This is a genomic window from Allobosea sp. GW823-FHT01F03, from assembly GCF_058798075.1.
Map to the genome: position 1 here is coordinate 2,926,502 of NZ_CM179505.1, position 114,831 is coordinate 3,041,332.

Genomic DNA, 114,831 nt, shown 5'->3' on the forward strand with positions numbered 1-114,831 from the left:
CTGCATGACGGTCACCGGCCGCACCATCGCCGAGAACCTCGCCTCGGTGAAATGGAATGACGAGCAGGACGTGATCCGTCCGGCCAACAAGCCGCTTTCCGACAATGGCGGAGTCGTCGGCCTGGTCGGCAATCTCGCGCCCGAAGGTGCGATCGTGAAGATCGCCGGCATGCCGGCCGAGAGCCTGGTCTTCAGCGGCCCGGCGCGCTGCTTCGACTGCGAGGAGGACGCGTTCAAATGCGTCGCCAACCGCGAATACAAGGTCGGTGACGTGCTGGTGATCCGCTATGAGGGCCCCAAGGGCGGCCCCGGCATGCGTGAGATGCTGGCGACGACCGCGGCGCTCTACGGCCAGGGCATGGGCGACAAGGTCGCGCTGATCACCGACGGGCGATTCTCGGGCGCGACGCGCGGTTTCTGCGTCGGCCATGTCGGCCCGGAGGCGGCTGTCGGCGGGCCGATCGGCCTGATCCGCGACGGCGACATCATCGAGCTCGACGCCATCACAGGAAAGCTCGCAGTCCGCCTTTCTGATGCCGAACTTGAGGAGCGTCGTAAGGCCTGGAAGCCGCGCGGGACCGACTACAACTCCGGCGCGCTCTGGAAATACGCGCAGACCGTCGGCTCCGCCAAGGGAGGGGCCGTCACCCACCCCGGAGGGGCGGCCGAGACCCATTGCTATGCGGATATCTGAAACCATCCTAGCCGGAGCCCTGTTCGTCCTGGGCTGCCAGCCGGTCGCCTGGGCGCAGGAGCTGAACGGGCAGCGCGGGCTGGTCCCGCCGCGTCCGATCCCCGGCATCGCCCTGCCTGAGCCGGAGGATGGCGCGGTCGGCGAGCCGTCTCCGCTCGCCGGCGGGCGGGCCATCGCGCCAGCGCCGAGCGGGCCGGTCGCCCACACCGCCCTGCCGCTCGCACCCTTCAGCAGTGCACGCGACGCGCTGAAGGCCTGGATGCGCGATTCCTCGGCCGGCGACCAGGCCGGCGCAGTGCGCGCGCTCGAATTCGCCGCCTCGCGCGGGCATCTCGCCGCGCAGTTCAAGCTTGGCCGCGTCTATGCCAGTGGCGACGGCGTTCCGGTCAATGATCTCAAGGCTTTCGAGTATTTCTCGAAGATCGCGGATGAGAATGCCGACCAGATCCCCGGCACCTCGGATGCGCGCATCGTCGCCAGCGCCTTCGTCGCGCTCGGCGGTTATTTCCTCGACGGCATCAAGGGCACCTATGTGAAGCCTAATGCCGACCGCGCCTTCGACATGTTCCACTATGCCGCCTCCTATTTCGGCGACTCGGATGGCCAGTACAATCTCGCGCGGCTCTATCTGAACGGCACCGGCGCACAGCGCGATCCGCGCCAGGCGGCGCGCTGGATGAAGCTCGCCGCCGAGAAGGGCCATGCCCCGGCGCGCGCGGTTTTCGGCGACATGCTGCTGCGCGGCGGCGATGGCGTCCCGCGCCATCCGATCCTCGGCCTGATGTGGCTGGCACTGGCTCGCGAGGGCGCCGACGCGACCCGCGAGGGCTGGATCGTCGAGCGTTGCGACGCTGCCTTCGGAGCAGCGAGCCCCGCCGACCGGACGGCGGCGCTCGCCCTGGTCGAACGCCAGCAGGTGGCTGGGCGCGGCGCGCGGCGCTGAGGCCTGTATCCAGGCGCGCTGGTCGCCTCAGCGCGAATCCCGATCGGCATCGGCCTCTTCGGACGGGAGGGATGTGTTCATCCCGGCATGCGGCGGCTCGCCCAGATGACGATGTCCGTGCGCCGAGCGCGCTGCACTTCGCATCGGACCGGAGAATGGAATCCGTTTTCCGGAAAATTCTGGTGCGATCACAATGAGATAGATCGCCGTGACCGCGTCCGAACGGACGCGCGGCGATCTAGGCGCCGAAGGCATCCATCAGGATGAAGGTGCCGTCCTGTCTTTGATGGCGGTTGATCAGGGGCACCAGCCGGGTGAAGTGCTCCGTCCGGCAATGGGCGTCGAGCGCGGCGCGGTCCGGCCATTCCTCGACGAAGATGAAATGGCCCGGGTCCTTCCGGTCGACGAAAAGCTCATAGCCGAGGCATAGCGGCTCGGCCCGCGTCTTCTCGACGAGTTCGCGATAAAGCGGCGCGACCAGTTCCAGCGCGTCCAGCCGGATGAAGTCCTGGGCGATCACCTTCAGCACGCGCTTGTTCCCGATGGTCATGGCGAGAGCGGCAGTGCCGGTCAGTTCAGCTCGATCAGCACCGGGACATGGTCGGAGGCCTTTTCCCAGCCGCGGACATGCTTGGCTATGGAGACGCCGGCGAGCCGGTCTGCCGCCTGCGGCGAGAGCAGGAGATGGTCGATGCGGATGCCATTGTTCCGCTGCCAGGCGCCGGCCTGATAGTCCCAGAAGGTGTAGAGGCCGGGCGCGTCGGTCGAGGCCCGCAAGGCCTCGGTGAAGCCGAGATTGACGAGCTTGCGGAAGGCGGTGCGGGTCGGCGGCAGGAACAGCGCATCGCCGGCCCAGGCTGCGGGATCGCGCGCGTCGCGCGGCTCGGGGATGACATTGTAGTCGCCGGCGAGCACCAGCGGTTCCTCATGGGCGAGCAGGCCGCGTGCATGCACGGTCAGGCGCTCCATCCAGGCGAGCTTGTAGGGATATTTCTCGGTGTTGGGCGGGTTGCCGTTCGGCAGGTAGATCGAGGCGAGCCGGACGACGCCGTCGCCATGAGGCAGGACGCCTTCGAGATAGCGCGCCTGTTCGTCGCCATCATCGCCCGGCAGGCCGCGCCTGACATCCTCGAGCGTGCTGCGCGAGAGGATGGCGACGCCGTTGAAGGTCTTCTGGCCATGGGTCGTGACCTGCCAGCCGGCCTCCTCGATCTCGGCCCGCGGAAAGTCGCCATCGACGCATTTCAGCTCCTGCAGGCAGAGCGCATCGGGCTCGGCCTCCTTCAGGAAGGCGAGCAGGTGCTGAAGCCGCTGGCGGACCGAGTTGACGTTCCAGGTGGCGATACGCACGGGCTGACTCCGGATTCTCAGGGCTCGCCACCATAAGGACCCCAGCGGGCGCCAAGGCAAGTCAGCAGGCGTGTCAGGCAGCGAGGGCGGCGCGTTTCTCCGGGAAGACGCCGGACCATCTTCGCCGGCCCGGCTCACGACGCGCCCGGCGCGACCTCGAAGAGGAGCCGGAGGCCGGGTCGTCGGCTCCCGACCCCTTGCGGAACTCAACCGGTGACGGTCACGATGTTCCTTCGGTGAGGCAATGGAGCTACGGGTGTCGCGCAATAGGACAGTTAATATCGTCTCGTCTGTTTTATCGGCCGGGATCACGGTGTTTTTTGGGAGCCTAGCCTATGAGGCCCACACCGACGCGCGCGTCTTTGCTCGTTCTCCGCACGCTGACGCGACGATCATCTCGGTCGAGACCTCAAAGGGCGGAGCATTCGGCCGCATCCGATTTTCAGCGGAACGCAACATTGACGGCGGCGACTGCGAAACTAGCGTCCGGCTTGGCAGCTCTTCGGACGGTTTCCGTCTTGGCCAAAATGTGCCGATTGTCCTCCGAGACCGTCCCTGCTCGCCTCCTATTGTCGGCACGGCGCTACAAACTCCGTACTTCTACGTTGCAGTCTCCTTGGCAGGTTTGATCGGAGTTCTTGTCTATGGAGCTCGTGCAGCGCGCCCGTGACTGCTGACGTCAGCTCCCGACCCATCTCGGACATGCGCAGCCCAAGGTGCTTCGCTTTGGCCACAACGAAAAAGGCCTCCCCATGCGGGAAGGCCTCGATGCTAGCCGGAGCTGCGCCTGGCGCTTACGGGCAGGCGCGGACCACGCCGCCGGTGCCGATATAGGTGCCGGTCTCGGGGTCGTAGGTGCGGAAGCGGCGCGAGCAATAGGCGATCGCGTCGGCGTCCGGCGTGGCGTAGACCGGACCGCGATAGGGCGGGGGCACCGGCTCGGCATAGACCGGGCCGGGCGCGAGCAGGGCCCCGGCGGCCAGGGCACCGATCGCGCCAGCCGCGATGCCGGCACCGACCGCGGCGCCGCGATTATAGCGATAGCCACCATAATAGCCGCCGCGGTAACCGTAGCGCGGACCGTAATAGCGGCGATACTGCACGGTCTCGACGAGGCCCGCATCAGCGGCCGCGGTGACGGCGGCAGTAGCGGGCGCCAGCGGCGCTGCATTGGCCGGGGCGGCGAGAACGAACGCGCCTGCGGCAGCGGCTGCGATCATGGTCGTCCTGAACATCGAAAAACTCCTTTCCTCTCCAACGCGAGAGGAACGCTGACTGTTCCCCCGGGGGCCGCCGCCACTATCGGCGGCGACGGCGCATAGCCGAATGCACTAATCGTCAAAAGCGGCGAAAGTTCAACGTTCTCGATGCGTATTCGGTATTTTTGCTTGCGAAAATCGCGGGAACTCACCATTTCGCGCTGCACAAGGCGCTTGGCGTCCGATTCCCCAGAGGCCCGAACCCGACATGTCGCACCCCGTCGAACCCACCGGCGCGCTGCCGGCCGCCACGCTGAAGCCGCTTCCGATGATCATCTTCGCCTCGCGCTGGCTGCAGGTGCCGCTCTATCTCGGCCTGATCGTGGCACAGTGCGTCTATGTCTTCCTGTTCCTGAAGGAACTCTGGCACCTCGTCACCCATGCCTTCGACTTCAGCGAGCAGCAGATCATGCTGGTCGTGCTCGGCCTGATCGATGTGGTGATGATCTCCAACCTGCTGATCATGGTGATCGTCGGCGGCTACGAGACCTTCGTCTCGCGGCTGAAGCTGCAGGGCCATCCCGACCAGCCGGAATGGCTCAGCCACGTCAATGCCTCGATCCTCAAGATCAAGCTGGCCATGGCGATCATCGGCATCTCGTCGATCCACCTGCTGCGGACCTTCATCGAGGCCGGCAATATCGGCATCGCCGGGCGCACCGCGAACTACACCGAGACCGGCGTGCTGCTGCAGACGCTGATCCATGTCGTCTTCATCTTCTCGGCGATCGGCATCGCCTGGGTCGACAAGATGACGATCGGCAACGGCAAGGGACATTGATCTGACGCGCGTCATGCTCGGGCTCGACCCGAGCATCTCTGGCCGTAAAGGGCGCTGACTGGAGCCTTCTCGTCATGAGATTCTCGGCCCCCCGCGACGCTGCGGCCGAGAATGACGTAACTACCCCCGCGCCCGACGCGGCGGCAGGCCCTTGATCTGCGGCGAGGCGAGGCCGGGAGCGGTCTCGACGCCGAGGGTCGGCAGGGCCAGCGTGCGTTGGCCGCGGAAGTCGACATGGCAGACGAGGAGCCCGCGCTCTTCGATATAGCCGAGCAGCCGGCGGGCCCGGCTCGGCGAATGGCTGCCATAGGCCTCGGCCAGCTCGGCGTCGGAGGGGCTAGGGACGCCCTCGATCGCGCTGCGGGCGATGAACAGGAAGAGCCCGTGCAGGTCCTCCGGCAGCGTCTCGGCGGCGGTGAGGGCCTTCTCCCAGGCCTCGGAGGACAGCACCGCCTCGCTCGCCCCGGCGCGGGCGACGGCGAGCCGCTTGCGGAAGGCCTCCAGTCCGGTTTCGGGGCCGCTGACGCGGCGCATGCGGCAGCGCACGGTGAAATCCTGGTAGAGCACCGCGACCGGCCGGTCGCGCGCCTCGGTATCGTCGAGCAGCTCGTTGAGGATTTCGACGAGCGCCGCCTCGCGCTCTTCCGGTTCCATCTCGATCTCGGGCTCCGGGGGCGGCATGGGCGGCTGGTGCGTCTCGATCCGGCGGATGATCTCGGGGGCGACGGCCGGGCGCGGGCGCGGCTGGCGCGGCCAGGGAGCGGGGGCGACCTCGTCCTCACCTGCGGTGAAGATCAGCTTGCTGGCATCCTCCGGCGCCTGCTCGGGCAGCGGCAGCAGGCTGGGCGCTCCACCGCGGTCGACCGAGGCGACGGAGCCGATCCGCACCGGCAGGGGGCGGCGCGACAGGGCCGGGCCGAGCGCGACGAACTGGCCGCGTTCGAGATCGCGGAACATCTCGGCCTGGCGCCGGTCCATGCCGAGCAGGTCGGCGGCGCGCTGCATGTCGATGTCGAGGAAGGTGCGGCCCATCAGGAAGTTCGAGGCCTCGGCCGCGACGTTCTTGGCGAGCTTGGCGAGGCGCTGGGTCGCGATCACGCCGGCCAGCCCGCGCTTGCGACCTCGGCACATCAGATTGGTCATGGCGCCGAGCGAGAGGCGGCGCGCCTCGTCGGAGGCTTCGCCCGCCATCACCGGGGCGAAGAGCTGCGCCTCGTCGACGACGACCAGCATCGGATACCAGTTGGAGCGGTCGACATCGAACAGGCCGCCGAGGAAGGCGGCGGTGGCGCGCAATTGCTCGTCGGCGTCGAGCTCCTCGAGATTGAGCACGACCGAGACGCGGTGCTGGCGCACGCGCAGCGCGATTCGCTGCAGCTCGGGCGGGCTCGCCGTGCCGTCGACGACGACATGGCCGAACTGGTCGGCCAGCGAGACGAAGTCGCCTTCGGGGTCGATCACCGCCTGCTGCACCAGCGGCGCGCTCTGTTCGAGCAGGCGGCGCAGCAGATGCGATTTTCCCGAGCCGGAATTGCCCTGGACCAGCAGCCGGGTCGCCAGCAGTTCGGCGAGATCGAGCTCAGCGGGCTCGCCGCTGCGCGTCGAACCCATGTCGATGCCAGTCTTCATGCCGGGAGATATGCTACCTTCGATCCACGCTGGCCAGCCCCGCCAGCAAGGCGCGGGCCGCGCGCCCGTCTAGCATGGCAAGCGGTCGCTGGGGGACGACCCCGCCCGGCATCCACAGAAAATGGCCTCAGCGCGGGCAGCCATGGGTGCGCTCGACGCGCTGGATGTCGGCGATCTGCCGGCGCTGACTCGTCGAGAGCGGGACGTCCTCGACATTGTCATAGGCACAGCCGGCATTGCCGAAGGCGCGAATGGCGCGCTCGGTGCGGAAGCAATAGCCCTGGGCCTTGTAGATCTCGTTGCGCTGGTACCAGAGATCCTCGCAGGTCTGGGCCTCGGCCGAGTGGATGATGGCGAACGACGACAGGGCGAGGCCTGCGCCGACTGCCAGGAGCAGCGATCTCGGCATGGGACGGCGCGCGTTTTCAGTCACCATTGTGAAAGCCTCCTGCTTCGGGCGAGAATTGTTTTCGCTTCGCCGCCACGACCGCATCATGATCCTGCGGCAAAGGGCTGGCAAAACCGTGAATTGACGCCTCCGTCCGCCAGGAACGACAAGACCGCGAAGCCATGAATGCCGAACCTGCTATCGCCTTCCCACGCCTGCAAGCCCGCCGCCGCCCGGCGCGGACGCTTCGGCGCGTGCTGGCGGTGCTCGGTGGCGCGCTGGCAGCTTTCGCTCCGGCCCAGGCCCAGGCCCAGAAGCGCTCGATCGCGCTGATCCGCGATGCCGAGATCGAGCAATTGCTGCGCGACTATGCGACGCCGATCTTCAAGGCGGCCGGGATCAATGCGCGCGGTACCCGAATCATCCTGATCAACGACCGCGCCTTCAACGCCTTCGTCGCCGACGGCAAGTCGATCTTCGTCAATATCGGCGTGCTGATGGATGCCGCGACCCCGAACGAGGTGATCGGCGTGCTGGCGCATGAGAGCGGCCATCTCGCCGGCGGCCATCTCGCCCGGCTGCGCCAGGAGATCCACGGCGCGCAGATCCTCTCGATCGCCGGTCTACTGGCCGGCGCCGGCGCCGTCGTCGCCGGCGCGCGCGGCGGCGGTAGCGCGATGGGCAATCCCGGCATCGGCGCGATGGGCGCCCTGACCGGGCCGCAGGAACTCGTCCGCCGCTCGCTGCTCGCCTATCAGCGCTCGGAGGAGCAGGCGGCCGACCGGGCCGCGGTGCGCTATCTCGGCGCCGCCGGCATGTCGGCGAAGGGCATGCTCACCGTCTTCGGGCGCTTCGCCGAGAACAGCGCCTTCCTGACGCGCAGCATCGATCCCTACACGATCAGCCATCCGATGCCGACCGAGCGCGTCGCCCAGCTCGAGACGCTGGCCAAGGCCAGCCCGCATTTCAACAAGGCCGATCCGCCGGAGCTGCAGGCACGGCACGACCTGATGCGGGCCAAGCTGATGGGCTTCGTCGAGCGGGAATCGGGCGTCGCCCGGCGCTATGGCATGGCCGACCAGTCGATGGCGGCACGCTATGCCCGCGCGATCAGCGATTATCGCTCAGGCCGCATGGCGCAGGCCCTGGTGGCGATGGACAAGCTCAGCGCCGAGCAGCCGCGCAACGCCTATTTCCTCGAACTCAAGGGCCAGGCGCTGCTCGAGGCGGGCCGCGCCCGCGAAGCCGTGCCGGTGCTGCGTCAGGCGGTCGCGCTGGCGCCGCAGGCCGGGCTGATCCGGCAGATGCTCGGTCATGCGCTGCTCTCGACCGGGCAGGCGGGTCTGCTGGACGAGGCGATCCGCGAACTCTCGAACGCCGCTTCGCGCGAGCCCGATTCCGCCGAGGTGCACCAGCACCTCTCCAATGCCTATGCGGCCAAGGGCAACATCGCCATGGCCGAACTCTCGGCGGCGCAGTATGCCTTCGCCAAGGGCGACTGGACGGTCGCGCATACGCAAGCCAGCAGGGCGCTCGGCAAATTGCCACAGGGATCGCCCGCGGCGCTGCGCGCGCGCGACATCGTCGACTATGTTCCTCCCGACAAGCAACGCTAGCGGCCGCCGGCCGTGGCCCTGAAAGGACCTACACCAATGCTGCTTTCCCCGCTTCGCCGCCTCGCCATGGCCGGCCTCGCTGCGGCCGCGCTCGGCCTCGGTGCCATGCCGGCCAAGGCCCAGGCCCCGGCGCTGACGCCCGAGCAGCGCCAGGCCGTGGTCGATCTCGTCCGCGAGACGCTGCTGAAGAACCCGGAGCTGATCCAGGAGGCGATGGTCGAGCTCGAGCGGCGTAACCAGCTCGCCCAGGTCGAGGCGCAGCGCAATGCGCTCTCGGCCGAGAAGGCCAGCCTCGTCGACCCCGCGACCTCGGTCATCGCCGGCAATCCGCAGGGCGACGTCACCATCGTCGAGTTCATGGATTACAATTGCGGCTTCTGCAAAAGGGCGATGGAAGACGTCAACACGCTCGTCAAGGCCGATCCGAAGCTGAAGGTCGTGATCAAGGACTTCCCGATCCTCGGGCCGGATTCGGTCGAGGCCAGCCGCGTTGCGATCGCTGCCAAGGCGCAGCTCCAGGGTCAGAAATACTGGGACTTCCACCTCAAGCTGATGGGCACCAAGGGCCGCATCAACGGCGCCAAGGCGATGGAGATCGCCAAGGAGGCCGGCGCGGACATCGAACGGCTGAAGAAGGACATGGAGGCGCCGGCGACCCGCGCCGTGATCGAGCACACCGTGGCACTCGGCGACAGGCTCGGCCTGACCGGCACGCCGGCCTTCGTGATCGGCGACGAGGTCGTCTTCGGTGCGGTCGGTGCGCCCGCCCTGAAGCAGAAGATCGAATCGGTCCGCAAATGCGGCAAGGCGACCTGCAGCGGCTGAACGGCAGGGCGGACCAGCTGGACGGGATCGGAGGCGGCGCTACGCTTTTCTGGGGCGCTGCAGGCGATTTTCGCCGGCAAACGGGGGGAGGCGGTCGCCTTCTCCCTTCCCCTGAACCGCCGTTCCGGCTAAGACGCGCCGACGCGGCGCGGCCGCCGGCTTGATCCGGCGCCATTCATTCGCATATCCGCTTTTCCTTCGGGACGTGCCGTCCCATCCATCGAGCTTACAAAGACGGTGAAGTCCGCCATGGCGACCAAGAGCCCCATCGATCCGGAACTCGTGCGCGAAATGGCGCAGCTGATCAACGAGACGGACCTGACCGAGATCGAGGTGCAGAAGGGCGATCTGCGCATCCGCGTGGCGCGCACCATCACCGCGACCGTGATGGCGCCGGTCGCTTCGGCGCCGGTCATGGCAGCCGCGCCGGCACCTGTCGCCGCCGCGCCGCTCGAGGCCAAGGCCGGAGCCGCGCATCCCGGCACGGTGAACTCGCCGATGGTCGGCACCGCCTATCGCCGGCCCTCGCCCGATGCCAAGCCCTTCATCGAGGTCGGCCAGGAGGTTAAGGCCGGCGAGCGCGTGCTGCTCGTGGAAGCGATGAAGACCTTCAACGACATCGTCGCGCCGCGCGCCGGCAAGGTCATCGCCATCCTGGTCGAGGACGGACAGCCGGTCGAATACGGCGAGCCGCTGCTGGTGATCGAGTGAGGCCGGCGCCGGACGGGAGCGGGCTGAAGATGTTTGACAAGATCCTGATCGCAAACCGCGGCGAGATCGCCCTGCGCGTGCTGCGCGCCGCCAAGGAACTCGGCATCGCCACGGTCGCCGTGCATTCGACCGCCGACGCCAACGCCATGCATGTGCGCCTGGCCGACGAGAGCGTCTGCATCGGCCCGCCGCCGGCGCGCGAGAGTTATCTCAATATTCCCGCCTTGATCGCCGCCTGCGAGATCACCGGCGCAGATGCGGTTCATCCCGGCTACGGCTTCCTCTCCGAGAATGCCCGCTTCGCCGAGATCCTCGAGCGGCACAACATCACCTTCATCGGCCCCAAGGCCGAGCATATCCGCAGCATGGGCGACAAGATCGAGGCCAAGCGCACCGCCAAGCGCCTCGGCATCCCCTGCGTTCCGGGTTCGGAAGGCGGGGTCGCCGATGACGAGGAGGCGCTGCGCATTATCAGAGAGATCGGCCTGCCGGTCATCATCAAGGCGGCGTCCGGCGGCGGCGGCAAGGGCATGAAGGTCGTGCGCAGCGAGGACGAGATATCCGTCCTGCTCGCCACCGCTCGCAGCGAGGCCAAGGCCAATTTCGGCGACGATGCCGTCTATATCGAGAAATATCTCCAGAAGCCCCGCCATATCGAGATCCAGGTGCTCGGCGACGGCAAGGGCCGGGCGATCCATCTCGGCGAGCGCGACTGCTCGCTGCAGCGGCGTCACCAGAAGGTCTGGGAGGAGGGGCCGTCGCCCGCCCTCAATGCCGGTGAGCGCGACAAGATCGGTAATATCTGCGCCAAGGCGATGGCCGATATGGGCTATCTCGGCGCCGGCACGATCGAGTTCCTCTACGAGGACGGCGAGTTCTACTTCATCGAGATGAACACCCGTATCCAGGTCGAGCATCCGGTCACCGAGATGATCACCGGGATCGACCTGGTCAACGAGCAGATCAGGATCGCCGCCGGCGCGCCGCTCTCGATCCGCCAGCAAGACGTGATCATCGAGGGCCATGCCATCGAGTGCCGCGTCAACGCCGAGCATCCGTCGACCTTCCGGCCGTCTCCGGGGAAGATCGCCTCGTTCCACACGCCGGGCGGTCTGGGCGTGCGCGTCGATTCGGCGGCCTATCAGGGCTATGTCATCCCGCCGCATTACGACTCGCTGGTCGGCAAGCTGATCGTGCACGGCCGCAATCGCGACGAATGCCTGATGCGCCTGCGTCGCTCGCTCGACGAGTTCGTCGTCGACGGCGTCGACACGACCCTGCCGCTGTTCCGCACCCTGGTGCGCAACCAGGACATGCTGAACGGCGACTACAACATCCACTGGCTGGAGAAGTTCCTGGCCAATGGCGGCATGGGGCAGCCCATCGAGGGGTGAGCCTTTCCTTCTCCCCTTGCGGGAGAAGGTGGCGCGCAGCGCCGCATGAGGGGTCGCGCCAGGCTTTCCGCTTCGGCATGATGGCGAGATTGCAAGGTCGCGAAACCCCTCACCCCAACCCTCTCCCGCAAGGGGAGAGGGGGCTGGTCGCGACCCTGGTTTGACAGGCTGGCGCGCCCGCGCTCCCATCACTGCATGAAGGCCCGTTCCAGACCCGTGCGCGCGCCCACGATCACGCCGGAAATCCTGCTGCGCGCCTATGCCGGCGGGGTCTTCCCGATGGCCGAGAGCGCCGAGGATCCCGGCCTGTTCTGGGTCGAGCCCGAGATTCGCGGCATCATCCCGCTCGATGCCTTCCACGTCCCCGGCAGGCTGCGGCGCACCGTGCGCTCCGATCGTTTCGAGATCCGCGTCGACCACGACTTCGAGCCGGTGATCGCAGCCTGCGCCGAAAGCCGCCCGGATCGCGAGGAGACCTGGATCAACCGGCGCATCCGCGCGCTCTATGGCGAGCTTTTCGCTCTCGGTTTCGTCCACACCGTCGAGTGCTGGCGCGAGGGACATCTGGTCGGCGGCCTCTACGGGCTTTCGCTCGGCGGGGCCTTTTTCGGCGAGAGCATGTTCCATCGCGAGACCGATGCCTCGAAGGTAGCGCTGGTGCATCTCGTGGCGCGGCTGCGGCGGGGCGGCTACCGGCTGCTCGACGCCCAGTTCCAGACCGCCCATCTCGCCCAGTTCGGCACGCGCGAGCTGCCGCGGGAGATCTATCGCAGCTTGCTCGAGCCGGCGATCGCCAGCGAAGCGCAATGGTGGAGCTGGCCGCGGGAGAAGCGCGTCAGCGGCAGCGAGGCGCTGGCGGAACTGGAGAGCGTGCCCGGCGCGCGCTGAAGATTCGGCAGTCACGGGAAAAGGACGGACTCGCGGCAAGGCGAGGTGCTTGATCTTGGCCGTGTCACGAAACATATGAAGTTCCATGAAGCGCGACAGCCGATTGTCCGGGGTGCTGCATGTCCTGCTGCATATGGCGGAACAGGATGGCCCGGTGACCTCCGAAGTTCTCGCCAGGGCGATGGCGACCAATCCCGTGGTGATCCGGCGGGTGATGGCGGGCCTGCGCGACCAGGGCTATGTCCGTTCCGAGAAGGGGCATGGCGGCGGCTGGACCATTGCCTGCGATCTTTCGAAGGTGACATTGCGCGACATCTACGACGCGCTCGGCAGCCCCTCGCTGCTGGCCATCGGCAACCGGACGGAGGCCCCCGGCTGCCTCGTCGAGCAGGTGGTGAACGCGGCGCTCGACCAAGCCTTCGCCGATGCCGAGGCCCTGCTGCTCGCCCGCCTCGGAGAGGTGACGCTGGCTGGACTGAGCGCCGGCTTCCATGCGCGGCTCGTCGCCCGTGGCGGCCGCCACGATCTGGAAGCTTCCCATGGTTGAAGCAGTCTGCCGTCGCCTGGCCGCATGGCAGTGGAGCGCTGGTTCTTGCCGCTTTCAGCAGCCGAAGACGAGGCCGATCTCATGAACGCATCGACGGCGCCATTCTCGGACCCCGCGGCGGTCGCCCGCTATGCGGAAGGCCCGCCGCGCTTCGTGCCCGGCTTTCACGATCTCCATAAGATGACCGGCATCCTGCTGGCGGAACGGGCTCCTGAAGACGCTCGGGTGCTGGTCCTGGGGGCCGGGGGCGGGCTCGAGCTCAAAGCCTTGGCGCAGGCCCGGCCGGGCTGGGTCTTCGACGGTGTCGATCCGGCGGCCGAAATGCTGAAACTAGCCGGCCAGACGCTGGGGCGGCTCGGCAGGCGCGTCGATCTTCACGAGGGCTATATCGAGGATGCGCCGGAAGGGCCGTTCGATGCGGCGACCTGCCTGCTGACCCTGCATTTCCTGGCGCCCGAAGACAGGCGGCGCACGCTGGGCGAGATCCATCGCAGGCTGAAGCCCGGGGCGCCCTTCGTCGCCGCCCATGCCAGCTTCCCGCAGGGGGAGGGTGAGAGGGGACTCTGGCTCTCGCGCTACGCTGCCTTCGCCACGGCTTCGGGGACGGACCCGGCCAAGGCGGAGAATGCCCGCGCGGCGGTCGCAACGCATCTCCAGCTGCTCAGTCCCGAGGAGGACGAGGCAATCCTGCGGGATGCCGGGTTCTCGCAGGTCAGCCTGTTCTACACGGGCTTCAGCTTCCGCGGCTGGGTCGGCTACGCCTGATCCTCAGGGGTAGGGAACGCTTCCGGCGCGGGCTGCCAGAGCTCGATCGGATTGCCCTCGGGATCATGGATGCGGCAGAAGCGGCCAACCTCCGAATCCCATTCGGGGCGGGTTTCCACCGCGATGCCGGCGGCCTTCAGCGCGGCCATCATCGCGTCGAGATCGTCGACGCGGAAATTCACCATCCATTGCTGCTCTGGCCGGCCGAAATAGTCGCTCGTCGCGGCAAAGGGGCCGAAAATGGTCGGGCCTGCATCCTGGCGCCAGACCGCCTTGGCGAGGTCGTCGATACCGAGATGACGCTCATACCAGGCGGCAAGGGCCTGCGGGTCACCGGCGCGGAAGAAAAGACCGCCTATGCCGGTGACGCGCGCCATGGTTCAGTTTCCGCCGGTCGGGTCGCGGCCACCGCCGGCCGGGTTGGTCGGGAAGAAGCGCTGCGTCGGGGCACGCGGCTGCACCGGCACGCCCTGCGGCGGAGCGACGTCGATGCGCTGATTGCTGCCCGGCGCGCCCGGGGGCGGCGTCTCGCGGGCCGGTCGCACCGGGCGCTCCGGACGCTGGCCCGCGGTCGGCGGCGGGGTGGCCTCTGGCTCCTTGGGATCGACGACCAGCTCGGTGCCGCCTTTGCAGTCGGTCAGCCAGACATCGTAGATCGCGTGCTCGACGCCGTGCAGGCCGGGGCTCGCCGCATACATCCAGCCGGTGAAGATCCGCCGGTATTCGTTGTTGAAGGTGACCTCGTCGACCTCGGTGAAGCTCGTGGTCTGCGGCGCCTCGGTCGGCGGCCGCGTCCAGCAGACGCGCGGCGTCAGCTGCAGGGCGCCGAACTGCACGGTCTCGTCGATCGCGACCTCGAAGGAGATGATCCGGCCGGTGATCTTGTCGAGCCCGGCAAAGACCGCGACCGGATTGCGGATGCGGTCGGCCTTGGCCGGGGCCGCCAGCGCGAGCGCGGCGCCGGACAGGGCGGCTAAGGCGAGGCTTCTGCGGAGCGAGGGCATGCTGGCTTGCGATTCTCTTCCAGCGCGGCGCGGCCGCGTCGGCGCGGACGTAGCACGGCAATCGCAGCGGAAAAAGGGCGGAGGCCGGCGACGGGCGGTGGCCACGGATCTGCAACAATGCTCTTGCGATCCATTAGCAACTGAATATCTTGCGAATAGATCGCAGTTGCAGATTGGACGGCAATGGACGCACGGGTCGACAGGCCGCAGCCCGGCTGGCGCAGCGAGCGGGGCGAAGCCTCCCTCTCCGATGTCCATCGCTCCATCGCCATCCGCCCGAGCGGGCCCGGCTGGCGACGAGCAGCCGCCTTCGTCGGGCCGGGCTATCTCGTCGCCGTCGGCTATATGGATCCCGGCAACTGGGCGACCTCGCTCGCCGGCGGCTCGAAGTTCGGCTACACGCTGCTCGTTGTCGCGCTGGTCTCCAACATCATGGCGATCGTGCTGCAATCGCTGTGCGCGCGGCTCGCGATCGCTTCAGGTCGCGACCTCGCCCAAGCCTGCCGCGACGCCTATCCGAAGCCGGTCTCTTTCGTCCTGTGGCTGCTGGCCGAGATCGCGATCATCGCCACCGACATCGCCGAGGTGATCGGCACGGCGATCGGCCTGAACCTGATCTTCGGCATCCCGCTCGAGCTCGGCGTGATCATCACGGCGCTCGACGTGTTCCTGATCCTCTATCTGCAGAAGCTCGGCTTCCGCTGGATCGAGGCGCTGGTGATCACGTTGCTCGGCGTGATCGCGCTCTGCTTCGCGATCCAGATCGCGCTCGCCGATCCCGATTGGGGGCAGGTGGTTCGCGGTTTCGCGCCGACGACCGAGATCGTCCGCAATCCCGAGATGCTCTATCTCGCGCTCGGTATCCTCGGCGCGACGGTGATGCCGCATAATCTCTACCTGCACTCGGGCATCGTGCAGACCCGCGCTTATGGCGCGAGCCTGCCGGAGAAGCGCCAGGCGCTGAAATACGCGACCATCGATTCGACGGTGGCGCTGATGTTCGCGCTGACCATCAACGCCTCGATCCTGATCCTGGCGGCTGCGACCTTCCACAAGACCGGACAGACCGCCGTCGCCGAGCTCGGCGATGCCCACAAGCTGCTCGGCCCGCTGCTCGGACTGGCGATCGCCCCGACCCTGTTCGGCATCGCGCTGCTCTGCTGCGGCATCAACTCGACGGTGACGGCGACGCTGGCCGGCCAGATCGTGATGGAGGGCTTCCTCAAGATCAGGCTTCCGCCCTGGCTGCGCCGGCTGATCACGCGCGGCATCGCCATCATCCCGGCGGCGGCGGTGACGATCTGGTACGGCGACAGCGGCACGGCGCAGCTGCTGATCCTGACCCAGGTCGTGCTCTCGCTGCAGCTCTCCTTCGCTGTCTTCCCGCTGGTGATGTTCACCGCCGACAGGACCAAAATGGGCGAACTCGTCGCGCCGCTCTGGCTCGTCGCCTTCGCGGTGCTGATCGCGCTGGTGATCGCGGCGCTGAACCTCAAGCTGCTGGTCCATTTCGCCAGCGGGGCCGGATAGGGCGGGTTTGGTCCGGACAAAGAAAAGCGCGCGAACCCCGGGAGGTGCGCGCGCTGCATCAGGATGGACTGTGTCGAAGGGCGGGTGCGCTCAGCGGCCCGGCGTCCAGGCCTCGTAATCGCCGGTTGCCGGCGGGCGCTCATTCTCGGCCAGGGTCGAGCCGGAGGGGCGATAGGCGAGGGCGGTGCCGGTATGGTTCGGCTGATGCGGCTGCTCCCAGTCGCGCGCAGCGTATTTCTCTTCGGAGGGCGCGATGTCGACGGTGTGGTGCAGCCAGCCGTTCCAGCCGGACGGGATCGTCGAGGCCTCGATCGGGCCGTTATAGACGACCCAGCGACGCTGGATGCCGAGGGCCTTGTCCTTGGCGCCACCCTTGGTGCGGTAATAGACGTTGCCGAACTGGTCCTCGCCGACCTTCTCGCCGAAGCGCCAGGTGTGGAAGCGCGTGCCGAGGGTCTGGCCGTTCCACCAGGTGAAGATCTGAAGCAGGGTCTGGTTCATCGCTCTTGTCCGGAGGCGCTCGGGCTCGCGCGACTTATGTCGTCCAGCGCCCGCGATGTCCAGTGCGGCCGGGCGCAGCAGGCATGCATGGCTACGGCGCTGCCGCCACGATCCGCCGCAGCAGGCCGATGAAGTCCCGGGTGCGGGTTCCTCTTCGGCTGTTCCCGGATTCGGCGGTCTGGACCACCACCAGGCGCTTGCCCGGGACGATGGCGAGCAACTGCCCGCCATAGCCGGAGGCGAGCGCCGCGCCCTTGCCGAAACCGTCTTCCGGCAAGGTCCACCACATATAGCCATAGCCACGCGTCGGCCGATCGGTCGCGGCATGGGTAGTGGTCGATTCGCGCACCCAGGCTGCCGGTACCAGCTGGCGCCCGTCCCAGCTTCCGCCATTGGCGAAGAGCACGCCGAAGCGGGCTAGATCGCGCGCGCTCATCCGGAACGGATAGGCCGGGTGCCGGGAGGCAGGCGATTGCGCATAGCGACCATCCGCGGCCGAGAGGTCCTGCATGCCGATCGGTGCGGCGATACGGCGGGCGAAGCTCTCGAAGATGTCCTCGCCGGTGCGCTGGCGATAGATCGTGCCGAGCGCGTTGAAGTCCCAGTTGTTGTAGAACCAGAACGTCCCAGGCTCGTGGCTGCCGCGGGCCGGCCGCTTCTCCCTGATCTCGGAGGTCTCGTGCGCCGCCGGGAGATAGATGCCGGAGCGAGCGGTCAGCAGGTTGCCGACGGTCGCGTCCTTCTCCTGCTCCGAGAGCCCGGGCGGCTTCTCGTCGATGCGGAGTTCACCGAGCGTCGAGTCGAGGTCGATCCGTCCTTCTGCGACCGCGATGCCATAGAGCGCGCTCAGCAGGCTCTTGCGGACCGAGGCGACGCCGACCTTGCGGGCCGGGTCGCCGAAGGAGGCGATGACGGCGCCGTTCTGCACCAGCAGCAGGGCGGTCGGCTTGCGCAGGTCGGCATAGTCCAGCAATGGCTGCAGCGCGGCTGCGGACCAGCCTGCCGTGGCGGGATCGGCGGTCCGCCACTCCTTGTGGGGCTCGGCCCGTGCTGGCAACACCCAGAGACAGAGCACGATGATTGCGAGCAGGCGTTGCATCGGTTCGGCTCCTGGTGTCCTGCGCGCATCAGGCGGGGCAATCCCGGCGACTATGCGGCGCCGAAACCGGCCATCCAGACTCAGCGCAGCAGCGAGCGTGCGGTCGGGATGAGGCGGGCGATATCCGGGGAGCGGCCGCCGCCCACCGAAATCTCGCGCAAGGCCGCCTCGAGCGCGGGGATCGTCTGCGAAACCGCTGGCCGTACGAGCGCGACCGCGACGCATTCTCCTTCGCGCACGGGGAGGCGCGCGAATCCGTTCCTGCTGCGGTCGCTGATCATGCTGGCAAGAATCTCGCCGCCTTCCGCGCGAACCGCTTGCGCAACCAGATTTGCGCTCTCGGCCGCTTCGGTGTCGCTACTCGTCGGCGCGAGATGGTGGATGGCGACCAGATGTGTCCGCCCGTCTTGGCGATCGACGGTTCCCGCGGGCAATCGCCCGAGTCCACTTGGGTCGAAGCCAAGGCCGGGTGCGGCAGGCTTTAGCATCAGCGCGTCGTGCCATGCCAGCATGGTCTCGTTCGCGGCGGGGCCGTGCTCCGCCCAGACCGGCCCACCATAGAAGGCGGGGAGGGCGCGGCTGCGGGCGTCCTGATCGGCAAAGCCGCGGAACCAGACGAACTGGTTGGGCGCCGCGGGATCGCGGAACTGCGCCACGACGCTCATCCCGGCCGCTTCCTGCGTCTCGACGAGGTAAGTGTCGAAGACGCGGATCAGGGTTTCTCGTGCACCGGGCTTCAGGCTGTAGCGGCGCAGTTCGAAGACGGTGTCGGTCATGGCGTTCCCCTGGCTGGTGCTTCCGCTAGGCGGAGGGGCAGCCCAACTCCGTCAGCAGCGTCGTCGGAGCCTTCGCCACGATTCGGTCACGGTTCGGGAGGCGTCCGCGGCCGGTTGCGGGTTCGCGCCAGCCGGCCAAGCGTCGCGCGGATTCAAGCACTTGTGGCGGCTGCCGCAGAGAACGCTTCCAGTAGTGGGTCAGGCGGGCCCCGGTTGAGGGCAGGTTAACCATGGTCCGGTGGATTTTAGGGATTTCGCGAGGCGGCGGATCGTTGCAATCTGGCAACGCAGCGCCGATTCCCCATGCGATTCCTTGGGTTTAGCCGGCTCCTTGAAACTTATCCCCATGATCCACATCTTCCTACCAGATGTCGTGTCCACACTCTTTGTGGCGCACTAATCCTTGACGGCGCGGCCCGATCGGGACTAAATTTTGAGGGTCGCGAGACGGCTGGCGGAGACGCCTTCGATCCCCGCGAACGAGTTCCCAGACGGGTCGAAGTGATCACCGCGGCGCGCCGATATCGGCGACGGCGAACGGCGACCTGCGGCCCGGCTGGTCGCATCCGGAGTTTCGATGGCGGGGTCACACCGCTGCGGGACCCAGGGCATCAAACCGAGTTGGGCTGACATCAGGAGCCGGTGAGCAACCGGCCGCGCGTGGCTTTCCCGAGCCCGCGGCACGCATTGGGGATGAAGACATGCGCATCGAGCGCCGCCACACCGCCGCCGGCCAGTCGCCCTATCAGGCGATCCCGTTCCGCTCGGCCGTCAGCGAGATTCGCAATCCCGACGGTTCGATCGTGTTCCGGCTCGAGGGCATCGAGGTTCCCGAGGCCTGGTCGCAGGTGGCGAGCGACGTGCTCGCGCAGAAGTATTTCCGCAAGGCCGGCGTGCCGGCGGCGCTGAAGAAGGTCGAGGAGAACGACGTCCCGTCCTTCCTCTGGCGTTCGGTTCCCGACGAGGCGGCGCTCGCGGCTCTCCCCGAAGACAAGCGCTACGGCTCTGAGGTCTCGTCCAAGCAGGTCTTCGACCGGCTCGCCGGCTGCTGGACCTATTGGGGCTGGAAGGGCGGCTATTTCTCCTCCGAGGAGGACGCCGCCGCCTTCCATGACGAGCTGCGCTTCATGCTGGCGACGCAGATGGTCGCGCCGAATTCGCCGCAATGGTTCAACACCGGCCTGCACTGGGCCTATGGCATCGACGGGCCGAGCCAGGGCCATTTCTACGTCGACTTCAAGACCGGCAAACTGGTCAAGTCGAAGTCGAGCTATGAGCATCCGCAGCCGCATGCCTGCTTCATCCAGGGCGTGCAGGACGACCTCGTCAACGAGGGCGGCATCATGGACCTGTGGGTGCGCGAGGCGCGCCTGTTCAAATACGGCTCCGGCACCGGCTCGAACTTCTCGATGCTGCGCGGCGAGGGCGAGAAGCTCGCCGGCGGCGGGCGCTCCTCCGGCCTGATGTCCTTCCTGAAGATCGGCGACCGCGCCGCCGGCGCGATCAAGTCGGGCGGTACGACGCGCCGCGCCGCCAAGATGGTGGTGGTCGACGTCGACCATCCGGACATCGAGACCTATATCGACTGGAAGGTGAAGGAGGAGCAGAAGGTCGCGGCGCTCGTCGCCGGCTCCAAGATCGTCCAGAAGGCGATGAAGGCCGTGATGAAGGCCTGCGTCAACTGCGAGGCCGCGGACGATGCCTGCTTCGATCCCGAGAAGAACCCGGCGCTGAAGCGCGAGATCAAGCTCGCCCGCAAGGCGATGGTGCCGGACAACTACATCAAGCGCGTCATCCAGTTCGCCCGCCAGGGCTATACCGACATCCAGTTCGACACCTATGACACCGACTGGGATTCGGAAGCCTATCTCACCGTCTCCGGCCAGAACTCGAACAACTCGGTCTCGCTGACCGACGATTTCCTGCGCGCCGTCGAGACGGACAGCGAGTGGAACCTCGTCGCCCGCACCACCGGCAAGGTGACGAAGACGCTGAAGGCCCGCGACCTCTGGGAGAAGATCGGCTACGCCGCCTGGGCCTCGGCCGATCCCGGCCTGCACTTCAACACCACGATGAACGACTGGCACACCTGCCCGGCCTCGGGACGCATCCGCGCCTCGAACCCGTGCTCGGAGTACATGTTCCTCGACGATACCGCTTGCAATCTGGCCTCGGCCAACCTGCTGCAGTTCTACGACCGCCAGACCAAGGCCTTCGACGTCGAGGGCTACGAGCATCTCTGCCGGCTCTGGACGATCGTGCTCGAGATCTCGGTCGCGATGGCGCAGTTCCCGAGCCGCGAGATCGCCGAGCTCTCCTATGAGTACCGCACGCTTGGCCTCGGCTATGCCAATATCGGCGGCCTCCTGATGACCATGGGCCTCGGCTATGACAGCGACGAGGGCAGGGCGCTCGCCGGCGCGCTGACCGCTGTGATGACCGGCGTCTCCTATGCCACCTCGGCGGAGATGGCGGGCGAGCTCGGCCCGTTCCCGGGCTACAAGAAGAACGCCAGCCACATGCTGCGCGTCATCCGCAACCACCGTACCGCCGCCCATGGCCAAGCCGACGGCTATGAGGGGCTGCAGGTCACGCCGGTGCCGCTCGACCATGGCACGCTGGCGCGCCTCGGCGGCTCCAGCATCAAGCTCTCCGAGCGCGCCCGCATCGTCTGGGACGAGGCGCTGTCGCTCGGCAAGATGTATGGCTACCGCAATGCCCAGGCGACCGTGATCGCTCCGACCGGCACGATCGGCCTCGTGATGGACTGCGACACCACCGGCATCGAGCCCGACTTCGCCCTGGTGAAGTTCAAGAAGCTCGCCGGCGGCGGCTATTTCAAGATCATCAACCGCGCCGTTCCGGACGCGCTGCGGGCGCTCGGCTATCGCGAGGCGGACATCGCCGAGATCGAGGCCTATGCCGTCGGCCACGGTTCGCTGGCGCAGGCGCCGGGCGTCAACCATGGCTCGCTCAAGGCCAAGGGCTTCCCGCAGGACAAGATCGACGCGATCGAGAAGGACCTTAAGGCCGCCTTCGACATCAAGTTCGTCTTCAACAAGTGGACGCTGGGCGAGGATTTCCTCACCGGCACGCTGAAGGTCCCGGCCGAGAAGCTCGCCGACATGTCCTTCGAGCTGCTGCCCTTCCTCGGCTTCACCAAGGCCGAGATCGAGGCCGCCAATGTCCATGTCTGCGGGGCGATGACGCTGGAAGGCGCGCCGCACCTGAAGAAGGAGCACTACAACGTCTTCGACTGCGCCAACCCCTGCGGGCGCATCGGCAAGCGCTATCTCTCGGTCGACAGCCATATCCGCATGATGGCGGCGGCGCAGCCCTTCATCTCGGGCGCGATCTCCAAGACCATCAACATGCCAAACGACGCGACCGTCGAGGACTGCAAGAGCGCCTATCTGCTCTCCTGGAAGCTGGCGCTGAAGGCCAACGCGCTCTATCGCGACGGCTCGAAGCTGTCGCAGCCGCTGAACTCGGCCCTGATCGCCGATGAGGACGACGATGCCGACGACGCGGTCGAGGCGCTGCACCAGCAGCCCATGGCGGCGCGCGCCACGCAGGTCGCCGAGAAGATCGTCGAGCGCATCGTCGAGCGGGTCGAGCGGGTGCGCGACCGCGAGAAGATGCCGGCGCGCCGCACCGGCTACATCCAGAAGGCGGTGGTCGGCGGCCACAAGGTCTATGTCCACACCGGCGAATATTCCGACGGACGCCTCGGCGAGATCTTCATCGACATGCACAAGGAAGGCGCGGCCTTCCGGGCGATGATGAACAATTTCGCCATCGCGGTCTCGCTCGGCCTGCAATACGGCGTGCCGCTCGAGGAATATGTCGAGGCCTTCACCTTCACCCGGTTCGAGCCCTCGGGCTTCGTCCAGGGCAACCAGTCGATCAAGAACGCGACCTCGATCCTCGACTATGTCTTCCGCGAGCTGGCGATCTCCTATCTCGGCCGGCACGACCTCGCCCATGTCGATCCCAGCGAGATCGGCCATGACGTGATGGGCGGCGGCGTCGAGCAGGGCAGGGTGGCACCGGACGCCGTCGCGCCGATCACCGCGACGCCGCTGGCCTCCTCGGGCTTCCGCCGCGGCAAGCCGATCAACCTGCTCGCCATCCAGGGCGGCTCCGCGGCGAATGACGCGGTCGCCCGCTCGGGCGGCAGCGTCACGGCGCTCGCCACGGCCGGCGCGACCGCGCTGAAGGAGGAGCCGGAGGCCTATGGCGAAGAGCAGATGAGCAAGCTCGGCTTCGCCGCGCCCGCCGCCCAGCCGAGCGCCTCAGAGCGCCGGGCCGAGGCGATCATGAAGGGCTATGTCGGCGACAGCTGCGGCGAATGCGGCAACTTCACCCTGGTCCGCAACGGCACCTGCCTGAAGTGCAACACCTGCGGCTCGACGACGGGCTGCAGCTGATTGGTCCGAGTGGCCTTGTGAAGTGCAGCAGGCTCTTCGATGGAGCATGCCAGGTTTGCGCATGAAAAAGCCCGGCTTCGGCCGGGCTTTGATCGTCCAGCCTGACGCAGGCTGGCAGCCGGGGATATGACCGAGCGTCTCTGGCCTTCGCGCCGACGCCGATCCTGTCCGCGATCCTTGCTCCGAGATCGCCCCAATCGATCGGCTTCAAGAAGCTGAGCTTCGGCTCGGCGGCCGCGTGGTTTGGTTCTTGCCCGGCCGCCATCGGCCGCTCGCTGCCGTCGCATTGCGAGGAACTCTCATGGCCGGTCCGGTTCGCTACGCCGCGGGATCGCTCGCCGCGTGAGCCTGCGACGCTTGACAAGCCGGTGCATTCAAACGACCAACGCTTCATTCCGGGGGCGGGCATGATCCCGGAAGTCTAGATCGCCGAGCCTTCCATCGGACGCGGTCACGGTGATCTATCTCATTGTTATCGCATCGGAGTTTTCCGAAAACTGGATTCCACTTTTCGGTCCGATGCTCTAGCCTGCCCGGGTCGCCAGGAGATGCCGTGCATGCCATTACGCATCATCAATGAGCCGGGCTTGGCGGGGGAGCGTCGCACGGCGCCTGACCCGGTGCTTCCGGAACGGCGTTGAGCGCTCCGATCAAGAGTTCTCCGGCCGTCGCAATCGCAGCAGAATCCCGAGCGCGGAAGACAGTGAATTGCAGCCAGGGCCCCCTCTCCGATGATCAGCAACCCGATCCCCTGGCCGAACAAGGCCCGCTGCGCGGTCGCCTTCACCTTCGACATGGATGCGGAGGCCCTGCTCCACGTCAATTTCCGTGAGCAGGCGCCGGAGCGGGTCGCATTGGCCTCGATGCTGCGCTACGAGCCGCAGGTCGCCGTGCCGCGGCTTCTGGAGATATTCCGCCGTTTCGATCTGAGGCAGACCTTCTTCATCCCGGGCTGGTGCGTCGAGGCCTATCCGGAAAGCGTCGAGCAGATCCTCGCGGCCGGCCACGAGCTCGGCCATCACGGCTATCTCCACAAGCGGCCGAATGCGCAGAGCCGGGACGAGGAGGCGGACAGCCTCGGGCGCGGGATCGAGGCCCTGAAGCGGCTGAGCGGGCAAAGACCGGCCGGCTATCGCGCGCCGGCCTACGCCTTTTCCCGGCACACGCTGGAGCTGCTGCAGGAAAGCGGTTTCCGCTATGACAGCTCGCTCATGGGCGACGACCAGCCCTATCTGATCGGCAATGGCCGCGGCGACCTCGTCGAGCTGCCCACCGACATGTCGCTCGACGACTGGACGCAATATGTCTGCATCAAGGAGTTCGGCTACATGCTGCCGATCGCCTCGCCGGAGCGGGCGATGGAGGTCTTCCGGGCCGAGTTCGACGCCGCCTGGCGCCATGGTGGCCTGTGGAACGCCGTCTGGCATCCCTTCGTCTCGGGCCGGCCGTCGCGTGCCGACGCTTTCGCCGGGCTGATCGAATACATGCAGGAGAAGGGCGGCGTCTGGTTCGCTACCCTTGCCGAGATCGCCGCCCATGTCCGCGGCCTCGCCGAACAGGGCATCTGGCAGCCGCGGCGCGATCAGGTCCCGTTCTGGCCCGAGCCCCTGCAGGACAGGGAACTCTCCTGAGATCGGGAGCGGTGGCCGCGAGGTCAGGCCAGGATGCGGCCGCGGTTCAGGATTCCAGCCGGGTCGAGCGCGCATTTCAGCGTTCGCATCAAAGCGAGCTCGGAATCGGAGCGGCTATAGCCGAGATAGGGGCGCTTGAGCACACCGACGCCGTGCTCGGCCGATATGCTGCCCTCGACGTCCCGAACCGTGCCGTACACCAGTTCGGCCAGTCCCTCGAAGCCCGCTCCTTCGGGCGGATGGATCGAGAGATGCAGATTGCTGTCGGCGAGATGTCCGAACAGGATCAGCGCCGCGTCGGGCCTAGCCTCCGCGATCCTGGCGTGCAGGAGATCGACACCCCGCGCCATCGCCGCAAGCGGCAGGCTGATGTCGAAATGCAGGCCCGTCGGCAGGTGCCGGTAGAACTCCGAGCTCGCCTCGCGATAGCTCCAGAAGCGCGCGCGCTCGCGGCTCGACTGCGCGACGAGGACATCGTCGAGCAGCCCGTCCTCGACGAGCTCACCGAGCGCCTCAAGGAACAGGTCGGCATAGGCTTCGCCGGTGGGAAGTGCCGCCTCGACCAGCAAAGTGAGCGCTGGGCCTGATGTGAAGGGCGGCGGCAGCGCCGCATGGGTTTTCGCGGCGGCAAGATAGTCGCGCCACATCGCCTCGAAGGCGAGGAGGCCGCCCGGCAGCTTCGCCTCGAGCCGGTCGAGGACCTGCAGGGCCTCAGCGACGCCCGCGACGGAGCACAGCGCGGTGTGATGGCTCGGCACGGCCGGCTGCAGCGCCAGCAGGACGCGCGTGACGATGCCGAGCGTGCCTTCGCTGCCGATCAGGAGCTGGGTCCAGTCGTAGCCGGCATTGTTCTTGATCACCTTGACGAGCGAGCTGACGATCCGCCCATCCGGCAGCACCGCCTCGAGCCCGAGCACGTTGCGGCGGGTCATGCCGTAGCGCAGGACCTGCACGCCGCCGGCATTGGTCGCGACATTGCCGCCGATGGTGCAGCTGCCGCGCGCGCCGAGATCGACGCCGTAGAGCAGGCCTGCCTCGGCCGCCCGTTGCTGGATCGCCTCGAGCGGCGTGCCGGCGAGGGCGGTCATTGTCCGGCCGAGCGGGTCGAGCTCCTCGATGCCGTTCATGCGTTCGAGGGAGAGCGCGATCTCGCCTTCGACCGGATGCGCGCCACCGGCGAGCCCGGTCAGGCCGCCCTGGACCACGACCGGCAGGCGGAAGCGGTGGCAGATCGCCAGAGCCGCCGAGACCTCGGCCGTGCTGCGCGGCAAAAGCAGCGCCGCCGGTGCGCAAGGCGGCATTCCGGCGCTGTCGGCGCGGTTGCGCGCGGGTACGGCCTCGCCGAGGCGGATCTGCTCCGCGCCGAGGGCGGCGGTGAGGGCCGCCAGCGCATCCGGGGGCAGGCTCACGCCGCGACGCCCTCGCGGCCATGGCCGAAGACCGCCTTGACCTCGAGGAAGTCCTCGAAGCCGAAGACGCCGCATTCGCGCCCGTTGCCGGACTGCTTGTAGCCGCCGAAGGGCACGGCGCTGTCGAGCGGCGCACCGTTGAGATGGACCATGCCCGCCCGCATCCGGCGGGCGATGCGGCGGGCGCGTTCGCGGTCGGCGGAGGTGATGTAGCTCGACAGCCCGTAGGGCGTGTCGTTGGCGATGGCGATCGCCTCCTCCTCGGTATCGTAGGGGATGATCGCCAGGACGGGACCGAAGACCTCCTCGCGCGCGATCCTCATCTCATTGTTCACATCGGCGAAGATGGTCGGGCGGACATAGTAGCCGCGCTCCAGCCCGTCCGGCCGGCCGGGGCCGCCGGTGACGAGCGTCGCACCTTCCGCGATCGCGATGCCGATCAGCTTCTGGATGCGCTCGAACTGGACGGCGCTGACCACGGGCCCCATGGTCGTGCCGGCGGCGCGAGGTGGGCCGACATGCACCGCCTCGGCCGCCTCGCGGGCGAGCGCGACCACCTCGTCATGGCGGGCGCGCGGCACGAGCAGGCGCGTCGGCGCATTGCAGGACTGGCCGCTGTTGCCGAAGCAGCTGCGCACGCTGCGCGGGACCGCGCTGTCGAAATCGGCATCGTCGAGCAGAATGTTCGGCGACTTGCCGCCGAGTTCCTGATGGACGCGCTTGACGGTATCCGCCGCCGCCTTGGCGACGAGGACGCCCGCCCGGGTCGAACCGGTGAAGGAGACCATGTCGATGTCGGGATGCCGCGCCAGCGCCTCGCCGGCGCCAGGCCCGTCGCCATTGATCATGTTGTAGACGCCGGCCGGGATGCCGGCGGCATGGACCATCTCGCTGAAGAGCAGCGCCGAGATCGGCGCGACCTCGCTCGGCTTCAGCACCATGGTGCAGCCGGTCGCCAGCGCCGGGCCGACCTTGCAGGCGATCTGGTTCATCGGCCAGTTCCAGGGCGTGATGAAGCCGCAGACGCCGACCGGCTCGCGCGCGATCAGGGCATCGTTGATGAAGTGGTCGAAGCGGTAGTCGCGCAGCACCGCCAGGGCCTGCTGCAGATGATCGAGCCCGGCCGCGGCCTGGGCCCGGTGCGCCAGTTCGATCGGCGCGCCCATTTCCTGCGAGATCGCCTCGGCCATCTCGTCATGGCGCTTGCGGTATTCCTCGATCAGCGCTTCGAGCAGCTCGATGCGTTCCCGGCGGCTGGTGCGCGCATAGCCGTCGAAGGCTCCCCGCGCCGCGGCGACGGCGGCATCGACATCGGCGCTGCCGGCCAGCGCGATCTCGGCGAAGGGCGTTTCGGTCGCAGGATCGATGACCGGCAGCATGGTGGCGCCGGACGCGGCAACCCAGCGGCCGCCGATGTAGAACTCGCGATGGGATTTCACGGGGCCTCTCCTTGTGGCGCCTCGGCGAGCCGGCGGTCGTAGTCGAGCACGGCCTGGAGCAGAACCTGCGCGCCGGCGCCGCAATCGTCGAAGGAGGCGTCCTCCGCCTCGTTATGGCTGAGGCCTCCGGCGCAGGGCACGAAGATCATCGCCGTCGGCGCGATGCGGGCGATGTAGGCGGCGTCGTGGCCGGCGCCCGAGACGATGTCGCGCATGCGGTAGCCGAGATTGCCGGCAGCCTGGCGCACCGAGGCGATGCAACGGGGATCGAAGGGCACCGGCGGCGAATCCCAGATCCGCGTCAGGGTGCCGGTGACGCCGTGTTCGGCACAGATTGCCGCCAGGGCCTGTTCGATTGCTTTCTCGGTCCGTTCGAGCGCGCCGGAATCGGGATGGCGCAGGTCGATCGAGAGGGAGGCTGCGCCCGGGATGACGTTGCGGGAGCCGGGATGGACCGCGATCGTTCCGACGGTGGCGACGGCACCGGGGCAGGCGCGTGCCGCAGCCTGCACGGCCAGCACCAGCGCGGCCGCGGCGGGGAGGGCGTCCTGGCGCAACCGCATCGGCGTCGAGCCGGCATGCGACTCGCGGCCGGTGATCTCGACATCGTACCAGCGCATGCCCTGGACGCCGGTGACGACGCCGATCGTGTCGCCCTCGGCCTCGAGGATCGGTCCCTGCTCGATATGGAGCTCGAACATGGCGCCGATAGGCGTCGCCCCGATCGCAACCTCGCCGCGATAGGAGATCGCCTCGATCGCCTCGGCGAAGCTCACCCCGTCGCCGTCCTTGCGCGTATCGGCATAGGTCCGGTCGAACACGCCGGCATGGACGCCGGAGCCGAGCATGGCGGGGGCGAAGCGCGAGCCCTCCTCATTGGTCCAGTTGACCAGCATGACGGGCGCATGGGTCTCGTAATCGGCCGCATGCATGGTGCGCAGGCATTCGAGCCCGGCGAGGACCCCGAGCACGCCGTCGAACTTGCCGCCGGTCGGCTGGGTGTCGAGATGGCTGCCCATCGCGATCGGCGGCAGCGCGTTGTTCCGGCCGGGTCTGGTCGCGAACATGTTGCCGACCTCGTCGACATGCACGCTGCAGCCGAGGCTCTCGCATTCGGCCCGGAACCAGTCACGGACGCGGCGATCCTCCTCGCCCAGCGTCAGGCGCCGAATGCCGCCCTTGGCCGTGCCGCCGATCCGGGCGGTCTCCATGAGATCGCTCCAGAGCCGCTTCGCATCGATGCTCAGATTGTTCGCGCGCTTGGTCATCACGTCTCTCAGCAGGGGACTTCGATCAGGAACGGGCCGGGCTGGCTAAAGCTCGTCCCGACCAGCTCGATCAGGCGCTCCACGCTGTCGGCGCGGGCCGCTTCCACGCCCATGCCGCCGGCGAGCTTGACCCAGTCGAGATCGGGGCGGCGCAGGTCGAGCATGTCGAGCGCCGTCCGGCCCGGGTTCAGCGCGCCGACATTGAACAGCTCGGTCTCGAGGCTCTGATAGGCCCGGTTGGCGAAGATGATGTTGGTGACGTTGAGATTCTCGCGCGCTTGCGTCCAAAGGGCCTGCAAGGTGTACATGCCGCTGCCATCGGCTTGCAGCGCGACCGTGCGCCGCTCCGGGCAGGCGACGGCGGCGCCGGTCGCCAGCGGCAGGCCGATGCCGATCGAGCCGCCGGTGAGCTGCAGCCAATCATGCGCGGGAGCGCCGGCCGTGTGCCGGTAGCAGAAGCCCGCCGCATTGATGCTCTCGTCGACGAGGATCGCATCCTCCGGCAGCAGGGCGCCGACGACGGCGGCGGCGGCCTCGGCGCTCAGCGCGCCGGTCGGCAGAGCCGGGCGGGCCGACGCCTGCAGGACCGGCGGCGCGCCGGCGCCGATCAGGTCGGCGAGCCGCTCGAGTGCATCCTCGAGATCGTCCTGCGGCGCTGCGAGCCGATGGACGGAGCACTCCGGCGGCAGGACGAGGCTCGGCTTGCCGGGATAGGCGAAGAAGGCGACCGGCTCCTGGGTGCCGACCAGGACGACGCGGCGCACCTCGCCGAGCTGCGCGAGCGCGTCGGTGACCGGGTAGAAGACGCGTTCGAGCGCGACGCGCCCGGCGCCGCGCGCGATACGGGCATTGGAGGTCGGCGCCATCAGGCGCGCGCCATGCGTCTGTGCGATCCGGCTCGCCAGCTCCAGCGGCCGGGCGCGCAGGGCGCGGCCGCCGACCAGCAGCAGCGTCGGCTCGCCGGAGTGCAGGGCGGCAGCGGCCTCCTTCAGCGCCTCGTCCGAGACTTTCGGGCGCGTCGGCAAGGCGAGGCGCGGCGCCGGGCCGTCGGACTCGTTCCAGGCGGTATCAGCGGGCAGGATCAGGGTTGCGACCCCGCCGGCGCCGGAGAGCGCCGCTGCAACCGCCTCGGCGCCGTCGCGGGCGACCGCGCGGGCATCCTTCGAGGTCCGGACCCAGTCCGACATCGGCCGGGCAACGCCCTCGACATCGGAGCTCAGGGGCGCGTCGTAGATAGCGTGGTGCGTGGCATGGTCGCCGACGATGTTGACGATCGGCGTATTGGCCTTGCGGGCGTTGTGGAGATTGGCGAGCGCATTGCCGAGGCCGGGGCCGAGATGCAGCAGGGTCGCGGCCGGCTTGTCGGCCATGCGGGCATAGCCGTCGGCAGCGCCGGAGACGACGCCCTCGAACAGCCCGAGCACGCAGCGCATGCCGGGGACACGGTCGAGCGCCGCGACGAAATGCATTTCAGACGTGCCCGGATTGGCGAAACACGTATCGATCCCGCTGGCGATCAGCGTCCTGACCAGGCTTTCCGCGCCGTTCATATCCTGTAGTCCCGCCTTGTCCTGCCGGAGGAATGGAGGGGCCGGGCGAGAGCCCGGCCCCGAGTGATCAGAGCGGATCGCGAATCAGCGGCGAGGTCGAGCAGTGGATACCGCCGCCGCCGAGCGCGACCTTGTCGTATTCGACGACGCGCACGGAGATGCCCGCCTTGTCGAACTTCGCCTGCGTGCGCTCGGAGAGGCCGCCGGCCATGATCACCCGGCCCGGGCGCACGGCGAGGCAGTTGATGACCCAGTTGCCGTCATCCGGGCAGACCTCGATCTGGCGGATGCCGAGCTGCTTCAGCCGCTCGAGGAACCAGAAGGGCAGCAGCGTCGGATTCACGAACGCCGTCTCGGCGTCGATCATCACGAACATGCCGTCGATATGCAGGCGATAGCCGGTGAGCTCGACCCGCAGCAATTCGACCCCGTGGACACGCAGCACTTCCTCGAGCTGGCGCGCGCCTTCCTCGTTGACGCGGCTCGACAGGCCGATGACCGCGACCTTCGGCGTGATGAAGGCGAAGCTGCCGCCTTCCATCAGGCCGGTGCCGCCGATGGTCCGCAGGATCGGCATGCCGAGCTTGGCGAGGGTGCGCGTGACCGGCAGCTCCTCGCCGCGGCGGATCGGCGGGCCGAGACGGGTGACGATGGCGCCGCCATCGATGGCGATGACGCTGTCGCGGGTGTAGACGGACTTCATCTTGCCCGGCGCGCATTCGTCGAGGAAGACGACCTCGGCCCCTTCCTCGCGCAGCGCGGCGACGAGGTTGTCATGCTGGGCCTGCTGGGCCGGAAGATCGGGGATCGTGTCGCCGCGCCAGTACCAGCCCTGCTCGGGATCGCCGAAGGCGCCGATGTCGGGGATACGCTTGGCGGGATCGACGATGTTCAGCTCCGGGCCGGGCCGGTGCATCAGCACCTTGCGGATCTGGCCGACATCGTTGTTGCAGCCCCAGCGCTGCCCCCAGACCTCGACCTGCTCGGACTCGGCCTCGAAGGCCGGTTCGGCCCGCGAGGCGAAGGTCTTGATGAGCATGTTGTAGCGGTATTCGTGTTCCGAAATGATCGACATGGTCTTCTCCTGAATCCGGCGCTGAACTGATCTCTCGCAGCTGGGGCTCAGCCGGCAGCGGTCGGAATGGTCCATTCGTCGCCACGGGCGGTGGTGACGTATTCCGGCCAGCGATAATTGACGGGCGCCTCGAAATCGGCCGGCAGCAGCGGCGCGACCCACTTCTCGCCGCCGATGCCGCCGCCGGTGCGCTCCTTGAACTCCGCCTGCGCCGCGGCGAGGCTGGTGCCGTCGGTCAGGAGGTCGATGATGGTGGTGGCGATGACCTTGGCCGCGGTGCTCCACATCGGGTCGATGCAGGCCGGCATGCCGCCCATGGCATAGCGGGTCCATTCCGGATAGCGGTAGCCGGGCGGGGCCTTGAGGGTCGGGCGGCCGACATAGAGCCGCACCGTCGGCGCATGCCATGTGTAGTCGACATAGTCGTCGGCAGCGAGGTTCTTCTGCCAGGACGGCAATTGCGCGCGGAACGCCTCCTCGCCCTCCCAGGGCGCCGTCAGGCGCTGGATCTCCGGCATGAACGGGTCGTCCATCGGCTCCAGGCCGAGATTGCGCTGGATCTCGCGGCCGAAGTTGCGCGCTTCCTCGCCCCATTGCGGCGCGCCGATCGCGGAAAAATTGCGCCAGGCCGCCTGCGCCATCGCATGGTTCGGCAGGCCGGCGCGGGTACGGGTGATCCAGGCCGGTGTGACCGTGCAGTGGCTCATCGCGGCGCAATGCTCGGCATTGCGGTCGAGCACCGCGAAGACGCGCTCGCACATGTCGAGCGTCGGGGCGCGCAGCGAATACTGGATCTGGGCGAGGCCGGGGGCGAGATTGTCGGCTGCGGCATAGCCCGCCTGGATGATGTGCTCGTTGAGCGTCCAGCTGCCGTGATGCGGCAGCATCGACTCCTTCATGTACTTGGACGAGGTGTACATCAGGCAGACCGCGTCGATCGCGCCGGGTGCGCGCGCGGTCGAGTGGCTGTGGGCCACGCCGGCAAAGGCGCCGGTCTGCTGCCAGGTCTCCGGGTTCGGGCATTCGAAGGTGTAGACGCGGCTCCAGTAGGGGGCGCTGTGGGTGTCCCAGAAGCAGCTGTTCGCCAGTGCCGGGAACGAATGCGGGTGGAAGCTGATCGCCGCGTCGAGATCGTCGTAATAGCCCTTTGCCGCGTGCACCGGCTTGGAGCCGCACATCTTCTCGGCCGGCTCGCCGAAGAACTTGATGCGACCCTTGATGCCGTGCTTCTGCATGGCGTGCTTGGCGGCGAGGAAGCCGGCGAACGCGCCGATCCCGAGCGCCGAATGCGGATCGGTATGGCCGGCGGCGTGGCGGCTGACGCCCTCGCGCGGCTTGCGGAAGGGCACGGCCTCCTGCGAGGTGCCGGGCACGGCGTCGTATTCGGCATAGCCGCCGATGGTCGGGCCCTCGCCATTCGACCATTCGGCGCAGAACGCCGTCGGCATGCCGCCGGAACCTTCCTCGACAGTGAAGCCCTCGGCGCGCAGGCGCTCGACATACCAGGCGGCGGAGCGGTACTCGCGCCAGGACGGCTCATGCAGGTCCCAGATCGTCATATGGTCGGCGGAGAGACGCTCCGCGTTCTCTTTCAGCCAGGCGAGCGCGCTCTGCTTGTCGGCGCCAAAATCGCTGATGTCGGACATGGTTCTGCCTTTTCGGATGGTTCAGTTCGCGCGCCGCGAGCGCACATAGGCGTCCGCACACAGAAGGCTGACGGTGACGGCGATGAGGACCGCCGCGACGGCGGCCATGGTCGGATCGAGCGCCTCGTTGATGCCGTCCCACATGCGGCGCGGCAGGGTGAAGACGGCGCGACCGGCGATGAAGAGGGCGAGGACGAGCTCGTCCCAGCTATGGATGAAGGCGAAGATCAGACCGGAGACGACGCCGGGCATGATGTTCGGGATGATCACCAGGCGCAGCGTCTGGCCCATGCTGGCGCCGAGGCTGAGCGAGGCCTGCTCGAGGCGCGGGTCGAAACCGGCGAGCGCGGTCGAGACCGTGATCACCACATAGGGGACGCCGGTGACGGCATGGGCGATGATCAGGCCGGTATAGGTGTCGAGCAGGCGCAGATCGATCCAGAACTGGTAGATGCCGAGCGCGTAGACGATGGTCGGCACCATGATCGGCACCAGCATCAGCATGCGGACGAAATCGCTGGCCCGGTTGCCGAGGCGCCAGCAGCCGATGGCGCAGAGCGTGCCGGCGACGACGGCCACTGCCGTCGACACGCAGGCGATGATGAAGCTCTGCAGGATGCTGACGAGCCAGGGGCCGCTGCTGAACAGGTTCCGGTAATACTGGAAGGAGACCTCCGATTCCGGCAGCGAGAGATAGTGCCGGTCGGTCACCGAAACCGCGAAGACCACGGTGATCGGGAGGACGAGGAAGCAGATGATCAGCCACGCGAACGAACGCGTCATGATCGAGATGTTGCCGAAGCCGTTGCCGGTCATGAGCTTAGCCCGCTCCGAAGAGTTTACGCAGATTGACCAGCCGGCTCAGCGCTGCGAGCAGCACGCCGATGACGATCAGCAGCACGGCGGCGAGCATGCTGGCGACGCCCCAGCGCACGACCTCGAGGATCTGGACCTTGATGTATTCGGCGATCATCAGCGTCTTGCCGCCGCCTAGCAGGGCCGGGGTGACGAAGAAGCCGAGCGAGAAGATGAAGACCAGGATGCTGGCGCCGACGACGCCGGGCAGGGAAAGCGGCAGGAACACCCGCCAGAAGGCTTCGAACCGTGAGGCGCCGAGGCCGCGCGCGGCGGCGATGCAGCGCTGGTCGATGTCGCGCATGTTCGAGAAGATCGGCAGGATGCCGAGCGGAAGCATGTAGTGCACCATGCCGATCATGACGCCGGTCTCGTTCCAGATCAGGCTCAGCGGCGAGTCGGTGACCCCCGTCGCCATCAGCGCGGAATTGATCAGCCCTTCGCGGCGCAGCAGCACGAACCAGGCGAAGGCGCGCACCAGCACGGAAATCCACAGCGGCACGAGCACGCCGAGGAACATCCAGCGCTGGACTCTCGGGGAGGAGTGCACGAGCGCATAGGCGACGACATAGGCCAGCAGAAGCGTGAAAATCGTCGTCAGCACGCTGATGCGGGCCGTGGTCCAGAGCATGCGCTGGATCGAGGCGCTGCTGGCGAGCAACTCGTAATTGTCGAGGCCCGGAGCCGGCACCGTGACGCTCATCCAGAGCACGCGGCCGATCGGGTAGATGTAGAAGACCCCCATCAGGAGGAGAGCCGGCGCGATCAGCAGCCAGTAGCGCGTCTGGGGCGACGCGAAGAGGCCGAGACCGGCCCGGCTGCGCGCTGAGTCGGCAGGAGCAGTCATCACATGTCCGATCGGGTGGGAAAGCGCCCTCGGGCGCGGTCATGCCCACCTTGCGGAGGGCATGACCTGTCGCGCGTCGGGTGACGCGCAGCCGTTACGAGGAGATCAGGTCCAGGAAGCTCTGGAACGTCTTCGAATGGTTGGCCTTGTACCATTCGGCGTTGATCTTGGCCTGGATCGCGGCGTTGGCAGCGTCGGAGGGGTTCTTCTTCTTGAGTTCCGCCGGCACGAGCGCATCGGCCGCAGGGTTCGAGGGGCCGTTGCCCATCGCCGCCAGGAGCTTCACCTGTCCTTCAGGCTGCTGCATCGAGGCGATGGCGCGCATCGCTTCCTTGCCGGCGGGGTTGCCCTTGGGCACGACCCAGAGGCCGGGCTGGAGCAGGCCGTCCTTGAAGGTGTAGGTGACGCGGCCCTGCGTCTCGTCGGCGAGCACGTTGGCGCGGGTGTGCCAGAGCAGGCCCATCACGCATTCGCCGTCGCGCATCAGGCTCTGGCTTTCCGAGCCGCTGTTCCAGAACAGCAGATCCTTCTTGATCGTCGCGATCTTGGCGAAGGCGCGCTTGACGTCGAGCGGGTAGAGCTTGTCCTTCGGCACGCCGTCGGCCATCAGGGCGAGCTCGAGCATCGCCTGCGAGTCCTTGCGCATCATGCGCCGGCCCGGATATTTCTTAGTGTCGAAGAAGTCCGCAAGCGTCGGCTCGCCCGAGACCTTGCTCTTGTCCCAGGCCAGGACCGAGCTGAACATGTAGTTCACCACGCCTTCGTCATAGGCAAAGGTGGGGTCCAGCTTCTTCTTGTCGACGATCGAGTAGTCGATCTTCTCCAGCGCGCCGTGCGGGCCGAGCTCGGCGAGGGTCGTGATGCCGGCGTCGCAAATGTCCCAGGTGACATGGCGCGACTGGACCATGGTGAGGATCTTGCCGTTCAGCGCGCCGCTGCCGTCGAGCACGATCTTGCCGCCCTGGGCGGCGAAGGGCTTCACGAAGGCCTCGTCGAAGGCCTTCATCGCGACGCCGCCGAAATTGACCAGCACGACTTCCTTGCCGCTCTGGGCCCGTGCGGCGCCGCCGCCAAGTGCCAGCGCTGCCGGCGCGACGCCGAGCGCGAGCGCGCTGCGGATCAGGTCGCGGCGCGTCTGGCCGCTGCCGAGTTCGGCCGCAAGGGCCCTGCAATCTTCCGCGAAGCTCTGCTTTTCCATCATGATCCCCTGTTTTCGTTGATGATGAAGATGAGGCTTTCCGGTCGTTAGGTCCGGCCGCTAAGCCTCCTGGACCTCCATCCCCGCCCGCGCACTCCAGCCCAGTTCGAGAGATTGCCCGACTTCCGGAGCATTGCCGGCAGTCCAGGCCGGCAAGGAGACGCTGATCGGGCCGCAGCCCGCGGTGTCGACGAGGACGCGGAACTCCGAACCGAAATAGTTCCACTCCCTGACGACGCCGCTCAGCCGGTTGTCGCTTTCGGTACCGGGGGCGACGATGGAGAGCTTTTCCGGCCGCAGCGCGACCGTGACCTTCGAGCCGATGCCCGGCTTGGCGTCGCGGGCCTTCTGCACGAAGCGCACGCCGTCCCCGGAGAATACGAAACCGTCCCCGACATGGGACTCGACCTTGCCGCGCACGAAATTGCTCTTGCCGAGGAAGTCGGCGACGAAGGCCGTGCGGGGCCGATCATAGAGCTCGCTCGGTGTGCCCTGCTCGACCAGTCGCCCGTCGCTCATCACGACGATGCGGTCAGACATGGACAGCGCCTCGTCCTGGTCATGGGTGACATAGATGAAGCTCAGGCCGACCTTGCGGTGCAGGCGCTTCAGCTCCTCCTGGAGTTCGGCGCGCAGCTTCTTGTCGAGCGCGCTCAAAGGCTCGTCGAGCAGGAGAAGGTGAGGGGTGAAGACGAGCGCACGAGCGAGGGCGACGCGCTGCTGCTGCCCGCCCGAGAGCTGGCGCGGCAGGCGCTCGCTCTGGGTCGTCAGCTTGACTAACTCGAGTGCCGCCTTGACCTTTTCCTCGATCTCGGCGCGCGGGCGCCGGCGCACTTTCAGCGGAAAGGCGACGTTGTCGAAGACCGACAGATGCGGGAACAGCGCATAGCCCTGAAAGACCATGCCGAAATTGCGCGACTCCGGCGGCAGATGCGTGATCGGTTGCTTGTCGAGGTGGATGCTACCTTGGTCGGGCTGCACAAATCCCGCAATCATCATCAACAAGGTGGTCTTCCCGGAACCGGAAGGACCTAGCATCGTAAGAAATTCACCGCCCTTGATGTCTAGCGAGACGTCTTTGACAGCTTTGAATGTTCCGAATGTCTTCGAGACACCAGATATCGACAGGTCATGACCTGGAATCGTTGCCGTCATTGTCAAGGCAGCCCCTCTGTTATATTTATTTCGACCTTGGCTGTCTGGTCGAACGATTGTGGAGCTTAGCTGCCTTAAAATCAGAGTCAACTATAAAAAAAGAGCCCACTCTAAATTTTTTTGAGCTAGGCTCGTGCGGGAACAGGAGGGCGTTTTGGCCAGCAAAGTGATCGGACTGAGAGAGCGCAACCGGCAGCACCGCATCGGGCTCATTCTGGGCGCGGCCTCTCGCCTGTTCGCGCAGAGCGGCTATGACAGCACGCGGATCGAGGAGATCGCCGAGGCTGCCGAGGTCGCGCCGGCGACGGTCTATAACTACTTCACCAACAAGGCGAACATCCTGACCGCGCTGGCCGCGCGGCATGCCTACAGCTCCTGGGCCGAGCGTAGCGCCTTCGTGCAGAAGCCGCCGGGCGATCCCATGGAGGCCGTGCAGGGCTTCGAGCGTCTGCTCGCCGACCAGGCGATGCGCACGCTCGGCCGGGAATGCTGGCGGGTCATTCTGTCCGCGCCCTATCTCCAGCCCGGCAGCCGTCTCCACCGCGCCGGGATCATCTTCGGCTGGCTGATCGAACGGCACTATCGGCGCATGCTGCGTACCTTCAAGGAGCGCGACCAGCTCGATGCCGATGTCGACATCAGGGCGCTGGCCGAACTGATCACCGCGATCGGCACCTATCATTTCGGCCGCTTCATCTCGGACGAGACCATGACGCTCGACGCGCTCAAGCACGAGATCGAGAAGCATGTCCTGATCATCTTTCTCGGCGTCGTGCCCAGGCAGGCGCGCCCGGACGCTCCGGGCGTGCTAGCTAGACACTGAGGCAGAGGTATTTGATCTCGAGATAGTCCTCGATGCCGTATTTCGAGCCCTCGCGGCCGAGACCCGATTGCTTGATGCCGCCGAAAGGCGCGACTTCGGTCGAGATCAGCCCGGTGTTGATGCCGACCATGCCGTATTCCAGTGCCTCGGCGACGCGGAAGATCTTCGAAACGTCGCGCGAATAGAGATAGGAGGCGAGGCCGAACTCGGTGTTGTTGGCCATCGCCACCACCTCCGCGACGGTCTCGAAGCGGAACAGGGGGGCGACCGGACCGAAGGTCTCCTCGCGCGCGACCTTCATCGCGGCGGTGGCGCCGGTCAGCACGGTCGGCTCGAAATAGAGGCCGCCGTGCTGGTCGCGCCTGCCGCCGGTCAGCACCTGCGCGCCTTGCGCGGTCGCGTCGGCGATGTGCTCCTCCACCTTGGCCAGCGCCTTGTCCGAGATGAGCGGGCCGGCGAGCGCGCCCGCCTCGAAACCGTCGCCGACCTTGATCAGTCTGACGCGCGCGGCGAGTTTCTCGGCGAAGGCGTCGTAAACTCCGGCCTGGACATAGAGGCGGTTGGCACAGACGCAGGTCTGGCCGTTATTGCGGTATTTCGAGACGATCGCGCCTTCGACGGCAGCGTCGAGATCGGCATCGTCGAAGACGATGAAGGGGGCATTGCCGCCGAGCTCGAGCCCGAGCTTGAGCACCTGGTCGGCGCCCTGCCGCATCAGGATCTTGCCGACATTGGTCGAGCCGGTGAAGGTCAGCTTGCGGATCTTCGGATTCTCGCAGAACTCGCGGCCGACAGCGACCGCATCGGTCGAGGGCAGCACGCTGAAGAGCCCGGCGGGCAGTCCGGCGCGCTCGGCGAGCACGGCGAGGGCGAGGGCCGAGAGCGGGGTTTCCGATGCCGGCTTGGCCACCATGGCGCAGCCGGCCGCGAGGGCCGGCGCCAGCTTTCGTGCCAGCATCGCGTTCGGAAAGTTCCAGGGCGTGATCGCCGCCACCACGCCGACGGGCTGCTTGACGACGATGATCCGCTTGTCGGGCTGGTGCCCGGGGATCGTGTCGCCATAGACCCGCTTGGCCTCCTCGCCGAACCACTCGACATAGGATGCGCCGTAGAGGACCTCGCCTTTGGCTTCGGCCAGCGGCTTGCCCATCTCCGCGGTGAGGATCGCCGCGAGATCGTCGGCATTGGCGACGATCAGGTCGAACAGCCGGCGCAGGATCGCCGCCCGGTCCTTGCCGGTGCGAGCGGCCCAGTCCTTCTGTGCCTCCTGCGCCGCGTCGATGGCGGCCGACGCCTCGGCCCGGTTCAGGTCCGGCAGCGTCGCCAGGACCTCGCCTGTCGAGGGGTTGGTAACGTTGAAAGTCCGTCCGGTTGCCGCCGCGTCGACCGGCCGGCCGGCGACGAAGCCGCATTCGACGGCGAGCGAGGTATCCTTGAGCCGCGCGAGGAGGCTGGCCGCGATCGCCATCGTCTCAGGCCTCCGCAGCGCATTCGCGCAGGCTGTCCTCGAGGATGTCGAGCGCCTCGGAGAAGGTCTCGTCGCTGATCGTCAGCGGCGACAGGAAGCGGATGACATTGCCGTAGACGCCGCAGTTCAGCAGGATCAGGCCCTTTTCGAGCGCGCGGGCGCGGACCCGATTGGTGAAGTCGGGGGCGGGGGTCTTCGTGCCGGGCAAGGTGAACTCGACCGCGTTCATGAAGCCGGGGCCGCGGATGTCGGCGATCTGCGGTATGTCGGCGGTCAGCGACTGCAGGCGCTGCTTGAGGCGGGCGCCGAGCTGCTCGGCCCGGGCGCAGAGCCCTTCTTCGGCGATGACGTCGAGCACGGCATGGGCCGCAGCGATGCCGATCGGGTTGCCGCCATAGGTTCCGCCGAGGCCGCCGACACCGGGGGCGTCCATGATTTCGGCGCGTCCGGTCACGGCTGCGATCGGGAAGCCCCCGCCGAGGCCCTTTGCCATGGTGGTGATGTCGGCGACCACGCCGGTGCGCTCCATCGCGAACATCCGGCCGGTCCGGGCGAAGCCGGTCTGCACCTCGTCGGCGATCAGCAGGATGCCATGCTGGTCGGCCAGCGCCCGCAGGGCCGCCATGAAGGCGCGCGGCGCCTCGTAGAATCCGCCTTCGCCCTGGATCGGCTCGATGATGAACGCCGCGACGCGCGACGGATCGACATCGGCCTTGAACAGCCGGTCGAGCGCGGCCAGCGAAGCCTCGGCGGTGACGCCGTGCAGCTCGACCGGGAAGGGGATGTGGTAGACCTCCGGCATCATCGGGCCGAAACCGACCTTGTAGGGCGCCACCTTGCCGGTCATCGACATGCCCATGAAGGTCCGGCCGTGGAAGCCGCCGGCGAAGGCGATGACGGCCGAGCGGCCGGTGGCGGCGCGGGCGATCTTCACCGCGTTCTCGGTCGCCTCGGCACCGGTGGTGACGAAGATGGTCTTCTTGGCGAAGTCGCCTGGGACCGCCTCGTTCAGCCGCTCGGCCAGGGCGACATAATTCTCATAGGGCACGACCTGGTGGCAGGTGTGGGTGAAGCGCTCGAGCTGGGCCTGCACCGCCGCGATCACCCTTGGATGGCGGTGGCCGGTGTTCACCACGGCGATGCCGGCGGCGAAGTCGATATAGCGCTTGCCTTCGGCGTCCCAGAGCTCGGCGTTCTGCGCCCTGTCGGCATAGATCTGCGTGGCGACGCCGACGCCGCGCGAGACGGCCGCAGCCCGGCGGGCTTCGATGGCGGAATTGGACATTGCTTGCTCCCCTCGGATGGCCGTGCCTGTGCCGGCAACTCTTCGGATATTTTCTTGCAGTTTTTCTGCAAGAAAACAAGATGGCCGCGAGACGCTTTCCTGCCTAGATCCTCGCGCGTCCTATCGGACGCGAAGTGACGATCTAGCTCCTTGTTTTAGCATCGGATTTTTCCGAAAAGTGGATTCCACTTTTCGGCCCGATGCTCTAGGTTTTCGCGTGATCGCCGTGACGATCGGCGCAGCCTGGGACCGGATGTGGAGCCTGTTCGATTTCGCATTACCGAGGCGGCCCGCATGGCGGGTGTCTCGGCCTCGACCTTGCGGCTCTGGGAAGCGCAAGGGCTGATCGAGCCGATCCGGACCGCCTCGGGACAGCGGCTCTACAGCCGCGAGCAGCTCGACCGGCTGCAGGAGATCGCCTGGTTGCGGCGCGAGAAGGGCCTCAACCCGCCGGCGATCGCCGATCGCCTGCGCCGGGAGGATGCCCCCGAGCCGCCGGCGGGGGTGGCGGCTGCGGAGGCGTCAGCGCCGGAGGTTCCGGTCGGGCTGAAGATGCGGCGGCTGCGCCAGGCGGCGCATGAGACGCTGGAAGATGTTGCCCAGGCGACGGCGATTCCGGTCTCGGTGCTCTCGACCTTCGAGCGGACCTCGCTCGGCCTGTCCTTCAAGGCCCTGCACGAGCTCGCCCGTCATTTCGGCACGACTGTCGCGGCGATCAGCGGGCAGGAGGATTACGACCAGCGCGAATCCCTGGTGCGCTCCGGTGCCTGGGCGACATGGCCGCCGACCTCGCCCGGCGTGACCGTGCAGGCACTGGCGCGCGGCCAGACGCTGATGGAATGTCATCGCTTCCAGCTCGCCCCGGGCGCTTCGAGCGAAGGCACCTATGAGCATGAGGGCGAGGAGTTCCTGCACGTCCTCACGGGCAGCCTGGAGATCGTTCTCGACGGGGACAAATTCTTCGTCCTCGAAGCCGGGGACAGCTTCTATTTCGAAAGCCGCAGGCCTCATGCCTGGCGCAACGCCTGCGGGCAGGAAACCGTGGTGATCTGGATCAACACGCCGTCGAGCTTCTGATCGGGAGGTTCAGCCGCGCTGGCGTCGGGTTTGGGGGGCGCCGGCGCTGGCACGGGCTGGAATGCAGCCGCGTTGCGGGGTCTGACGAACAGTAAGGTTGGTGTAAGGCGGGCCGGCATAAGGTCCTCTCACGGAACGAGCCGGCCGCGACGGTCGGATGGATGGAGAGAGGAAGAAGCCGATGACCAAGCAGGACCTGAACAACATCGCCCTGACCGACGAAGAGCTCGAGGCCGCGGCCGGCGGCGCCGGCCAGTGGGTTCCCCCCAGCCGCGGTGAGTGGTGGGTCTGGAAGGAGAGCCACTCCTCCTTCACCGGCAATCCCGCCAACTTCCATGCGACGGCCAGCAGCGGCGGCGGCAACGTGCGCAGCGAGGTGATCGACGGCAAGCGCCACTTCATCAAGTTCGACGGCACCAAGGAGGTCACCGTCGCCATCCGCTGATACGGTCGAGTTTGTTCTTTGATCGCCCGGCTCCCCAGGGAGCCGGGCGATTATGTTTCGAGAAGGAGCGGCGTCGCCGCTACTGCGTTGGCGGACCCGGCCGGCCAGCCGCTCCGTGAGCGCCGTCCATCAAGCGATCTGGCGGCGGATCAGCTCGGCGAAGACGCCACCGGAGGCGGCCAGCGTCTCGTAGTCGCCCTGCTCGACGATGCGGCCTTCCGACAGCACATAGATCAGGTCGGCATCGCGCACAGTGCTCAAGCGATGGGCGATCACCACTCGGGTTACGTTCATCTGCGCCAGCGTTGCCATGACATGGGCCTGGGTCGCATTGTCGAGCGCGCTCGTCGCCTCGTCGAGCAGCATGATCCGCGGCCGCCTCGCTATGGCGCGGGCGAGCAGAAGCCGCTGGCGCTGACCGCCGGACAGGGTGGCGCCGGCGTCGTCGACATAGGTGTGCAGTCCCATCGGCATCGCCGCGATGTCGGGACCGAGCCCGGCCAGGCTCGCCGCCTCGAAGGCGGTCTCCAGGCTCAGCGGCGCCGTCCCGGCGATGTTGTGATAGAGGCTGCCGGCCTCGATGCGGCTGTGCTGCAGCACGACGCCGAGCTGGCGCCGGACGGCGCCGCGGTCGAGATCGCGCAGATCATGGCCGTCGAGCAGCACCGCGCCGCTATCGGGTTGCTCGAAGCCGAGGAGCAGCCGCAGCAGCGAGGATTTGCCGGAGCCGGAGGGGCCGACCAGGGCGACGAAGGCGCCGGCCGGGATGCGCAGCGAGACGTCCGAGAGCGCGCTCTGCCCGCCGGGGTAGCTGAAGCTGACGCGCGACGCCTCGATCTCGCCATGCAGGGTTCCGGGGTGGATGCTGCCGGCGCCGTCCTCGGTCGGCTCGGCCAGGATCGGCCGGGCGCGCTCCCACAGGGGCAGCACCGTCGCCAGCGCCGGGATCAGTCCCGCGAGCGAGAGGATGGCCGAGACGAACTGGCCGGAGACGCCGGAATAGGTGACGTAGTCGCCGAGCGTCATTTTGACGCCGCCCAGGCCGACGAGGCCGATCAGCGCCGCCATGACGAGGATGTTCCAGCCTGCGCCGAAGGCGCCTACCGCGCTGCCGACCACATTCGCCCGGAAGTTCACCGCCTGGTCCACGGCGAAAAGATGCATCCAGCGCGCCAGGAAGCGGTTCTCGGCGGCGGCGACGCGCAGCTTCGAGATGCCCTGGAAGATCTGCACGGTCAGCGTCTGCATCGCCCCGCCATTGGCGAGGGCGCGCCGCTGCAATTGCAGCTCGAACAGGGTCATGCCGACGAGGATCACGAGCTGGACGGCGCAGACCGCGAGCGCGAGCAGAGCTGGCTTCAGCCCGTAGCTCAGCAGCACGACGAGATTGACCGAGGAGAACAGCACGCCGAGCAGGGCCGTGATGCTGGCGACGCCGACGGTCCGGCGGATCTGGTTCACCGCATCGGCGCGCAAGGCGAGGTCGCCGGCGCCGTAGCGGCGGAAGAAGCCGGGCGAGAGCCGCAGCAGCCGGCTCCACAGAGCCCCTTCGACGGCCGAGCCGAGCACGGATTCGACGCGCAGCACGGCGAGGCCGCGCACCAGCTCGAAACCCATCACCCCGAACGCGACCGCGACCATCACCAGGATGAGCTGCAGAATCTCGCTGCGCACCCCGTCGGGGATGACCGATTGCACCAGCATGCCGGACAGGAACGGCGTCGCCATGGCGAGCAGGCCGGCGGCGAGGCTTGCCAGCGCGATCAGCGCCATTTCCCCGCGCACGATCGCGAAGACGAAGGCGGCGAGTGCCCGGCCGGGTCGCTGTTCGCTGCCGGAGAAGCCGCGATAGAGCACATGGGCATGCGGGGTCAGCGAGGCCGCGACGCCGTTGTCGACCCTGATGCGTTCGCCGCTGCCGGGGCGCACCATCCGCCAGCCGCTGCGTGCCGGCAGGAGTGCGACCGGCGTGCCGTCGCGCAATTGCCCGATCATCGCCTCGCCGGCCTGGCGCCACCAGCCCTCTTGCAGCTTGAGTTCGCGCGACCTCAGACCGGCCTTGGCGGTGTAGAGCGCGAGTGCGTCGCCGTTCTCGCCGATCGAGCGCAGGCGGTCGAAATCGGCCGGCAGCCTGACGCCCATCGCGCGGGCGACCGCACGAACCGCCGCCGCGAGCGGCGGTTCGGCTCCGGGGCCTTCCCGAGCCGTACGCGGTGCGGTTCGCCCCGCGACCCTCGCCATCGCTGCCGATAGCGCCGCTGCATCCGTGTCGGCGACCGTCGCGACATGCTGGCCGAGGGCGGCCATCCTGCCGTCGAACCAGGCCTGCAGCAGCCGGCCGAGTGCATCGTTGAAGCCAGTGAGCGCGGCGAGGAGGGAGCCTTCACGGGCCAGCGCGGCGCTGTCGAACACCTGGATCTCGCTTGCCCGCTCGGCCTGGAGCGGCGCGCCGCGCAGCACGGCGACCGGGAGATCCCGTGGATCGCCACTTCGTCCCCAGATATTGGCGCAGGCGCCGGTTCGTGTCCGGTACCAGAGCAGGGCCTGCGAGCCGCCGGGGAAGGCGGTGTCTCCTGCCGCAAGGCTGTGAAGCCCAGGCTCCAGCCGGTGCGGGGCCAAGCCGTCGGCAGCACCGGCATGTGCCGGAAGCTCCGCCAGATGCCGTGCGTGTTCGGCCATCACGGCGATCCAGGACTCGGCGGAGCGCGCAAAGACGTCAGCCTTTCCAGCCAGATCGGGGAGGGCGATCGTCTCGATCTCTGTGCCGGCCTGAGGGATCAGGACGAGGTGCACGCTCCGGGCCGCCAGGCCGAAGGCGGCAGCGCCGGCGCCGAGCGTCGCGACATGGCGCAGGCTCCCGGCCTGGCCCTGCTGTGCGACGAAGAGGTCGGCGCCCGCGCCGGCGAGCCGGTAGGCGAAGCCCTCCTCGCAGGCGATACGGGTTGCAGCCTGCTCGCTTGCTGCCGCGGCGCTTTCGAGCACTTCACTCTGCACGGACGAGCTCCGCATAGCGGCCCGCGGCCGCGATCAGCGCCCGATGCGTGCCGCGTTCGACGATCCGGCCGTGGTCGAGCACGATGATCTCGTCGCAATCGCGTACCGTGCTCAGCCGATGCGATATCACCAACGCACTGACGCCGCGCCGGCGCAGATTGGCGAAGACCTCCGCCTCGGTGACGGGGTCGAGCGCCGAGGTCGCCTCGTCGAGGACCAATATGGCCGGGTCGGTGGCGAGGGCGCGGGCGAGCTCCAGGCGCTGGCGCTGGCCGCCGGAGAAATTGAGCCCGCCCTCGGCGACATCGGCGCCATATTGGCCGCGCCGGCGCACGATCTCCTCGTGGACGCCGGCGTCGCGCGCCGCCGCGATGATCCGGGCATCGTCGAGCGAGCCGTCCCAGAGCGCGATGTTGTCGCGGATCGTGCCCTCGAACAGCACGACGTCCTGCTCGACATAGCTGAGCGAGCCCGCGAGCACGCGGCGTGGCACGTCGCCGGCTGCCGTGCCGTCGAAGGTGATGCTGCCTGCGGCCGGTTGCAGCAGCCCTGCGACCAGCCGCGCCAGGGTCGACTTGCCGCTGCCGGAGCCGCCGACCACCGCGACCCATTGGCCAGGCGCGATGGAAAGGTCTAGCGCCTCGATCAGCCCGGCCTGGCCGGGATAGGCGAAACCGAGTCCGCGGATATCGATCCGGCCCGAGAGCCGGGCCTGCCGCGCCGGCCAGTTTTCGGAGACCGCTGCGTCGCCTTGCAGGCGGGAGGCCGGCGCATGGCGCATCGTGTCCTGCACGCGCTCGAGGTCGCCGCGCAGCTCCTGCAGGCCAGCGACGGCGCCGACGAGCGATTGGACCGGGGTGTGGAAGGCCTGGAGCACGGCGAGGAAGGCGATCAGCGTGCCGACCGTCATCTCGCCATCCATCACCTTCAGCGCGCCCCAGCCGAGCAGGGCGGCATAGGACAGGCTCTTGATCACCGAGGGCGCCAGGGTGAGGAAGAGCGTCGAACGCTCCAGCGCCTGCATCATGTTGAGCAATTGCGCCTGCGCGCCCATCAGCCGGGCGAAGAAGGCGTCCTCGGCGCCCGACGCCTTGATCGTCTCGATCGACTGGATGCCGCCGAGCGCGACGCTGGCCAGGCGCGAGCGCTGGACCACCACGCGCCTGACGCCCTCGACCCGGATGCGGGTGATGAAGGCGATCGCCGCGATGTCCGCCGTCGCGAAGGCGAAGCAGGCGAGCGCCATCGGCACGTCGTAGACCATCATGATGGCGGCGCTGATCAGCGCGCCCATGATGCTGAAGAGCGCCGAGGAGATCGAGACCACGGCGCTGTGCGACAGGCGGCGCGCCGCCTCCATGCGCGAGGCGATGTCGCCGACATGGCGCTGCACGAAGAAGCCGATCGGCAGCCGCAGCATATGCGCCATCAGGCCTATGGCCGATTGCGTGCCGAGCCGCCGCTGCAGCCGGGCCAGCACCAGACCGTGCAGCCAGGACAGCAGCATCGAGAGCAGGGCCGAGCCGATCAGCGCGACCAGCAGCGGGCGTAGCCAGCTCGTCGCGTGCTGGACCATGATGTTGTCGGCGAAGATCTTGCCGGCGGCCGGCACGAAGATCGGCGGCAGCACGTTGCAGAGCGCGATGATGCCGAGGAAGCCGAGCGCGGCGCGGGTCTCGCCGCCCTTGGGCAGCAGCGCGCGCAGCAGGCGCGGCCGCTCGCCGGCCGGCTCGAAGGCGGGCGTGGGCGCGAAGGTCAAGAGGATGCCGGTGAAGGCACCGTCGAACTCGGCTGCATCGATGCTGCGCCGGCCATGGGCGGGATCGTTGATCTGGACGCGTCCGCGCGAGACGCCCTCGATCACGACGAAATGATTCATCTGCCAGAAGGCGATCGCCGGAAAACGATGCTGTGCCAGCGCCACCGGCTCGACGCGCCAGCCCTTGGCCTCCATGCCGAAGCTGCGTGCGGCGCGCAGCAGCGAGGCCGCGGTGGCACCGTCGCGCGTCACCTGGCAGGCCTCGCGCAATCGCTCCAGCGGCAGCCAGAGGCCGTGATAGGCCAGCACCATGCCGAGCGCAGCAGCGCCGCACTCGACCGCTTCCATCTGCAGCATGGTCGGCACGCGGCGGGGCCGGCCTGCATTCGGCAGGGGCGGCACGGCCGCGGCGATGGTCGCGCTCTCAGTCATGGCCGGGCGCCCTCACAGCCCGGTCCAGCGGCGCAATGCCGGAATGATCAGGGTGATCGGCGGCGCGCGCCGCACCGTGACGTTCGCCGTGAGCAGCAGGCCGCTGCTGAGCGGGATTTCCTGGCCGCGCTGCGAGGTCCAGGCATAGCCGCCTGTCTCGCCGGGCGCAGTCTCGAGCGTCGCCCGTACCTCGAACGGGGCGCCGTTGCGCGCCATCTGCCGTGCGAGATCCGGATTGCCGAGCCTCTCGGCGATCTCGGCCTGGCCCTCGGGCTGCGGCGAGATCGACACGACCTTGCCGACGACCATGCCGTATTCCTCGCGCGGCGCGATCGAGGGCGAGATCCGCACCTCCATGCCCGGCGCGAGGCGCTTGCCCATGTCGCCCGGTACGAAGAACAGGGCCTCCAGCCGCTCGCCGCCGGTCTCCAGCGTCATGATCCTTTGACCGGCGGTGACCAGGGCGTTCATCGTCACCGGCACCAGAGCTACGGTGCCGTCGCGCGGGGCACGGATCTCGTCGGCGAGCCTGCGGCTCAGCCTCGCCTGTTCGAGCTGTCCCCTGAGGTCGAGGATCTGGCGCTGGCTGGCCTCCAGCTCCTGATCGCGCGCGCCGCCCAAGGCGAGGATCGCTCCGTTCAGCGCAGCCAGTTCCGACTGGGTGCGTGACAGGCTGGAGCGCGCGCCGAACAGCCGCTCGCGAGCCTCCTGCACGCGGTCGGTGGTGCCGGCGCCGCGCGAGAACAGCATTTCGCGATTGGCGAGCGTTTCCTCCGCCTCGGCGATCCGGCGGCGCGAGAGGTCGACGGCCTCGTCGAGTTCCGCGCGGCGGCGCTGCTGCGCGACGGTCTCGGCGGCGACGCGAACCTCGTAGCGCTGGGTGATGGCGGTGCGATGGTCTTCGGCCTGGCCGATGCGTCGCTCCAGATCGGCGATGCGCGCATCCTCTTCAGGGGTGGTCAGCGAGGCCACGATCTGGCCCGCGGCGACCTTCTGGCCGGTCGGAACGAGCCCGTCGACCCAGCCCGATTTCGGGGCGTTGAGGCCGATGAAGACGCCGCCGCCGCGCACGAAGATACCCGGTCCCTCGACCGTCTCGCGATAGCGCGCGAAGCAGGCCCAGACGACGATGCCGATGCAGAGCGCCAGGCAGAGCAGGCCGGCGACCCATTCGACGCGGCCGACCACGCGCAATGGTGCGTGGAAATCCTCCGGCCGGTCGAGCTGTTGCAGGGATTGCTGCCGGAACAGGGTTCCGCCGGCTCGCTGCGGCGTCGGGGCTGAATGAACCTCTGACATCCGCAGCGATCCTGAACTCTCCGTATCCCGGCCAGATAAGCTGGCCAAACGTTGAGTATTCGCAAATGCCGGCAGTATTTCTGCCGCGTGGCCGCGGATTTGCTCTCGTGCCGGCAGCGCCGGCCCCGGAAGGGGCCGGTGCTCGCTCTATGGGGAGGTCAGGCGGCCTCGAGATGGCCGATGCCGTCCACCAGCATGTTGCAGCCGCGGCTGGCGAGACCCCACTGGCGGGTGACGACACCGGTCGCGGTGGTCAGGACGCCGCCCGTGGTAAGGGCGATGCCCAGGATCTTCTGGCCGAGGCCGGCGCCGGCCACGGTGTCGAGCTCGTCATCGGTCAGGGCGATGGAGGTTTCGCGGGCGGTGTCGAAGGCGTTGGTGGCGGTCATGGTCGGTTTCCTCTCGCTTCCGGCCGGCGACTGCTTCGTCCGGCCTGGCGAGAGGCATTTGACCGTCCTGCGCTTACATGGACCTTACAGCTCGCGGGCGGTGTCGGCGGGCGTGCGATCTTCCTTGTCGGACGCGTTTGCGGAGGAGCGAGCGCAGCGGTGGTCCGGGGCTCGCCCTTGGCGTGACGCGCGGCCGGGCAGGGGAACCCCGGCCGAGAATGTCACCTCGCCCCGTCCAGCCCCATCTGCCAGAAATCGGCTTCCAGCCGCGAGGCCTTGCCGAACAGTGCCGCGAGGTCGGCGAAGCGGCGTTCGGTCATGGCACGGGCGGCGAGCTCGTCGAGATGGCGGCGGGCATCGCGGGCGATGCTCTGGAAGGCCTCGCCGGCATATTCGCCGATCCATTCGCGATAGGGGTGGCTTTCGAGCGCCGGGCCGATCTCGGCGGCGAGCCGGGCGCCGATTTCGGCATAGCCGATGACACAGGGGGCGAGCGCGACATGCAGGTCGAGCAGGTCGCCGGACTGGCCACAATCGAGCACATAGCGGGTGTAGGCGACCGTCGCCTGGTGCTCCGGCGCCGCTTCGAGCTCCTCCGGCGACAGGCCCCAGCGGCCGCAGAGCCGGACATGCAGCTCCATTTCGAGGTCGAGGATCGCCGAGAGGCCGGCCTTGGCCGCCCTCATGTCGGCGAGCGTCCGGCTCTTATAGGTGGCGAGCGCATAGGCGCGCGCGAACTGGATCAGGAAGAGATAGTCCTGGGTGAGATAGGTCCGGAACGCCGCCTGCGGCAGCGAGCCTTCGCCCATCTGCCGCACGAAATCATGCTCGACATAAGTTGCCCAGTCTGCGGCGGCGGCAACTTTCAGCCTGTCGAAAATATCCATGTCGGCACCTCGTTTCCGGAGACGGAATCGCGCGCAGTCATAGCCAGCGCGCGGGCGCCACGGAAGCGCTGCGCCGGACGGGCCGCCTTGCGCGACTACAGCCTGAGCGCGGTCAGCGCCTCGTTGATCCACCACCATTCGCGCCCGGGCGCCGCCTCGCCGCGCAGGATCGCGAGCAGCTGCTGGTAGCGCAGCGATCGGTCATGGTGGCGACGGTACTGGTCGAGATGCCAGGCGCGGAAGGCTTCGTCCGGCTGGCGCTTCATCGCCTTGGCCGAGGCATCCAGCCAATCGCGCGCGATGGACAGGCCGGTCGCGGAGCTTGGAGCCTCGTCCTTCGCCATCGCCAGGCGGATGCTGGCAAGGATCCGCCCGGCGGCGGCATGATAGGCGGCCGGATCGAAATCCGCCGTCCACATCGAGGCGGAATCCGTTCTGGCGCTGGCGATGAGGGCCGGGTCGCTCAACATTGCCCGCAGTTCGGCGAAGGCGTCGATCTGCTCCGGCGAAGGGTCTTCCGGCAGCTCCGGGGTTCCGGCAGCCAGGGCTTCGCGCTTCCATTCGGGGCTGATCCCGTCCCCGGTGACCTCCTCGAAGAAGCGCTCGGTCAGAGCGCGCATATCGGCATTGGACAGCGAGGTCATGGTCCATAATCTCCTGATGTCGTCCGGGGAGGGCTCGGGGTGGCGCAGCGCGGCGCGCAGGGTCGCGGCGATGCGCCGCTTGCCGGCGATTTCTGCTTCGAGGGCCGACAGGCGCAGCGCCAGCAGTTCGACGAGCGAGGTCTTGCGCGCGAGCATGCCGCGGATCGCGGCGAGACTGGCGCCCATGGCACGCAGCGCCTGGATCAGTTCGAGCCGCGCCGCATCGGCATCCGAATAGACGCGGTAGTTCGCCATGGTCCGGCTGGCCGGCGGCAGCAGCCCCTTGTCGGAATAGAAGCGGATGCGTCGCACCGGCACGCCGCTGAGCCGGGAGAGTTCGCCGATCGTGTAGCGTTCGTCAGTCATGGCGATGTCGTAGCGTCTCCATCTGATGGAGGGTCAAGCGCTGCGCATCACTCGCCATGCAATGGTTCGAATGCGCGGCAAATGCGCAAGCGCTCCGAAACCTTCCGAGCCGAAATCGCGGGGGGCAGCCCGTTCGCCCGGCCGTCGTCAAGGTCCCTTTAGCTTGTCGTCGCCAGGATCGCGCAGGTGTCCAGCTTGCGAAAAAATCCCGATTTTGAGGCAGGCCCCCCGGCTGCGGAGGGGGCGACGGCGGAGCGGCCCGCCCAGGGGCGGCGCATCGACGGCCTGCATTTCGAGCCCAGGCTGGAGTGCGAATACCGGCTGCATATGCGCGCCGATCAGCGTACCAGCACGCTGGTCTGCCTGATCACGGCGCTGGGTATCTGGCTGATCTTCATCGGTCTCGATCTCTCGCGGCTCGACGGCTGGGCCGCGCTGGCCGAGGGCGACCACGAGGTCGCGCTCGCCATCCTGCTGCGGTTGGCGACGCTCGGGGTGCTGCTGATCCAGATCAGCATGCTGGCGACGCAGCGCCTGCCGCGCGCCTATCACCGACTTTCGATGCTGGCCCTCGCTCTGATCGGGGCGACCAGCACCTTCATCGCCAACATGTTCAAGCTGCGCGGGCTGCCCCAGGCCGACATCGCGCAGCTCGTCATCATCGCGGCGGTCTTCCTGCCGGTCGGTCTGACCTTCCTCCAGAGCTCCGGTGTCGCGCTCTTCATCGCCCTGTTCACAACGGCGCTCGGCTTCGTGATGCTGAGCGTGCCGGCTCATCTGAGCGAGCATGTCCGGCTTTCGATCCTCTTGTTCTTCGCCGTCTTCGTCGGCGGCGTCGGCGCCTGGCTGCGCGAGCGTGCCCAGCGCGACCAGTTCCTGCTGCGGCGCCTGCTGCAGGACCATGCCATGTCGGACCCGCTCACCGGCATCGCCAATCGCCGCGGCTTCGAGCAGCAGGCCGCCATGGCGCTGGAGCAGGCACGGCTCGACCAGGTCGCGGTGATGTTCGCCATCCTGGATGTCGACCATTTCAAGCGCTACAACGACCATTATGGCCATCATGCCGGCGACGAGACGCTCCGGCTGATCGCGCGCACCATCGCCGAGGCCGGTTGGCGGCCGCTGGACATAGCCGGGCGACTCGGCGGCGAGGAGTTCGGCCTGCTGCTCTATGACGCCGTGCCGGAAGAGAGCGTTCCGCGTCTCCAGGAACTCGTCGCGGCGATCGCGCAACTCGGGATCGAGCATGCGGCGTCGCCGACCGCCGACCATGTCACGGTGAGCCTCGGCGCGACGCTGTTCGACGGGCGCGAAAGCACGGCCGACCTGTACCGACGCGCCGATGCGGCGCTCTATGCCGCCAAGGCGCTCGGGCGCAATCGCGGCGAGTACATTCCCGCCGATGGGGCGGAAGCGCTGGTCGCGGAGCGGCGTCGCAGGGCCTGAGGGCCCGTCTTGCGCGCCGGTCTTGCGCGGATGCGCCTGTCTCGCAGCGCCTGAGGCTGCTATGCGGAGCGCCCGCGATCAATGAGGCCTTCCATGTCAGCTCCTGTTTCCATCGGCATCATCGGCGCCGGCATCATGGGCGAGCGCATGCTGCGCGCCGTGCTCGACCAGTCGCCCGATCTCGTCCGCGCCGCCGGCATCTGGGACCCGGCGGCCGAGGCGATGGGGCGAATTGGCAAGGAGCTGCCGCAGGTCGCGATGCTGGACGGCGCTGATTCGGTGATCGCCGCCAGCGACTGCGTCTATATCGCCTCGCCGCCTTCCTCCCATCTCGGCCATGCCCGCGCGGCGCTCGATGCCGGGCGCAGCGTGTTCTGCGAGAAGCCGCTTGCCGTCGACCTCGCCGATGCCCGCGCCTTCGTCGCCGAGGCCGGCGGGCGCGGGGCGGTGAACTTCCCTTTCGCCTCTTCGCCGGCCGTAGCGACCCTGGCGGACTGGATCGCGAAGGGTGAACTCGGCACGCTCCGCAAAGTCTCGATCGAGGTCGCCTTCGCGCGCTGGCCGCGCCCCTGGCAGGCCGATGCCGCCGGCTGGCTCGATCGGCGCGAGCAGGGCGGCTTCACCCGCGAGGTCGTCTCGCATTTCCTGTTCCTGAGCCGACGCCTGCTCGGCCCGCTGCACGGGCTGAAAGCGAGCGCGAGTTTCCCGGAAGCCGGCCGTTCGGAGCGCGCCATCGCGGCGACGATGCTAGCGGGCGACCTGCCGCTGACGCTGACGGGCGGCGTCGGCACGACGGCCAAGGACGACCACAACATCTGGCTGCTGGAAGGCGACAAGGGGGCGGTACGGCTCTGCGACTGGTCGCTGGCCGAGCGACGCCTGCCGGACGGTTCCTGGCAGCGCGCCCCCGATGCGCTGTCGCAGCTCGAGGCGAGGCCGGTCGCGCTGAAGCGCCAGCTCGAAGGCGTCGCCCGGCTGACCCGCGGCGAACCGCACCAGCTCGCGACCCTTCGGGAGGCACTCGACGTACAGGAGATCGTCGAGGCTATCCTGGCGAGCTGAGGCGTTCCGCACGGTTCGTTGAGCCGTCGCGGCACGAGCGCTATGATGGGCCGGCCACCGGAGGCTCGTCCATGCGCCATGCCTTCCTGACCGACGAGCAGATCGATGCGCGTGCCTTGGCGCATCGACGCGGGCTCGGCTTTCGCGACGACAGAGCCATCGACTTCGCCAGGCTGATGGCGCGGCTGAAGGCGCGCTATCCGAACTTCACCTATGAGCGCGTCGGCGATGACAGCCTCGGCGAGGCCGAGGCGCAATGGGATTCGCAGGCCAAGCGCCTGCTGATAGCGGACACCGTGTTCGAGGGCGCGGAGCGCGGCGAGGGCAGGGCGCTGATGGCGGTGGCGCACGCCGTCGGACACGCTCTGCTCGGCCATGAAGGCACTTTCAATCGCGGCCCCTCCGGCAGCCCAGCGGAGCGCTTCTCGCCGAAGCTGCGGTCGATGGAATATCAGGCCCGGCGCTATGCCGCCGCCTTCCTGATCCCCGACACGCCGGCCGTGCGGGCTCTCGACGCGACGGGGCTGAGCCGGCGCTACCATGTCAGCATGAGCGCCGCGATCGTCCGGCACAGCGAGTTGCGCTCGGGCGAGAGTGCCACTGTTTCGTCTTCGCGGCCGGGCGGGGCGGCGAGCTGAGCGGCTTGCGATCCGCGCGCCGGCGGGGCATGGCTCGGCGCAACGCCAATCTCTTCGAGGCCACGCATGACCATTGTCGCATCCGGCGCGCCGCCGGCGCCGAAGCCCGCCGCGCGGGCGGAAGCCGTCGCCCCCTTCATCGTCATGGACGTGATGAATGCCGCCGAGGCGATCGAGCGGCGAGGCGGCTCGGTGGTCCATATGGAGGTCGGCCAGCCTTCGGCGCCGACGCCGGCGAGCATCAGGGCGGCCACGGCGCGGGCGCTCGACGACGGGCGCATCGGCTATACGCAGGCGCTCGGCATCGGCTCGCTGCGCGCCCGCATCGCCCGGCATTATCGCGAGGCCTATGACGTCGAGGTCCCGGCCGAGCGCGTGATCGTCACCACGGGGTCGTCCGGCGGCTTCATCCTGTCCTTCCTCGCCTGTTTCGAGCCGGGCGCGCGTATCGCGATCACGGCGCCGGGCTATCCGGCCTATCGCAACATTCTGATTGCGCTCGGGCTGGAGCCGGTCGCGATTCCGGTCGGGCCGGAGACGCGCTATGCGCTGACGCCCGAGCTGATCGCCAAGGCTCATGCCGAGGCGCCGCTCGCCGGCGTGCTGACGATGAGCCCGGCCAATCCGACCGGCGTGGTGATGACGCCGGAGGCGATCGCGGCCGTCGCGGCCGAATGCCGGCGGCTCGGCCTCTGGTACATCTCCGACGAGATCTATCATGGCCTGACCTATGACCAGCCGGCGACGACGGCGCTTGCCGCCGATCAGGACGCGATCGTCGTCAACTCCTTCTCGAAATACTACTGCATGACCGGCTGGCGCGTCGGCTGGCTGGTGGTGCCGGAGCGGCTGGTGCGGACGATCGAGCGATTGCAGCAGAATCTCTCGATCTCGGTGCCGATGCTGAGCCAGGTCGCGGGCGAGGCGGCCTTCGACGCGACCGTCGAATGCGAGGCGATCAAGGAAGGCTATGCCGCCAACCGCGCCTATCTGCTCAAGGCGCTGCCGGAGATCGGGCTCGGCGACTTCCTGCCGGTCGATGGCGCCTTCTACATCTATCTCGACATCGGAAAATACTCGAACGATTCCATGAGTTTCTGCCGCGACGCTCTTGAGCAGGCCGGGGTCGCGATTACGCCGGGACTGGATTTTGACGAAGGGCGTGGCGCGCGCACGGTGCGGCTGTCCTTCGCAGGATCGCTGGCTGAGTGCGAGGATGCGGTGGCCCGGCTCGGGCGCTGGCTGAAGACACGTTGATCGCGCTCGCCTAGATGCTTGCCAATCCGGGCCGAGCGGCAGCAATCTGAGCTTACGAGGCAGGGGGACGGAATGCGTCGGAAGTGGATCGGTCCGGGATTGGCCGCAATGCGCTGGTTCCTGCTGGCGATGATGGCTCTGGCGTTCGCCGGGCCCGCGACGGCGCAGACAAAGGACGCGCCGGCTGAGCCGCTGACCCTGACGCTGCGCGGCGACGAGGCCCCCGAGACGGTCCGCAAGCTCGTCGATGCGCTTTCGGCCGGCGGACGCCGGGTCGAGGTCCGGATCGGTGGGGTACCGGCCGAGGCGCCGGCGCCCGCCGAACCGGCGGGGAAGGCAGCCAAAGCGCCCAAGCCGCCTCCCGCACCGTCGCTTGCCGAGACGACGGACACCCAGGCCGAGGCCCTGGTCGACTATTTCGTCTCGGGTCTCGACTATGGCCGCGCCGCGATTCCGAGCGTCCGCTTCCTGCCGGGGGACTGGCTGCGGAGCTGGTCGCTGAACCGCAATGCTTCGCCGACGACGCGTCTCTTCGTTTCGCTCGCCCTGGCGCTTGGCATCGCCCTGCTGTTCCGCTTCGCCACGGCAAGATGGTTCGCAGCCCGCATGCGGCCCCGGGCAGAGTATTTCACGGCGAGGCTGATCGCTTCCGGCTTCGGCCTGCTGCAGGATCTGCTGACGATCGCGCTCGGTCTGGTGGTGGCGCGGCTCGCCGGCAGCTACTGGCTGCCTTCGGACGATCTTGCAGCCCATGCCCTGCGCGGGATCACCAATGGTACGGCTGTCGGGGCAGCCTATATCGCCACCGGACGATTCCTGCTCGCTCCGGGCGAGCCCGAGCGCCGGCTGATGCTGTTGCCACGGGCGGAGCGGCATTTCCGCCTGCTCTGCGTCTATGCCGTGATCGTGCCGATCTTCATCGTCGCCGCGCTGCTGGCGCAGCGGGTTTCCGGTGGGCCTGAGCCGGTCGCCGGGCTGGTGACGCTCAGCGGCTTCGTGCTCGCCGCCTACAAGGTCTGGTGGTTCGTCGACGCGCGGTACGACCTGACCGCGCTCGTCCTCAGCGGCAGCGCGGAGCCCAGTCACGGTCGCAGGCTGTTGGCGCAGGCGATGCCCTGGATCTATGTCGCGATCGCGGTCGTGCTCTGGATGATCGGCCGCGCGGCGGCGATGATGCCGAATGGCGGCCGTTGGACCGAGGCGGCCGAGCTGACGCAGATCATCGTCGTGCTGGCGCCGATCCTCTCGGTCGGGGTCAACAGCCTCTTGACCTGCCGGCAGGCGCGCCGCGCCGCCATCGCCAAGCCGACGCCGCTGGCACAGGCCCTCGGCCATGCCGTGCGCGCGGCCGCCGGCGGCGTGATGTGGGCCGGCGGCTTCTATCTGGTGGCACGCATCTGGGTTGGTCTGCTTTTCGGCATGAGCTCCGGCCAGTTCGGCCAGGTCTCCCGCCAGTTCGCCAGCATCGCCGTGCTGGCGTTCGTCGGCTGGGTCGTGATGGTCTTCCTGCGCGGCTTCTTCGACGCCTATGCGCCGCGTCCGCGCTCCACCGGTCCCGTCGACGAGGACGTGATGCCGGAGGACAATACGCCGTCGCGGCTGGCGACGGTGATGCCGGTGCTGCGCGGCGTCGTGCTGACGGCGGTGATCGGCCTGACCATCCTGGTGCTCCTGTCGCGCCTCGGTGTCGATATCGGGCCGCTGCTGGCCGGTTTCGGCATCCTCGGTCTCGCCATTTCCTTCGGCTCGCAGGCGCTGGTGCGCGACATCGTCTCCGGCTTCTTCTTCATGCTGGAGGATGCCTTCCGCGTCGGCGAATATGTCGATACCGGGCGCCTCAAGGGCACGGTCGAGAAGATTTCACTGCGTTCGATGCAGTTGCGCCATCAGAGCGGGCAGATCCACACCGTTCCGTTCGGGCAGGTGCAGTCGCTGACCAATGCCAGCCGCGACTGGGCGACGGTGAAGTTCAATGTCCGGCTCGATCACTCCGCCGATATCGAGAAGGCGCGCAAGACGATCAAGAAGGTCGGTCTCGCTCTGCTGGAGGACCCGGAATTCGGGCCGCATTTCATCGCCCAGCTCAAGATGCAGGGCGTCGCCGACATCACGGATGCGGCGATCGTGATCCGGCTGAAGTTCACCTCCAAGCCGACCCAGGCTTCGATGCTGCAGCGCGAGGCCCTGAAGCGGGTCTATCGCGGCCTGCTCGAGGCGGAGGTGCCCTTCGCCTCGACCGCGGTGACGGTACGCGAGGGCGGCGGCAAGGGGGCCGCTGGGGCGGCTGCGATCACGGCGGTGCCGCCGCCATCCCCCCTCGCGCCGGCGGCGGAATAGAGCTCGGCCGGATCAGCGGCCGATCTCGAGCAGGAAGAAGAAACCGAAGCCGATCACCGTCAGCAGTACGCCGAAGCCGGCAGCCAGCCGTGCTGCCGAAAGCTGGCGGCTGAAGAGCGTGCGCTGCTCGGCCCGCTCGCTGGCGTGCTCGGGACCGTGCTTGCGGAACTGGCTGGCATAGAGATCCGGCGTCATCTGCGGGCCGATCGGCAGATTGCCTTCGAGCTCGAAGCGCACCGCGACGAACAGCACGAAGAGGCCGAGCAGGCCGACGCCGAACCAGCCGATCGCCTGCAAGGCGAGCCATGCGAGCCCGACAAGGCCGGCGAGGCACAGAGCCGAGAGGATCAGGCGTTCGGGACTGCGTGGGGGCGGCATAGCGGCTCCGCATGCTGAGGGAGTCCGCGGCCAGTTCCGCATTCCGGCGCCGTCAGGTCAAGATCGGTGCCGTCGGGGCCGTCGCGTCATGACGCCCGTGCAACCTTGCTCCGCTGCTCGCTGTAGAAGATGTGCCGGCCGATCCTGTCCATTTTCTTCATTTTCGCCGCCCAGCGGGGCGACACATAATCGGCATGGTAATGCGTCGCCGCGGCGACGTCCGTGAGATAGACCCGGCCTTCGTAGACGTCGCGTGCGATGCGCTCGGCCGCCTGCCAGGATGCGGGTTCCGTGATCCTCAGCGACTTGCCCTCGCAGGCGAAAGTGAACTGGCAGGCGAGCTTGCGGTGGCGGTTCTGGTAGACGACGCCGCATACAGAGGTCGGATAGATCCCGCTCTTGACGCGGTTGAGCACGACCTGGGCGACGGCGGCGCGACCCTCTTCCGGTTCCGAGCGCGCCTCGAAATAGACCGCTTCGGCGAGGCAGCGCTGCTCGCGCGCCATATCCTCGGCGTTGATCAGCCCGGCATAGAGCTGTCGCGGTTGCTGCTCCTTTCCACCCGTCGGCGTCGACGACGCGGCAGCATGGGCGGTGCGCTCGCTCATCGGCGTCGCCGAGCCTTGCGCCGCGGCTTGAGCCACCATCGGAGTCGCTCCGTCGCCGGTCGGTGGCGCTATCGTCGGGGGCGGCAAGGGGGCCGGCGGATCGGATTCGGTTCTTTGCTCGCCTCGTGGCTGCGGGAGAATGTCGTGCAACGGGCTCCGATGCTCTTCGCCCTTGAGCGCGTCGAAGGATAGGCTCGCGGTGGTCAGCGCAGTCGTTAGATCGGGCTTGCCGAACAGACCGGTCTCGCCGGCATCGACACCGATCAGATGAATCGGCTTACCGGGAAAGGGAAGCAGGTCGCGGTCGATGCCGAGCGGCATTGCGGGGACGGCAGGCAGCGTGGCCGTGGCGGTCTTCGCGGGCAGCGCGACAAAAGCCGCGAGCGCGAGCGACGCCGCCGGGGCGAGGCGCTTCATGGGGAACTCCGGGATCGGGGACAGGCCGAGCCTTTGCCGCGCCCAAGGACGGCGGCAGGATCAGCGGCTCTCTTGACCTGGTCTGTTCGAGGCTTGGGCCGGGGCGCCTGGCGCTTCACCGACCGCGATGAGACGAGCGACTACGCGCCTTGCCGCGCGGCCGTTCTGCGTTCTTGCCGACTGACACTCAGGAGCGCCGCGGATCTGCGATGGGTCGCAGATGGTTCATCGCGGCTGGACCGGGGTAGGCAGTGCGCTCTCGCGCGTCGTCACTCGCAAGCAGTACGGTGACGTAGGCGGGGGACGACCATCTCTCTCGCGATAAGCGGAAAGCAGGTCGTCAGAGAAGCGGCTGCGCTAGCGGTGCGCAATCCAGAGTAGTCAAATGTAAACCCGAAATTCCTTGTAGCGGCTTCTTTGATCGTTACTTTACGTCAATATTACTTTTCCTTCTTCGTCTCATTTTTCATGATGATCTACCCTCGCTATGGGGATCGAGTTCGGCGACTTTGTGGCCGTTGCAGATTATTAACGCTTTTCCCGGCGGCGAATTGTCCCATCGGTGCCCTCCGATGGCGGCCCGGTTTCGGGTGTGTCGGGCCTGCTCTCCCGACGGTCATGAAAAAAGCCCGCTGCGGTTGCAGCGGGCTCCTGGTCACTTGCGGCCGGCGAGGCGGTTCCACCAGCCACCGCGCTTCGGGCGATCCGGATCGGGCGGGGTCAGGACCACCGCGACCGGCTCCTCTGCGACGCGCGGTTCTGGCGCGGGCTCCTCGGCCACGGCTTCGACAACCGGTTCGGCTGCGGCCGGGACCGGGACTTCGGGCTCCGCCGCCGGGGCTGCAGGTGCTTCTGGCGCAGCGGCTGCTTCCGGGGTGGCGCCGTCCTCGGTGATCGGGACGACCTTCTTGCGGGCGCGGCTGCGCTTGGGCTTTTCGGCCGGGGCGGCGGCCTCGGCCACTGCCTCGGGCGCGCTCTCGGCCTTGATGGCCTCGGCGGCTTCCGCCGTCTCGGTCACAGGAGCCTCGGCAGCGACAGCCTCGGCCTCGGCCTTCTTGCTGCGTCCGCCGCGACGGCCGCGACGCGGCTTGGCTTCGGCCTCGACCGGTTCTTCGGCCACGGCTTCGACGACGGGCGCCGGGGTCTCCGCGACGGTTTCGATGGTCTCGACGATTTCGACGGCAGGCTCGGATGAGCCCTCGGCTTCCTCGCCGGCCTCATCGTCATCGCCCTGACTATCGCCGGCCTCGTCGTCGCCGCCCTCGAGGTGCTGACCCTCGCCGTCACGCTCGCCGCCACGGCGGCGGCGACGGCGGCGACGGCGCTTGCGGCCACCCTCGCCACGGCCTTCCTCGCCTTCGCCATTGGCCGAACGCGGTCCGGCCTCGGCCTCGCCGCTTTCCTCGCTCTCCGCCTCGAGATCGAGGACCTCGTCCTCCTCGGGTTCCTCGACGATCGCCTCGGCGCGCATGCTGCTGACCGGGATCACGCGGTTCTCGTTGCCGACGAATTCGCCGCGCTCGACCTCGAAATAGCGCGTGCCGAGCAGGGCGGCATCGGCCGAGACGATGATCGCGATGTTGAAGCGCTCCTCCAGATCGCGCAGATGGGCGCGCTTCTGGTTGAGCACATAGAGCGCGACCTCGGGCCGGGTGCGGACCTCGAGATTATGCGAAGCGCTCTTGATCAGGGCTTCTTCGAGGGCGCGCAGGATCTGCAGCGCGATCGAAGGCGTCGAGCGGACGAGGCCGGCGCCGGCGCAGTGCGGGCAGGGCACGGAGGAGCTCTCGAGCACGCCGGTGCGGATGCGCTGGCGCGACATCTCCAGGAGGCCGAAGGCCGAGATCCGGCCGACCTGGATGCGGGCGCGGTCGTTCTTCAGGCAGTCCTTGAGCTTCTTCTCGACGGCGCGGTTGTTGCGGTTCTCCTCCATGTCGATGAAATCGATCACGATGAGGCCGGCAAGGTCGCGCAGGCGCAGCTGGCGGGAGATCTCCTCCGCCGCTTCGAGATTGGTCTTGAGGGCGGTGTCCTCGATATTGTGCTCACGGGTCGAGCGCCCGGAGTTGATGTCGATCGCGACCAGAGCCTCGGTCTGGTTGATGACGATGTAGCCGCCGGACTTCAGCGTCACGGTGTTCGAGAACATCGCGTCGAGCTGGCTCTCGACGCCGAAGGCTGCGAAGAGCGGGGTCTGCTCGCGATAGGCCTTCACGCTCTTGGCATGGCTCGGCATGAGCATGCGCATGAAATCCTTGGCCTCGCGATAGGCCGCTTCGCCGGCGACGTGAACCTCGTCGATGTCCTTGTTGTAGAGATCGCGGATCGAGCGCTTGACGAGGTTGCCCTCCTCATAGACCAGCGCCGGCGCGACGGAGCCGAGCGTCAGTTCGCGCACGCTCTCCCACATCCGCATCAGATATTCGTAGTCGCGCTTGATCTCGACCTTGGTGCGCGAGGCGCCGGCCGTGCGCAGGATGATGCCCATCCCCTCGGGAACCTCGAGCTCCTGGGCGATCTCCTTCAGGCGCTTGCGGTCCTCGGCATTGGTGATCTTGCGCGAGATGCCGCCGCCCTTGCCGGTGTTCGGCATCAGCACGGAATAGCGGCCGGCGAGCGAGAGATAAGTGGTGAGGGCGGCGCCCTTGTTGCCGCGCTCCTCCTTGACGACCTGGACCAGGATGATCTGGCGGCGCTTGATCACCTCCTGGATCTTGTACTGGCGGCGCGAATGGCGCGGGCGCTCCGGCATGTCGTCCAGCGCGTCGCCGCCGCCGAGCTGCTCGGGCTCGTCCTGATGGTCGTCGCCGCCATTGTCGTCATGGCTGCTGTCGTCTCCGCCGTTCTCGTCCTGAGCGGATTCGTCCTGGCCGCTCTCGTCCTGGCCGGACTCGTCGCCGCTCTCGGACGGGGCGCGCGCTTCCTGGGCCTCAGGCTCGCCGGTGGTCTCGAAGGTCAGCGGCGCGGCGTTCTCGACGACGCTCTCGCTGCCGGATTCGGCGACGGCGGGCGCAAAGTACTCACCGAAGGCCGGAGCGCCCTCGTTGACCATCGCGGCTTCCTTGCCGTCGGTCTCGACATGCTCGGCTTCGCCCTGGCCGTTCTCGGCCTGGACCTCGGCGCTGACGGTCTCGTCGCCATTGCTGGCGCGCTTGGCGCGCCCGTCACGGTCGCCACGGCGGCCGCGGTCGCGGCGGCCACGCTTCTCGCGCTTCTCCTCGTCGCGTTCCTCCTCGCGCTCGGCGCGCTCTTCCTCAGCGAGCAGCGCCTGCCGGTCGGCGACCGGGATCTGGTAATAGTCGGGATGGATTTCGGAGAAGGCGAGGAAGCCGTGGCGGTTGCCGCCGTATTCGACGAAGGCAGCCTGGAGCGACGGTTCGACCCGCGTCACCTTCGCCAGATAGATATTGCCGCGCAGCGGCTTTCGGCTGGCGGATTCGAAATCGAATTCCTCAATGCGGGAACCGCGGGACACCACGACCCGGGTCTCTTCCGGGTGGGTGGCGTCGATCAGCATCTTGTTGGCCATAGGACAGGTCCATCTGCGCGGCAGCCTTTGGTACCCGCCGGGCTGCGGAATTGAATCCGCTGCCGCGGGCAGGGGCGCCGCGCGTCGGCCGGCTCACGCCGGCATGTTGCAGGGAAGAAAAATCAGCCAAGGAGGGATAGCGGAGGCGAGCGGCGGAACGGGCAGAAAGCCCGTCGCAACCGGAAAGGTCTCGACGAAACACCGAAATGGGAAGCGGCGTCGTATGCCCCGACATCTTACCTTTGACCTGCGGCACACCTGCCGCAAGGCGAAGCGCACCGCGTTGACACGCTCGCGGAATGCCGAACCCGGCGTCGATTTCTGCCTGACGCCGGCCCGTCCGCGGACGATCTGTTGCTGGCCGCCTTCGCGCCGATCCTGATCGCTTCAAGCGATCGGGCCGGTTGGCTTTTTCGTCGGGCGTCAACGGGTTATTGCGACCCTGCTGCGCGCGGCGGAAGCCATCACGATGCGACCGACTCCATTACAGACAGCTTGCCATATTTGGCAAGGGAGAACCGCCGGGACAAGAAATCGGCCGGTTTCCGGTGCAGGCTCGCCGTGGTAACCGATTGTCAACGGATCGCGGCGCTATGGTTAAGAATTCTTAAGTATCGCCGCCGGGAATTTAGGAGCCGCCCCCTGCCTCAGGGCCTTCATCTCTGCGCAGCCTCGGTCGCTGTGCGCCTTGCCGGCGCAGCGCGGCGATTCGCGCGCCCGGCGCTGCTGCTGTCGATGCTCTGCCTCGCGACGGGCAATGCGTCGGCAAATCCGCAGGGAAAGCCGACCAGCGATTTTCCGGTCGCGAGCGAAGCACGCCTCGAAAGCCATGGTGAGGCGGTTCGCCTGACGCTCACCCTGTCGCGTCCGGTTGCGGCGAACGCCTTCGTGATGGCCGGGCCGGACCGCGTCATCGTCGACTTGCCGTCCGTGAATTTCCAGATTCCAGCCGCGAGCGCTCGCAAGTCGACGGGCTTCGTCTCCGGCTTCCGTTTCGGCCTGTTCACGCCGGACCGGGCCCGGCTGATCCTCGATCTGGCCCAACCGGCCGCGGTCGCGGGCGTATCGGTCAAGCCGCTCCGCGGCGGTTTCGGCGAGCTCGTCATCGAGCTGAAACGGACGGGGCGCGAGGAATTCGCGGCGTTGGCGCGCGCCGCCGCCGCCGAGGCGCGGCTGCCGCATGTCCCGGTCGAGCCGAAGGCCGAGGGCGATCAGCGCCGGATCGTGGTGATCGATCCCGGCCATGGCGGCATCGATCCCGGGGCCGTCGTCGCCTCGATCGCCGAGAAGTCAGTGGTCCTGGCCTTCGGGCAGAAGCTCAAGGAGCAGCTCGAGGCCCAGGGGCGCTATCGTGTGATCATGACGCGCGCCGACGACAGTTTCGTGCCGCTGGGCGACCGCGTCCGCATCGCCCGCAGCGTCGATGCTCATCTGTTCATCTCGATCCATGCGGATTCGCTGACGCAGGCGCAGGAGGTCCGCGGCGCGACGATCTATACCGGCTCCGAGCGGGCCAGCGACGCTGAAGCCGCGCGGCTCGCCGCCAAGGAAAACCAGGCCGACGCCGTCGCCGGGCTCGACGCCAGCGAGGACGTGCAGGACGTCGCCGGAATCCTGATGGATCTCGCCAAGCGCGAGACGCGCGGCTTCTCGGCGATGTTCGCGCGCAATCTCGTCGAGAAGCTCGGCGGCTCGGTCAAGATGCACAAGGTTCCGCTGCGTTCGGCCGGCTTCAGGGTGCTGACTGCACCCGATGTGCCGTCGGTGCTGATCGAGCTCGGCTACATGTCGAGCCCGAAGGATGCCGAGCTCTTGAATTCCGAGAGCTGGCGGGCCCAGGCGGTGACGGCGGTGCAGGCGGCGGTCGATCAGTATTTCGAGCGCACCCAGGCGCCCGGCAAGGCAGCAGAGAGCCGGCGGTGACGTAGCGGGCCGAAGATGAGACCTTGTGGTCTTACAGCCACGGTTCCGCCATTTCCGCCATGTTATAGAGTGAAGTTGAAAGATCGATCACCCGGGCAGGGCATGCTGTCGATTCGAGCGACGCCGCTGCCTTCAGACGAGGTCAAAGTTCTCGATGCGGTTCATTCTGCGCCTTTTCGGGTGGGCGTTCGCCGCCGGCACGATCCTTTTCGTCATCGGCGTGGCGGGGGCGGCCGCGCTGGTCTGGCACTACTCGAAGGACCTGCCCGATTCTGCTCAGCTGCGGAATTACGAGCCGCCGGTGATGAGCCGCGTCCATGCCGGTGACGGCAGCCTGATCGCGGAATTCGCCCGCGAGCGCCGGCTCTATCTGCCGATCCAGGCGGTGCCGAAGCTGATCATCGATGCTTTCCTCGCGGCCGAGGACAAGAATTTCTACAAGCATTTCGGCGTCGATCCAGAAGGTCTGGCGCGCGCTGCGATCTCGAACTTCCGCAATCGCGGCTCGGGGCGGCGTCCGCAGGGCGCCTCGACGATCACCCAGCAGGTCGCGAAGAACTTCCTCGTCGGTTCCGAGCAGAGCCTCGAGCGCAAGATTCGCGAGGCGCTGATCGCGCTGCGAATCGAATCGACCTATTCGAAGGACAAGATCCTCGAGCTCTATCTCAACGAGATCTATCTCGGTGCTCCCGCGCCGGGGCAGGGCAGCTATGGCGTCGCCGCCGCGGCGCTGAACTATTTCGGCAAGTCCGTGCACGAGCTGAACGTGCAGGAGGCGGCCTATCTGGCGGCGCTGCCGAAGGCGCCGACCGACCTGCACCCCTTCCGGAACCGCGAGCGCGCGATCGAGCGCCGCAACTATGTGCTCGACCGCATGGCCGAGAACGGCGTGATCAAGCGGGCCGAAGCCGACGCTGCCAAGAACCAGCCGCTCGGCGTCAATCCGCGCACGGTTTCGCCGAACAATATCGCTGCCGGCTTCTTCGCGGAGGAGATTCGCCGCGAGCTCCAGGACCGCTATGGCGAGAAGAAGCTGCTCGAGGGCGGGCTTTCGGTGCGCGCCACCGTCGATCCGAAGATGCAGCTGATGGCGCGCAAGGCCCTGGTCGACGGTCTCGTGCGCTTCGACGAGGCGCGCGGCTGGCGCGGCGCGATGCAGAAGCTCGATCTGGCGGGCCGCGAATGGGGTGTCGCGATCGGCGAATTGCCGGTGCTGGGTGACGTCAAGCCATGGCGCCTGGCCGTCGTCCTCGATGTCGCCGGCGACAGCGCTCGTGTCGGCTTGCAGCCGATCCGCGAGGCTTCCGGCCATCTCCGGCCGGAGCGTGAGACCGCGACCCTGGGTTCCGAAGGCATCCGCTGGACGAGGCGCACGCGCGTTTCGCAGGCGGTCTCGGTCGGCGATGTCGTCTATGTCGAGCCGATCGATGGCAAGCCGGGCCAGGTGCGCCTGCGCCAGATGCCGGAGGTGAACGGCGCGATCACCGTGATGGATCCGTTCTCCGGCCGCGTCCTCGCCATGGTCGGCGGCTTCTCGCACGACCAATCGGAGTTCAACCGCGCCACCCAGGCGCTGCGCCAGCCCGGTTCGTCCTTCAAGCCCTTCGTCTATGCGACCGCGCTCGACAATGGCTACACGCCGTCGAGCATCGTGCTCGACGCGCCGATCGAGGTCGATCAGGGCGGCGGGCTCGGCGTCTGGGCGCCGAGCAACTATGACGGCAAGTTCACCGGTCCGCGCACGCTGCGCTACGGCATCCAGTTCTCGAAGAACCTGATGACGGTGCGCCTCGCCAAGGATGTCGGCATGCCGCTGATCGCCGAATATGCGCGGCGCTTCGGCATCTATGACGACATGCTGCCGGTGCTCTCGATGTCGCTCGGCGCCGGCGAGACCACGGTGATGCGGATGACCGCGGCCTATTCGATGCTCGCCAATGGCGGCAAGCGCATCCGGCCGACCCTGATCGACCGCATCCAGGACCGTTTCGGCGCCACCATCTACCGGCACGACCAGCGTGTCTGCGAGGGCTGCAACGCCGAGAAATGGAGCAATCAGCGCGAGCCGCGGCTGGTCGACAATCGCGACCAGGTGCTCGATCCGCTGACCGCCTATCAGATGGTCTCGATGCTGGAAGGCGTCGTCAACGCCGGTACCGCGACCGTGGTCAAGGCCGTCGGCAAGCCGCTCGCCGGCAAGACCGGCACCACCAACGACGCCAAGGACGTCTGGTTCGTCGGGTTCTCGCCGGATTTGGCCGTCGGGGTCTATATGGGCTTCGACAAGCCGAAGTCGCTGGGCAACTCGGCGACGGCCGGTCAGTACGCCGCGCCGATCTTCCGCGACTTCATGATGCAGGCGCTGAAGGACAAGCCGGCGACGCCGTTCCGCGTTCCGGCCGGCATCAAGCTGATCCGTGTCGATCCGCGCACCGGCATGCGCGCCGGCGGCGAGGGCGGCATCCTCGAGGCCTTCAAGCCGGGAACGGCTCCGCCGGACAGCTATTCGGTGATCGGCGCGGCCGGTGATGGTTCGGGCGGGGCGCTGAGCGGCGCGCCGGCCGGCGGCCGCTCGGTCGGCTCCGGCACCGGCGGGCTGTACTAGCGGCTTGCGGGAGACGCTGGGCAGGTTGACGGCGCCGACCATGGCGCCGCCATTGCAGGCGATCCTGAAATCGGAGCTTGCCCGCGGCAACCGGATCGCTGAGATTGGCGACTGGCCACCGGGTTGTGACCTGCTGGTGATCCTGTCGCGCCCCTTCGCCCGGCACTATGTGCTCGCGCCGGGTGTGAGCTATCGCGCTCTCGACGATCCCCACTATTGGAAGGCTGAATATCGTTGCGGACGCGAGTGCCTCGCCTGCCAGTTCGGCAAGTGAGGCGAGCAGGAGAGCCGGCCAGTCGCGCCTCGCCATTTACAGCGCCGCCCTTCGCCCCTATGCCAACGCCAAAGACTGAAGCCCAACGGAAGCCGACCATCGATCATGCGCCCAGAAATCCAGACGCAACTTGATAACGCCAAGCAGTCGATCGGACTGCTGAGGAGGCATCTTTGACTGGGATGTCGCGCAAAGACGTCTCGCAGAGCTGAACGCCCTCTCCGAAGGCCCCGATTTCTGGAACGATGCCGAAACCGCGCAGAAGCTGATGCGCGAACGGACTTCGCTCGAGGACCAGATCACCGGCATCACCAAGCTCGAGCGTGATCTCGACGACGCGTTGACGCTGATCGAGCTCGGCGAAATGGAAGAGGACGAGGCCACCGTCTCCGAGGGCGAGGCGGCGATCAAGGCCGTCGAGGTCGAGGCGGCGCGCCGGCAGGTCGAAACCCTGCTGTCGGGCGAGGCCGACATGCTCGACACCTATGTCGAAATCCATCCGGGCGCCGGCGGCACCGAGAGCCAGGACTGGGCCGAGATGCTGCTGCGCATGTATCGGCGCTGGGGCGAGCGGCGGAAGTTCAAGGTCGATGTTCTCGACTATCAGGACGGCGAGCAGGCGGGCATCAAGTCGGCGACGCTCCAGTTCAAGGGGCACAACGCCTATGGCTGGCTGAAGACCGAGTCCGGCGTGCACCGGCTGGTACGCATCTCGCCGTTTGACTCCAACGCCCGCAGGCAGACCTCGTTCGCTTCGGTCTGGGTCTATCCGGTGGTCGACGACCGCATCCAGATCGACATCAAGGAGTCCGACTGCCGGATCGACACCTATCGCTCCTCCGGCGCCGGCGGCCAGCACGTCAACACGACCGACTCGGCGGTGCGCATCACCCATATCCCGACCGGGATCGCGGTGGCCTGCCAGCAGGAGCGTTCGCAGCACAAGAACCGGGCCAAGGCCTGGGACATGCTGCGTGCCCGTCTCTACGAGCTGGAGCTGAAGAAGCGCGAGGAGAAAGCGAATTCCGAGCAGGCCTCCAAGACCGATATCGGCTGGGGCCACCAGATCCGCTCCTATGTGCTGCAGCCCTACCAGCTGGTGAAGGACCTGCGCACCGGCGTCTCGTCGACGGCGCCGTCCGACGTGCTTGACGGCGAACTCGACCCGTTCATGGAGGCCTCGCTGGCGCAGCGCGTCTACGGCACCGAGGTCGAAGTCGAGGACATCGATTGAGCGCGAAGAAGCGTTCCCGAGGCCGCGAGATCCTGATCAATCTCGCGGTTTCGGCTGGCAGCATCCTGGTCTTCGCGCTGTTCTGCGAGCTGGTGCTGTTCCGCTTCGTGCTGCCCGGCAGCGACGTGCCGCGCAACGCCTTCGTCAATAGCGTGGTGCGCTATCAGCCGGGCCAGACCGGTACCTGGCGCGTGCGCGACGAGATCGCCGCGCCATTCTCGATCAATGCGCAAGGCTGGAATTCGCCGCTGGCGGATTATCCGGTCGCGCGCCGGCCCGGCACCTCCCGCATCGCCTTCGTCGGGGACAGCTTCGTCGAGGCCCTGCAGGTGCCCTTCGACGCCAGCTTCGCTGAAAAGACGGTGGCGGCGCTCGGGCCTGCGGGCACGGTCGAAGCCTATCGCTTCGGCGTCGCGGGCGCGCCGCTCAGCCAGTATCTGCAGATGATCGAGCGCGAGGTCGAACAGCGTCGGCCGGACCAGATCGTGGTGATGCTGGTCCATAATGATTTCGACGAGAGCTTCGTCTTCAAGCCGGGGCGCTACACCTCGAGCTTCCTGAAACTGCGTATCGAGAATGGCCGCGTCACCGGCGAAGTGCCGCCCGAGCCCTGGCGGCCCGGGGCCTTCGAGCAGCTGCGACAGACGGCGACGGCCGGTTTCCTTCTCTATCGCTGGCAGGTGCGCCCGCAGACCCTGGTCGACGCGATCCTCGGGCCGGCCCGGGCTCAGAGCGCGCCGCAAGGCACGGCGGCAGGCGAGGGCGGCTATGCCGCCAATATCGATCTCGCCGGGGTTCTGGCGCGGGAGAACGATATCCGCGTCGCCACCGATTACCTGTTCGGGCGGATCAAGGCCCGGGCCGAGGCGATCGGTGCCCGGCTGCAGCTCGTCATGGATGGCGAGCGCCAGGCGATCTATGCCGGGCGCGACAGTCAGGCGCTGCGGCTGAACCGCATCGCCGCCGAGATGGCTGGCCGGCACGGCATCCCCTTCCTCGACCTGCATCCGGTCTTCGCGGCGGACTGGGCGAAGAACCAGAGGCGCTTCGAGTACATTTCGGATGCCCACTGGAACCCGTACGGCCACGCCGTCGCCGCGGCCGCCATCGCCGAAGCGCTGCGCTAGATCGCCGGGCGTCCGTTCGGACGCGGCCACGGTGATCTATCTCATTGTTATCGCATCGGAACTTTCCGAAAAGTGGATTCCATTTTTCGGTCCGAGGCTTATAGCGCGGCCTGCATCCACCCGCCGGGGTGGCTGCGGCCTTCTCGAATCAAATCAGCCTCCTGAAAGGGGTTCCTTCAGGAGGCTGGGAAGATCTTGGCTTCTGATTGCTGCCGGCCTGTAGCAGCGGACGGCTGCGCGCTTGATCGCGCGGTTCTCAGAGCTGCCCGGCGAGCTTGTCGCCGGCCTTGAGGAAGCGGATGGGATCGATCGCGTCGCCTTCGATACGGGTCTCGTAATGGAGATGCGGTCCGGTCGAGCGGCCGGTCGAGCCGACGCGGCCGACCACGGTGCCCGGTACGACGCTCTGGCCGACGGAGACGAGTATGGCCGACATATGGGCATAGCGCGTGCTGATGCCGCCGGCATGCTCGACCTCGACCATATTGCCATAGCCGCCGGAGTATTCGGCAGTGACGACCTTGCCGGGCGCCGTGGCCCGGATCGGCGAACCGGTTTCGGCGCGGAAATCGATCCCGGTATGCATGGCCGGGCCGCGGGTGAACGGATCGACGCGGTAACCGAAATTCGAGCTCATGTCGAAATCGCCCTGGATCGGGCGGCGCAACGGCAACTGGCTCGCCAGTTCGCGCAGGCGGGAGACGGCGGCGATGCGTGGTTGCAGGCTGTGCAGCGTCGCTTCGAACGGGCCGGCGGCGGGGTCGATCTTGATCGGGACGAAGGGGCCGCCGACGCCCTTGGCGATGCTCGAGCCGGTGGCCAGGCGGTCGGTGTCGAGGCCGGTTTCGGACAGGGCCGAGCGCAGCGTCTTCTGGGTCTCGCCGAGGCTACGGTCGATATGGCGAAGCAGGCCGAGCTGGGCCGATCCGCTCTTGTCCATGGCCTGGTCGAGCTGCACCAGAGCCTCGGCGACGCGCTGTGCCGGCGAGACCGGTTCGGCAAGCTCGCCGGATTGCCAGCCGTCGCCATTGCGCTCTTCCGCGCCGCGCAGCGCCGGCATGTCGGGCGCCGGTGTCGGCTTGGCCGGCCCGAGGGGCGCATAGCTGCTGACGCCGGAAGCCCGAACCGATGCCTCCGGCCGGATCAGACGCGGGCCAGAGGCTGATTTGACGGCCTGACTGACGCCGATGCCGTTGGCCTTCAGGGTTTCGGTTACGGCGTTGACCAGCGCCTGCTTCGATTCGAGCTCGGCCTGGCGCATGGCGATTTCGCCGACACGGGCCTCGACGCCGTCCTGATCGAGCAGGGCACGGCTGGCGAGCCGGTCGATGTCGGCGCGCAGGGCGGCGATGCGGTCCTCATAGGCATATTGCCGCGAGGTCTCCCGGCTGATCAGCCGGGCGGCGAGATCATCCTTGCGCAGGATGTACCATGTGGTCGCCCCGCTCCAGGCCGTGGTCAGGCCGAGCAATGTCAGGCCGAGCAGGGCCGTCGAGCGGCGAATGGCGAAGCTGCGGCGGGCGAGGATGCCGGTCACCGCAAGTGCCGGCGCACGGGGGTGATCCGTGTGATCGGGGAGTGTCATACGCAATACCGACTGTGACGCTGCGATGGTTCCGATTAGACCCCGTTAGGGTTAATCAATCGCAAAGCCGCCGGCAGAAACCTCGCCTGAACGGCGATTTACAACGTTTCAGCCGCCAAAAGCACCTCTTCGGCGTGGCCTTTCACCTTAACCTTGCGCCAGATCCGCGCGATCCTGCCCTCGGCGTCGATCAGGAAGGTGGTGCGTTCGACGCCCATATAGGTGCGGCCATACATGCTCTTCTCGACCCAGAGCCCATAGGCCTCGATCATCCTGCGCTCCTCGTCCGCGAGCAGGTCGATCTCCAGATCGTATTTCTGCTTGAAGCGGTCGTGCCTGGCGACCGAGTCGGGCGAAACGCCGATGATGCGCGCGCCGGCGGCGGCAAAAGCCTTGCGCAGGCCGTTGAAGGCGGTCGCCTCGAGCGTGCAGCCTTGTGTGTCGTCCTTGGGATAGGCGTAGAGTACGACCTTCCCGCCCTTGAGGGCCGAGAGCGTCAAGGTGCCGCCACCATCCTTCGGCAAGGTAAAGTCCGGGGCGAAGCTGCCTTCGTTCAGGGCCATGTCTGCCTTCCTTTGGTCGATATCGCGCCGCATGGGCTGGCGAGCCATAGGGCGGTGAGCCGGCTTAGGCCAGAGAGCAGGAACATGCGCCCGGAGAATCGGTTACTTTGCCGCAGGCTGTACCCGGTGGTCGGCTCGGCGCAATGTTCCGGCAGGGCGCCAGGGCGGATGCCGCGTCCTTCACCCGCAAGACAAAGAGCGACACGGTCTTGACCGAAGACAAGGGGAACAGTCCGGCGCCGATGCCAGCGGCGCCCGCTCCGGCACAGGCGGAGTCTTGCGAGACGGCCGCGGTGGCGAAGCGCGCCTGGAAAGGGGTGGTGACGATCGGCGTCGCCGTCCTGGTTGCGGTCGTGACGCTCTGCTTTGCCGCCGGCGCGCTGCTGGTCAGCGGCTTCATACCGCTCTCCGGGCTGGAGGGGCGGATCGCCACGGCGATCGAGGAGAGGCTCGGACCCAACTGGAAAGTCGAGGCGGAGCATGCCGGGCTCGACCGCGTCGACGGGCGCTCGCGCCTTCGCGTGCAGCAGGTCTCGTTCCGGCACTCGGGCGGCGCCTCGTTCCGGGCGCCGGAAGCGGTTCTGGGCTATGATCCGTTCGCGCTGCTGCGCGGGGAAATCAAGTTGGTCTCGCTGGAGCTGCGCGGGGTCAATATCCGGCTCGGTGTCACGCAGGATGGCGCTCTTCTTCTGGAGCAGGGCTCCCAGCCCGTGAACTTGCCCAGTGTCCCGGTGGCCGGTGATCCCGCCGACTGGAACGCCTTCACTGGCGTGATGAACGCGATCGGCGCGCTCGCCGAGGGCGACGGGCTGCTGGGCGCGCTGGAGCAGGCGGGCATGGGCGGCGCGCGCGTCACCCTGATCGATCCGACGGGCCGCCAGAAGGCCGGGCTGGAAGATGTCGAAGTGCGGCTCGAGCGGCTGGGTGGCGGGCTGACGCGGCTGGCGGCACGCGGGCGCACCGGCTCGCGCTGGAAGGAGCTGTCGATCGACCTGTCGAGCAGCCCCGACGGCACGCGCCGCGCCAGCATCGATATCCGGCGCTTCGAACCTTCCGAGGCGGTGGCGCTCGCCTTCGGCAATGCCACCGTCGCCGTCGACGGGCTGGCGCTCAGCGGCAAGATCTCGCTGACCCAGACACCGGACGGTTCCCGCAGGATCGCTGCCGGCCTCAATGTCTCACCCGGCGTCGTCAATCTGCGCAGCGCAGCACTCGAGCCGCTGGAAATTCAGGGTGCGCGCCTGGATTTCGACAGCGATGACGGGCTCAAGACGGTGCGCATCGCCACTGCCGAGATCCAGGCCGGGGCGACCAAGCTGCTCGGGCGTGGTCAGGCTCAGGAAGAGAGTGGGGTCTGGAAGGTCGCCTTCGAGGGCAGCGGGCAGATCGCCGGCGTCGACCAGGATGCGCCCGTGACGGTCGACAAGCTGCGCTCCGTCTTCGAGGTCGAGCCGACGGTGGGCGAGGTGAGAATCCAGCAGCTCGTCGTCAAGGGGCCGCTGATCGATGCCGAGGGGACCGGCGCGGCAAGGCGGGTCGCCGAGCGCAATTCGCACGAGTTCAAGATCAAGGCGGTCGATTCCGACATGAGGGCGGCGCTCGCCGTCTGGCCGGCGGTGACCTCGCCTGATCTGCACGCGACCTTGAGCCGCCAGATCCTCGGCGGCCGCGTCGAAGAGATTACCGTCGATCTCTCGGTCTCGGCAGAGGCGAATGCCCGGCTGCATGCCGGCCAGGGCATGGATAATGACGCGGTGACCGTGGTGCTCAAGGGCTCGCAGGTCAGCTTCCTGCCCAGTCCCGGTTTGCCGGTCCTTTCCAATGCCCGCGTCGCCGGCACGATCACCGGCCGGACGGTGCAGCTCAGCATCCCGCAGGCGACGGCCGATCTCGGCAATGGCCGCAAGCTGATGCTGGACGAGGGCAGCTTCGCCATGGCCGAGAGCTGGGGTGACCGGCCTATCGCGCAGATCGGCTTCCGCTCGACGGGCTCGACCGAGGCGCTGCTCTCCTTGTTCGCCTTTCCAGCGCTCAAGGAATTCTCGCCGCTGCAGATCGACCCGGCGTCGCTGCGCGGAACGAGCGAGCTGAAGAACCAGATCTCGCTGCCGCTGGTGAACGATCTGAGCTTTGCCGATGTGCACATCCAGAGCAATGGCACGCTGACCGGCGTCGCGTCGGATACGCTGCTGGGAAACGAGAAGCTGGACGGCGCCAATCTGACGCTGAGCTATGATCGCGGCCAGTTGCTGATCAAGGGCGAGGGCCGCATCGGCGGCGATCGCGGGCCGATCGAGCTGCGTCAGAACGCAAAGGGCCAGGGCGAAGCGACGGTCTCGCTGACGCTCGACAACGCCGCCCGTCAGCGCCGCGGTATCGGCCCGGAGGTCGGTATCAACGGTCCGCTTCAGGTCAAGGTGATCAAGCCGCTCGGCAAGACACCGGAGGCGCCGCCGCGCGTCGAGATCGACATGACGCGCGCCGCGATCGATACGCCGATCCCTGGCCTGAGCAAGCCGGCGGGGCGGGCCGGCCGGGCCGTCTTCACCTATGTCGGCGATGCCGACGGGCCGGATTTCGAGGACCTGACGATCGACAGCGCCCCGATCCAGGTGAAGGGCCGGATCTCGCTGAACAAGCAGAATGCGTTCGAGAGCGCCAGCCTGTCGCAGCTCAAGCTCTCTCCGGGGGACAATCTCAACAAGGTCGAGATCAGCCGTGACGGCGGCGTGACCAGGCTCTCCGTGCGCGGCGCCGTGCTCGATGCCCGGCCCTTCATTCGTGATCTCCTGAACGCGCCGGCGGCTCCCGTGCGTGGCGGCCGTACAGCCGTGACCGGTCCGGACTATGATCTCGATCTCGAAGTGCCGATCCTGACCGGCTTCAACAACGAGGCGCTGGGCAATTCGCAGCTCAAGCTGTCGCGGCGTGGCGGCGCGGTCCGCTCGATCAGCTATGCCGGCAGGATCGGACGCGCCGATCTCTCGATCAAGCAGGCGCCGCAGGGGCAGGGGGCTGGGCCCCTGGTGCTGCAGTCCGAGAATGGCGGCGCGACGCTGCGCTTCTTCGACCTCTATCGCCGCGCCCATGGCGGGGATCTCGTCCTGCGGCTCGGGACGGGCGATGTCCGGCAGGATGGCGAGGTTCTGATGCGGAACTTCACCGTCCGGGACGAGCCGGCCTTGCGCCGTGTCGTCGGCGCGCAGAGCGCGACGGCGCCGAGCGCGCTCGACCGCAACGGCGTGCCGCTCCCGCAGCGCATCGATGTCAGCGAGGTCGCCTTCACCAAGATGCGGGCCGAGTTCATCCGCAGCGCCAGCCGCATCGACATCAGCGAAGCCGTGATCTGGGGCCAGCAGGTCGGCTTCACTCTGCAGGGCAACATCGATTACGGCCGCGATCGCGTCGATATCGGCGGCACTTTCGTGCCGGGCTATGCGCTCAACAATGCCTTCGCGCAGGTGCCGGTCGTCGGCATGATCCTCGGTGGCGGGCAATATGGCGGGCTGTTCGCGGTGAATTTCCGCGTCTCGGGCTCGGCGACGGCGCCGACCATGACGGTCAACCCGCTCTCGGCGATCGCGCCCGGCATCCTGCGCCGCTTCATCGATCCGCTCGGCGGCGGCCCGCTCGAGCAGCGGCCGCAAGGCAAGGTTCCCGATACGGCGGAGCGCTGAGCAGGGGGCGGCGCCGGTCTCGGCTGTCAGCTCACACCGCCTTCGGATTGATCGCGGGTCATCCCGGGCGACCGCAGGGAGACCCGGGACCCATGCCGGAACCTTTGTCGGCTGAAGCTCAGGCACGAATCCCGGATCGGCGCCGCTGATGCGGCTTGTCGGGGGGACGGCTTTCGATTCAGCCTGATGTATGGTGTTCCGCAGCCGCCGAAAGCGAAATGGCGGCAAGCGGTTGGCGCCGGCCGTCGAGTTTCGATTCCTTCCCGGCCGCAGTTGCGGCCGGGCTTACTATGCCGTCAGACGGCCCGCAGCAGGATGTGCTTCTTCTTGCCGAAGGAGAGCTTGGCGGCGCCGTCCGTCAGGTCGGAGAGCCCGAGGCTGGCGCGCTCGTCGGTGACGATCTGGTCGTTGACGCGCAGGCCGCCGGCCTTGATCTGGCGACGGGCTTCGCCGGTCGAGGGCACGAGGCCAGCACTGACGAAGGCGCTGAGCACGCCGAGCCCGGCCTCGAACTGCGCTTTCGGCAGATCGACGCTCGGCAGGTCCTGCGCGGTCTCGCCTTCCTCGAAGGTCTTGCGCGCCGTCTCCGCTGCGGCCTCGGCCGCGGCGCGGCCGTGAAGCAGGGCGGTGACCTCGGTCGCCAGCACCTTCTTGGCCTCGTTGATCTCGGCGCCGCCGAGCGCGGCAAGCCGGGCGATCTCGGCCAGGGGCAGCTTGGTGAAGAGCTTCAGGAAGCGGCCGACATCGGCGTCCTCGGTGTTGCGCCAGTACTGCCAGAACTCGAAGACCGGCAGCAGCTTGGCATCGAGCCAGACGGCGCCGGAGGCGGTCTTGCCCATCTTGTTGCCCGAGGCGGTGGTCAGCAGCGGCGAGGTCAGGGCGTAGAGCTGCACATCGGACATGCGATGGCCGAGATCGATGCCGTTGACGATGTTGCCCCACTGGTCGGAGCCGCCCATCTGCAGGATGCAGCCGGTGCGCTTGTTCAGCTCGACGAAGTCGTAGGCCTGCAGGATCATGTAGTTGAATTCGAGGAAGGACAGCGACTGCTCGCGGTCGAGCCTGGTCTTGACGCTGTCGAAGGACAGCATCCGGTTGACCGAGAAATGCCGGCCGACATCGCGCAGGAATTCGAGATAGTTCAGCCCGAGCAGCCAGTCGGCGTTGTTCATCATCGTCGCCGGACCGGAGAAGTCGAGATAGTTCGAGAACACCGAACGGATGCCCGCAAGGTTCTGCTCGATCGTCTCCTGGGTCAGGAGCTTGCGCGCCTCGTCCTTGAAGGAGGGGTCGCCGACCATGGTGGTGCCGCCGCCCATCAGCGCGATCGGCTTGTGGCCGGTCTCCTGCATCCAGTGCAGCATCATGATCTGCATGAGGTGGCCGACATGCAGCGAGGTCGCCGTCGCGTCATAGCCGATATAGGCCGAGATCGGCCCCTTCAGTGCCGCCTGGTCGAGCCCTTCCGGGTCGGAGATCTGGTGGATGAAGCCGCGTTCGTCGAGCGTGCGCAGGAAGTCGGACTTGAAGGTGGTCATGGCGGACTCGATGGTTTGACGGTTTTCCCGTCATGGTCGGGCTTGTCCCGACCATCCACGTCTTTACGTCACTGATCGAGCGCCGTGTTCAAGACGTGGATGCTCGCCGCAAGGGCGAGCATGACGGTTCGGAGTCGTTCGGCGACAGACTCAGGCCTGTTCCTGCTCGGTCTTGAGGATCTCGGGCCCGACCTTGCGGTCGAGATATGCGCCGACCTGCTCCATCAGCTGGTCGACGCGGCCGTCGAAGAAGTGGTTCGCGCCCTCGACCACGGCGTGCTCGATCTGGATGCCCTTCTGGGTCTTCACCTTCTCGATCACGGCCATCACCTCCTTGACCGGCGCGACGCGGTCTTCCGAGCCGTGCACGAACAGGCCCGAGGACGGGCAGGGGGCGAGGAAGGAGAAGTCGTAGCGGTTCGCCATCGCAGCAATCGACAGGAAGCCCTCGATTTCGGGGCGGCGCATCAGCAGCTGCATGCCGATCCAGGCACCGAAGGAGACGCCGGTGATCCAGCAGCTCTTCGCTTCGGGGTTCAGCGCCTGCATCCAGTCGAGCGCCGCTGCGGCGTCCGACAGCTCGCCGGCGCCGTGATCGAAGCTGCCCTGGCTGCGGCCGACACCCCGGAAATTGAAGCGCAGGGCGGAAAAGCCGCGATTCACGAAGGTGTAGAACAGGTTGTAGACGATCTGGTTGTTCATCGTCCCGCCGAATTGCGGGTGCGGATGCAGGATGATGGCCAGCGGCGCGCCGCGCTTCTTGGCGGGCTGATAGCGGCCTTCGATCCGACCGGCCGGTCCGTTGAAAATAACCTCGGGCATCGTGTTTCGCCTCTTGCTGGGCAGGGCGCGCGAGCGAGCGCGCAAAAGCGGCAGGAATGCCACCGATGCGCGCGCTCGCCCTTGACGGCCCCGCTGCTCGCGCCCTACATCAGGCGCTTAGAATGGTTCTAACAGCCGTGAACAGGACGGGAACACGCAGGCGGGTGAGCGCTTGCCGCTCCAGTCTGTGCGGCTCGGACGAGGCGCCTATAGCACGGCGCAGGGGTGTAATTTCAAGCATTTCGTGCCGCGCCGCATGGCGCTCGGCAGAACATGGAGAAAATTCGCCGGTGAACGCGACTATCCGCAGTTATCTCGACCACAACGCCACCACGCCGGTCCGTCCGGCGGTGGCGGAGGCGATGTTGCGGGCACTGCAGATGACCGGCAATCCGTCCTCCATCCATGGCGAGGGGCGGATGGCACGGGCTGCGGTCGAGGCGGCGCGGGAACAGGTTGCCGCACTCTGCCGGGCCAGGGCGGCCAATGTCGTTTTCACCAGTGGCGGCACCGAGGCGAATGCGACGGTGCTCGCGCCTGGGCTAAGCGATTGCAGCGGCGGGCGCGATTGCGTGCGCGCGCCTGTGACGCTGCTGCTCCATGGTGCGACCGAGCATCCTTGCGTGCGCGACGGTCACCGCTTCCCCGCCGCTGCCGCAGAGGCGATTCCGGTCGATGCCGACGGGCTGGCTGATCTCGCCTGGCTCGAGGCGCGGCTGGCGCGCCATGCCGCGGAACGACCGGGCGAGCGGGCGCTGGTTTCGCTGCAATTCGCCAATAACGAGACCGGAGTGCTCCAGCCGGTCGCCGAGGCCGCCGCGATCGCCAGGCGCCATGGGGCGCTGATGCACAGCGACGCGGTCCAGGCCGCCGGCAAGATCGCGATCGACATCGAGGCGCTCGGCGTCGACATCCTGACGCTGTCGGCGCACAAGCTCGGTGGTCCGCAGGGTGTCGGCGCGATCGTCTTCCGCACCGGGGCGCTCGAACTCGCCGACAAGCCGCTGCGTGGCGGCGGGCAGGAACGCGGCTGGCGTGCCGGGACCGAGAACGTGCCAGGCATCGTCGGCTTTGGCGTTGCCGCGGCCGAGGCCGATGCCGCTCTGGCAAGCGAGGCCGTGCGGCTCGCGGGGCTGCGCGATGCGCTCGAGGCAGGGCTGGCGGAACTGGCGCCGGAGACGGTTGTGTTCGGTGGCAAGGTGGCCCGGCTTCCGGGGACGAGCGCCTTCGCCACGCCCGGGCTCAAGGCGGAAACAGCGCTGATCGTGCTCGATCTCGCAGGCGTTGCGCTGTCGTCGGGCTCTGCCTGCTCCTCGGGCAAGGTCAAGCGCTCGCATGTGCTGGCCGCCATGGGCGTAGACCCAGCCATGAGCGCCGGGGCCTTGCGCGCCTCGCTCGGATGGACCACCACCCGGGCGGATATCGATCGATTGCTCGCGGCCTATGCGAGGGCGGTGGCCGCAATACCGAACCGGCGGGAGCAGGCGGCGGCCTGAGCCCTCCGGAAAGACGCATACGACCAACAAGACGAAGACCAAACCGGCGGGCCTTGAACCCGCGACAGGAGAGTAGAAATGGCAGCGGTCCAGGAGACCATCGACCAGGTCAAGTCGATCGACGTGACCGAATACAAGTACGGCTTCGTGACGGAACTCGAAGTCGACAAGCCCGCCAAGGGCCTGACCGAGGACACGGTCCGCTACATCTCGGCGCGCAAGAACGAGCCGGAATGGATGCTGGAATGGCGGCTCGACGCCTTCCGTCGCTGGAAGACCATGACCGAGCCGAACTGGTCGCGCGTGCAGTACCCGCCGATCGACTATCAGGACCTGTATTATTACGCCGCGCCGAAGACGGGTGCTTCGCCGAAGTCGCTCGACGAGGTCGATCCGGCGATCCTGGAGACCTATAAGAAGCTCGGCATCCCGCTCAGCGAGCAGGAGATCCTCGCCGGCGTCGCGCCGGAGAACCGGGTCGCGGTCGACGCGGTGTTCGATTCCGTCTCGGTCGTCACCACCTTCAAGGAGGAGCTGGCCAAGGCCGGCGTGATCTTCTGCTCGATCTCCGAGGCGATCCGCGAGCATCCCGAGCTGGTGAAGAAGTACCTCGCCACCGTGGTGCCGGTGACCGACAACTACTTCGCGACGCTGAACAGCGCCGTCTTCACCGACGGCTCCTTCGTCTATATCCCCAAGGGCGTGCGCTGCCCGATGGAGCTCTCGACCTATTTCCGCATCAACGAGCAGAATACCGGCCAGTTCGAGCGGACGCTGATCATCGCCGACGAGGGCTCCTATGTCAGCTATCTCGAAGGCTGCACGGCGCCCAAGCGCGACGAGAACCAGCTGCATGCGGCGGTGGTCGAGCTGATCGCGCTCGACGATGCCGAGATCAAGTACTCGACCGTCCAGAACTGGTATCCCGGCGATGCCGAGGGCAAGGGCGGCATCTACAACTTCGTGACCAAGCGCGGCGATTGCCGCGGCAAGAACTCGAAGATCTCGTGGACGCAGGTCGAGACCGGCTCGGCGATCACCTGGAAGTATCCGTCCTGCATCCTGCGCGGCGACGGCTCGCGCGGCGAGTTCTACTCGATCGCGGTCTCGACCGGGGCCCAGCAGGTCGATAGCGGCACCAAGATGCTGCATCTCGGCAAGAACACGACGTCGAAGATCATCGCCAAGGGTATCGCGGCCGGAAAATCCGACTCGACCTATCGCGGCATGGTCTCGGCCCATCGCAAGGCGACGAATGCGCGCAATTTCACCAACTGCGACTCGCTGCTGATCGGCGACCAGTGCGGCGCGCACACCATCCCCTATATCGAGGCCAAGACCGCGACCGCGATTTTCGAGCACGAGGCGACCACGTCGAAGATCGGCGAGGATCAGATGTTCTACTGCCAGCAGCGCGGCCTCTCGGAAGAGGAAGCGGTGGCGCTGATCGTCAACGGCTTCGTCAAGGAGGTGCTGCAGCAGCTCCCGATGGAGTTCGCCGTCGAGGCGCAGAAGCTGATCACGATCTCGCTGGAAGGCTCGGTCGGCTGATTTTCACCAGCCCTCATCCTGAGGAGCCGCCGAAGGCGGCGTCTCGAAGGATGCTGGGTTTGCTTTTGAAACGCATCCTTCGAGACGCGCGCTGCGCGCGCTCCTCAGGATGAGGGCTCACGAAAGAACGAAACAAATGCTCGAAATTCGCAATCTGGTCGTCAAGATCGCCGACGAGGACAAGCAGATCCTCAACGGCCTCAACCTCACCGTGAACGCCGGCGAGGTCGCCGCCATCATGGGGCCGAACGGCTCCGGCAAGTCGACCCTGTCCTATGTCATCGCCGGCAAGGAGGACTATGAGGTCCTCGACGGCGAGATCCTGCTCAATGGCGAGAACCTGCTGGAGATGGAGGCCGATGCCCGCGCCGCCGCCGGTATCTTCCTCGCCTTCCAGTACCCGCTGGAGATCCCAGGCGTCGCCACCATGACCTTCCTGAAGGCGGCGATGAACGCGCAGCGCAAGGCGCGTGGCGAAGCCGAGTTGCTGACCCCGGACTTCATCAAGCAGGTCAACTCTGCGGCCGATGGCCTTGGCATCGCTCGTGATATGCTGCGCCGGCCACTCAATGTCGGCTTCTCCGGCGGCGAGAAGAAGCGGATGGAGATCCTGCAGATGGCGCTGCTGGCGCCGTCCATGTGCATCCTCGACGAGACCGATTCCGGCCTCGACATCGACGCGCTGCGGATCGTCGCCGACGGCGTCAACGCGCTGCGCGCCAAGAATCGCGGCTTCCTGGTCATCACCCACTATCAGCGCCTGCTCGACCATATCGTGCCCGACACGGTGCATGTGATGTCGAATGGCAGGATCGTCCGGACCGGCGGCAAGGAGCTGGCGCTCGAGCTCGAGAAGAGCGGCTATGCGTCCTATGGTGAGGCCGCGTAATGGCGATCATCACCCCGCTCAAGACCGCGGCCGAGCAGCAGCTCGCCGAGCAGTTCGCCAATGTGAAGGCGGAGCTGCCGGGTGCCGGCCCCGTGCGCAAGCTGCGCGAGGAGGCTTTTGCCGGCTTCGAAGCCAAGGGCCTGCCGCATCGCCGGCTCGAATCCTGGCGCTACACCGATCTGCGCTCGCTCGTGCGCGAGGCGATGCCGTTGGCGCGCCGCTCCGAGCGTCCTCAGGCGGTGGCTGACCGGCTCGCGATCCAGACCATCCCCGGTCCGCGTCTGGTCAGCATCGACGGCATCTTCAGCCCGGCCGATTCCGACCTCGACACGCTGCCCGAGGGCGTCACCGTCCGCAGCCTCGCCGAGGCCCTGACGGAGGCGCCCGAGGCGATGGCCGCAGCGCTGGCGCTGCCGGAGGTGGCGCGCGACGACAGCGCCCTGATGCTCAACGCCGCTTTCGCACGGGACGGCATGGTCATCGAGATCGCGCCTGGCGTGGAGCTCGCGCGGCCGATCCTGCTGCTCGGGATCAATTCCGGTGCGAAGGAAACCGCGCAGTACTCCCGCGTGCTGGTCACGGTCGGCGCCGGGGCGAAGGCCACGGTCGTCGAGCAATGCGAGAGCGTCGGCTCGGCCCCGAACCAGGTCAACAGCGCGCTGTCCTTCGTGGTCGGCGACAAGGCCGAGGTCGAACATGTCCGCCTCGTCACGCGCCAGCGGCCGGAGACGGTGCTGGTGCAGTCGCTGCTGGCGGAGGTCGGCGCGCATGCCAGCTTCGCCTCGGTCGCGCTCGCGACCTGCTGCGGCATGCTGCGCCAGCAGGGCTTCGTGCGCTATGCCGGTGAGCACAGCCGGGCGGCACTGCGCGGCATCAACCTGCTGCGCAAGCAGGAGCACTCGGACGTCACGCTGGTGATGGACCATGCGGCCGCCCATGGCGAAAGCCGCGAGCTGTTCAAGAACATCATCGAGGGCGAGGCCACCGGCGTCTTCCAGGGCAAGGTCATCGTCCGCCCGCACTCGCAGAAGACCGATGGCGGCATGAAGAGCAATGCGCTGCTGCTCAATGACGGCGCGACGATGTTCAACAAGCCGGAGCTCGAGATCTTCGCCGACGACGTGGTCTGCGGCCATGGCGCGACGGTCGCGCAGATGGATGCCGAGCAGCTCTTCTACCTGATGGCGCGCGGCCTGCCGCGGCCGCAGGCCGAGGCGCTGGTGCTCACCGCCTTCGCCGGCGAGGTCACCGAGTTCGTCAGCGACGAGGCGGTGCGCGAGATCGTCATGCGCGAGATCGACCGCTGGCTCTCGCAGCGCGAGGCGGCACCGAAGCTGGAGACAGTCTGATGCCTTACGTCAATCTGCAGATCACCAAGGGCGCGAGCCGCGAGCAGAAGGCCGAGATCGTCAAGGAGTTCACGCAGACTCTGGTGCGCGTACTCGGCAAGAACCCGCAGAACACCCATATCGTGATCCAGGAGATTGAGCGCGATGATTGGGGGCATGCCGGCACGCTGGTGGCCGATCGGCAGCCCGAGCCCGGAAAGGCCTGAGCCATGAACGCGATCGCGAAGCCCTACGACGTCGAGGCTATCCGCAAGGATTTCGCGATCCTTTCGCGCGAGGTCTATGGCAAGAAGCTGGTTTATCTCGACAATGCCGCCTCGGCACAGAAACCCGAGGCGGTGATCGAGGCGATGACCAGGCTGATGCGCGAGGACTATGCCAATGTCCATCGCGGCCTGCATTACCTCGCCAATGCCTCGACCGAGGCCTTCGAGGCCGCGCGCGAGAGCGCCCGGCGCTTCCTCAACGCCGCCCATCTCGAGGAGATCGTGTTCACGCGCTCCTCGACCGGGGCGCTGAACGCGATCGCGTCTTCGCTCGGCCGGCATCTCAAGATCCAGGAAGGCGACGAGATCATTCTCTCGATCCTGGAGCATCATTCCAACATCGTGCCCTGGCATTACTGGCGTGAGCGCCATGGCGCCGTGATCAAATGGGCGCCGGTCGACGAGGATGGCAATTTCCTCGTCGAGGAGTTCGAGAAGCTGATCTCGCCGCGCACCAAGGTGGTGGCGCTGACGCATATGTCGAATGCGATCGGCACCGTCGTGCCGATCGCCGAGATCGCCAAGATCTGCCAGAGCTACCGTATCCCGCTGGTCGTCGACGGCAGCCAGAGCGCCGTGCATATGCCGGTCGACGTGCAGGCTCTGGGCTGCGACTTCTACGCCTTCACCGGCCACAAGACCTATGGGCCGACTGGTTCGGGCGTGCTCTGGGGCAAGCGGGAATGGCTCGCCAAGCTGCCGCCCTATGAGGGCGGCGGCGAGATGATCGTCACCGTCAGCGAGGATGCGATCACCTATAATGATCCGCCGCATCGCTTCGAGGCGGGCACGCCCGCGATCGTCGAAGCCGTCGGCCTCGGTGCCGCGCTCGACTACATGATGGCGCTCGGTCGCGAGAACATCGCCGCGCACGAGGCGAGGCTGCATGACTATGCCATGCAGCGGCTCGGAGAGATGAATTCGGTCCGCATTTTCGGCAAGGCCCGGGAGAAGGGCGCGATCATCGCCTTCGAGATGAAGGGCGCCCATGCGCATGACGTCGCCACGGTGATCGACCGGGCCGGCGTCGCCGTCAGGGCGGGGACCCATTGCGCGATGCCGCTGCTCGCCCGATATGGGGTGACATCGACCTGCCGTGCGTCGTTCGGCCTCTACAACACGCTCGAAGAAGTCGATAAGCTGGTCGAGGCCCTGCGCAAGGCGGAAGACCTGTTCTCCTGAACCGCCGATTGCCTGAATTGGAAGCGCCATGAGCGACACTGCCGAGCAAATCAAGCCGAACGCGCCCACGATGGGCGCCAGCACCGGCCTGCCGCCGGAGGAGATCGACCGGCTGACCGACGATATCGTCGCGGCCCTGAAGACGGTCTACGATCCGGAAATCCCGTCCGACATCTACGAACTCGGGCTGATCTATCGCGTCGACATCGCCGATGATCGCCAGGTCACCATCGACATGACGCTGACGGCACCGGGTTGCCCGGTCGCCGGCGAGATGCCGGGCTGGGTCGAGAACGCGGTCGGTGCCGTGCCCGGCGTCGCCTCGGTCACGGTCAACATGACCTTCGATCCGCCCTGGGACCAGTCGCGCATGTCGGACGAGGCACGCGTCGCGCTCGATATGTGGTGAAGCCGGACTTCGGCTCGGGACAGGAAGAAGGCCGCTGCCGATGCGGCGGTCTTCTTCGTTTACGGCCGGGACGCAGCTGTGTCAGGGCTCGCGGACGACGCGGAAGCCATTGGTATAGAAGCGCACATCGCTTTCGTATTTGAAGCGCGCGGCCGAGCGCAGATAGCGCGGATCATTGTTGAAGGAGCCGCCGCGCAGCACGCGTTCGCGGCAGCCCGGCGGCGAATAGGCGCTGCCGTCGCGCGGCGAGGAGCGGTAGCTCTCGCTCCAGCAATCGGCCACCCATTCGGCGGCGTTGCCGGCCATGTCGTAGAGGCCGAAGCCGTTGGGCGCGAACTGGCCGACTTCGATCGCCTGGCGTCGCGGCTGGGCGTTGCAGCCGACGCAATTGGCCTTTTCCTTGTCGATCGTGTTGCCCCAGGGGTAGCTGGTGGTGGTGCCGGCACGGGCGGCGTATTCCCATTCCGCCTCCGTCGGCAGGCGATATTTCCGCCCGGTCTTGAGCGAGAGCCAGACGACATAGGCGCCGGCATCGTTCCAGTGGATGTCGGTGACCGGCCGTCGGCCGCGCCCGAGATTACGGTCGCTCGGGCGGTGGCTGCAGCCGCCCTCGGCGACGCAGGCATCCCATTCCGCGAACGTCACTTCGCGGGTGCCGATATAGAAGGGCCGGCCGATCGCGACCGAGCGCACCGGCTTCTCGAACTCGAACATCTCGTTCGAGCCCATTTCGAATGTGCCGGCCGGGATCAGGCTGAGTTCCGGGCAATCCTCGCAATCGCGCAGGGGCCTGGCGGGTGCCGGCGTCGCGCCGGGCCGGGCTTGCGTGGCGCTCGCCGTCTGGGCGGGAGCCGGGCTGGTGGGCCGCGCCTGGCCGCGGGTGCGGTAGAACTCCTCCCGCGTCCGGGCGAGGCTGGCGAAGCGGCCATTCGGATAGGCGTCGAGATAGGCGCGGTACTCGGCCGGGTTCTCGCTGTTGCGGATGGTTTCCCAGAAGGAGAGCTCATAGGGGCCGAGCTGGTCGGATTGCGGGCCGGGCGGCGGCGGCGCCATGATGACGCCGCGGGTCGCCTGGGCGATGGCGGCCGGCTTGCCGTTCGGCGTCACGACCAGCCCGGCCGCAGGCGGCGACGAGATCCAGACTTGCTGCTTGCGCCGCGTGGCGCGGGCAACCGCATCGCGGGTGCGGGTCAGCGCAGCAGCCATGTCGAGCCCGGGCGTGCGGATCGCCTTGAGCCATTCCGCGATCGACGGGTCGGTGCGGCCGGGCGTCTCGGCCTGGGTGCGCCCCGGTGCGACCGGCGCCATCACGGCGATGTTCTCCAGCGGCTCGATCGGCGCCAGGCCCTTGCGATTGCCGAGGGCCGCCTGCCAGGGATTGTCGCGGGCGGCGTCGAGGACGACCACAGCGCTCGCCGGCCGGCTGACGATCAGCGCGTCGAGCAGACCGTCGAAATCGGAGGCATCGCGACCGAGATCGCCTGGCGAGCGAATGTTGGCGTCGACCGCAGCGAGGAAGTTGCGGCCGCGGTGCTGGACGGCATGCCCGGCATAGAAGACCACGACATGGGCGCCGCGGGTCAATTTCTCCCGGAAGGCGGCCAACGCCCGCTCCAGCCCGGCCCGATCGGCGTTCTCGACCATGGTGACATCGAAATCGCCCTGCCGCAGCGCCTCGGCGACGGCGCGGGAATCCGTGACGGGATTGGCCAGGGGCGCTTCGCGATAGGCGGCGTTACCGATGACCAGCGCCAGCCGGGCCGGGGTCGCCCCGGCCTGAGCGAGGGCCGGCGGGGAAAGCCACCATGTCTGAGCCAGCCAGGCGGCCAATGCCAGAAGCAGGGGAGTGAGCCGGCGGTACCAGGACATGCGGTTCAGCACTCCGACAGGCCGCCCGCGCCGTCACGGGCGTGAAGCTTCAGCGAACATAGACTGTGATCTTCTGAGACATTACCGGCGGCCGATGCGGCATGTGCAGATGGTCGCCGAGCAGCAATTGCAGCGTATGCGTGCCCTTGGGCAGGGTGACGACGACCTCGGTCTGGCCATTGCCGAGATGGATGTGGTTGTAGTCGGCCGGGATAGGCTGATCCGCAGGCGGTGGCTCGACATCGATCAGCAGATGGTGATGACCGGTCAGCGGCTTGTCGATGCCGGCCGGCGCGATGCCCATTTCCTTCAGCCCCATCCGCACCGTGAAGCGTTCCGGTACGCGCAGGCCGTCGAGTGGATAATGGAAGTAGAGCAGCGCACCGCGCGGCGATGGCTGGCGCTGCGCCGTCTGCGCCGACGGGCTGGTGGCCGCGAGCAGCGGGCAGAGCAGGGCGAGGCCGAACAGTGCGGACAGCCGCCACATGCGGAAGGTGGCATCAGAGCCGGCAGTGCGGACAGGCGCCCTCATCGACGCGCACTCCGCTTCCGGGGATTGCCGACGAAGACCTCGATCCGCTCGGATAGGACCGGCGGATCGTGCGGCACGTGCTGATCGTCGCCGAGGATGAGCTGCAGGCTGTGCCGGCCGGGCGGCAAGGTGATCTTCCGCTCGGTCTGGCCGTTGCCGAAGTGGAGATGATTGAGATCGCTGGGGATGGCGACGTCGAGCGGCGGCGTCGGTACGTCGATCAGCAAATGGTGATGGCCGGTATTGGGCTTGGCGACACCGGCCGGAGCCACGCCCATATTGCGCAACCCGAAGCGGATGGTCGAGGTCGCGTAGATCGTCGCGCCATTGCGCGGGTAGATGAAGTAGACTGCGGCGTCGTTGGGAGCGGGCGTGCGCCCGGGCTTGCCCGGCGCAGCCTGTGCCGCGGAAAGAGGCTGCGCCGCCGCGGCCGCTTCGACACGCACCCGGATCTTTTGCGACATCACCGGCGGATCGTGCGGGACGTGCTCGTGGTCGGCGAAGAGGAGCTGCAGCGTGTGCTCGCCCGGCGATAGGCTGAGTTCGGTCTCGGTCTGGCCGCGGCCGAAATGCAGATGGTTGAAGTCGCTGGGTATCTCGCGGTCGAGCGGCGGCAGTTCGGTGTCGACCAGGAGATGGTGGTGGCCGGCATTGTCCTGCTTCGTGCCGGCAGCTGCGATCGCGATGTTCTCGCTGCCGAAGCGGACGATGGAGCGGGCCGGGATCGTCGCGCCATCCTGCAGGCCGATGAAGAACACCCGGGCGTTCGGCGCCGCGGCGGTGCGCGGTTTCTCTAGCGGCGCGGCTTCGACCTCGACGGTGATCTTCTCGGACATCACCGGCGGATCATGAGGCACGTGATCGTGATCGGCGAAGAGCAGCTGCAAGCTGTGGCGGCCGGGCGAAAGCAGGATCTCCGCTTCGGTCTGGCCGCCGCCGAAATGCAGATGGTTGAAATCGCTCGGGATCGGCTGGCCGAGCGGCGGCAGCTCCGTGTCGATCAGCAGGTGATGATGGCCGGCGTTGCGGCGCGGGCTGCCGGCGGGGGCGATCTCCATGCCGGTGACGGAAAAACGCACCAGGAGTTTGGCGGGAACCTTGGCCTTGTCGCGCAGATCGATGAAGGAAACCCTGGCCGCCGCCGGCGCAGGGCTGCGCGGCCGTGCTCGTTCCTGCGCCATGGCCGAACTCGCCAGCGCGGCGAGAACCGCTGAAATGCCGACAACAAGCCTGAGCCGAATACCCTGCATCGGCGCTCTTCCCGAGGGCGCGGCATGGAGGAAAAAAGCTATCAGGCCCCAGTCGCAGGGGCAAGCAGAGTGCGGGTGGCGACAAGGGGCAGGTCTGGATTTTTGACGCGTCTTTCTTTAGGTTGACGCAGGGAATGGTGCCATGAACATCGCGTTCAAGCTCTGTGCACTGGCCGCTCTTCTATTGCAGACGTTGGCCTTGCCAGCGCTGGCACAGGATCGCCGCGTCGCGCTGGTGATCGGCAACTCGACCTATAAGAACGCACCCGCTTTGCCGAACACGGTCAATGATGCGCGCGATACCGCCGAGGCCCTGCGCAAGCTCGGCTTCGAGGTCGTCGACGGGCTCGACCTCGACAAGCGCGGCATGGACCAGGCGCTGGCCCGCTTCGCCCGGCTGGCCCAGGATGCCGATGCGGTGATGTTCTACTATGCCGGCCACGGCTTCCAGTTCAACGGCGAGAACTTCCTGGTTCCGCTCGAGGCCAGGATCGATGACGAGGTCTCGGTCCAGTACGAGACGCTCAAGCTCAGCGAGGTGATCACTGCGCTCGGCTTCGCCAAGGGCGTCAAGATCATGGTGCTCGACGCCTGCCGCAACAATCCCTTCGTCGCCCAGCTCTCGAAGAAGCAGGCGACGCGCGGCTTTTCGGTCGGCTCGGGCCTCGCGCCGATCGCGCGGGCGCAAGGCATGGTCACGGCCTATGCGACGCAGGCCAATGACGTCGCGGCCGATGGGGCCGGGCGCAACAGCCCGTTCACGGCGGCGCTGGTCCAGGAGATGAAGCAGCCGGGACTCGAGATCGCCACCATGTTCCGCCGGGTCCAGAAGGCGGTCTATGACGCGACCGGCGGCAGGCAGACGCCCGAATTGTCGCTCTCCCTGCTCGGCGACTTCTACCTGAACCGGGAGGAGACCGACGCCGATATCTGGAAGCGGCTGCGCAGCAGCGACAATGCCGCCGAGATCAAGGCCTTCATCCAGCGCTTCCCCGCGAGCTTCTTCGCGGTCGACGCAAAGACGAGGCTCGATCTGCTCGAACGTCGCAATTTCGCGACGAGCGAGCGCGCGAAACTGGAGAGCGAATTCGCGGCGCGCGAGAAGGCGTTGCTGGAACGGGTCCAGCAGGCCGAGAAGAGCCGGCAGCAGGCCGCCACCGATCTCGCCGGCCGCGACGCGGGCAAGACCGATGCCGAGCGCTCGCTGCCGCGGCCGGCCGATAGGCCGACGCAGGCGCCGGCCTCCGCGAGCGTGCCGGCGGCAAAGCCTTCGGATGCAGGCGAGCGCGAGCGGCTCGCCAAGGAGCTCGCCAGGCGCGAGCAGGAACTCGCTTCGCTCGAGGCCGAGAAGGCCAGGCTGTCCCAGGAGCGCCAGGACCGCGAAAAGGCGGTCGCGGCACGGATCAGCGCCGGTGCTGCCGTCAAGGAGTTGCCGGTGCCCGAGAAGCCGCTCTTGCCGAGCGCTCGTCCGACCCGGCAGGAGGCGCGACCGGTGCCGCCTCAGGAGCGCACGGTCCTCGACCGCAGGTCGACGGATGTCTTGCTCGGCGGCGGCGAGCCTCCGGCTCCGGCACGCGCCAGCAAGAACCGGCGGCCGAACGGCGCGCGTGACTGTACCGAGGATTTGATGCGGGCCCAGCTCGGCGATGGCGGCGGCAATGCGCTGAAGGGCTGCCGCTGAGCTGAGGCCCGCGGAGCGGTGATGGTGGAGCAAGCTGGATGAGCGCAGCCCCGGTGCCGGCGTCGGCTTATGGCGCAATGAGGCCCGCTGCCCTGGCGGGTTGCGGGCTCCTTGCCTTGCTCGGCGTCACAGTCGTGGCCGTTGCCCAGGCACCCGCGCCAGTATCGCCGCCGCCCGCTGCGGCCGCGCCTGCACCGATCCCGTTCGCCGAGGCCCTGCAGCGGGCGGCTGCCGATCTGTTCGGCAAGGCCGAGCTCTCCGGCGAGCGGGTCGATCTGGTGATCGACCCCTTGATCGACGGCATTTCCGGGGCGCAGTCGACCTCGACGCGCTCCATGCAGCAGACGCTTTCCGATATCGTCGGGGCATCCTATCCACGCTTTCGCCTGCAGCCATTCACGACGGAGAGCCTGGCGCGCGAGCCGGTCGTCCTGATCGGGACCTTCACGGCTGTGAACAATGCCGGCGATGCCAAGGGCGCGCGCGATGCCTATCGGATCTGCCTGACGCTCGCCGATCTGAAGTCGAAGCGCGTCGTCTCGAAGGGCGTCGCCCGGGCCCGCCCCGAGGGCGTCGACGTGACGCCGACGACCTATTACCGCGACGCGCCGCTATGGACGAAGGACCCGGCGACCGAGGCCTATATCAAGGTCTGCCAAGGGACCAGGCTCGGCGAGCCGATCGACCCGGTCTATCTCGAGCGCCTGAACGCCGCCGCTCTGATCAATGACGGCATCCTCGAATACGAGGCCAGGCGCTATCGCGAGGCGCTGGCCTTCTACCGTACGGCGCGGACGCTGCCGGGCGGCGACCAGCATCGCGTGCGGGTCGGCGCCTATCTCGCCGCCAGCAAGCTCGGGCGCAGCGAGGACGCGGTCGACGCCTTCGGCGACCTCGTCGACAGCGGCCTCGCGAGCAACCAGCTCATGGTCAAGCTGCTGTTCCAGCCGGGGTCGACGCAGTTCATCGCCAATCCGCAGATCACCGAACCCTATCCGATGTGGCTGAGCCAGATCGCGACGCGCGCCAGGCAGAAGGACGCCTGCCTCGAGATCGTCGGACACACCTCGCGTACCGGCACACAGCATCTCAACGAGCGGCTTTCGGTGCTGCGGGCGCAATATGTGATGGAGCTGCTCCAGGCGGGCGTTCCGGACAGCCGCAACCGCATGATCGCCACCGGAAAGGGCTTCAACGAGAACCTGATCGGGACCGGCAAGGACGATGCCAGCGACGCGCTCGACCGCAGGGTCGAGTTCAAGGTGATCGGCTGCTGAGCGTGACCAGGCGGGAGGCGAGCGTGGCGGATGGATTGCCTTGATGAGCGCGAGCAAGTCCAACCCCTATGACGCCGTCGCCTATCCCGGCCATGCCTTCTCGCAGACCCATCCCGGGCATCTGGCGACGATCGCGCATTTCCACGGCATGCAGCCGGCGCCGACGGCGACGATGCGGGTACTGGAGCTCGGCTGCGGCAGCGGCGGCAATCTGATCCCGATGGCGCTGCAATCGCCCGGCGCCAGCTTCGTCGGCATTGACCTCAGTGCCAGCGCGATCGCCCGGGCCAAGGCCGAGGCCGGCGAACTCGGTCTCGACAACATCGCTTTCCACCATCTCGACATCATGGCGGCGGATGCCGGCCTTGGAACGTTCGACTACATCCTGGTGCACGGCGTCTATTCCTGGGTGCCGCCCTTCGTGCGCGAGCGCATCCTGGCGCTGTTCGGCGAATTGCTGCGGCCTCAGGGGATCGCCTATGTCAGCTACAACGCCCTGCCGGGTTGCCGGCTGCGCGATCTTGCCCGCGACATCATGCTCTACGAGACGCGCGACATCGAGGAGCCGCTGGAGCGGGTCCGTGTCGCGCGGGCCGCGATCAAGCGCTTCGCCGAGGCGACCGATCCCGGCTCCTTCTACGGGGCGGCGCTGCGCGAGCGCCTGCAGCAGATCGACGAGATCCCGGACAATGTCCTCTACCATGACGATCTCAATCCCGGGGCGCGGGCGTTCGCGCTGCACGAGGTGCTGGACGCCGCAGCGCCGCACGGCTTGCAATTCCTCGCCGAGGCCTCGTTCCCCAATAATTTCGGCGGGGCGCAAGGGCCAGCCCAGCAGATCCTGAACGCGATCCCGGTCGACGAGCCGCTGCGCCAGGAGCAGTCGCTCGACCTTCTGATCGGACGCTGCTTCCGCCAGACGCTGCTTTGTCGCTCGGATATCGCGCTCCAGCGCGGCTTCTCGCGCTTTACGCTCGCCTCTTATCATCTCGCCGCGAATGTCCGCGAGGCCGAGGAGAAGGACGACAGGCCCGGCGTCGGCGGGTTCCTGTTCGGTAGCGACGTCCGGCTTGCCGTCGACCTCGAAAGCGCAAAGGCGGCCTTGCGGGTGCTCGGCCAGGCCTGGCCCGGCAGCATCGGCCATGCCGAGCTCGTCGCGAGCGCTCTGGACGAAGCCAGGGACAGCCTCGGTCCCGATATCGGGCGCGAGACCGGCCGGCTCAACGAGGCGCTGGCGGCGATCTATCGGGCCGGCCTGCTGGAGATCAGCCTGGAGCCGCACCGGCTCATCACGGCCGTCGGCGAGCGTCCGGTGGCGAGCCTGCTGGCACGGCGGCAGGCGCTGGCCGGCAACGAGGTCACCGATCTGCGCCACCGCGCCGTGGCGCTGGATGGCGTCGTGGTGCGCAAATTCGTCAGCCTGCTCGACGGCACGCGGACGGCGCCGATGCTGCTGGCCGAGATGAACGCCTTCCTGGCCGAGGCGCATGCTGCGGGGCGTGACGCCGCGGACCTTCCCCGGCGCGCGACGGCGGAGGAGGTCGAAATGCATCTGCGCGACGTCGCCCGGCTCGGCCTGCTGGCGGGCTGACATTGTCGCTGACCCGTTCCACGCGTATCCTTCTGCGTCGTCCGAGCAGAGGGCGGCTGTCGGGCCGCGGGCTCGCGGGCGCGGCCGATATCGCCGGCGGTAGCGAGGCATGAGCCAGCGCTTCAAGCAGTTCCAGGCCGCGTTCCGGGAGGATGCCTGCCTCGAGGCGATGATGCAGGCGAGCCGGGGCGGCATCAGCATCGCCTGTCCCGCCTGCGGCCGGGTTTCCGCCTTCGTGCCGCGCCTCAAGCTGCGCGCCTATGCCTGCGGGTACTGCAATTTCCTGGTCTCGCCCTGTGCCGGGACACCGCTGGAGAGCCGTCGGACCTCGCTGCAGCTCTGGTTCTTCGCGATCAGGCTGCTGGCGGAGCAGGGGCCCAAGGCGGCGGCGGTGCTGGAACGCGAGGCGGGCATCTCGAACGAGCAAGCCCGCCGGATGGTCGGAGAACTCGACGCCGCCGCCAAGGACGGGGCCGGCTGGTTCACGGCCGCCCGCAAGGCAGTGGCGGGCGGCGCCGGCCTGGTCCCGGCGCTGGGCATTGCGGGCACCGCGCGGAATGCCTTGCCGCGTAAAGCATTGCAGGGCGCGGCGATTTCGGCGGATGGCGCAGGCCGGGCCCGGCTGCTGGCGCTGGCGGGCGCGGGGAGCGTCGTCGTGGCGGTGATGGCGGGCGTGGCGGTTGCGACGCTGACACCAGCTCCTGCGCCGGCTCCCGATCCCGATTTCGCGCCCGCCGAGACGGTCGACGCGCCTTCGCTGCAGGCGCCGATGCGCCCCTCGTTGATCCTGTCCTCGGTCGAGGGCGATCTTGAAGCGGCGCGGCAGGCGACGCAGTTTGCGCTCAGCAACGATCCCTCGCTGGCGGCTCTGACCGAACAGTCGGCGGACGAAGCCTCCGGGGCATCGCCGCAGGTGCCGGCTTTGCCGCTGCCGGTGCTGCCGCCTTCGAACATCCTGCTGGTGCCGCCGAAGCTGCCTGCCAGGCCCGGCGCCGTGCCGGCTCCGGCAGCCGTGCCGCGCCAGCAATTGCCGCGGGCGCCGATCACCATTGGCGGCGATCCCGACCAGATCCTGACCTTCGGGCCGATCCGCATCCGCCGGCATCTGGTCGACATCATCGTGCGGGCGGGGCGGGTCGTCGGGGCGGACCCGACCCTGCTGATGGCGGTCGCCGACAAGGAATCCTCGTTCTCGACCACGGTCCAGGCGAAGACCTCCTCGGCGACCGGGCTCTACCAGTTCATCGAGCAGACCTGGCTCGGCGTCGTCTTCGAGTTCGGCCGCAAGCACGGCATGGTCGCCGAGGCTGCGCTGGTCACGCGCAATGGCCGGCAATTCGTGGTCGCCGACGCCAATGAGCGCCAGCGCATCCTCGACCTCAGGCGCGAGCCCTATCTCTCGGCCCTGCTCGCCGCCGAGATGCTGAAGCGCGACACGCTGCGACTGGAGAAGGCGATGGGGCGCCACCTCACCGGCGGCGAGATCTACCTGATCCACTTCCTCGGCCCGGATGCGGCGCAGACCTTCATCGAGACCATGGAGGAGACGCCCGGCGCCAGCGCGGCCGAGTTGCTGCCGCGTCCGGCGCAGGCCAACCGGCCGATCTTCTATGCCGAGGCCGGCGGCGAGACCAAGACGCTCTCGGTCTCGGAGGTGCACAAGAAGTTCAACGAGATGATCAAGGTGCGCCTCGACCGCTACAAGGTGGTGCGCGGCGGCGCCCCGCCGGCTCCGGCGCGAAGCCCATCACGGTAGGAACCGGCCCCGGCTGGCCGGCCCGCGGAAGCAGGGTTCCGGTCGTCGCCGCGGATCGCAGTGCCCCGGGATTGATGCGCCTGCGTTCACTCGATCCTGAAATATTTGATGCCGACGCCGATCCTGCCGCCGAGGCGTGAAACATCTTGCCGCAAGCTCGGGAAAACGTCACCGGCCGGCGCTGGATTGGGCCCAGCGAGCGAAGGCAGCGGCGCCTGGCTGACAAGGGCGATGACGGCTTGCGGACGGACCGGAGCGCCGGAAGCAGCCGTCGATTCGAGCTTGAGGGTGAAGCTCGCCTTGCCGCCCTCGCGGCGCGTGAAGCTGGCGAGGTTGTAGACAAGCCCGTCATCGCCGACGAGCAGGACAGCGAGGTTCTGCTTCGGATCGCTCTCGACGGTGCCGCTCAGCGTGTCGCCGCTCTTCATGGTGAAGGCGCCGATCTGCATGACAGGGCTGCGATCTATGCCGCGCCCGAGCTGACGCAGGAAATCGACCATCGGACATTGCGCCGTGGTGATCGACCGGAGGCTGATCTGCGCCTCGAAGCCCTGCGCCCGCTTGAAGGCGCCGTCGAAGGCGACGAAGGGCGGCGCGGAGCTGCCGAAGCCCTCGATCGCGGCGCGCCTGTCGCCGACCGAGGTCGGCCAGAGGAAGAAGCAGGCGCCGCCATCGTAGGTCGCGATATAGCGCTCGATGCGTTCCGCTGGCGTGCGCGGCTCGCGTTCTGCGAGGGGCTGGTCGACCATATTGGTCGCCGTCTTGTTCTCCGGCGCCGGCGGGGTGGCGGCAGGAGGAACGGCAGGAGGAACGGTGAGAGGAGGAATGGCGACGGGCGGCAACTGGGCTGGAGGCGGGACCTGGATCTGGGCTGCCGGTGGCGGGCTCAGAGTCGGCGGAGCTTCTGCTCGCGCGCTACTTTGAGACGGTGCCGCGGGCGCAGGCGTCGGCGCCGGGCTGGAGGCGGGGGCTGGCGGGCGCTGCGAGGGCGGTTGCTGCGGCTGCTGGCGCTCGGAGGCGAAGCTGCCGGCTGGCGGTTGTGGGGAGGCTGCCGTTTCGTTCGGGCGGGCCTGTTGCGGCTCCGGAGCCACGCCTTGCAGGCTCGGCACGGGCGGCGCATCGCTGCGGCCGGCGAGCACGGGTGGGTCAGGGGCTGTCGCCGGGCTGCCGCCCTGTCCGAGCAGCTGCCAGGCGAGGAAGCCGCCAACGGCGAGCACGGTGAAGGTGGCCGCACCGGCGAGCGCTTTCCAGGCAAGGCCGCCGCCTCCGACGCCGCCGGCATTCCTCTGTCCCTTCAACTGCCAGGAAGCGACCTCCGCCATGTCGGCGGGCCGATCCTTGGGGTCGGGTGCTAGCATGCGAGCCAGCAGCGGCCGCAGGCTCTTGTCGACCGCGGCAAGGTCCGGCACGCGCCGACGCTTCTCCAGGATCTGCATCTGGGTGCCGCCCATGTCGAGGGGCCGGCCGCCAAGCGCCTCGGCGAGGACGAGGCCGAGGCTGTAAATGTCCGATCTTCCGGTGACCTCGCCGCCGAACAGGCCGAGCTGCTCGGGCGAGACATAGTTGTATTTGCCGGCGAAACCGGTGCCGATGACGGTCTTTTCGCCCAGTAGGCTGGACTTGGCGATGCCGAAATCGATGATCTTGGCGCGCGCGACCTGGCCGCCGGGCAGGATGATATTGTCGGGCGAGACGTCGCGATGGGTGATCCCTAGCATATGTGCAGCATGCAGGCCGCTGGCGATGCGCCGGCGTAGCAGGTCGACTTCCTCCGGTGGCAGCGCTCCCTGCTTGAGCCGCTCTGACAGCGACTGCCCGTCGACGAACTCCATGGCGAGATAGGTCGCCTGCGTCGCGGGATCGACGGTGAAGACGTAATAGCGGACGATTGCCTCGTTGTAGACATTGTGCAGCGCCGCCGCTTCCTTGCGGAACAGGGTGACGACCGCCTCGTCCTGCGCCATGTCAGGGCGGACCATCTTGATCGCCACCGCGTCGCCGGTCTGGATGGCGCGGCCCTTGTAGATCTCGCCCATGCCGCCGACCGCGATCAGGCGCTCGATCTCATAGATGCCGTTCAGCCGCGTGCCGACTGACAGTCCGTTGCGCGGCATGATGATCGTGCGCTCGGAATCGGTCATGGGGCCTCGTTCTTCGGCTGACGCATGTTCGGCATCCAGCGCGTCTGTACGCGGCGATCCTGATGATAGCGGACAATCACGACGGTGACATTATCGGTCGCGCCGCGCTCCAGCGTCAGCGCGAGCAGTGCGTCGCAAGCGCCCTGGACATCAGCGCCGGATGCGGCGCGCAGGATTTCGTCATCCTCGACATGTCCGGTCAGGCCGTCGGAGCAGAGCACGAAGGTGTCGCCGCCTTCGAGTTCGCCATGGTCGATGTCGAGGGAGGGCAGATCGTGGACGCCGATGGCGCGGGTGATCACATGCCGGCGCGGCCAGTTGCGCGCCTCCTCGGCGCTGAGCAGGCCGCGATCCAGCATGTCCTGCGCCTCGGTATGATCGCGCGAGATCTGGGTGATGTAGCCGTGGCGGACGAGGTAGATCCGGCTGTCGCCCGACCAGACGCAGGCGAAATGGCTGCCGTGCACCAACAGGACGGCGAGGGTCGAGCCCATGGTCGCGCCCGCCTGTTCGTGGGCCCGGCGGCGCAGCTCGGCATTGGCGGCGAGCACGCTCCGTTCCAGCCGTGCCAGAAGGTCGGCGGCTGAGCTCGCGGCACCGATGCCGTCGAGCGCGGCGGCGACGGTGGCGCTTGCCATGGCGCCGTTCTCGTGTCCTCCCATGCCGTCGGCGACGGCCCAGAGCCCGAATTCGGGCCGCGTCACGAGATTGTCCTCGTTATGGCTGCGCACACGGCCGGGATGGCTGATCGCGCCGGTCTCGAAGGGAGGGGCTGGGCCGGCATGGTTCATGACGCTGCTCCCGCACCGAGAAAGGCGTCGAAGCGGCCGGTCAGGAGGCCGCTGAACAGATAGGGGCTCGGCAGAGCCTGGCCGACCAAGGCGAGCGGCTCGAAGTTCTCGCCGCCGACGGTCCAGAGATAGCAGGCATGGGCATAGGAGCGCGTATGGTCCTCGACCCGCAGTGCGGCCAGCCGGGCCGGGAAGGTCGCCGGGTCGAGCGCGCTGACGATCGTACCGTCGGACAGCCTGACCATGTCGGCAGGCGGGGCGGCCTTCAGCTCGTCGTTCGGAACCGGCAACTGGGCTAGCGCCTCGGCAACGGCCTCGAAGCTCGCTTCGGGCTCCAGCGCATTCAGCAGGAAATCTTCGGCGCGCTCGAACCAGGCATCCTGCGGGTCGGTTTCGGGCGGCGGGATCGCCGCGCCCGGACCCGCGACCGCGAAGACCGTGAGCGGGAAATAACGGCCGATGCCGTCGACCGAGGGCATGAAGGCCCCGGCGACGGTGTTGCCGCCATAGGCCGAGCCGAGCCAGAAGCGCCAGATCGGCGCGTGCAGGAAGGCGTCCTGCCAGCCGGCGCCGAGATCGAGTCGGCTCGCGGTCAGCCCACCCTGGAGCCAGGGCTCGTAGACCGAGAGAAAGGCCGTGGGCGCCCCCAGGGCGATGAAGTCGCGCTTGCCCGGCAGCTTTCCGAACAGCCCGCACGCCATGGCTCAAATCCCCGTCGGACAGCGGATTTCGCGCAGCGCCGGCAGCACCAGCGGGTTCTTCAGCGAGCCGACGCCGAACTGGTAGCCGACCTGTCGGCCGCCGGAGGCGAGCGTGAACACGACATTGTCGCCCTGGCGCAGCACCGAGCCGGTATCGAGCAGCCGGAAGAACGACCAGACGCCATCGCGCTCGAACAGCTTGACCTCGCTCGGCGCGGCCGGGGTCGGGCTGTTCGAGAAGAAGCCGCCACCGAAGATGCCGCCGGCATTGTTGCTGCCGGCGCCGCCACCGAGCGTTAGGGTGATCGAGGTCCGCGCCAGCCCGGCGCCCGGCCACATCACCGGCGTCGGCGTGTTGACGCCCTGCTGGCTCGCCACCGTGAAGCCGTTGATCTCGAGCTTGGCGCCTGAGGCGTCGGAGGACAGGGCGGTCGGCACCGCCACCATCTGGAAGGAGGGAAGGTTGCCGCCGGTCGGGAAGAAGGCCTCGCGAATGTCGCTGGCGCGCTGGAACTCGCGCAAGGTCGTCGGCGAGAGCGAGCGGGCGACGCGGCTGTCGGCGCGCCAGCTCCATTGCGCGCCGGACTTGTCGATATAGGGGTCGAGCCGCTCCTTCAGGAACTTGTCCATGGCGCCGGTGCCGGGCGCGAAGAGCTGCGCGAAGTCGGAGAGGGCGATGTCGCGGGTGCTGCCCTTGGTGAAGGGGTAGCGATTGGCGAGAAGATTGGTGCAGGTGCGGCTGACCTCGTCGCCGAGCGCCTGGCGCAGCAGAGAGATGGTGGCGCTGGTGGCGTCGCCCTCGAAATCATTGACCGCCGAGACGATCATCGCATCGAACGGGGCAGGGTAGCGCGAGGAGTTGCCGCGCAGCGAGGCGATCAATGGCACCATCGCCGCGTTCGCCGCCGCCGACTGGGCCGGGGTGGTCGCCGCCATGGCGAGGTTCTGGTTGATCTCGGCGAAGATCTGCAGCGCCTGGTCGACCGGCCGGCGGCCGAGATCGCCGTCGACCAGGACATGGTACTGCTTGAAGCCGGCCTCGATATTGGCGCCGAGCGCCTCGCTGCCGGCCGATAGCACGCGGTCTACCCCCGGCGCGCTCAGCGGCAGGGAGGTGCCGAGCCGGCCGAGTGCCGCATTGGCCCGCTCCTCCAGCGTCTTGGCTGCGGCCTCCTTGCCGGCCTGTGCCGCCGCCTGCGTGGCGGTCGGCCGGCGGGCGGCTCGCTCCTTGGTCAGCTGCGTCTCGTCGCGGACCGATTCCAGCACTTGCTTGAAGGGCGAGGTCGGTGCGGCGATCGCCGAGAGCGCCACGTATTTCGGCTTGTCGGCATTGAGCGGGCGCAGCTTCAACCGGCGCAGGGCGCGCTGCCACGACGCTATGAAATCGCGTGAATAAAGCTTCATAAGATCTTGGAAAAGACTAGCATATTGCGAAGTGATCGCCGCCTGGTCGACATTCTCGCCGAGGACCCAGCGCTCCTTCTCGATGCGCTCGCCGATATCGCCGAGGCGGTCGACGAAGGCGTTCTGGAAGCCGTCATAGGTGTAGAAATAGGGCACCCGGATCGTATCGAGATCCTCGCCTGAGACCCCCTCGAAGACGAGCCGGACATCCGAGCCGCCGCGCTGCGCCGCGACCCAGTCGCGGTTGGCGTTGCGCCCTTGCGTGCGCAGCAACTCATAGGCGCGCTCGGCGATGCTCATCCGCCGCAGTGTCTGCTGGCTGCTCTCGATCAGCGTCTGGTTGAGCTTGACCAGCGGCTCGGCGCCCTCGTCGAGATCGAGCAGCGCGGTGAGATGCTCTTCCAGCGCCTCGCGGCCCTTGGCGTTGGCGGCGCCCGGGAACAGGTTCTCGGCCCAGTCGAGCCGCATCCAGGCGAGGACGAGATCGCGGTCGAGCTTCGCCCGGCCGCCGATCATCAGATAGACCTTGAGCGCCTCGTAGAGGAAGCCGGGATTGTTGGCATTGGCCTCGAGCTGCTCTTCGAGCCGGAAGATGATGCGCGAGCGCAGCATCCGCTCCAGCGCCTCCTGATAGCTGATCTGCGTCGCCGATTGCAGGCGCTCGCGCTGGCTCAGACCGAAGGTCGCGGCGACGGGCGTCGGCTCGTCCTTGTTGGCGTAGCCGGCCGGCATGTGCCGCAATTTGTGCAGCAGCGGCAGGACAAGGCTGAAATTCCGTTCCGAGATCGTTGTTTCCTGCAGCACCGGGGCGGCGCTCGAACGGTAGTCGGCAAGGGCGTAATTGGTCTGGTTGATCAGCTCGCTGTTGCGCGCATAGCTCGTCCACCACAGTCCGGTGAGGGTTACTGCGGCGAGCGCCACCGCGGTGAAGCCGGCGGCACGCAACAGGGCCGAGCGCCTGATGGCGCGCAGATCGGTCGAGACCCAGCCGGACTCGCCGATGATCACCTTCTGGATCAGATCGGTCAGGAAATAGCTCTTGCCACGGCCCGAGAAGCTGCCGGCGCCGGCATGCTCGCTGCCGAAATTGCGCGAGAGCGCGCCGATCAACTGGTCGATCGGCGTGCCTTCCTGTGTGCCCGAAGTGAAGTAGAAGCCGCGCAGCGTCGCGCTCTGCTGGTAGCGCGTCGGTTCGAAGACGCGGCCGAGGAAGTCGACCATGATCGGCTTCAGCGCCGCCATCTGGCTCGGCAGGCCGAAGAGCTGGGCGCGTGCGGTCGGATTGGGCTCGTCCTGCAGGCGGTCGGAGAGGCGCTGGTTCAGGCGCTCGATCAGCGCGTCGAACTCCGGCGGAACGTCGCCGATCATGTTTCGGGTCTTGTCGAGGGTCTGGAAGCTATGGCCCCAGACCATGCGGCGCTGCGGCTCGGAGAGCCCGCCGAAGAACTCGTTGAAGCCGGCGATCAGATCGGCCTTGGTGAAGACCGCATAGACAGGGAAATCGATCTTCAGGCGCTCGTTCAGCTCGAGCAGGCGGGCGCGGATCGCCTCGGCATGGGCGGCAACCTGTTCGGGCGTCGAGGTCAGCAGATCCTCGACGCTGATCGCGACCATGACGCCGTTGATCGGCTGACGCGGGCGGTTCTGCTTCAACAGGTCGAGGAAGGCGAGCCAGCCCGCGCGTTCGGCCTTGGCGTCGGTGTCCTGGGTGGTGTAGCGCCCGGCGGTGTCGATCAGCACCGCTTCCTCGGCGAACCACCAGTCGCAATAGCGCGTACCGCCATTGCCGGCGACCGCCGCCGGGGCCTGGCCGCCGCGCGCCAGCGGGAATTTCAGGCCGGAATTGACCAGCGCCGTCGTCTTGCCGGCGCCGGGCGGGCCGATCATCACATACCAGGGCAGGTCGTAGAGATAGTCGCCGCCATCCTTGCCGCGAGCCCGCTTCAGCGTCGCGAGCGCATCGCGCATCGCCGAGCCGAGCGCCGCGCCGTCGCCGGTCGCGCTTTCCTCCTTGGCCAGCGCCTCGCTCAGCGCAGCCACTGCCTTGCGCCGCCGGATGAGGATCATGGCGATCCAGACGCCGGCGCCGATCGCGAGAAGCAGGACGAGCGGCAGGCGCACGAAGAGCGGCTCGAACGGGCGCACTTCGCCGATCGCGACGAAGGGGCCGCCGAACCAGATCAGCAGGGCGAGCGCCAGCGTGCCCACTGCGATTGCGACGATCCTGAGCCAGATCGCGACGCTCATTTCGTGTCGATCTCCCTCTTGGCAGGTCTCGCGGTGCTCGTTCGGTCTCTAGCTTTCGCGCTGGATCAGGATCTCGACCCGGCGGTTCTTGGCGCGTCCTTCAGGCGTGGCATTGCTGGCGATCGGCGCGTCGGGGCCCTTGCCCTCGATGCTGATCCGCTCCTTCCGGTTCAGCCTGGTCTTGAGGAGCTCGCCGACGGCCTTGGCGCGCTCCAGCGACAATTGCTGGTTGGAGGGGAAGCGCGCGGTGCGGATCGGCTGGCTGTCGGTGTGGCCGACGACCTTGATCGCCCCGCCTTCCTCGTTCAGCACTGCGGCGATGCGCTCGATCAGCGGGCGGAACTCGTCGCGTACCACCGCCTGCCCGGGCTCGAACAGGGTGATGTCGACGAGCCGGACGATGATCAGGTTGGGCGTGACCTGGCAGGTGATCGGCGGGCGCACCGTGGTGCAGATCTTGGGCTGCTGCGCCGGCGGCGGTAATGGCGGCGGCGGTTTGGCGAAGACTTTCCGGACAATCGAAAGCTCGCCCTTGGGATGGACGGCGAGCAAGGCGGAGGCCGAGGCCTCGGCCTTGCCGCCGAGCAGGGCCCGGAAGATGAAATAGAGGCCGAGCACCGCGACGGCGGCGACGGCGGCGACCGACCAGACCGGGATCCTGAACCCGGCCAGACGCGAGACCAGCGCCTGCCCTTGCCAGCGCGGCGACAATTCCGGATCGGGTTGCTTCACCCGCCGCAGCGTCTCGAACAGGCTGCGCTGGATCATCTGCAGATTGGCGGCGCCGCCGGCCGAGGTGCGGTGGATGCCCTCGAAGCCGAGCGCCAGGCAGGCATGCATCAATTCGAGCAGGTCGTAATTGACCGACGGATCCCGCTTGGCGCGTTCCAGCTCCTCGAAGAAGCGCACGCCGCCGGTGCGTTCGCCGAAGAAGCGCGAGAGCATGCTGTACTGCGTCCAGACATGGCGATCCTCGCCGGGGATGTTCTGGACGATGTCGTCGGCGAAGGCGCAGAGGATGTATTTGGCGGTGCGCGTCTGCTCGGGCGAGGCGCCTGCTGCCCGGACCTCGTGCTCGAAGGCCTCGATCGTTTCGCCGACCTGGCCGATCATCTGGGTGGCCGGGGCGCTGCTCAGCGAGGCGCGCAGGCGCCCGAGCAGCAGGAGAAGCGGGCCGGCCGCCTTGAGCATCGGATTGGCATTGGGCGTGAGCATCTGCTCGCGCCGCGGTAGGGCCTGTGGGACATGGCCGGGCGGCGATGCCGCGCTGGGCCGGGGCGGCGGCGCCGAGAGCCATTCCTCGCCGGCGCCGGGCACGCCCGGGGAGCCGGCCGCGCCGGATGGATATTGCGGCGCGGTCGACGGGCCGTAGCCATGGGGCGAGGCCGGGGGCACGGGGTAGCCAGGCCTGACGGGCTGCGGGTCGGGGCGCGAGGGTGGCGGCGCCCGCCTTCCCGCGGGGTTCGGCTTGATGATCGTCCGGTCCGAGCGTCCGAACGGGTCGGAGGGCGAACCCTTGTCGCTCATCTTCTGCCCTCGAGCACGGCCCAGAGCTCCATTTCGAGATCGGGCCAGTCACCGGAGAAATGCATGCCGATCGAACTCGCCGTGCTGAACTCCGGCCAGAGCGGCGAGGTGCGGTCGAGGTAGAAATAGACGTGGTCGGTCAGCGCCCGGATCTGCGGCGGCGGCGTCGGCAGATGGACGAGATTGATGCCCGGCAGATGGGCATGGACGATCTCGTTCATCTTGGTGTTGGGGCCGACCTTGAACAGATGCGGGAACTGCCCCTGGATCTCGGTCAGCGGACGGCGCGCCGCGACTTCGAGGATCAGCGTCGCATTGCGCACCAGGGCGCGATCGCGGATCGTCGACATGAAGGCGTTGGGCGCGCGCTCGACGATTTCGAGGCGGATGGCGCGGCGGCCGAGCTGGGCCGAGAGAAAATCCTGGATGTCGCGCACGACCGGGGTGAAGCAACCCTCGAGATCGTCATGATCATAGGCGGGATAGTCGCGGGCGCGGCGCTCGGCGGTGGTGAAGGTGGCGAGCTCGCCGGCAATGGCGAGCAGCGTCACGAACAGCCGCTCCGGATGCACGAAGCGCGAGCCGCGCATGTGCTTCAGCACCGGAATGTGCCGGTTGAGCATCTGCAGGATGAAGTAGTCGGCGCTTTGCAGGCCGCCGCCCGCGGTCGGGTCGGCGGCGTAGCGGGCGAGTTCCTCCAGCTTGTTGTCGATCCAGCCGATGACCCGGTCCATCCAGCCGTCGACGACCGGGTGGGCCGAGCAGATCAGGAGCGGCGGCGCGAATTTTTCGTCGAACAGGACGGCGCGATCGCGCACTTCCAGGATGCGGCCGAGGGCGAGGCCGACATAGCCGGGCTTGGCGGTCTTGCGCAGTTCGAGCGAAAGGCGCGGATGGGCGATGTCGATCTCCTCCTCGATCCGCAGCGATGCGGTGGAGTCGATCAGCATCTCGGTCGCCGGGATGAAGCGGCTGGCGCTGCCGCTCAGGCTGTCCTCGACCTCGCGCGTGTTTGCGGAAGCGAGCGGCAGGGAGAGCCAGGCGATCTGTCCGGCGGCATTCTCCGGCACCTCGATCGCCGGCGGCAGCGGCGCGTTGTCCGGCACGGCGAAGGGGGTCCCGTCCGGCAGCACGCCGACGGCGCGGCGCAGGCCGATGCGGCTCTGCTGGGCGAGGTCGCGGTCGATCTCCAGCACCGAAAACCCCCATGGATAGGGCGTGGTGTGCCTGACGCGGCTTTCCAGCAGGTTTTCGAGGTAGCGGTCGCTCTGCTGCAGATGGTGCGGTCGCAGGAACAGGCCTTCGGACCAGACAACCTTGCTGTACCACGACATCCGGTTCTCGCTATCTCAAGGCTGGTTCAAGAGCATATACAGCTCGCTTCCCAGCGTCACCATGGCGTGCCATCGTATTCGCCGAACCTGTTTGCGTGCTTTGGCAAAGATTTCGCGGCGGCAGGTCTGCGGATCCCCCGCTAGATCAACTTGCGGGTGGGCCGTGGCCTGCGCGCCGTGGCGGTAGTCGAAGGGGATAGGCCATGCCGACCGGTCCTGCCGCGCGCATCCTCGATCCGGTGATCCATCCGCTCCCTGGCGTGCTTCAGCCCGGCCCCGGCAGTTTCAACGTGATCATCGGCGGCAAGCCCGCCTGGCGCGGCGTTTCGGCCGCCGCCGCGGCGGCGATCCAGGCGGCCAAGGCGATCTCGGACACCACAATCCAGGTGGCCGAGGCGGCGACGCTCGCCGCCGCCGGCACGCCGGGGGCGCCCGCGGCCAAGGCCGCCGAGGAGGCGACGAAGGCCGCTGCCGCCGCCAGCATGGGCTCAATGATCTCCGGCGCGGCCGGTGGCGCGGATATTCACATTTGCGCGACCCCTCTGCCGATCCCGCCGCACGGGCCCGGCGTCGTCGTCGACGGCTCGCAGACCGTGCTGATCAACAGCCTCAGCGCCTGCCGGGTCGGCGACACCATCATCGAGGCCGTGGGGCCGCCGAACAAGATCGCCTTCGGCGAGCCGACCGTGATCATCGGCGGCTGAAATGGGGCGGCGAAGCTCTCCCGACCGGATCGTATCGGGCTATGAGCGCTTCCGCCTGCTGCGTGTCGAGCGCAGCGTGCGGGATGCCGATCTGGCGGTCTGGCATGGGCGCTCGCGCAATTCACGCGTCGCCAAGGTACTGGCCTTCATGCTGCTGATCCGCGCCGGAGGCGGGGGCGGCTTGCCGCTCTCGCGCCAGCCGAGCGTGATCTGCAAGGGGGCCGAGCAGCAGTTCTTCAGCGCGTCCGGCGAGAACCAGGCAGCGCATCTCCTGCCGGGCCAGATCGTCATCGATGGCGCCATGCCCTGGCTCTATCTCCAGGGCGAGCCGGCCCGGCTGCTGCAGAACGAGTTCGCCTATGTCGAGCCGATCCACGCCAATTTCAACGCGGCCGACCGGATCGCCGAGCGCAACGGCATGACCAATGCCTTCGCCGATGCCTGCCGGCAGGTTCTGATGGCGCAGGGTGTGCCGGAGCGCGACGTCGCCGATGCCTACAACCGGGTCTGGGCACCGCGAGCCCTGGCGGCGATCCTGGCGGCGGAGAGCGAGTTGCGTGCCGAGCCGCTGCCACCAGCCCTGGTCTTCGGCGAGCCAGGGAGCGCCGATTACAACACGATTCTCAATCTCGAAGAGCGCGGCAGCGCCATGGGCGACGCGGAGGTCTGGAACAATTTCGAGCGGCTGAGCATGCTCGATTATTACCGGGCGAGCTTCGACGATCCGCCGCCCGAGCTCGAGCCGCGGGCGATCAGGGCGCTGCTGGGGCTGTGAGCGGCGGTGCCAGCGGCGTCGAAACGAGGCATGGTTGGCCTTCAGCGGCCGCCACGGTCATAGCATTCGGCGAAGTAGAGCATGAAGGCGTCGACCAGCCCATCCTCGTAAGGGGCGGTCTTGGCCTCCCAGCGCGCGACATAGGCGTCCCAGAGCCTGCCCTTGCGTGAGGAGAGCAGGCTGTCGAGACCGCGCTCCGAGCCGAGGCTTTCGGAAACAGCCTGCGGATCGAGATCCTCGACCAGCATGCGCAACGCGTGCTGCATCGCCGAATAGGTCTTGATCTGGTGGGCCTTGAGATCCCTGAAGCTCTCCTCGAACGCCTTCTGGGCGTTGAGATAGCCGCTGGTCGGGCGGCCCAGGATCAGCCTGAGCGCATCCTCGATGGTCGGCGAGAATTTCAGCGGGTTGTTGTCCTGCGCCTGAATCATCGTCTGATTGGCGCTGCGGGCGATGCGCTTGCTCTCGGCCCGCGCCGCCAGCAACTGCTTCAGCTCGACGGCGACGAGGCGCATCAGCGCGCCAGTCTGCTCGGCGAAAGCGCCGGGGTCCTGCCAGGACAGGGCTTCGACCGGCAGGCCGGCGCCGCGCGCAAAGCGGGCCATGAACTCGGCCGGGGAGATCTCGCCGGCGGTCGCGGCTGCCGAGGGTGGTGGCGGACGCGGCGGCGCAGGCGGCGGGAGGGGCGGCTCGAAGCCGGGCAGCGGCCCTGCCGGTGGTGCCTCGCTCCACGGATCGGCGGCCGGGAGCGCACCCGGCGGCCGACGCGGCGTCGGGATCGGGGCGATGGGGTCGGCCGCCGGGACGGGCGGCGGCTGATAGGGCGCCCAGGCCATCTCGTCCTGGCGCGAAGGGGGATACGGAGCGGCTGTGGCCGGCGGCTCAGGCTGTGGCGCGAAGGCCTGCCGCCCGGTTTCCTCCGGCGTCGGGATGTCGGCGGCCCAATCGATGAAGCCGGCATGGACCGGCCGGTATTTCTGCGGCGGCATCAGGTCGCGGCGCGCGATCGGTGGCGCCTCGTCGCCATTGCCGTCCCAGAGCGATTCAGCGGGGGGCGGCGGGGCCGGCGGCCGCTCGGCCATGGCCGCCGGCTGCCGGCCGGCATCGTCGATCGTCACGGCGATGATGTAGTGGCCGATTTCGAGCCGGTCGCCATGCTGCAGGCGATAGGGCGACTGCACCCGGTGGGCCGCGCCGTTGACGAAGGTGCCGTTGGTCGAGATGTCGCGCAGCCAATAGGCGTTGTCGTGGAAGCGGATCTCGCAATGGCGGCCGGAGATGGTGCGCGTCGGATCGGGCAGGGCCCAGTCGAGATGCTGGTCGCGCCCGATATCGAGGCCCCGTCCGCCACTGAGCGTCACGCTGAGCGGGCCGCCATCGGGCAGCGAGGTCTCGTTCTCGATCGTCAGCGTCAGCGCCATCTGGACATGTCCGTATCGCTGCCACGAGGTTTGTGCCGCTCAGGCGGCATCGCCACGCCAGCTCTACGTCCGCGCTCCGCCGCCTTCGTCATCGACCAGACGAAAGCACGCTTCGATGCAGTTTCGCAATGCGGCATCGCGCTCACGGGTCGGAAGGCGGCCCAATGCGGTTAACACGGCGATCCGGGCGGTCTTGGCGGTGAGGTCGGGCGGGCAGGGCACGGCATGGCTCGCCAGCATGCTGCCGCCGGAATAGCCGGCCGCCCAGGCGACCCAGGTGGCGGGTTCGGCCGGGTCCGCGGTTTCCGCGACCGACAGCGCTTCGCGCCGCCGGGCATCGCCGGGATCACGCACCCAGGCTTCGGCCGCGGCAAGCGCCGGCCCAGCCGGGGCGCCCGCCGGGCGCATGCGCTGGACGCTCTGGAGGGCCCACCAGACGGCTTCCCGCCGCGGCAGCAGAAAGGCGCAGAAGCCGATCGCATCTTTCGGCTCGGCGCCGGCGGCAAGCCGGGCGAGGAAGGCCAGCGGTGCCTCGTTCGCCGGTGCCGTGGCGACGAGCCGGCGCAGAGCGGGGAAGCTCTCGAAGACTTCGCCGGCCGTGCTGAAGCGGAGGCGGGTCATCGCGCGCTCAATTGATCTTGACGATGCCGCCGGTGACGATGGTGGTCGCGTCGGCGTGGACCTCGGTCTTGAGGGTGCTGGTGACCTTGATGGTCGGCGACGAGATGGTGATGTCGGTCGGCGTCATGGTGATGGTGCTCTCGCCGCAAACCAGCTTGATCTCGAGCGCCGCCTCGACATAGCGCTTTCCGTCCTTGACGTGCAGCTTGTCGCTGCCGCCCATGATCTGGGTGGTGCGGGTGAAGTCGGTCGGGCCGCCCTCGAACTCCTTGCCGACATCGCGGGTCTCGGTGTTGAAGACCACGGTCTTGTGGTCCTTCTGCGCCTGCAGGCTGAAGACCTCCTTGCCGGCGAGGTCCTCGAACTTGATTTCGTTGAATTTGCCAGCCTTGCCTGAGCCTTCGGTGGATTCCGATTTCAGCCCCGACTGGGTCTTGTTGGCCGGCAGGTCATAGGGCGGCATGTGCTGGTCGTTGACGACGGCTCCGGTGATCAGCGGGCGGTCGGGATCGCCCTCGATGAATTCGACGATGACCTCCTGGCCGATGCGCGGGATGATCTGTCCGCCCCAGTTCTTGCCGGACCAGAGCTGTCCGACGCGAACGCGGCAGGAGGTCGAGTCCTTTTCCCGATCCCAGTGGAAGCGCAGCCAGACCCGGCCGTATTTGTCGACGTCGATATCGCCTTCCTCACCCTTGTTCTTCTCGCCGACCACCCTGGCGGTGTCCGGTCCGACGATCACCGGAGAAGGGGTGACGAGCGGCGCGCGGAAGCGCTTGTCGGCTTTCAGGAGCTCGTAGGAGCCGTGATAGATCGCGTCGTCGACGCGCTTCGCGGAGCGATAGCTCTGAACCCCGAAATTATGCGTGGCGCGCACCACCAGATATTCGGCGTTCTCGGAACCGACCGGGTGGACGCCGAGGGTCATCACCGAGCCCGGATGCAGGCTCGGCGCCTCGCCCATGGCCTGGCGGCGATCATCTTGCGCCTGCTCGGCCTGCGCCAGCACCTTGGCGAAGCGCTCACCCTTGCCGCGATCCAGATAGGCACCGGGATAGTCGTAGCTCTCATAGGCCTTGCTGCGGGCGAAGCCTTCCTCGGCCTTGGCGGTCAGGTCGGCGGTGGATTTCTCGAAATCATAGTCCTTGAGCTCGATCTTGCCGGTGCGCAGGCGGCGCAGCGTCGACCATTGCGTGATGTGCTCGATCGGGCGGCGCTGGCGGCCATCCCTGGGCATGAACGGGTAGGCGCTGCCGGCGCCGGCGAAGGTGGGCTCGGCCGCCGCGGTGACGGAGTCGTGCGACGAGCGGGCATCGGAGAGGATCAGCTTGTGGTCGCCATCCGTATGCTTGAAGTAATAGTAGATCCCGTGCTTCTCGAGCAGCCTGAGCACGAAGTCGAGATCGGTCTCGCGATACTGCACGCAGTAATCGATCTCGCCCGGCTTGTCGCTGACGCGGTCGTCGAAGCTCGCCTTGTCCTCCTTGCCGAAGATCGTCTTGACGATGTCGAGCGGCGTCTTGTTCTTGAAGATCCGGCAATCTGCGCGCTGTGAGAGCAGCCAGAGCCAGGGCCGCAGGACGAAACGATAGCTGTCGATGTCGTTCTCGCGGCCGAGCCATTGCGCATCGACGAGAACACCGTTGAAGACGCGGTCCTGACCGTTCTTCAAGGTCATCTTGACCGAGCATTTCTCGCCTATGATGCTTTGCAGGTCGGCGTTCGCAGTCGTGCTCGTCGCCTCGACCTGATAGGCGAATAGTTCGCTCAGAGCTTCGTGCGCTTCAAACTTGATAAGTGAAAAAAAGTCTTTCCCCAATGGGGTTGTAAAGGAAGCAAGTCTTTTTGACTGTCGAAGTTCGCTTGGCATCAACGAAACCTCGTGGCTTGTGGCCGGGTACGACATTGACGCAGCGGATGCTGAGAGTCATAGTCTCAACCCTCAGTCTTCGACCGCCGACTTGAAGTTAATCGGGAGGAAGACCGTGCGCAAGCAGGCCCTTGTCAGTATCAGCGCCGCTTTCGCCGTCGGGTTATGCGCGGTTTCGGCCGTGCCGGCACAGGCCCAAAGCTACAAGGCAGATGACATCATCAAGCATTTCGGGGGTGGGAAGCCCAATCTCGGCGTGTCGCGCGGGCTCTGCGTCGGAACGGAGGCAGAATGCAGCAAGGCGGGTCATGTCGTGAAACCAGCGGCCGCCTTCGACCTGGTGGTCCGCTTCAAGTACAATTCGGACGTGCTCGAGCCCGATGCCAAGAGCAATCTCGACGAGTTCGCCAAGGCGCTGAAGGATCCGCAGCTCGCCGCCAGCAGCTTCCTGGTCGAAGGGCATACCGATGCGAGGGGCTCGGCCGACTACAATCTCAACCTGTCGGAGCGTCGCGCAAAGGCCGTGGTGAGCTATCTCAGCGAACGCGGTGTCGATACCGCCAAGCTGCTGCCGCGCGGCTTCGGCCAGACCAAGCCGATCGTGGCCGATCCCTATTCCGGCGATAATCGCCGGGTCGAGACGCGGATTCGTGTGGATTGACGCGCATTCCTGCCAGCGGCCGCTTGGCATCGGCCTGTTGACCGAGGGGCTCCATGGCGGCGCTGAATTTCGCTGATTTTTCCGGGCCGGTTGCCGCGGACGACCTTTGCGGGCCCGATCCCGAAGAAGACGCGGGCTTCACGAACATTATCGCGCATCTGGAAGTTGCGCTGCCGACATCCTATTTCGCGCCCCGGCCGGATGGCCGGCTGGTCGCCTTCGACCGGGCGACGATCGATTTCCCCGCCGCCTTCGGCGACCTCGCCAAGATACTCAAGCTCAGCCGCGACATCCGGGTACTGGTGCTGGCCGGGAAGCTCTGCCTGCTCAATCGCGACATACCGGGCTTTGCCGCCTGCCTGGGGCTGATCACCGACCATCTCTCGGAGCATTGGGATGAGGTGCATCCGCGTGCCGAGCAGGGCGACTTCATCCTGCGCGAGGTGGCGCTGCAAAGCCTCGACGACCTGGCCACGGTCGTGCTGCCGTTGCAGCATGCGCCACTCCTGATCAGCCGGCGGATCGGCCCTCTGGTCTTCCGCAGCCAGCTCGTCGCCGCCGGCACGATCCAGCCCGAGGAGGAGGAGCAGCACCCGGATGCGGGTGCGATCCAGGCGGCGCTGGCCGAAACCGGTGGCGCGGAGCTGCAGGCCGCCTTCGCTCATATCGTGGCGATCCGTGATGCGATCGCCCGGATCCGTGCGACCTGGAGCGAGCGCGCTGGCGGCGGAGCGGTGAGCTTTCCACGTCTCTCGGCGCTGGTCGGTCAGATCATCGGCTTTCTCGAGCCGGTCGTCGGTGCGCGGATGCCCGCCGCTCCGGCGGATCAGCCCATCGAGGCCGGCATGCCGGTCGCGGCTTCGGTGGGCCCGGCCGGCCTGCCGCCGGGCTCCTGCGCTTCTGTGACGGAGGCGCGTGCGGCGCTGGCCGCCTGCCTGAGCTATTTTCGCCGCGCCGAGCCTTCGAGCCCGGCGGTGCTGCTGATCGGGCAGGCCCAGCGGCTGATCGGCAAGTCGCTGATCGAAGTGATCCAGATCATGTTTCCCGAACATGTCGACAAGGCGATGCTCGAAATCGGCACCGAGCCGCGTTTTCAGCTGCCGCTCGAGCGCCTGAACGCGTCGGATGGCTATGACCAGCCTGACGATGGCGCGGAGGAGGCGCCGAGCGAGGGCTGGGAGGAGGCGGAAGAGGGGCCGGACGATGCGGTGGCCGAGCTCGAGGCGGAGCCCGGGGAGGGGAACGAGACCGGGCCGGCTGGGGGCGCTCCGGCGCCGGTCGGCGCGCCTTTGGTGGCGGGTGTCGCGACCCGCGCCGAGGCGGTCGGCCGGATGAAGGCGGTGGCGGGGTTCTACCGGCAGGTCGAGCCCTCCAACCCGATCCCGCTGCTGATGGACAAGGCCTGTGGGCTCGCGCAGCATGATTTCATGTCGCTGCTCAGCGATATCCTTCCTGAAGTCGGCATACGTCAGAGCAGGGACGAGTAGGTCGGGGTCTGGTGCCGGGCCGGCGCTCCCGCGGCGCGCCTCCCCAGGCCGGCGGCCCGCCGCGACTTCACAAGATCGCGACCGGTCGGCGATGACGACTTGCAGATGCCAAGCAGCGCGACGGGAACTGTCAAGCTGACTGCATTTGTGTATTGTATTGGGAGATTGGTGACTTGGCGTGGTGTCACGCTGCCTCTGCGTGATGCATCGAGAGGAAAGGCACTGACGATGGCCGGAGATTCTGGGCAAAGGTTCATTCGCCGCAACAGGCCACCACGGGTCCATATCACCTATGAGGACCCCTACAATGCCGACCAGAAGATCGAATTGCCCTTTGTGATGGGCGTCCTTGCCGATCTCTCGGGCAATGCCTCGGCCGTGGCGAAGCCCGATATCTCCGAGCGCAAATTCCTCGACATAGACATGGATAATTTCGATCAGCGCATGGCCGCGATCGAGCCGGGCGTCGCCTTCAACGTGCCCAACAAGCTGGGCGGCGACGGCAATGAGAAGCTCTCGGTGGCGTTGAAGTTCTCGCGGTTCGACGACCTCAACCCGGCGGCGATCGCCCGTCAGATCCCGGCGACGGCCAAGCTGCTCGAGGCACGCGAGCAGCTCGCCAACCTGCTGCGCTACATGGACGGCAAGATGGCGGCGAGCGACCAGATCAAGGCGCTGCTCGCCGACCCGCAGCTGATGACGGCGCTGAAGGACAGGCTCGGCGAGACATCGGCTGACGGCAACAAGCGTGACGGCAACGGGTGAGCGAGGCGGAGGCGACCATGGCGGAAGCACAAATCCAGCAACCCGGCGCAGCCATCGCCGAGACACGCGACGCCGACGAGTTCGCGAACGTTCTCAAGCAGAGCTTCAAGCCGAAGACCGAGCGGGCGGCGACCGAGGTCGAGAACGCGGTGGCGACCCTGGTCAACCAGGCGCTCGCCGACTCCACGCTGATCAAGGGCGACGTGCTCGACACGATCGAGGAGATGATCGCACGGCTCGACGCCAAGCTGACCGAGCAGATGAACGAGGTGCTGCACGCGCCCGAGTTCCAGAAGATTGAAAGCGCCTGGCGCGGCCTGAACTATCTCGTCTTCAACTCCGAGACGGACTCGCAGCTGAAGATCAAGATCATGAATGTCGGTAAGAGCGAGCTCTATCGCAATCTCAAGACCTATCCCGGCGCGCGCTGGGATCAGAGCCCGCTCTTCAAGCAGATTTATGAGCAGGAGTTCGGTCAGCTCGGCGGCCAGCCCTTCGGCTGCCTGATCGGCGACTATCACTTCAGCCATGTGGCGACCGATGTGCAGCTGCTGCGCGATCTTTCCAAGGTCGCGGCCTCGGCGCATGCACCTTTCTTCGCCGGCGCAGACCCGACGCTGATGGGCATGGACACCTGGACGGAACTGTCCAATCCGCGCGATCTCGGCAAGGTCTTCGACACGCCCGACTATGCCGCCTGGAAATCGCTGCGCGACGCGGCCGACTCCCGCTATATGGGGCTGTGCCTGCCGCGCGTGCTGTCGCGCGTGCCCTATGGCGCGAAGTCCGAGCCGGTCGAGGAATTCGCCTTCGAGGAAGATACCGACGGGCACAAGGGCGAGAAATACGCCTGGATGAACGCGGCCTATGCGATGGCCGTCAACATCAACCGTGCCTACAAGGAATATGGCTGGTGCACCCGCATCCGCGGCGTGCAGTCGGGCGGCGAGGTCCTGAACCTGCCGACCCACACCTTCCCGACGGATGATGGCGGCGTCGACCTGAAATGCCCGACCGAGATCGCGATCAGCGATCGCCGTGAGGCGGAGCTGGCGAAATCGGGGCTGATCCCGCTGATCCACCGCAAGAACACCGACAAGGCGGCGTTCATCGGGGCGCAGTCGCTCTACAAGCCGAAGGCCTTTTTCGGTCCCGACGGCGTCGCGGCGACCGCCTCGGACAACCTGTCCTCG

91 protein-coding genes (2 of these 91 only partly in view) are annotated in these 114,831 nt (G+C 67.6%); 44 read left to right on the forward strand and 47 right to left on the reverse strand.

The genetic code is table 11. The features are described from left to right. Together ilvD and AC3RCC_RS14140 are read left to right on the forward strand one after the other, a co-directional pair. Positions 1-694: the 3' portion of a dihydroxy-acid dehydratase gene (gene ilvD / locus AC3RCC_RS14135; protein WP_492255661.1), read on the forward strand. It extends 1,037 nt beyond the left edge of the window; the window shows 694 of its 1,731 coding nt (coding positions 1,038-1,731); its start codon lies beyond the left edge, outside the window; it ends in the stop codon at positions 692-694. Then, a complete protein-coding gene (locus AC3RCC_RS14140; protein ID WP_291637891.1) occupies positions 681-1,637 on the forward strand; it encodes a tetratricopeptide repeat protein in 957 nt (318 codons plus the stop codon). Before ilvD ends, AC3RCC_RS14140 begins: the two co-directional genes overlap by 14 nt. Before the next feature lie 238 nt (positions 1,638-1,875). On the opposite strand, the gene AC3RCC_RS14145 is transcribed toward AC3RCC_RS14140, so the two are convergent. From AC3RCC_RS14145 to AC3RCC_RS14155, 3 genes are all read right to left on the reverse strand, one after another. Next, a complete protein-coding gene (locus AC3RCC_RS14145; RefSeq protein ID WP_492255662.1) occupies positions 1,876-2,187 on the reverse strand; it encodes a putative quinol monooxygenase in 312 nt (103 codons plus the stop codon). A gap of 20 nt (positions 2,188-2,207) precedes the next feature. After that, positions 2,208-2,987, reverse strand: a complete 780-nt coding sequence (xth, locus tag AC3RCC_RS14150) for an exodeoxyribonuclease III (RefSeq protein WP_492255663.1) — start codon at positions 2,985-2,987, stop codon at positions 2,208-2,210. A gap of 794 nt (positions 2,988-3,781) precedes the next feature. Beyond that, entirely contained in the window at positions 3,782-4,222 is a 441-nt protein-coding gene (locus tag AC3RCC_RS14155) for a BA14K family protein (RefSeq protein ID WP_452116028.1), read from the reverse strand. Positions 4,223-4,454: 232 nt separating this feature from the next. Between AC3RCC_RS14155 and AC3RCC_RS14160 the strand changes: the two genes are divergently transcribed. Beyond that, positions 4,455-5,027, forward strand: a complete 573-nt coding sequence (locus tag AC3RCC_RS14160) for a TIGR00645 family protein (RefSeq protein WP_291649806.1) — start codon at positions 4,455-4,457, stop codon at positions 5,025-5,027. A 120-nt stretch (positions 5,028-5,147) separates the two neighbouring features. On the opposite strand, the gene AC3RCC_RS14165 is transcribed toward AC3RCC_RS14160, so the two are convergent. Together AC3RCC_RS14165 and AC3RCC_RS14170 are read right to left on the reverse strand one after the other, a co-directional pair. Further along, positions 5,148-6,656 (reverse strand): helicase HerA domain-containing protein, encoded by a 1,509-nt coding sequence (locus tag AC3RCC_RS14165; protein ID WP_291649808.1) that lies wholly within the window; start codon positions 6,654-6,656, stop codon positions 5,148-5,150. A gap of 127 nt (positions 6,657-6,783) precedes the next feature. Continuing rightward, positions 6,784-7,065, reverse strand: a complete 282-nt coding sequence (locus tag AC3RCC_RS14170; RefSeq protein ID WP_492255664.1) for a YARHG domain-containing protein — start codon at positions 7,063-7,065, stop codon at positions 6,784-6,786. A 161-nt stretch (positions 7,066-7,226) separates the two neighbouring features. On the opposite strand from AC3RCC_RS14170, the gene AC3RCC_RS14175 reads away from it, so the two are divergent. The 7 genes from AC3RCC_RS14175 to AC3RCC_RS14205 all read left to right on the forward strand — a co-directional run bounded on the left by AC3RCC_RS14175 (position 7,227) and on the right by AC3RCC_RS14205 (position 13,790). Beyond that, a complete protein-coding gene (locus tag AC3RCC_RS14175; RefSeq protein ID WP_492255665.1) occupies positions 7,227-8,660 on the forward strand; it encodes a M48 family metalloprotease in 1,434 nt (477 codons plus the stop codon). A 36-nt stretch (positions 8,661-8,696) separates the two neighbouring features. Further along, positions 8,697-9,485 carry a DsbA family protein gene (locus AC3RCC_RS14180; protein ID WP_291637910.1) on the forward strand — a complete coding sequence of 263 codons (789 nt, stop codon included), beginning with the start codon at positions 8,697-8,699 and terminating at the stop codon, positions 9,483-9,485. Between the two features lie 249 nt (positions 9,486-9,734). Next, positions 9,735-10,196, forward strand: coding sequence for an acetyl-CoA carboxylase biotin carboxyl carrier protein (gene accB / locus AC3RCC_RS14185; RefSeq protein WP_492255666.1), 462 nt, complete (start codon positions 9,735-9,737; stop codon positions 10,194-10,196). 29 nt (positions 10,197-10,225) lie between these two features. Then, positions 10,226-11,590, forward strand: coding sequence for an acetyl-CoA carboxylase biotin carboxylase subunit (accC, locus tag AC3RCC_RS14190; RefSeq protein ID WP_492255667.1), 1,365 nt, complete (start codon positions 10,226-10,228; stop codon positions 11,588-11,590). 195 nt (positions 11,591-11,785) lie between these two features. Next, positions 11,786-12,478, forward strand: coding sequence for a leucyl/phenylalanyl-tRNA--protein transferase (gene aat / locus AC3RCC_RS14195; protein WP_492255668.1), 693 nt, complete (start codon positions 11,786-11,788; stop codon positions 12,476-12,478). Between the two features lie 85 nt (positions 12,479-12,563). Further along, on the forward strand, positions 12,564-13,025 hold the full coding sequence (locus AC3RCC_RS14200) for an Rrf2 family transcriptional regulator (RefSeq protein WP_291649819.1): 462 nt from the start codon (positions 12,564-12,566) through the stop codon (positions 13,023-13,025). A gap of 81 nt (positions 13,026-13,106) precedes the next feature. Next, positions 13,107-13,790 carry a class I SAM-dependent methyltransferase gene (locus tag AC3RCC_RS14205; RefSeq protein WP_492255669.1) on the forward strand — a complete coding sequence of 228 codons (684 nt, stop codon included), beginning with the start codon at positions 13,107-13,109 and terminating at the stop codon, positions 13,788-13,790. Here AC3RCC_RS14205 and AC3RCC_RS14210 read toward each other — a convergent pair. Together AC3RCC_RS14210 and AC3RCC_RS14215 are read right to left on the reverse strand one after the other, a co-directional pair. Beyond that, on the reverse strand, positions 13,781-14,167 hold the full coding sequence (locus tag AC3RCC_RS14210) for a VOC family protein (RefSeq protein ID WP_291637921.1): 387 nt from the start codon (positions 14,165-14,167) through the stop codon (positions 13,781-13,783). The genes AC3RCC_RS14205 and AC3RCC_RS14210 overlap by 10 nt on opposite strands. 3 nt (positions 14,168-14,170) lie before the next feature. Then, the gene (locus AC3RCC_RS14215; protein ID WP_291637922.1) at positions 14,171-14,794 is read right to left on the reverse strand and encodes a DUF2155 domain-containing protein; all 624 of its coding nucleotides are present in this window, start codon (positions 14,792-14,794) and stop codon (positions 14,171-14,173) included. A gap of 183 nt (positions 14,795-14,977) precedes the next feature. Here AC3RCC_RS14215 and AC3RCC_RS14220 point away from each other — a divergent pair, with 183 nt between their 5' ends. Next, positions 14,978-16,324, forward strand: coding sequence for an Nramp family divalent metal transporter (locus AC3RCC_RS14220; RefSeq protein WP_492255670.1), 1,347 nt, complete (start codon positions 14,978-14,980; stop codon positions 16,322-16,324). Positions 16,325-16,414: 90 nt separating this feature from the next. Here AC3RCC_RS14220 and AC3RCC_RS14225 read toward each other — a convergent pair whose 3' ends face one another. From AC3RCC_RS14225 to AC3RCC_RS14235, 3 genes are all read right to left on the reverse strand, one after another. After that, entirely contained in the window at positions 16,415-16,825 is a 411-nt protein-coding gene (locus tag AC3RCC_RS14225) for an NADH:ubiquinone oxidoreductase subunit NDUFA12 (protein WP_291637926.1), read from the reverse strand. Positions 16,826-16,916: 91 nt separating this feature from the next. Beyond that, a complete protein-coding gene (locus AC3RCC_RS14230; protein WP_492255671.1) occupies positions 16,917-17,924 on the reverse strand; it encodes a serine hydrolase domain-containing protein in 1,008 nt (335 codons plus the stop codon). Positions 17,925-18,004: 80 nt separating this feature from the next. After that, complete coding sequence (locus AC3RCC_RS14235) at positions 18,005-18,700, reverse strand: NIPSNAP family protein (RefSeq protein WP_492255672.1); 696 nt, start codon at positions 18,698-18,700, stop codon at positions 18,005-18,007. Positions 18,701-19,401: 701 nt separating this feature from the next. Here AC3RCC_RS14235 and AC3RCC_RS14240 point away from each other — a divergent pair. Next, entirely contained in the window at positions 19,402-23,130 is a 3,729-nt protein-coding gene (locus AC3RCC_RS14240) for a vitamin B12-dependent ribonucleotide reductase (RefSeq protein WP_492255673.1), read from the forward strand. Positions 23,131-23,861: 731 nt separating this feature from the next. Beyond that, the gene (locus AC3RCC_RS14245) at positions 23,862-24,761 is read left to right on the forward strand and encodes a polysaccharide deacetylase family protein (protein WP_291637934.1); all 900 of its coding nucleotides are present in this window, start codon (positions 23,862-23,864) and stop codon (positions 24,759-24,761) included. A 23-nt stretch (positions 24,762-24,784) separates the two neighbouring features. Here the strand turns inward: AC3RCC_RS14245 and AC3RCC_RS14250 are convergent, their stop codons facing one another. From AC3RCC_RS14250 to AC3RCC_RS14295, 10 genes are all read right to left on the reverse strand, one after another. Continuing rightward, complete coding sequence (locus AC3RCC_RS14250) at positions 24,785-26,170, reverse strand: FAD-binding oxidoreductase (protein ID WP_492255674.1); 1,386 nt, start codon at positions 26,168-26,170, stop codon at positions 24,785-24,787. After that, a complete protein-coding gene (locus AC3RCC_RS14255; RefSeq protein ID WP_492255675.1) occupies positions 26,167-27,609 on the reverse strand; it encodes an aldehyde dehydrogenase family protein in 1,443 nt (480 codons plus the stop codon). The genes AC3RCC_RS14250 and AC3RCC_RS14255 overlap by 4 nt, the downstream gene beginning before the upstream one ends. Continuing rightward, a complete protein-coding gene (locus AC3RCC_RS14260; RefSeq protein ID WP_492255676.1) occupies positions 27,606-28,877 on the reverse strand; it encodes a Zn-dependent hydrolase in 1,272 nt (423 codons plus the stop codon). The genes AC3RCC_RS14255 and AC3RCC_RS14260 overlap by 4 nt, the downstream gene beginning before the upstream one ends. Before the next feature lie 8 nt (positions 28,878-28,885). Then, positions 28,886-30,427 (reverse strand): acetolactate synthase large subunit, encoded by a 1,542-nt coding sequence (locus AC3RCC_RS14265; protein ID WP_492255677.1) that lies wholly within the window; start codon positions 30,425-30,427, stop codon positions 28,886-28,888. A gap of 67 nt (positions 30,428-30,494) precedes the next feature. Then, the gene (locus tag AC3RCC_RS14270) at positions 30,495-31,502 is read right to left on the reverse strand and encodes a dimethylarginine dimethylaminohydrolase family protein (protein ID WP_291642433.1); all 1,008 of its coding nucleotides are present in this window, start codon (positions 31,500-31,502) and stop codon (positions 30,495-30,497) included. Between the two features lie 47 nt (positions 31,503-31,549). Continuing rightward, complete coding sequence (locus tag AC3RCC_RS14275) at positions 31,550-33,148, reverse strand: M20/M25/M40 family metallo-hydrolase (RefSeq protein WP_492255678.1); 1,599 nt, start codon at positions 33,146-33,148, stop codon at positions 31,550-31,552. A 21-nt stretch (positions 33,149-33,169) separates the two neighbouring features. Beyond that, positions 33,170-33,964 carry an ABC transporter permease gene (locus AC3RCC_RS14280; RefSeq protein ID WP_291642437.1) on the reverse strand — a complete coding sequence of 265 codons (795 nt, stop codon included), beginning with the start codon at positions 33,962-33,964 and terminating at the stop codon, positions 33,170-33,172. Between the two features lie 4 nt (positions 33,965-33,968). Continuing rightward, positions 33,969-34,850 carry an ABC transporter permease gene (locus AC3RCC_RS14285; RefSeq protein WP_291645597.1) on the reverse strand — a complete coding sequence of 294 codons (882 nt, stop codon included), beginning with the start codon at positions 34,848-34,850 and terminating at the stop codon, positions 33,969-33,971. 94 nt (positions 34,851-34,944) lie between these two features. Continuing rightward, positions 34,945-36,048 carry an ABC transporter substrate-binding protein gene (locus tag AC3RCC_RS14290; protein WP_492255679.1) on the reverse strand — a complete coding sequence of 368 codons (1,104 nt, stop codon included), beginning with the start codon at positions 36,046-36,048 and terminating at the stop codon, positions 34,945-34,947. A 60-nt stretch (positions 36,049-36,108) separates the two neighbouring features. Beyond that, a complete protein-coding gene (locus AC3RCC_RS14295) occupies positions 36,109-37,203 on the reverse strand; it encodes an ABC transporter ATP-binding protein (protein ID WP_452116499.1) in 1,095 nt (364 codons plus the stop codon). Positions 37,204-37,357: 154 nt separating this feature from the next. Between AC3RCC_RS14295 and AC3RCC_RS14300 the strand changes: the two genes are divergently transcribed. Beyond that, positions 37,358-38,026 (forward strand): TetR/AcrR family transcriptional regulator, encoded by a 669-nt coding sequence (locus AC3RCC_RS14300; protein WP_492255680.1) that lies wholly within the window; start codon positions 37,358-37,360, stop codon positions 38,024-38,026. On the opposite strand, the gene AC3RCC_RS14305 is transcribed toward AC3RCC_RS14300, so the two are convergent. Both AC3RCC_RS14305 and AC3RCC_RS14310 read right to left on the reverse strand, forming a co-directional pair. After that, entirely contained in the window at positions 38,016-39,494 is a 1,479-nt protein-coding gene (locus tag AC3RCC_RS14305; protein ID WP_492255681.1) for an NAD-dependent succinate-semialdehyde dehydrogenase, read from the reverse strand. The two genes, AC3RCC_RS14300 and AC3RCC_RS14305, sit on opposite strands and share 11 nt — an antisense overlap. A gap of 4 nt (positions 39,495-39,498) precedes the next feature. Continuing rightward, on the reverse strand, positions 39,499-40,779 hold the full coding sequence (locus tag AC3RCC_RS14310; protein ID WP_492255682.1) for a 4-aminobutyrate--2-oxoglutarate transaminase: 1,281 nt from the start codon (positions 40,777-40,779) through the stop codon (positions 39,499-39,501). A gap of 294 nt (positions 40,780-41,073) precedes the next feature. On the opposite strand from AC3RCC_RS14310, the gene AC3RCC_RS14315 reads away from it, so the two are divergent. Then, positions 41,074-41,856: a cupin domain-containing protein gene (locus AC3RCC_RS14315; RefSeq protein ID WP_492255683.1), complete on the forward strand. Its 783-nt coding sequence runs from the start codon at positions 41,074-41,076 to the stop codon at positions 41,854-41,856. A 181-nt stretch (positions 41,857-42,037) separates the two neighbouring features. Further along, positions 42,038-42,301: a hypothetical protein gene (locus AC3RCC_RS14320; protein WP_492255684.1), complete on the forward strand. Its 264-nt coding sequence runs from the start codon at positions 42,038-42,040 to the stop codon at positions 42,299-42,301. Positions 42,302-42,430: 129 nt separating this feature from the next. On the opposite strand, the gene AC3RCC_RS14325 is transcribed toward AC3RCC_RS14320, so the two are convergent. The 6 genes from AC3RCC_RS14325 to AC3RCC_RS14350 all read right to left on the reverse strand — a co-directional run bounded on the left by AC3RCC_RS14325 (position 42,431) and on the right by AC3RCC_RS14350 (position 51,071). Next, on the reverse strand, positions 42,431-45,295 hold the full coding sequence (locus AC3RCC_RS14325) for an NHLP bacteriocin export ABC transporter permease/ATPase subunit (RefSeq protein ID WP_492255685.1): 2,865 nt from the start codon (positions 45,293-45,295) through the stop codon (positions 42,431-42,433). Continuing rightward, positions 45,285-47,486: an NHLP family bacteriocin export ABC transporter peptidase/permease/ATPase subunit gene (locus AC3RCC_RS14330; RefSeq protein WP_492255686.1), complete on the reverse strand. Its 2,202-nt coding sequence runs from the start codon at positions 47,484-47,486 to the stop codon at positions 45,285-45,287. The genes AC3RCC_RS14325 and AC3RCC_RS14330 overlap by 11 nt, the downstream gene beginning before the upstream one ends. A 12-nt stretch (positions 47,487-47,498) precedes the next feature. Continuing rightward, on the reverse strand, positions 47,499-48,785 hold the full coding sequence (locus AC3RCC_RS14335; RefSeq protein ID WP_452116058.1) for an NHLP bacteriocin system secretion protein: 1,287 nt from the start codon (positions 48,783-48,785) through the stop codon (positions 47,499-47,501). Positions 48,786-48,943: 158 nt separating this feature from the next. Continuing rightward, positions 48,944-49,174, reverse strand: coding sequence for a hypothetical protein (locus AC3RCC_RS14340; RefSeq protein WP_492255687.1), 231 nt, complete (start codon positions 49,172-49,174; stop codon positions 48,944-48,946). Between the two features lie 221 nt (positions 49,175-49,395). Continuing rightward, the gene (gene tenA / locus AC3RCC_RS14345; RefSeq protein ID WP_492255688.1) at positions 49,396-50,061 is read right to left on the reverse strand and encodes a thiaminase II; all 666 of its coding nucleotides are present in this window, start codon (positions 50,059-50,061) and stop codon (positions 49,396-49,398) included. A 95-nt stretch (positions 50,062-50,156) separates the two neighbouring features. Further along, positions 50,157-51,071: a MerR family transcriptional regulator gene (locus AC3RCC_RS14350; RefSeq protein ID WP_492255689.1), complete on the reverse strand. Its 915-nt coding sequence runs from the start codon at positions 51,069-51,071 to the stop codon at positions 50,157-50,159. A gap of 186 nt (positions 51,072-51,257) precedes the next feature. Here AC3RCC_RS14350 and AC3RCC_RS14355 point away from each other — a divergent pair, with 186 nt between their 5' ends. The 5 genes from AC3RCC_RS14355 to AC3RCC_RS14375 all read left to right on the forward strand — a co-directional run bounded on the left by AC3RCC_RS14355 (position 51,258) and on the right by AC3RCC_RS14375 (position 57,811). Beyond that, positions 51,258-52,517: a GGDEF domain-containing protein gene (locus AC3RCC_RS14355; protein ID WP_492255690.1), complete on the forward strand. Its 1,260-nt coding sequence runs from the start codon at positions 51,258-51,260 to the stop codon at positions 52,515-52,517. Positions 52,518-52,610: 93 nt separating this feature from the next. After that, positions 52,611-53,579 carry a Gfo/Idh/MocA family protein gene (locus AC3RCC_RS14360; RefSeq protein ID WP_492255691.1) on the forward strand — a complete coding sequence of 323 codons (969 nt, stop codon included), beginning with the start codon at positions 52,611-52,613 and terminating at the stop codon, positions 53,577-53,579. A 71-nt stretch (positions 53,580-53,650) separates the two neighbouring features. After that, positions 53,651-54,217, forward strand: coding sequence for an ImmA/IrrE family metallo-endopeptidase (locus AC3RCC_RS14365; protein WP_492255692.1), 567 nt, complete (start codon positions 53,651-53,653; stop codon positions 54,215-54,217). A gap of 66 nt (positions 54,218-54,283) precedes the next feature. Then, positions 54,284-55,474, forward strand: a complete 1,191-nt coding sequence (locus AC3RCC_RS14370) for a pyridoxal phosphate-dependent aminotransferase (RefSeq protein ID WP_291639645.1) — start codon at positions 54,284-54,286, stop codon at positions 55,472-55,474. A 108-nt stretch (positions 55,475-55,582) separates the two neighbouring features. Then, complete coding sequence (locus AC3RCC_RS14375; protein WP_492255693.1) at positions 55,583-57,811, forward strand: mechanosensitive ion channel family protein; 2,229 nt, start codon at positions 55,583-55,585, stop codon at positions 57,809-57,811. Positions 57,812-57,823: 12 nt separating this feature from the next. Here the strand turns inward: AC3RCC_RS14375 and AC3RCC_RS14380 are convergent, their stop codons facing one another. The 3 genes from AC3RCC_RS14380 to AC3RCC_RS14390 all read right to left on the reverse strand — a co-directional run bounded on the left by AC3RCC_RS14380 (position 57,824) and on the right by AC3RCC_RS14390 (position 62,743). After that, complete coding sequence (locus AC3RCC_RS14380) at positions 57,824-58,189, reverse strand: hypothetical protein (protein ID WP_492255694.1); 366 nt, start codon at positions 58,187-58,189, stop codon at positions 57,824-57,826. Between the two features lie 86 nt (positions 58,190-58,275). After that, on the reverse strand, positions 58,276-59,214 hold the full coding sequence (locus tag AC3RCC_RS14385; RefSeq protein ID WP_492255695.1) for a cell wall hydrolase: 939 nt from the start codon (positions 59,212-59,214) through the stop codon (positions 58,276-58,278). Between the two features lie 655 nt (positions 59,215-59,869). Continuing rightward, a complete protein-coding gene (locus AC3RCC_RS14390; protein ID WP_492255696.1) occupies positions 59,870-62,743 on the reverse strand; it encodes an Rne/Rng family ribonuclease in 2,874 nt (957 codons plus the stop codon). Between the two features lie 354 nt (positions 62,744-63,097). Between AC3RCC_RS14390 and AC3RCC_RS14395 the strand changes: the two genes are divergently transcribed. From AC3RCC_RS14395 to AC3RCC_RS14415, 5 genes are all read left to right on the forward strand, one after another. After that, the gene (locus AC3RCC_RS14395) at positions 63,098-64,666 is read left to right on the forward strand and encodes an N-acetylmuramoyl-L-alanine amidase (RefSeq protein WP_492255697.1); all 1,569 of its coding nucleotides are present in this window, start codon (positions 63,098-63,100) and stop codon (positions 64,664-64,666) included. Between the two features lie 154 nt (positions 64,667-64,820). Further along, complete coding sequence (locus tag AC3RCC_RS14400; protein ID WP_492255698.1) at positions 64,821-67,271, forward strand: penicillin-binding protein 1A; 2,451 nt, start codon at positions 64,821-64,823, stop codon at positions 67,269-67,271. Between the two features lie 25 nt (positions 67,272-67,296). Beyond that, positions 67,297-67,545 carry a hypothetical protein gene (locus tag AC3RCC_RS14405; RefSeq protein WP_492255699.1) on the forward strand — a complete coding sequence of 83 codons (249 nt, stop codon included), beginning with the start codon at positions 67,297-67,299 and terminating at the stop codon, positions 67,543-67,545. Positions 67,546-67,650: 105 nt separating this feature from the next. Continuing rightward, positions 67,651-68,779, forward strand: a protein-coding gene (prfB, locus tag AC3RCC_RS14410) for a peptide chain release factor 2 (RefSeq protein ID WP_452116071.1) whose coding sequence is annotated in 2 segments (ribosomal slippage) — positions 67,651-67,719 and positions 67,721-68,779 — 1,128 coding nt in all. Because the reading frame shifts where the segments join, the coding sequence is not laid out codon by codon here. Next, positions 68,776-69,906, forward strand: a complete 1,131-nt coding sequence (locus AC3RCC_RS14415; protein WP_291639662.1) for an SGNH/GDSL hydrolase family protein — start codon at positions 68,776-68,778, stop codon at positions 69,904-69,906. The genes prfB and AC3RCC_RS14415 overlap by 4 nt, the downstream gene beginning before the upstream one ends. A 256-nt stretch (positions 69,907-70,162) precedes the next feature. On the opposite strand, the gene AC3RCC_RS14420 is transcribed toward AC3RCC_RS14415, so the two are convergent. Continuing rightward, positions 70,163-71,491 (reverse strand): M23 family metallopeptidase, encoded by a 1,329-nt coding sequence (locus AC3RCC_RS14420; RefSeq protein WP_291639664.1) that lies wholly within the window; start codon positions 71,489-71,491, stop codon positions 70,163-70,165. 98 nt (positions 71,492-71,589) lie between these two features. After that, a complete protein-coding gene (locus tag AC3RCC_RS14425) occupies positions 71,590-72,054 on the reverse strand; it encodes a peroxiredoxin (protein WP_291639666.1) in 465 nt (154 codons plus the stop codon). A 293-nt stretch (positions 72,055-72,347) separates the two neighbouring features. Between AC3RCC_RS14425 and AC3RCC_RS14430 the strand changes: the two genes are divergently transcribed. After that, positions 72,348-75,731 (forward strand): hypothetical protein, encoded by a 3,384-nt coding sequence (locus tag AC3RCC_RS14430; RefSeq protein ID WP_492255700.1) that lies wholly within the window; start codon positions 72,348-72,350, stop codon positions 75,729-75,731. A 296-nt stretch (positions 75,732-76,027) separates the two neighbouring features. On the opposite strand, the gene tyrS is transcribed toward AC3RCC_RS14430, so the two are convergent. Together tyrS and AC3RCC_RS14440 are read right to left on the reverse strand one after the other, a co-directional pair. Further along, positions 76,028-77,269 carry a tyrosine--tRNA ligase gene (tyrS, locus tag AC3RCC_RS14435; RefSeq protein WP_291639670.1) on the reverse strand — a complete coding sequence of 414 codons (1,242 nt, stop codon included), beginning with the start codon at positions 77,267-77,269 and terminating at the stop codon, positions 76,028-76,030. A 150-nt stretch (positions 77,270-77,419) separates the two neighbouring features. After that, on the reverse strand, positions 77,420-78,091 hold the full coding sequence (locus AC3RCC_RS14440; RefSeq protein WP_291639672.1) for an alpha/beta hydrolase: 672 nt from the start codon (positions 78,089-78,091) through the stop codon (positions 77,420-77,422). Between the two features lie 290 nt (positions 78,092-78,381). Here AC3RCC_RS14440 and AC3RCC_RS14445 point away from each other — a divergent pair, with 290 nt between their 5' ends. The 7 genes from AC3RCC_RS14445 to AC3RCC_RS14475 all read left to right on the forward strand — a co-directional run bounded on the left by AC3RCC_RS14445 (position 78,382) and on the right by AC3RCC_RS14475 (position 85,233). Continuing rightward, a complete protein-coding gene (locus AC3RCC_RS14445; protein ID WP_492255701.1) occupies positions 78,382-79,587 on the forward strand; it encodes a cysteine desulfurase family protein in 1,206 nt (401 codons plus the stop codon). A 78-nt stretch (positions 79,588-79,665) separates the two neighbouring features. Further along, positions 79,666-81,138 (forward strand): Fe-S cluster assembly protein SufB, encoded by a 1,473-nt coding sequence (sufB, locus tag AC3RCC_RS14450; protein WP_291639676.1) that lies wholly within the window; start codon positions 79,666-79,668, stop codon positions 81,136-81,138. A gap of 136 nt (positions 81,139-81,274) precedes the next feature. Further along, complete coding sequence (sufC, locus tag AC3RCC_RS14455) at positions 81,275-82,027, forward strand: Fe-S cluster assembly ATPase SufC (RefSeq protein WP_291645569.1); 753 nt, start codon at positions 81,275-81,277, stop codon at positions 82,025-82,027. Then, entirely contained in the window at positions 82,027-83,376 is a 1,350-nt protein-coding gene (gene sufD, locus AC3RCC_RS14460) for a Fe-S cluster assembly protein SufD (protein ID WP_492255702.1), read from the forward strand. Before sufC ends, sufD begins: the two co-directional genes overlap by 1 nt. Next, on the forward strand, positions 83,376-83,582 hold the full coding sequence (locus AC3RCC_RS14465) for a tautomerase family protein (protein ID WP_291639681.1): 207 nt from the start codon (positions 83,376-83,378) through the stop codon (positions 83,580-83,582). Before sufD ends, AC3RCC_RS14465 begins: the two co-directional genes overlap by 1 nt. 3 nt (positions 83,583-83,585) lie before the next feature. After that, positions 83,586-84,824, forward strand: coding sequence for a cysteine desulfurase (locus AC3RCC_RS14470; RefSeq protein WP_291645566.1), 1,239 nt, complete (start codon positions 83,586-83,588; stop codon positions 84,822-84,824). Positions 84,825-84,894: 70 nt separating this feature from the next. Beyond that, positions 84,895-85,233, forward strand: a complete 339-nt coding sequence (locus AC3RCC_RS14475) for an SUF system Fe-S cluster assembly protein (protein WP_291633100.1) — start codon at positions 84,895-84,897, stop codon at positions 85,231-85,233. A gap of 81 nt (positions 85,234-85,314) precedes the next feature. Here AC3RCC_RS14475 and AC3RCC_RS14480 read toward each other — a convergent pair whose 3' ends face one another. Genes AC3RCC_RS14480 through AC3RCC_RS14490 form a run of 3 tightly spaced genes read right to left on the reverse strand, consistent with a single transcriptional unit; the run spans position 85,315 to position 88,884 of the window. Next, positions 85,315-87,102 carry an SUMF1/EgtB/PvdO family nonheme iron enzyme gene (locus AC3RCC_RS14480; RefSeq protein ID WP_492255703.1) on the reverse strand — a complete coding sequence of 596 codons (1,788 nt, stop codon included), beginning with the start codon at positions 87,100-87,102 and terminating at the stop codon, positions 85,315-85,317. A 49-nt stretch (positions 87,103-87,151) separates the two neighbouring features. Further along, positions 87,152-87,634, reverse strand: coding sequence for a DUF4399 domain-containing protein (locus AC3RCC_RS14485; protein ID WP_291645564.1), 483 nt, complete (start codon positions 87,632-87,634; stop codon positions 87,152-87,154). Continuing rightward, positions 87,631-88,884 (reverse strand): DUF4399 domain-containing protein, encoded by a 1,254-nt coding sequence (locus AC3RCC_RS14490; RefSeq protein ID WP_492255704.1) that lies wholly within the window; start codon positions 88,882-88,884, stop codon positions 87,631-87,633. The genes AC3RCC_RS14485 and AC3RCC_RS14490 overlap by 4 nt, the downstream gene beginning before the upstream one ends. A 142-nt stretch (positions 88,885-89,026) precedes the next feature. Between AC3RCC_RS14490 and AC3RCC_RS14495 the strand changes: the two genes are divergently transcribed. The 4 genes from AC3RCC_RS14495 (at position 89,027) to AC3RCC_RS14510 (ending at position 95,189) form a co-directional block, all read left to right on the forward strand. Beyond that, entirely contained in the window at positions 89,027-90,565 is a 1,539-nt protein-coding gene (locus tag AC3RCC_RS14495; RefSeq protein ID WP_492255705.1) for a caspase family protein, read from the forward strand. 38 nt (positions 90,566-90,603) lie between these two features. Then, a complete protein-coding gene (locus tag AC3RCC_RS14500) occupies positions 90,604-91,842 on the forward strand; it encodes an OmpA family protein (RefSeq protein ID WP_492255706.1) in 1,239 nt (412 codons plus the stop codon). Positions 91,843-91,885: 43 nt separating this feature from the next. Further along, positions 91,886-93,433, forward strand: coding sequence for a methyltransferase regulatory domain-containing protein (locus AC3RCC_RS14505; protein WP_492255707.1), 1,548 nt, complete (start codon positions 91,886-91,888; stop codon positions 93,431-93,433). 109 nt (positions 93,434-93,542) lie between these two features. Next, positions 93,543-95,189, forward strand: a complete 1,647-nt coding sequence (locus AC3RCC_RS14510) for a transglycosylase SLT domain-containing protein (RefSeq protein ID WP_492255708.1) — start codon at positions 93,543-93,545, stop codon at positions 95,187-95,189. An 86-nt stretch (positions 95,190-95,275) separates the two neighbouring features. Here AC3RCC_RS14510 and AC3RCC_RS14515 read toward each other — a convergent pair whose 3' ends face one another. Genes AC3RCC_RS14515 through tssK form a run of 6 tightly spaced genes read right to left on the reverse strand, consistent with a single transcriptional unit; the run spans position 95,276 to position 105,334 of the window. Next, positions 95,276-97,330 (reverse strand): serine/threonine-protein kinase, encoded by a 2,055-nt coding sequence (locus tag AC3RCC_RS14515; RefSeq protein ID WP_492255709.1) that lies wholly within the window; start codon positions 97,328-97,330, stop codon positions 95,276-95,278. Continuing rightward, positions 97,327-98,121 (reverse strand): PP2C family protein-serine/threonine phosphatase, encoded by a 795-nt coding sequence (locus tag AC3RCC_RS14520; protein ID WP_492255710.1) that lies wholly within the window; start codon positions 98,119-98,121, stop codon positions 97,327-97,329. Before AC3RCC_RS14520 ends, AC3RCC_RS14515 begins: the two co-directional genes overlap by 4 nt. Further along, entirely contained in the window at positions 98,118-98,822 is a 705-nt protein-coding gene (gene tagF, locus AC3RCC_RS14525; protein WP_492255711.1) for a type VI secretion system-associated protein TagF, read from the reverse strand. The genes AC3RCC_RS14520 and tagF overlap by 4 nt, the downstream gene beginning before the upstream one ends. Positions 98,823-98,825: 3 nt before the next feature. Further along, positions 98,826-102,473: a type VI secretion system membrane subunit TssM gene (gene tssM / locus AC3RCC_RS14530; RefSeq protein WP_492255712.1), complete on the reverse strand. Its 3,648-nt coding sequence runs from the start codon at positions 102,471-102,473 to the stop codon at positions 98,826-98,828. Positions 102,474-102,521: 48 nt separating this feature from the next. After that, entirely contained in the window at positions 102,522-104,000 is a 1,479-nt protein-coding gene (gene tssL, locus AC3RCC_RS14535; protein ID WP_492255713.1) for a type VI secretion system protein TssL, long form, read from the reverse strand. Next, positions 103,997-105,334, reverse strand: coding sequence for a type VI secretion system baseplate subunit TssK (tssK, locus tag AC3RCC_RS14540; protein WP_492255714.1), 1,338 nt, complete (start codon positions 105,332-105,334; stop codon positions 103,997-103,999). Before tssK ends, tssL begins: the two co-directional genes overlap by 4 nt. 203 nt (positions 105,335-105,537) lie before the next feature. On the opposite strand from tssK, the gene AC3RCC_RS14545 reads away from it, so the two are divergent. Together AC3RCC_RS14545 and AC3RCC_RS14550 are read left to right on the forward strand one after the other, a co-directional pair. Further along, positions 105,538-106,038 carry a PAAR domain-containing protein gene (locus AC3RCC_RS14545; protein ID WP_291645554.1) on the forward strand — a complete coding sequence of 167 codons (501 nt, stop codon included), beginning with the start codon at positions 105,538-105,540 and terminating at the stop codon, positions 106,036-106,038. Between the two features lies 1 nt (position 106,039). After that, a complete protein-coding gene (locus tag AC3RCC_RS14550) occupies positions 106,040-106,813 on the forward strand; it encodes a hypothetical protein (protein WP_291634825.1) in 774 nt (257 codons plus the stop codon). 41 nt (positions 106,814-106,854) lie between these two features. Here AC3RCC_RS14550 and tagH read toward each other — a convergent pair whose 3' ends face one another. From tagH to AC3RCC_RS14565, 3 genes are all read right to left on the reverse strand, one after another. Further along, positions 106,855-108,234, reverse strand: a complete 1,380-nt coding sequence (gene tagH / locus AC3RCC_RS14555; protein WP_492255715.1) for a type VI secretion system-associated FHA domain protein TagH — start codon at positions 108,232-108,234, stop codon at positions 106,855-106,857. Between the two features lie 63 nt (positions 108,235-108,297). After that, positions 108,298-108,855, reverse strand: coding sequence for a DUF6931 family protein (locus AC3RCC_RS14560; RefSeq protein ID WP_492255716.1), 558 nt, complete (start codon positions 108,853-108,855; stop codon positions 108,298-108,300). A 7-nt stretch (positions 108,856-108,862) separates the two neighbouring features. After that, positions 108,863-110,761, reverse strand: coding sequence for a type VI secretion system Vgr family protein (locus tag AC3RCC_RS14565; RefSeq protein WP_492255717.1), 1,899 nt, complete (start codon positions 110,759-110,761; stop codon positions 108,863-108,865). Positions 110,762-110,840: 79 nt separating this feature from the next. On the opposite strand from AC3RCC_RS14565, the gene AC3RCC_RS14570 reads away from it, so the two are divergent. The 4 genes from AC3RCC_RS14570 to tssC form a co-directional block, all read left to right on the forward strand. Continuing rightward, the gene (locus AC3RCC_RS14570) at positions 110,841-111,386 is read left to right on the forward strand and encodes an OmpA family protein (protein ID WP_291634817.1); all 546 of its coding nucleotides are present in this window, start codon (positions 110,841-110,843) and stop codon (positions 111,384-111,386) included. A gap of 53 nt (positions 111,387-111,439) precedes the next feature. Next, positions 111,440-112,873: a type VI secretion system protein TssA gene (locus tag AC3RCC_RS14575; RefSeq protein ID WP_492255718.1), complete on the forward strand. Its 1,434-nt coding sequence runs from the start codon at positions 111,440-111,442 to the stop codon at positions 112,871-112,873. A 228-nt stretch (positions 112,874-113,101) separates the two neighbouring features. Continuing rightward, positions 113,102-113,638 (forward strand): type VI secretion system contractile sheath small subunit, encoded by a 537-nt coding sequence (tssB, locus tag AC3RCC_RS14580; RefSeq protein WP_291634814.1) that lies wholly within the window; start codon positions 113,102-113,104, stop codon positions 113,636-113,638. A gap of 17 nt (positions 113,639-113,655) precedes the next feature. Next, positions 113,656-114,831, forward strand: the 5' portion of a protein-coding gene (tssC, locus tag AC3RCC_RS14585) for a type VI secretion system contractile sheath large subunit (protein WP_492255719.1). It continues 327 nt past the right edge of the window; only the first 1,176 of its 1,503 coding nucleotides appear in the window; the start codon lies at positions 113,656-113,658; its stop codon lies off the right edge, out of view.

What these genes read in the sequence shown, in the direction of transcription:
- AC3RCC_RS14140 (WP_291637891.1), top strand. Translation starts at nt 681, where the DNA reads ATGCGGATATCTGAAACCATCCTAGCCGGAGCCCTGTTCGTCCTGGGC.
- AC3RCC_RS14145 (WP_492255662.1), bottom strand. Translation starts at nt 2,187, where the DNA reads ATGACCATCGGGAACAAGCGCGTGCTGAAGGTGATCGCCCAGGACTTC.
- AC3RCC_RS14155 (WP_452116028.1), bottom strand. Translation starts at nt 4,222, where the DNA reads ATGTTCAGGACGACCATGATCGCAGCCGCTGCCGCAGGCGCGTTCGTT.
- AC3RCC_RS14160 (WP_291649806.1), top strand. Translation starts at nt 4,455, where the DNA reads ATGTCGCACCCCGTCGAACCCACCGGCGCGCTGCCGGCCGCCACGCTG.
- AC3RCC_RS14165 (WP_291649808.1), bottom strand. Translation starts at nt 6,656, where the DNA reads ATGAAGACTGGCATCGACATGGGTTCGACGCGCAGCGGCGAGCCCGCT.
- AC3RCC_RS14170 (WP_492255664.1), bottom strand. Translation starts at nt 7,065, where the DNA reads ATGCCGAGATCGCTGCTCCTGGCAGTCGGCGCAGGCCTCGCCCTGTCG.
- AC3RCC_RS14175 (WP_492255665.1), top strand. Translation starts at nt 7,227, where the DNA reads ATGAATGCCGAACCTGCTATCGCCTTCCCACGCCTGCAAGCCCGCCGC.
- AC3RCC_RS14180 (WP_291637910.1), top strand. Translation starts at nt 8,697, where the DNA reads ATGCTGCTTTCCCCGCTTCGCCGCCTCGCCATGGCCGGCCTCGCTGCG.
- accB (WP_492255666.1), top strand. Translation starts at nt 9,735, where the DNA reads ATGGCGACCAAGAGCCCCATCGATCCGGAACTCGTGCGCGAAATGGCG.
- accC (WP_492255667.1), top strand. Translation starts at nt 10,226, where the DNA reads ATGTTTGACAAGATCCTGATCGCAAACCGCGGCGAGATCGCCCTGCGC.
- aat (WP_492255668.1), top strand. Translation starts at nt 11,786, where the DNA reads ATGAAGGCCCGTTCCAGACCCGTGCGCGCGCCCACGATCACGCCGGAA.
- AC3RCC_RS14200 (WP_291649819.1), top strand. Translation starts at nt 12,564, where the DNA reads ATGAAGCGCGACAGCCGATTGTCCGGGGTGCTGCATGTCCTGCTGCAT.
- AC3RCC_RS14205 (WP_492255669.1), top strand. Translation starts at nt 13,107, where the DNA reads ATGAACGCATCGACGGCGCCATTCTCGGACCCCGCGGCGGTCGCCCGC.
- AC3RCC_RS14210 (WP_291637921.1), bottom strand. Translation starts at nt 14,167, where the DNA reads ATGGCGCGCGTCACCGGCATAGGCGGTCTTTTCTTCCGCGCCGGTGAC.
- AC3RCC_RS14215 (WP_291637922.1), bottom strand. Translation starts at nt 14,794, where the DNA reads ATGCCCTCGCTCCGCAGAAGCCTCGCCTTAGCCGCCCTGTCCGGCGCC.
- AC3RCC_RS14220 (WP_492255670.1), top strand. Translation starts at nt 14,978, where the DNA reads ATGGACGCACGGGTCGACAGGCCGCAGCCCGGCTGGCGCAGCGAGCGG.
- AC3RCC_RS14225 (WP_291637926.1), bottom strand. Translation starts at nt 16,825, where the DNA reads ATGAACCAGACCCTGCTTCAGATCTTCACCTGGTGGAACGGCCAGACC.
- AC3RCC_RS14230 (WP_492255671.1), bottom strand. Translation starts at nt 17,924, where the DNA reads ATGCAACGCCTGCTCGCAATCATCGTGCTCTGTCTCTGGGTGTTGCCA.
- AC3RCC_RS14235 (WP_492255672.1), bottom strand. Translation starts at nt 18,700, where the DNA reads ATGACCGACACCGTCTTCGAACTGCGCCGCTACAGCCTGAAGCCCGGT.
- AC3RCC_RS14240 (WP_492255673.1), top strand. Translation starts at nt 19,402, where the DNA reads ATGCGCATCGAGCGCCGCCACACCGCCGCCGGCCAGTCGCCCTATCAG.
- AC3RCC_RS14245 (WP_291637934.1), top strand. Translation starts at nt 23,862, where the DNA reads ATGATCAGCAACCCGATCCCCTGGCCGAACAAGGCCCGCTGCGCGGTC.
- AC3RCC_RS14260 (WP_492255676.1), bottom strand. Translation starts at nt 28,877, where the DNA reads ATGACCAAGCGCGCGAACAATCTGAGCATCGATGCGAAGCGGCTCTGG.
- AC3RCC_RS14265 (WP_492255677.1), bottom strand. Translation starts at nt 30,427, where the DNA reads ATGAACGGCGCGGAAAGCCTGGTCAGGACGCTGATCGCCAGCGGGATC.
- AC3RCC_RS14270 (WP_291642433.1), bottom strand. Translation starts at nt 31,502, where the DNA reads ATGTCGATCATTTCGGAACACGAATACCGCTACAACATGCTCATCAAG.
- AC3RCC_RS14275 (WP_492255678.1), bottom strand. Translation starts at nt 33,148, where the DNA reads ATGTCCGACATCAGCGATTTTGGCGCCGACAAGCAGAGCGCGCTCGCC.
- AC3RCC_RS14280 (WP_291642437.1), bottom strand. Translation starts at nt 33,964, where the DNA reads ATGACCGGCAACGGCTTCGGCAACATCTCGATCATGACGCGTTCGTTC.
- AC3RCC_RS14285 (WP_291645597.1), bottom strand. Translation starts at nt 34,850, where the DNA reads ATGACTGCTCCTGCCGACTCAGCGCGCAGCCGGGCCGGTCTCGGCCTC.
- AC3RCC_RS14290 (WP_492255679.1), bottom strand. Translation starts at nt 36,048, where the DNA reads ATGGAAAAGCAGAGCTTCGCGGAAGATTGCAGGGCCCTTGCGGCCGAA.
- AC3RCC_RS14295 (WP_452116499.1), bottom strand. Translation starts at nt 37,203, where the DNA reads ATGACGGCAACGATTCCAGGTCATGACCTGTCGATATCTGGTGTCTCG.
- AC3RCC_RS14305 (WP_492255681.1), bottom strand. Translation starts at nt 39,494, where the DNA reads ATGGCGATCGCGGCCAGCCTCCTCGCGCGGCTCAAGGATACCTCGCTC.
- AC3RCC_RS14310 (WP_492255682.1), bottom strand. Translation starts at nt 40,779, where the DNA reads ATGTCCAATTCCGCCATCGAAGCCCGCCGGGCTGCGGCCGTCTCGCGC.
- AC3RCC_RS14315 (WP_492255683.1), top strand. Translation starts at nt 41,074, where the DNA reads ATGGCGGGTGTCTCGGCCTCGACCTTGCGGCTCTGGGAAGCGCAAGGG.
- AC3RCC_RS14320 (WP_492255684.1), top strand. Translation starts at nt 42,038, where the DNA reads ATGACCAAGCAGGACCTGAACAACATCGCCCTGACCGACGAAGAGCTC.
- AC3RCC_RS14330 (WP_492255686.1), bottom strand. Translation starts at nt 47,486, where the DNA reads ATGACTGAGAGCGCGACCATCGCCGCGGCCGTGCCGCCCCTGCCGAAT.
- AC3RCC_RS14335 (WP_452116058.1), bottom strand. Translation starts at nt 48,785, where the DNA reads ATGTCAGAGGTTCATTCAGCCCCGACGCCGCAGCGAGCCGGCGGAACC.
- AC3RCC_RS14340 (WP_492255687.1), bottom strand. Translation starts at nt 49,174, where the DNA reads ATGACCGCCACCAACGCCTTCGACACCGCCCGCGAAACCTCCATCGCC.
- tenA (WP_492255688.1), bottom strand. Translation starts at nt 50,061, where the DNA reads ATGGATATTTTCGACAGGCTGAAAGTTGCCGCCGCCGCAGACTGGGCA.
- AC3RCC_RS14350 (WP_492255689.1), bottom strand. Translation starts at nt 51,071, where the DNA reads ATGACTGACGAACGCTACACGATCGGCGAACTCTCCCGGCTCAGCGGC.
- AC3RCC_RS14360 (WP_492255691.1), top strand. Translation starts at nt 52,611, where the DNA reads ATGTCAGCTCCTGTTTCCATCGGCATCATCGGCGCCGGCATCATGGGC.
- AC3RCC_RS14365 (WP_492255692.1), top strand. Translation starts at nt 53,651, where the DNA reads ATGCGCCATGCCTTCCTGACCGACGAGCAGATCGATGCGCGTGCCTTG.
- AC3RCC_RS14370 (WP_291639645.1), top strand. Translation starts at nt 54,284, where the DNA reads ATGACCATTGTCGCATCCGGCGCGCCGCCGGCGCCGAAGCCCGCCGCG.
- AC3RCC_RS14375 (WP_492255693.1), top strand. Translation starts at nt 55,583, where the DNA reads ATGCGCTGGTTCCTGCTGGCGATGATGGCTCTGGCGTTCGCCGGGCCC.
- AC3RCC_RS14380 (WP_492255694.1), bottom strand. Translation starts at nt 58,189, where the DNA reads ATGCCGCCCCCACGCAGTCCCGAACGCCTGATCCTCTCGGCTCTGTGC.
- AC3RCC_RS14385 (WP_492255695.1), bottom strand. Translation starts at nt 59,214, where the DNA reads ATGAAGCGCCTCGCCCCGGCGGCGTCGCTCGCGCTCGCGGCTTTTGTC.
- AC3RCC_RS14390 (WP_492255696.1), bottom strand. Translation starts at nt 62,743, where the DNA reads ATGGCCAACAAGATGCTGATCGACGCCACCCACCCGGAAGAGACCCGG.
- AC3RCC_RS14400 (WP_492255698.1), top strand. Translation starts at nt 64,821, where the DNA reads ATGCGGTTCATTCTGCGCCTTTTCGGGTGGGCGTTCGCCGCCGGCACG.
- AC3RCC_RS14420 (WP_291639664.1), bottom strand. Translation starts at nt 71,491, where the DNA reads ATGACACTCCCCGATCACACGGATCACCCCCGTGCGCCGGCACTTGCG.
- AC3RCC_RS14425 (WP_291639666.1), bottom strand. Translation starts at nt 72,054, where the DNA reads ATGGCCCTGAACGAAGGCAGCTTCGCCCCGGACTTTACCTTGCCGAAG.
- tyrS (WP_291639670.1), bottom strand. Translation starts at nt 77,269, where the DNA reads ATGACCACCTTCAAGTCCGACTTCCTGCGCACGCTCGACGAACGCGGC.
- AC3RCC_RS14440 (WP_291639672.1), bottom strand. Translation starts at nt 78,091, where the DNA reads ATGCCCGAGGTTATTTTCAACGGACCGGCCGGTCGGATCGAAGGCCGC.
- sufB (WP_291639676.1), top strand. Translation starts at nt 79,666, where the DNA reads ATGGCAGCGGTCCAGGAGACCATCGACCAGGTCAAGTCGATCGACGTG.
- sufC (WP_291645569.1), top strand. Translation starts at nt 81,275, where the DNA reads ATGCTCGAAATTCGCAATCTGGTCGTCAAGATCGCCGACGAGGACAAG.
- sufD (WP_492255702.1), top strand. Translation starts at nt 82,027, where the DNA reads ATGGCGATCATCACCCCGCTCAAGACCGCGGCCGAGCAGCAGCTCGCC.
- AC3RCC_RS14465 (WP_291639681.1), top strand. Translation starts at nt 83,376, where the DNA reads ATGCCTTACGTCAATCTGCAGATCACCAAGGGCGCGAGCCGCGAGCAG.
- AC3RCC_RS14470 (WP_291645566.1), top strand. Translation starts at nt 83,586, where the DNA reads ATGAACGCGATCGCGAAGCCCTACGACGTCGAGGCTATCCGCAAGGAT.
- AC3RCC_RS14475 (WP_291633100.1), top strand. Translation starts at nt 84,895, where the DNA reads ATGGGCGCCAGCACCGGCCTGCCGCCGGAGGAGATCGACCGGCTGACC.
- AC3RCC_RS14480 (WP_492255703.1), bottom strand. Translation starts at nt 87,102, where the DNA reads ATGTCCTGGTACCGCCGGCTCACTCCCCTGCTTCTGGCATTGGCCGCC.
- AC3RCC_RS14485 (WP_291645564.1), bottom strand. Translation starts at nt 87,634, where the DNA reads ATGAGGGCGCCTGTCCGCACTGCCGGCTCTGATGCCACCTTCCGCATG.
- AC3RCC_RS14490 (WP_492255704.1), bottom strand. Translation starts at nt 88,884, where the DNA reads ATGCAGGGTATTCGGCTCAGGCTTGTTGTCGGCATTTCAGCGGTTCTC.
- AC3RCC_RS14495 (WP_492255705.1), top strand. Translation starts at nt 89,027, where the DNA reads ATGAACATCGCGTTCAAGCTCTGTGCACTGGCCGCTCTTCTATTGCAG.
- AC3RCC_RS14500 (WP_492255706.1), top strand. Translation starts at nt 90,604, where the DNA reads ATGAGCGCAGCCCCGGTGCCGGCGTCGGCTTATGGCGCAATGAGGCCC.
- AC3RCC_RS14505 (WP_492255707.1), top strand. Translation starts at nt 91,886, where the DNA reads ATGAGCGCGAGCAAGTCCAACCCCTATGACGCCGTCGCCTATCCCGGC.
- AC3RCC_RS14510 (WP_492255708.1), top strand. Translation starts at nt 93,543, where the DNA reads ATGAGCCAGCGCTTCAAGCAGTTCCAGGCCGCGTTCCGGGAGGATGCC.
- AC3RCC_RS14515 (WP_492255709.1), bottom strand. Translation starts at nt 97,330, where the DNA reads ATGACCGATTCCGAGCGCACGATCATCATGCCGCGCAACGGACTGTCA.
- AC3RCC_RS14520 (WP_492255710.1), bottom strand. Translation starts at nt 98,121, where the DNA reads ATGAACCATGCCGGCCCAGCCCCTCCCTTCGAGACCGGCGCGATCAGC.
- tagF (WP_492255711.1), bottom strand. Translation starts at nt 98,822, where the DNA reads ATGGCGTGCGGGCTGTTCGGAAAGCTGCCGGGCAAGCGCGACTTCATC.
- tssM (WP_492255712.1), bottom strand. Translation starts at nt 102,473, where the DNA reads ATGAGCGTCGCGATCTGGCTCAGGATCGTCGCAATCGCAGTGGGCACG.
- tssL (WP_492255713.1), bottom strand. Translation starts at nt 104,000, where the DNA reads ATGAGCGACAAGGGTTCGCCCTCCGACCCGTTCGGACGCTCGGACCGG.
- tssK (WP_492255714.1), bottom strand. Translation starts at nt 105,334, where the DNA reads ATGTCGTGGTACAGCAAGGTTGTCTGGTCCGAAGGCCTGTTCCTGCGA.
- AC3RCC_RS14545 (WP_291645554.1), top strand. Translation starts at nt 105,538, where the DNA reads ATGCCGACCGGTCCTGCCGCGCGCATCCTCGATCCGGTGATCCATCCG.
- AC3RCC_RS14550 (WP_291634825.1), top strand. Translation starts at nt 106,040, where the DNA reads ATGGGGCGGCGAAGCTCTCCCGACCGGATCGTATCGGGCTATGAGCGC.
- tagH (WP_492255715.1), bottom strand. Translation starts at nt 108,234, where the DNA reads ATGGCGCTGACGCTGACGATCGAGAACGAGACCTCGCTGCCCGATGGC.
- AC3RCC_RS14560 (WP_492255716.1), bottom strand. Translation starts at nt 108,855, where the DNA reads ATGACCCGCCTCCGCTTCAGCACGGCCGGCGAAGTCTTCGAGAGCTTC.
- AC3RCC_RS14565 (WP_492255717.1), bottom strand. Translation starts at nt 110,761, where the DNA reads ATGTCGTACCCGGCCACAAGCCACGAGGTTTCGTTGATGCCAAGCGAA.
- AC3RCC_RS14575 (WP_492255718.1), top strand. Translation starts at nt 111,440, where the DNA reads ATGGCGGCGCTGAATTTCGCTGATTTTTCCGGGCCGGTTGCCGCGGAC.
- tssB (WP_291634814.1), top strand. Translation starts at nt 113,102, where the DNA reads ATGGCCGGAGATTCTGGGCAAAGGTTCATTCGCCGCAACAGGCCACCA.